84 protein-coding genes (1 of these 84 cut by a window edge) are annotated in these 112,278 nt (G+C 43.4%); 24 read left to right on the forward strand and 60 right to left on the reverse strand.

Annotated features, from left to right (window positions below; translation table 11 throughout):
• The 5 genes from ABIC84_RS14360 to ABIC84_RS14380 all read right to left on the reverse strand — a co-directional run.
• Positions 1 to 8, reverse strand: the 5' end (the start) of a protein-coding gene (locus ABIC84_RS14360) for an aryl-sulfate sulfotransferase (protein ID WP_429263964.1). It extends 1,393 nt beyond the left edge of the window; 8 of the gene's 1,401 nt are visible here — the first part of the coding sequence; its start codon is at positions 6 to 8; the stop codon falls past the left edge of the window.
• Positions 9 to 95: 87 nt separating this feature from the next.
• Complete coding sequence (locus ABIC84_RS14365; RefSeq protein ID WP_429263965.1) at positions 96 to 1,616, reverse strand: RagB/SusD family nutrient uptake outer membrane protein; 1,521 nt, start codon at positions 1,614 to 1,616, stop codon at positions 96 to 98.
• 41 nt (positions 1,617 to 1,657) lie between these two features.
• Positions 1,658 to 4,723: a SusC/RagA family TonB-linked outer membrane protein gene (locus ABIC84_RS14370; RefSeq protein ID WP_429263966.1), complete on the reverse strand. Its 3,066-nt coding sequence runs from the start codon at positions 4,721 to 4,723 to the stop codon at positions 1,658 to 1,660.
• A 595-nt stretch (positions 4,724 to 5,318) separates the two neighbouring features.
• Positions 5,319 to 6,668, reverse strand: a complete 1,350-nt coding sequence (locus ABIC84_RS14375; protein ID WP_426589061.1) for a Gfo/Idh/MocA family protein — start codon at positions 6,666 to 6,668, stop codon at positions 5,319 to 5,321.
• 24 nt (positions 6,669 to 6,692) lie between these two features.
• The gene (locus ABIC84_RS14380) at positions 6,693 to 8,003 is read right to left on the reverse strand and encodes a DUF3472 domain-containing protein (protein ID WP_429263967.1); all 1,311 of its coding nucleotides are present in this window, start codon (positions 8,001 to 8,003) and stop codon (positions 6,693 to 6,695) included.
• Positions 8,004 to 8,437: 434 nt separating this feature from the next.
• Between ABIC84_RS14380 and ABIC84_RS14385 the strand changes: the two genes are divergently transcribed.
• From ABIC84_RS14385 to topB, 3 genes are all read left to right on the forward strand, one after another.
• On the forward strand, positions 8,438 to 9,463 hold the full coding sequence (locus tag ABIC84_RS14385) for a LacI family DNA-binding transcriptional regulator (protein ID WP_429263968.1): 1,026 nt from the start codon (positions 8,438 to 8,440) through the stop codon (positions 9,461 to 9,463).
• Positions 9,464 to 9,544: 81 nt separating this feature from the next.
• Positions 9,545 to 10,630 (forward strand): phosphotransferase enzyme family protein, encoded by a 1,086-nt coding sequence (locus ABIC84_RS14390; protein ID WP_429263969.1) that lies wholly within the window; start codon positions 9,545 to 9,547, stop codon positions 10,628 to 10,630.
• A gap of 127 nt (positions 10,631 to 10,757) precedes the next feature.
• Entirely contained in the window at positions 10,758 to 12,617 is a 1,860-nt protein-coding gene (topB, locus tag ABIC84_RS14395) for a DNA topoisomerase III (protein ID WP_429263970.1), read from the forward strand.
• On the opposite strand, the gene ABIC84_RS14400 is transcribed toward topB, so the two are convergent.
• Positions 12,614 to 12,760, reverse strand: a complete 147-nt coding sequence (locus tag ABIC84_RS14400) for a hypothetical protein (RefSeq protein ID WP_429263971.1) — start codon at positions 12,758 to 12,760, stop codon at positions 12,614 to 12,616. The genes topB and ABIC84_RS14400 overlap by 4 nt on opposite strands.
• Positions 12,761 to 12,766: 6 nt before the next feature.
• On the opposite strand from ABIC84_RS14400, the gene ABIC84_RS14405 reads away from it, so the two are divergent.
• On the forward strand, positions 12,767 to 13,378 hold the full coding sequence (locus ABIC84_RS14405) for a hypothetical protein (RefSeq protein WP_429263972.1): 612 nt from the start codon (positions 12,767 to 12,769) through the stop codon (positions 13,376 to 13,378).
• 66 nt (positions 13,379 to 13,444) lie between these two features.
• On the opposite strand, the gene xth is transcribed toward ABIC84_RS14405, so the two are convergent.
• The 3 genes from xth to ABIC84_RS14420 all read right to left on the reverse strand — a co-directional run bounded on the left by xth (position 13,445) and on the right by ABIC84_RS14420 (position 15,586).
• Positions 13,445 to 14,224 (reverse strand): exodeoxyribonuclease III, encoded by a 780-nt coding sequence (xth, locus tag ABIC84_RS14410; RefSeq protein WP_429263973.1) that lies wholly within the window; start codon positions 14,222 to 14,224, stop codon positions 13,445 to 13,447.
• 111 nt (positions 14,225 to 14,335) lie between these two features.
• Positions 14,336 to 14,527, reverse strand: a complete 192-nt coding sequence (locus ABIC84_RS14415) for a hypothetical protein (RefSeq protein ID WP_139159915.1) — start codon at positions 14,525 to 14,527, stop codon at positions 14,336 to 14,338.
• 42 nt (positions 14,528 to 14,569) lie between these two features.
• Positions 14,570 to 15,586, reverse strand: coding sequence for a hypothetical protein (locus tag ABIC84_RS14420; protein ID WP_429263974.1), 1,017 nt, complete (start codon positions 15,584 to 15,586; stop codon positions 14,570 to 14,572).
• Positions 15,587 to 15,769: 183 nt separating this feature from the next.
• Between ABIC84_RS14420 and ABIC84_RS14425 the strand changes: the two genes are divergently transcribed.
• The 7 genes from ABIC84_RS14425 (at position 15,770) to ABIC84_RS14455 (ending at position 24,531) form a co-directional block, all read left to right on the forward strand.
• Positions 15,770 to 16,618 carry an ATP-binding cassette domain-containing protein gene (locus ABIC84_RS14425; RefSeq protein ID WP_429263975.1) on the forward strand — a complete coding sequence of 283 codons (849 nt, stop codon included), beginning with the start codon at positions 15,770 to 15,772 and terminating at the stop codon, positions 16,616 to 16,618.
• Positions 16,611 to 17,381 (forward strand): hypothetical protein, encoded by a 771-nt coding sequence (locus ABIC84_RS14430; RefSeq protein WP_429263976.1) that lies wholly within the window; start codon positions 16,611 to 16,613, stop codon positions 17,379 to 17,381. The genes ABIC84_RS14425 and ABIC84_RS14430 overlap by 8 nt, the downstream gene beginning before the upstream one ends.
• Positions 17,382 to 17,393: 12 nt before the next feature.
• Entirely contained in the window at positions 17,394 to 17,801 is a 408-nt protein-coding gene (locus ABIC84_RS14435; protein ID WP_090524712.1) for a GntR family transcriptional regulator, read from the forward strand.
• Positions 17,785 to 18,522: a hypothetical protein gene (locus ABIC84_RS14440; RefSeq protein WP_429263977.1), complete on the forward strand. Its 738-nt coding sequence runs from the start codon at positions 17,785 to 17,787 to the stop codon at positions 18,520 to 18,522. The genes ABIC84_RS14435 and ABIC84_RS14440 overlap by 17 nt, the downstream gene beginning before the upstream one ends.
• 17 nt (positions 18,523 to 18,539) lie before the next feature.
• Positions 18,540 to 19,427 carry an ABC transporter ATP-binding protein gene (locus ABIC84_RS14445; protein WP_429263978.1) on the forward strand — a complete coding sequence of 296 codons (888 nt, stop codon included), beginning with the start codon at positions 18,540 to 18,542 and terminating at the stop codon, positions 19,425 to 19,427.
• A gap of 22 nt (positions 19,428 to 19,449) precedes the next feature.
• Complete coding sequence (locus ABIC84_RS14450) at positions 19,450 to 23,088, forward strand: hypothetical protein (protein ID WP_429263979.1); 3,639 nt, start codon at positions 19,450 to 19,452, stop codon at positions 23,086 to 23,088.
• A 408-nt stretch (positions 23,089 to 23,496) separates the two neighbouring features.
• Entirely contained in the window at positions 23,497 to 24,531 is a 1,035-nt protein-coding gene (locus ABIC84_RS14455) for a LacI family DNA-binding transcriptional regulator (protein ID WP_429263980.1), read from the forward strand.
• A gap of 177 nt (positions 24,532 to 24,708) precedes the next feature.
• On the opposite strand, the gene ABIC84_RS14460 is transcribed toward ABIC84_RS14455, so the two are convergent.
• Positions 24,709 to 25,473: a DeoR/GlpR family DNA-binding transcription regulator gene (locus tag ABIC84_RS14460; protein WP_429263981.1), complete on the reverse strand. Its 765-nt coding sequence runs from the start codon at positions 25,471 to 25,473 to the stop codon at positions 24,709 to 24,711.
• A gap of 152 nt (positions 25,474 to 25,625) precedes the next feature.
• Here ABIC84_RS14460 and ABIC84_RS14465 point away from each other — a divergent pair, with 152 nt between their 5' ends.
• Genes ABIC84_RS14465 through ABIC84_RS14475 form a run of 3 tightly spaced genes read left to right on the forward strand, consistent with a single transcriptional unit; the run spans position 25,626 to position 29,534 of the window.
• Positions 25,626 to 27,206 carry a glycerol-3-phosphate dehydrogenase/oxidase gene (locus ABIC84_RS14465; protein WP_429263982.1) on the forward strand — a complete coding sequence of 527 codons (1,581 nt, stop codon included), beginning with the start codon at positions 25,626 to 25,628 and terminating at the stop codon, positions 27,204 to 27,206.
• A 57-nt stretch (positions 27,207 to 27,263) separates the two neighbouring features.
• Positions 27,264 to 28,778 (forward strand): glycerol kinase GlpK, encoded by a 1,515-nt coding sequence (gene glpK, locus ABIC84_RS14470; protein WP_429263983.1) that lies wholly within the window; start codon positions 27,264 to 27,266, stop codon positions 28,776 to 28,778.
• Positions 28,779 to 28,802: 24 nt separating this feature from the next.
• Positions 28,803 to 29,534 carry an MIP/aquaporin family protein gene (locus tag ABIC84_RS14475; RefSeq protein ID WP_091168235.1) on the forward strand — a complete coding sequence of 244 codons (732 nt, stop codon included), beginning with the start codon at positions 28,803 to 28,805 and terminating at the stop codon, positions 29,532 to 29,534.
• A gap of 92 nt (positions 29,535 to 29,626) precedes the next feature.
• Here ABIC84_RS14475 and ABIC84_RS14480 read toward each other — a convergent pair whose 3' ends face one another.
• The 5 genes from ABIC84_RS14480 to ABIC84_RS14500 form a co-directional block, all read right to left on the reverse strand.
• Positions 29,627 to 31,462 (reverse strand): alkaline phosphatase, encoded by a 1,836-nt coding sequence (locus ABIC84_RS14480; RefSeq protein WP_429263984.1) that lies wholly within the window; start codon positions 31,460 to 31,462, stop codon positions 29,627 to 29,629.
• 58 nt (positions 31,463 to 31,520) lie between these two features.
• Positions 31,521 to 33,035: a RagB/SusD family nutrient uptake outer membrane protein gene (locus ABIC84_RS14485; RefSeq protein ID WP_429263985.1), complete on the reverse strand. Its 1,515-nt coding sequence runs from the start codon at positions 33,033 to 33,035 to the stop codon at positions 31,521 to 31,523.
• A 33-nt stretch (positions 33,036 to 33,068) separates the two neighbouring features.
• Positions 33,069 to 36,422 carry a SusC/RagA family TonB-linked outer membrane protein gene (locus ABIC84_RS14490; RefSeq protein ID WP_429263986.1) on the reverse strand — a complete coding sequence of 1,118 codons (3,354 nt, stop codon included), beginning with the start codon at positions 36,420 to 36,422 and terminating at the stop codon, positions 33,069 to 33,071.
• Between the two features lie 111 nt (positions 36,423 to 36,533).
• On the reverse strand, positions 36,534 to 37,472 hold the full coding sequence (locus ABIC84_RS14495; protein WP_429263987.1) for a FecR family protein: 939 nt from the start codon (positions 37,470 to 37,472) through the stop codon (positions 36,534 to 36,536).
• 48 nt (positions 37,473 to 37,520) lie between these two features.
• Positions 37,521 to 38,129, reverse strand: coding sequence for an RNA polymerase sigma factor (locus tag ABIC84_RS14500; RefSeq protein WP_429263988.1), 609 nt, complete (start codon positions 38,127 to 38,129; stop codon positions 37,521 to 37,523).
• A gap of 184 nt (positions 38,130 to 38,313) precedes the next feature.
• Here ABIC84_RS14500 and ABIC84_RS14505 point away from each other — a divergent pair, with 184 nt between their 5' ends.
• Together ABIC84_RS14505 and ABIC84_RS14510 are read left to right on the forward strand one after the other, a co-directional pair.
• The gene (locus ABIC84_RS14505; RefSeq protein ID WP_429263989.1) at positions 38,314 to 38,967 is read left to right on the forward strand and encodes a FadR/GntR family transcriptional regulator; all 654 of its coding nucleotides are present in this window, start codon (positions 38,314 to 38,316) and stop codon (positions 38,965 to 38,967) included.
• 56 nt (positions 38,968 to 39,023) lie between these two features.
• The gene (locus ABIC84_RS14510; RefSeq protein ID WP_429263990.1) at positions 39,024 to 40,256 is read left to right on the forward strand and encodes an MFS transporter; all 1,233 of its coding nucleotides are present in this window, start codon (positions 39,024 to 39,026) and stop codon (positions 40,254 to 40,256) included.
• Between the two features lie 126 nt (positions 40,257 to 40,382).
• On the opposite strand, the gene ABIC84_RS14515 is transcribed toward ABIC84_RS14510, so the two are convergent.
• The 7 genes from ABIC84_RS14515 to ABIC84_RS14545 form a co-directional block, all read right to left on the reverse strand.
• On the reverse strand, positions 40,383 to 41,153 hold the full coding sequence (locus ABIC84_RS14515; protein ID WP_426589106.1) for a 3-keto-disaccharide hydrolase: 771 nt from the start codon (positions 41,151 to 41,153) through the stop codon (positions 40,383 to 40,385).
• A gap of 129 nt (positions 41,154 to 41,282) precedes the next feature.
• Positions 41,283 to 43,247, reverse strand: a complete 1,965-nt coding sequence (locus ABIC84_RS14520; protein WP_426589108.1) for a hypothetical protein — start codon at positions 43,245 to 43,247, stop codon at positions 41,283 to 41,285.
• Between the two features lie 12 nt (positions 43,248 to 43,259).
• Positions 43,260 to 45,095: a family 16 glycoside hydrolase gene (locus ABIC84_RS14525; RefSeq protein ID WP_429263991.1), complete on the reverse strand. Its 1,836-nt coding sequence runs from the start codon at positions 45,093 to 45,095 to the stop codon at positions 43,260 to 43,262.
• Between the two features lie 141 nt (positions 45,096 to 45,236).
• Positions 45,237 to 48,806, reverse strand: a complete 3,570-nt coding sequence (locus ABIC84_RS14530; protein WP_429263992.1) for a VCBS repeat-containing protein — start codon at positions 48,804 to 48,806, stop codon at positions 45,237 to 45,239.
• A 97-nt stretch (positions 48,807 to 48,903) separates the two neighbouring features.
• Positions 48,904 to 50,643 (reverse strand): RagB/SusD family nutrient uptake outer membrane protein, encoded by a 1,740-nt coding sequence (locus tag ABIC84_RS14535; protein ID WP_188831640.1) that lies wholly within the window; start codon positions 50,641 to 50,643, stop codon positions 48,904 to 48,906.
• A gap of 26 nt (positions 50,644 to 50,669) precedes the next feature.
• Complete coding sequence (locus ABIC84_RS14540) at positions 50,670 to 53,870, reverse strand: SusC/RagA family TonB-linked outer membrane protein (protein WP_188831639.1); 3,201 nt, start codon at positions 53,868 to 53,870, stop codon at positions 50,670 to 50,672.
• A 438-nt stretch (positions 53,871 to 54,308) separates the two neighbouring features.
• A complete protein-coding gene (locus tag ABIC84_RS14545; RefSeq protein ID WP_429263993.1) occupies positions 54,309 to 55,595 on the reverse strand; it encodes an esterase-like activity of phytase family protein in 1,287 nt (428 codons plus the stop codon).
• 207 nt (positions 55,596 to 55,802) lie between these two features.
• On the opposite strand from ABIC84_RS14545, the gene ABIC84_RS14550 reads away from it, so the two are divergent.
• Both ABIC84_RS14550 and ABIC84_RS14555 read left to right on the forward strand, forming a co-directional pair.
• A complete protein-coding gene (locus tag ABIC84_RS14550) occupies positions 55,803 to 57,365 on the forward strand; it encodes a M20/M25/M40 family metallo-hydrolase (protein WP_429263994.1) in 1,563 nt (520 codons plus the stop codon).
• 7 nt (positions 57,366 to 57,372) lie between these two features.
• The gene (locus ABIC84_RS14555) at positions 57,373 to 58,470 is read left to right on the forward strand and encodes an alginate lyase family protein (protein WP_429263995.1); all 1,098 of its coding nucleotides are present in this window, start codon (positions 57,373 to 57,375) and stop codon (positions 58,468 to 58,470) included.
• Between the two features lie 46 nt (positions 58,471 to 58,516).
• Here ABIC84_RS14555 and ABIC84_RS14560 read toward each other — a convergent pair whose 3' ends face one another.
• The 3 genes from ABIC84_RS14560 to msrA all read right to left on the reverse strand — a co-directional run bounded on the left by ABIC84_RS14560 (position 58,517) and on the right by msrA (position 60,924).
• Positions 58,517 to 59,548 carry a class I fructose-bisphosphate aldolase gene (locus tag ABIC84_RS14560; protein WP_429263996.1) on the reverse strand — a complete coding sequence of 344 codons (1,032 nt, stop codon included), beginning with the start codon at positions 59,546 to 59,548 and terminating at the stop codon, positions 58,517 to 58,519.
• Positions 59,549 to 59,797: 249 nt separating this feature from the next.
• Positions 59,798 to 60,316: a peptide-methionine (R)-S-oxide reductase MsrB gene (gene msrB / locus ABIC84_RS14565; protein WP_426589126.1), complete on the reverse strand. Its 519-nt coding sequence runs from the start codon at positions 60,314 to 60,316 to the stop codon at positions 59,798 to 59,800.
• Complete coding sequence (msrA, locus tag ABIC84_RS14570; protein ID WP_429263997.1) at positions 60,316 to 60,924, reverse strand: peptide-methionine (S)-S-oxide reductase MsrA; 609 nt, start codon at positions 60,922 to 60,924, stop codon at positions 60,316 to 60,318. The genes msrB and msrA overlap by 1 nt, the downstream gene beginning before the upstream one ends.
• 153 nt (positions 60,925 to 61,077) lie before the next feature.
• On the opposite strand from msrA, the gene ABIC84_RS14575 reads away from it, so the two are divergent.
• From ABIC84_RS14575 to ABIC84_RS14590, 4 genes are all read left to right on the forward strand, one after another.
• Positions 61,078 to 61,632, forward strand: coding sequence for a DUF1543 domain-containing protein (locus tag ABIC84_RS14575; RefSeq protein WP_429263998.1), 555 nt, complete (start codon positions 61,078 to 61,080; stop codon positions 61,630 to 61,632).
• Between the two features lie 12 nt (positions 61,633 to 61,644).
• Positions 61,645 to 62,514 (forward strand): AraC family transcriptional regulator, encoded by an 870-nt coding sequence (locus ABIC84_RS14580; RefSeq protein ID WP_429263999.1) that lies wholly within the window; start codon positions 61,645 to 61,647, stop codon positions 62,512 to 62,514.
• 70 nt (positions 62,515 to 62,584) lie between these two features.
• On the forward strand, positions 62,585 to 63,235 hold the full coding sequence (locus ABIC84_RS14585) for an HD domain-containing protein (RefSeq protein WP_426589135.1): 651 nt from the start codon (positions 62,585 to 62,587) through the stop codon (positions 63,233 to 63,235).
• 70 nt (positions 63,236 to 63,305) lie between these two features.
• On the forward strand, positions 63,306 to 63,812 hold the full coding sequence (locus tag ABIC84_RS14590) for a hypothetical protein (protein WP_426589137.1): 507 nt from the start codon (positions 63,306 to 63,308) through the stop codon (positions 63,810 to 63,812).
• A gap of 56 nt (positions 63,813 to 63,868) precedes the next feature.
• Here ABIC84_RS14590 and ligD read toward each other — a convergent pair whose 3' ends face one another.
• The 4 genes from ligD to ABIC84_RS14610 form a co-directional block, all read right to left on the reverse strand.
• Positions 63,869 to 66,595: a DNA ligase D gene (ligD, locus tag ABIC84_RS14595; protein ID WP_426589139.1), complete on the reverse strand. Its 2,727-nt coding sequence runs from the start codon at positions 66,593 to 66,595 to the stop codon at positions 63,869 to 63,871.
• 7 nt (positions 66,596 to 66,602) lie between these two features.
• Positions 66,603 to 66,779 (reverse strand): DUF3606 domain-containing protein, encoded by a 177-nt coding sequence (locus ABIC84_RS14600; protein ID WP_175489907.1) that lies wholly within the window; start codon positions 66,777 to 66,779, stop codon positions 66,603 to 66,605.
• A 496-nt stretch (positions 66,780 to 67,275) separates the two neighbouring features.
• Entirely contained in the window at positions 67,276 to 68,571 is a 1,296-nt protein-coding gene (locus tag ABIC84_RS14605) for a sugar MFS transporter (protein WP_429264000.1), read from the reverse strand.
• 31 nt (positions 68,572 to 68,602) lie between these two features.
• Complete coding sequence (locus tag ABIC84_RS14610; RefSeq protein WP_429264001.1) at positions 68,603 to 69,247, reverse strand: carbohydrate-binding family 9-like protein; 645 nt, start codon at positions 69,245 to 69,247, stop codon at positions 68,603 to 68,605.
• A 252-nt stretch (positions 69,248 to 69,499) separates the two neighbouring features.
• Here ABIC84_RS14610 and ABIC84_RS14615 point away from each other — a divergent pair, with 252 nt between their 5' ends.
• Positions 69,500 to 70,843: an FAD-binding protein gene (locus ABIC84_RS14615; RefSeq protein WP_429264002.1), complete on the forward strand. Its 1,344-nt coding sequence runs from the start codon at positions 69,500 to 69,502 to the stop codon at positions 70,841 to 70,843.
• A gap of 88 nt (positions 70,844 to 70,931) precedes the next feature.
• Here the strand turns inward: ABIC84_RS14615 and ABIC84_RS14620 are convergent, their stop codons facing one another.
• From ABIC84_RS14620 to ABIC84_RS14640, 5 genes are all read right to left on the reverse strand, one after another.
• Complete coding sequence (locus ABIC84_RS14620; RefSeq protein ID WP_429264003.1) at positions 70,932 to 71,342, reverse strand: RNA recognition motif domain-containing protein; 411 nt, start codon at positions 71,340 to 71,342, stop codon at positions 70,932 to 70,934.
• A gap of 513 nt (positions 71,343 to 71,855) precedes the next feature.
• Positions 71,856 to 72,680 carry a DUF4097 family beta strand repeat-containing protein gene (locus ABIC84_RS14625; protein ID WP_426589151.1) on the reverse strand — a complete coding sequence of 275 codons (825 nt, stop codon included), beginning with the start codon at positions 72,678 to 72,680 and terminating at the stop codon, positions 71,856 to 71,858.
• 10 nt (positions 72,681 to 72,690) lie between these two features.
• On the reverse strand, positions 72,691 to 73,554 hold the full coding sequence (locus ABIC84_RS14630; protein WP_429264004.1) for a hypothetical protein: 864 nt from the start codon (positions 73,552 to 73,554) through the stop codon (positions 72,691 to 72,693).
• Positions 73,555 to 73,567: 13 nt separating this feature from the next.
• Positions 73,568 to 74,383, reverse strand: coding sequence for a zf-HC2 domain-containing protein (locus ABIC84_RS14635; protein ID WP_429264005.1), 816 nt, complete (start codon positions 74,381 to 74,383; stop codon positions 73,568 to 73,570).
• A gap of 12 nt (positions 74,384 to 74,395) precedes the next feature.
• Positions 74,396 to 74,944, reverse strand: coding sequence for a sigma-70 family RNA polymerase sigma factor (locus ABIC84_RS14640; RefSeq protein WP_199719685.1), 549 nt, complete (start codon positions 74,942 to 74,944; stop codon positions 74,396 to 74,398).
• 181 nt (positions 74,945 to 75,125) lie between these two features.
• Between ABIC84_RS14640 and ABIC84_RS14645 the strand changes: the two genes are divergently transcribed.
• On the forward strand, positions 75,126 to 75,488 hold the full coding sequence (locus ABIC84_RS14645; protein WP_429264006.1) for a SnoaL-like domain-containing protein: 363 nt from the start codon (positions 75,126 to 75,128) through the stop codon (positions 75,486 to 75,488).
• 83 nt (positions 75,489 to 75,571) lie between these two features.
• Here ABIC84_RS14645 and uxuA read toward each other — a convergent pair whose 3' ends face one another.
• The 26 genes from uxuA to ABIC84_RS14775 form a co-directional block, all read right to left on the reverse strand.
• On the reverse strand, positions 75,572 to 76,765 hold the full coding sequence (uxuA, locus tag ABIC84_RS14650) for a mannonate dehydratase (protein WP_429264007.1): 1,194 nt from the start codon (positions 76,763 to 76,765) through the stop codon (positions 75,572 to 75,574).
• Between the two features lie 779 nt (positions 76,766 to 77,544).
• Positions 77,545 to 79,215 (reverse strand): hypothetical protein, encoded by a 1,671-nt coding sequence (locus ABIC84_RS14655; protein WP_429264008.1) that lies wholly within the window; start codon positions 79,213 to 79,215, stop codon positions 77,545 to 77,547.
• 384 nt (positions 79,216 to 79,599) lie between these two features.
• Positions 79,600 to 80,898: a sensor histidine kinase gene (locus ABIC84_RS14660; protein ID WP_429264009.1), complete on the reverse strand. Its 1,299-nt coding sequence runs from the start codon at positions 80,896 to 80,898 to the stop codon at positions 79,600 to 79,602.
• Positions 80,882 to 82,255: a sigma-54-dependent transcriptional regulator gene (locus tag ABIC84_RS14665; RefSeq protein ID WP_429264010.1), complete on the reverse strand. Its 1,374-nt coding sequence runs from the start codon at positions 82,253 to 82,255 to the stop codon at positions 80,882 to 80,884. The genes ABIC84_RS14660 and ABIC84_RS14665 overlap by 17 nt, the downstream gene beginning before the upstream one ends.
• Positions 82,256 to 82,276: 21 nt before the next feature.
• Positions 82,277 to 83,467, reverse strand: coding sequence for an ABC transporter permease (locus ABIC84_RS14670; protein ID WP_429264011.1), 1,191 nt, complete (start codon positions 83,465 to 83,467; stop codon positions 82,277 to 82,279).
• A 31-nt stretch (positions 83,468 to 83,498) separates the two neighbouring features.
• On the reverse strand, positions 83,499 to 84,734 hold the full coding sequence (locus ABIC84_RS14675) for an ABC transporter permease (RefSeq protein ID WP_429264012.1): 1,236 nt from the start codon (positions 84,732 to 84,734) through the stop codon (positions 83,499 to 83,501).
• A 25-nt stretch (positions 84,735 to 84,759) separates the two neighbouring features.
• A complete protein-coding gene (locus ABIC84_RS14680) occupies positions 84,760 to 85,425 on the reverse strand; it encodes an ABC transporter ATP-binding protein (RefSeq protein ID WP_429264013.1) in 666 nt (221 codons plus the stop codon).
• 87 nt (positions 85,426 to 85,512) lie between these two features.
• Positions 85,513 to 86,970 (reverse strand): TolC family protein, encoded by a 1,458-nt coding sequence (locus tag ABIC84_RS14685; RefSeq protein WP_426589170.1) that lies wholly within the window; start codon positions 86,968 to 86,970, stop codon positions 85,513 to 85,515.
• Positions 86,971 to 87,302: 332 nt separating this feature from the next.
• Entirely contained in the window at positions 87,303 to 88,547 is a 1,245-nt protein-coding gene (locus ABIC84_RS14690; protein ID WP_429264014.1) for an efflux RND transporter periplasmic adaptor subunit, read from the reverse strand.
• A 452-nt stretch (positions 88,548 to 88,999) separates the two neighbouring features.
• Positions 89,000 to 89,782, reverse strand: coding sequence for an NIPSNAP family protein (locus tag ABIC84_RS14695; protein WP_426589174.1), 783 nt, complete (start codon positions 89,780 to 89,782; stop codon positions 89,000 to 89,002).
• Between the two features lie 32 nt (positions 89,783 to 89,814).
• Positions 89,815 to 94,005, reverse strand: a complete 4,191-nt coding sequence (locus tag ABIC84_RS14700) for a two-component regulator propeller domain-containing protein (RefSeq protein ID WP_429264015.1) — start codon at positions 94,003 to 94,005, stop codon at positions 89,815 to 89,817.
• 317 nt (positions 94,006 to 94,322) lie between these two features.
• On the reverse strand, positions 94,323 to 95,093 hold the full coding sequence (locus tag ABIC84_RS14705) for a 3-keto-disaccharide hydrolase (protein WP_090524609.1): 771 nt from the start codon (positions 95,091 to 95,093) through the stop codon (positions 94,323 to 94,325).
• An 18-nt stretch (positions 95,094 to 95,111) separates the two neighbouring features.
• Positions 95,112 to 95,987 (reverse strand): sugar phosphate isomerase/epimerase family protein, encoded by an 876-nt coding sequence (locus ABIC84_RS14710; RefSeq protein ID WP_090524607.1) that lies wholly within the window; start codon positions 95,985 to 95,987, stop codon positions 95,112 to 95,114.
• Positions 95,988 to 96,037: 50 nt separating this feature from the next.
• Positions 96,038 to 96,931 carry a hydroxypyruvate isomerase family protein gene (locus tag ABIC84_RS14715; protein ID WP_354481910.1) on the reverse strand — a complete coding sequence of 298 codons (894 nt, stop codon included), beginning with the start codon at positions 96,929 to 96,931 and terminating at the stop codon, positions 96,038 to 96,040.
• A 2-nt stretch (positions 96,932 to 96,933) separates the two neighbouring features.
• Positions 96,934 to 98,184: a nucleoside permease gene (locus ABIC84_RS14720; protein WP_429264016.1), complete on the reverse strand. Its 1,251-nt coding sequence runs from the start codon at positions 98,182 to 98,184 to the stop codon at positions 96,934 to 96,936.
• A gap of 34 nt (positions 98,185 to 98,218) precedes the next feature.
• Positions 98,219 to 98,662: a c-type cytochrome gene (locus tag ABIC84_RS14725; protein ID WP_090524602.1), complete on the reverse strand. Its 444-nt coding sequence runs from the start codon at positions 98,660 to 98,662 to the stop codon at positions 98,219 to 98,221.
• A 142-nt stretch (positions 98,663 to 98,804) separates the two neighbouring features.
• Positions 98,805 to 100,112, reverse strand: a complete 1,308-nt coding sequence (locus tag ABIC84_RS14730; RefSeq protein ID WP_090524599.1) for an MFS transporter — start codon at positions 100,110 to 100,112, stop codon at positions 98,805 to 98,807.
• A gap of 438 nt (positions 100,113 to 100,550) precedes the next feature.
• Positions 100,551 to 101,603: a sugar phosphate isomerase/epimerase family protein gene (locus tag ABIC84_RS14735; RefSeq protein ID WP_429264017.1), complete on the reverse strand. Its 1,053-nt coding sequence runs from the start codon at positions 101,601 to 101,603 to the stop codon at positions 100,551 to 100,553.
• A 24-nt stretch (positions 101,604 to 101,627) separates the two neighbouring features.
• Complete coding sequence (locus tag ABIC84_RS14740; protein WP_254780046.1) at positions 101,628 to 102,779, reverse strand: Gfo/Idh/MocA family protein; 1,152 nt, start codon at positions 102,777 to 102,779, stop codon at positions 101,628 to 101,630.
• A gap of 150 nt (positions 102,780 to 102,929) precedes the next feature.
• Entirely contained in the window at positions 102,930 to 103,496 is a 567-nt protein-coding gene (locus ABIC84_RS14745) for a gluconate 2-dehydrogenase subunit 3 family protein (RefSeq protein ID WP_429264018.1), read from the reverse strand.
• Between the two features lie 118 nt (positions 103,497 to 103,614).
• Positions 103,615 to 105,042: a Gfo/Idh/MocA family protein gene (locus tag ABIC84_RS14750; protein ID WP_188831618.1), complete on the reverse strand. Its 1,428-nt coding sequence runs from the start codon at positions 105,040 to 105,042 to the stop codon at positions 103,615 to 103,617.
• 36 nt (positions 105,043 to 105,078) lie between these two features.
• The gene (locus ABIC84_RS14755) at positions 105,079 to 106,758 is read right to left on the reverse strand and encodes a GMC family oxidoreductase (protein WP_354481899.1); all 1,680 of its coding nucleotides are present in this window, start codon (positions 106,756 to 106,758) and stop codon (positions 105,079 to 105,081) included.
• Positions 106,759 to 107,028: 270 nt separating this feature from the next.
• Entirely contained in the window at positions 107,029 to 108,744 is a 1,716-nt protein-coding gene (locus ABIC84_RS14760; RefSeq protein ID WP_426589184.1) for a GMC oxidoreductase, read from the reverse strand.
• Positions 108,745 to 108,747: 3 nt separating this feature from the next.
• Positions 108,748 to 109,359: a gluconate 2-dehydrogenase subunit 3 family protein gene (locus ABIC84_RS14765; RefSeq protein ID WP_429264019.1), complete on the reverse strand. Its 612-nt coding sequence runs from the start codon at positions 109,357 to 109,359 to the stop codon at positions 108,748 to 108,750.
• A 180-nt stretch (positions 109,360 to 109,539) separates the two neighbouring features.
• Positions 109,540 to 110,454, reverse strand: coding sequence for a TIM barrel protein (locus ABIC84_RS14770; RefSeq protein ID WP_090526169.1), 915 nt, complete (start codon positions 110,452 to 110,454; stop codon positions 109,540 to 109,542).
• Positions 110,455 to 110,470: 16 nt separating this feature from the next.
• Positions 110,471 to 112,000 carry a TolB family protein gene (locus ABIC84_RS14775; RefSeq protein WP_429264020.1) on the reverse strand — a complete coding sequence of 510 codons (1,530 nt, stop codon included), beginning with the start codon at positions 111,998 to 112,000 and terminating at the stop codon, positions 110,471 to 110,473.
• Between the last annotated feature and the right edge of the window lie 278 nt (positions 112,001 to 112,278).

Below are 112,278 nucleotides of genomic sequence, written 5' to 3' on the forward strand. Positions count from 1 at the left end.
TCTTTCATCACTAATTTTGTAATACCGGTTAAACAGTAAAGAATATACACCCCATTGAAGGCTGTATACTCTTTACTAATATTTGAATTTTATGCTTATTGCTGCCTGCCCGCATTATTCAGCTTGGGGTTGATGTTAACCTGGTTAAGCGGATATGGGAAATACTCGTCGCGCGGCAACTGTACGGTATTGGTTTGGCCAACACGTTTCAGATAGGCGTTCACGATCACATCATATTTGCCAAAGCGTTTCAGGTCGGCCCTTCTTTTGCCTTCATAATATAGCTCCCAGCCGCGTTCCTGTAACAATGCATCGCGGAAAGTTGCCTGCGTCAAATTAGCCTGCACCAATAATTTGGCATGTGAGCGGCCTTTAACCTGGTTTACTAATGAAACAGCCTCTGCGGTTGGACCATTCAATTCGTTTAAAGCTTCGGCGCGACTTAATAACACATCTGCATAGCGTAAAACATCCACACTATGGCCATCATAGTAAGTGTTGGCCCCATTTGGATCGGCATACTTCATGGTTGCAACATCCGGCATATACAATACTCCATCCGGAGCGGTAGCGCCCTGCGAAGGGGCTTGTTTGTGGGTTAAGCCGTCGACGCCCTGGTATTGGGTGAAGAACATTTTTTTACGGTCATCCTCATCGCCATAGCTGTTGTAAAAATCCCAGGTTACAGCGTAGTACTGCCACCTGTCGGTTAACACCGGATGGCTTAGCGGACCGAAGTGGTTCAATAACTCTGTTCCGTTAACGTTAGCATCGCTTAATACCGAGAAGATATTTTCAGAACACCAGGTGTTTGATTCTTTAAATAAACCTTCGTAGGTTGGATATAACTGGTAGATACCCAGATCCATCACCTGCTTGGTTAAATCAGCGGCTTTTTGCCATTGATGCTCACGCAGATAGATCCTGGCCAGCAGGAACATCGCAGCACCTTTGGTGGCGCGACCAACATCATTAGTTGTGTAGATATCACTTTTGGTATAATCTTTAGGCAATACATTGATCGCATTTTGCAGATCGCTGATCATTAACGCGTCCACCTCCGCAACCGGGCTCGGCGCGGTTTGAGCTTTGTAATCGGGATTGGCTACATCCTTTTCCGTATTCAGGATCACCGGGCCCCAGGCATCTGTAAGATCGGAGTAAGCTATAGCACGTAAGAATTTCATCTCAGCCAAAAACTGATTTTTCTGAGCATCTGTGATACTTTTCATCGCGGCTATATTGTAAATAGCATTGTTTGCATTGGCAACAAGCTTATAGATCTGCCTGTAATCCTCGGCTATCAAACCGTTAGCTGAGTTCCATTGCACCAGTGACAACTGTCCCGGGTCGCCGGCGTAGCTACAGTGGCCTACATCGGTAGTTAAGTCGGTAAGGGCAAAGTGCCTCACTGTCCAATAATCGAAGTTATCGCCAACTGCCGGGCCTTTCAAGCGGGCATAGACTGAGTTAACCGCTGCAATGGCGTCAGACTTGGTTAAAAATGCGTTTTGGCTTGTTAAGCTGCTGTATATTTTAGGCTCGAGGTTGGTTTTGTTACACGAAAACTGTGTAACTACCGCGGCTGCTAAGAGTAGAATATTATATTTTTTCATTTTGACTAAAATTTTGTTGATCCCCTAAATGGATAATTTCATTAATGGATAGATGCCTTAATACCGAATGTTATCGTTCTGAATGCCGGGAACGAGTTAAAGTCTAAACCGCCGCCAGTAGCGCCAGAGTGCACGTTAACTTCCGGGTCTGTACCTTTATAGCCGGTAATTGTCCATAGGTTTTGAGCTTCGGCATAAACCCTTATCCCCTGCAAAATTTTCATGTGCTGAAACAACGATGACGGGAAATTGTAAGCCAGTGTAAGTGATTTTAAACGCACATAAGAAGCATTTTCAACAAAGCGCGAGTTTACGTAGCTACCATAAGTGCTCAGGTAATAACCTTCGCGGGGGATAGATGTATTTTCATTTTTACCTGCAACAAACCTGTTCAATCCGGTTACACCTGTAGTTGATTCGAGTACCATAGCATTCATGTTGTACAGGTAATAGTCAAACGCTCCCTGGAAAAATATTCCCAGATCAATGCCTTTGTAATGAAAATCGTTGCCAAAACCGGCCATATAATGTGGGTTGGAATTGCCCAGGTAAGTGCGGTCGTCCGGGGTAATTTTACCGTCGCCGTTCACATCTTTGTATTTAGGATCACCTGCTTTTGAATTTGGCTGCGGGGCGTATGTTTCGCCGGTTTTCACTACGCCCTCGTAAACGTAGCCATACAGTTCACCTAACTCAATGCCTGGTACAACCCTTGTAAATTCCTGGCCCGAAACGGTACCACTTGGGTTAGCAGTATTAGTGCTGATCACGGTTACCCCAGGACCTAAATCCAACGCTTTTTGCTTGTTATAAGCGAACGTTACGGTGCTATTCCATGATAGATCTTTACCCTGTAAATTGTTGGTATTTACCGAAAGCTCAATACCCCGGTTTTGGATGGAGCCACCATTTATCCATTGATTGCTGAAGCCCCATTGCTGGCCGATAGGAATCTGGATGAGCAAGTCAGTTGTTTTTTTGCTGTAGTAGTCGATACTTGCATTGATACGGCCATTGGCAAAACCCATATCCAAACCAATATCAAGCTGCCTTGTACTTTCCCACTTCAGGTTGGGATTGGCCAGTGTTTTAGGCTCGATACCGGTTTGCAAATTGCCGGTTTCATTTAGCACAACACCATAAGGGCTAAAAGTTGAAAGATACAGGCTTGCGGGGATACGGTCATTACCTGTAACACCGTAACTAACACGAGCTTTTAAATTAGAGAACGTATTCAGGTCCTTTATAAAATCGTCATCGGTAAGCTTATACGCTATTGCTCCTGCGGGGAAAAAGCCTGAACGTTTGTTTGAACCGAAGTTTGACGAACGGTCGTCACGATAAGAAAAGGATGCTAATAATTTATCTTTATAAGCGTAATTAAATCTTGTAAAATATGATGTCAACATGGCTTCTGCCTTGCTGCTTCCATAACCATTAACCAATGATCCGGCACTTAGGTTATAATATAAAAACGCATCTGTAGAAAAACCTTTAGCACCCGCGCTCAATCCTTCCGTGACATCCTTTTGATTCGACGTACCTAATAAAACAGTAAAGTCATGATCTTTAGCTATGTTAAATTTATAGGTAAAGTAATTTTCAACTATCCACCTGAAAGCTGATGAGGTTTGCTCGCTGGCAACACCACCCTGCTTAGCGCCGGCGATTGTTGTAGTTGGCAAATATTGCCCGGCTGTAGTTTGGGTATATTCGGTACCGGCAGTAAGATGATAAGTTAGGCCATTGATTATTTTGTAATCCAAACCAATGTTGGCATTTACTAATTTATTGCCGCTATTATTTGTGGGCTCTAATAAGCCCGACAACGCATTGGTTTTTGTACCCTGGGTAACGTAATAATTATAAGTACCATCGGCATTATATGGTTTTACGTTTGGTGGTGCAGTCAATAAACTAAATAATGGCGCGGTTATATCGCCGGAGTATGACTGCAGTGTTGAGCTTGAACTGGCCCCGTAAAAATTAGCGCTGATCTTCAGGTTTTCATTCATGGTTTTCTCAGCACCTATCCTTGCAGTATATCTTTCATAACCCGTATGTTGTAATACACCCACCTGTTTGATGTGGTTACCGGCAACATAGATCTTTGAATTCTGATCGCCTGAGCTTAAACTGATGCTTTGATTTTGAACTGTTGCGTTGCGGGTTGCAAGCTTTAACCAGTTGGTATTAGCCACCTGGAAGCTTGAAGGATATGGTTGTGGCTTTCCGTCTTCAAGAGCCGTTGCATTTTGGATATCGGTATACTGCTGCCCGGTTAACAGGTCCGGCTGATACCTTAGATATTGTGTACCGCCTGATATATCGGCATCCAAAGAAACTTTGCCATTCTTACCTTTTTTTGTGGTGATCAACACAACGCCGTTACCGCCTCTCGCACCATAAATAGCTGTTGCCGAAGCGTCCTTAAGCACCTGGATATCCTCCACGTCATTAGGGTTAACCTGGTTACCATTATCGCTGATGAAGCCATCAACAACATATAATGGAGAAGTTGAGGTATTAATAGAGTTACCACCCCTCACGGTGATATTGATTCCGGAGCCCGGCGCAAAACTGGCCTGTTGTACCTGCACGCCTGCTGCTTTACCCTGAATGGCCTGTCCAATGTTGGTGGTTGTACCACCAAGCGTCAGGTTATCACTCTTGATTGAGCTGATTGAACCGGTCAGGTCACCTTTTTTAACAGTACCGTAACCTACAACAACTACTTCATTCAGTTTATTCAGGTCTTCCTGCAAAGTGATGGTGATATCAGTTGAGCCACCCACAGATACTTCCTGCGGTTTATACCCTACGTAAGAAACAACCAATATTGTAGAGTTACCCTTTAATGTAATTTTGAACTTACCGGCAACATCGGTTGTAGTGGTATTTTTGACACCTTTTTGGGTAACGGTAGCACCAATTACAGGACCGTCTTTATCTTTTACGCTACCATTAATGGTTGTTTGCGCATTGGCAAGTACTGGCAATAATAGTAGCAGGCAACAGCACATCAACTTAAAAAGGCCGTTGATCTGCCTCCTCAAATAAATGTGTTTGCTGAAGCCCTTGTCGGGGAGTGAGTAAATTTTAATCATACGTTGGTGGTGTTAGTATTAATTAATTGTTAGTTTTTTGTTGTGATTTAGCCTTGTTTTTGAATATTGGAAATTAGAGATACAGGGTTTCGAAAACAAAAAATCGCCCCTCCAAACACAGCGCAAACGTTTGCTTTGGGTGAAAACAGGCTTACGCAAACGTTTGATTCAAAGTATTTTGCAGTGATAAAGCTTGATTCCTGAAAGCTTTTGTGGCATTAAGCGGGTTGCAAACCGGATGATTTAAACGTTAATTTTATGGATTCTGCGTATTTGGAGGATTAAGCTTGAAGAATTTGATTATGAGTTGGTTGGACTAACATTTACAAAATTAATCCACTGCAATATCGGCCACCACTCGGCTGTTGCTCATAGCCGTTGGCTTAGGCCGGCAAGGGGGTTAACAGGGTTAACATACATTCAAATATTTACATATAAACTCCTTATAATCAATTAAATAAAAAAACACGAGTTACACTAAAAAGCTATCGCTGTGCCGGAGCCAAGGGCAGCTATGATCGTTTTAAAAAAGTAAAGCCCGGCTTTTGGCCGGGCTTTACACAAAACATGCAAAAAATATAAACGATAATTATAATTAAAAGCCGCTGTCATCAAGCGCGAAGGTATTTTTGCGCTCCTTCCATTTGCCGCGGGTAAAATCAGGAAACGCTATGCTGGCATTACCTTCTTTTAATGATTTTGTTGATAACGGCGTAATCACACTCATGGTAACAGAATCATAAACATCAATAGGTGTCTGGCGTTTTTGCTTTACTGATTCAACAAAGGCGTTAAACACAAACCAGTCCATACCGCCGTGACCTGCACCTTCGGCAAACTTTTCGTATTTTTTCCAAAGCGGGTGGTCATATTTATCAAACCATTCTTTTGCCGGGTCCCATGAATCATCTTCTTTTGATTTATGGTCGATATAAACACTTTTGTTTACATCCATCCACAAACCTTTAGTACCCTGTACGCGGAAACCTAACGAATATGGGCGGGGAAGGTGCGTATCATGGCTTAGCATCACTGTTTCGCCATTGGCACAGTTGATCATAGTGGTAGTAACGTCGCCGTTCTTGTAATGGATCTTAGCGTTCGGGTGACCGGGCGATAATTCTTCTACGTATGCTGCCAAACCCTTTGCTTTGGTGCTAAATGATACCAGGTTCGTAAAACGGTTGCCAGCATTGATGTTGGCATAATGCATACACGGACCGGCACCGTGGGTTGGGTAAATATCGCCATCCACATCGATATTGAACTGCGTGCGCCATTGGGCTTCGCTCAGGGCTTTAGGGCCAAACTCAACACCACCGCCATAATATTGCTTACCATTATTGAATAATACTCCTCTTAAATTATGCTGATATCCGCCTTCCAAATGAATGATTTCACCAAACAGGTCCTGGCGTACCATGTTCAAGGCTGCCATCACGTCACGACGATAACAAACGTTTTCAAGCGTCATGTATGGGATGCCTGTTTTTTCTGAAGTGTTAACGATATCCCAGTGGTCTTCAACCGTAAGACCGGCAATTACCTCACAGCCTACATACTTTCCGGCTTTCATAGCGTCAATAGCCTGTGGGTGATGAAACTGCCATGGTGTGGCAATAATTACCGCATCGATATCTTTATGGTCGAGCAGTTTTTTGTAGGCATCCAGTCCGCCGGTGTATTCCTTTACGGGTGCATGGCCTTTTTTGGCGATGTATTCGCGGCAAATCTTCAGTGAGCTTTCCTGTGTATCACAAATGGCAACGATCTCCACATCATCGCGAAGCAAACCTTCGGCAATATGGCTCATGCCGCGGGCACCTACGCCTATGTAACCTAAACGGACTTTCGCAGGTGCCGATGCAAACAGCCTTCCTGACGGTAAAATGCTAAAACCGGCTGCCGCAATCGCGCTGGTTTTCAAAAATTGTCTTCTTTCCATATATAATATTGAGGTTTTTGGGGCTTATTTATTAGGGAGTTTTTCAAAATCAATTACAGGCTTTTGCTTTGTTGCGTTGCGATCGTACGGAGTTTTAAGCGGTACGTAATTGTTAAAGAAACCTCCGTTTTGAAGGAAGAACTTATCACCTTCTTTTCCTCCTCCATAATCCTTACGATAGTTGGCATTAGCTGTAGCATCGCCGGTATAAATAGCATGAGTAAGCTCTTGCCAGTTGTTTTCGCTGTCACCTATCCACTGGTTAGTAAAATAAGCCTTGCGGATCTTATCACCATTTTCGGGTTCAAAGTTCTCGACAAACGAATACAAATGCGTTAAGTAAGTAGCTTTTTGCGGGCGCGTGAAACTGGCTATTAAAAACCATTTATCAGCAGTAACATCTTTAAAGTATGCAGTATACGTAGTTGTATGTTTTGTATTATCAGGCTCGGCGCTAAGCAAAAAGGCGTAAGCTTGCCCGGCTTTCCAGGGGAAGCGCATATAGCTTTGTCCACCCGATCCCTCGTTACCAAATTCGCCGATATGTACATTACTGCCGCTTTTTACCAGTTTAATACGCATACTATCGGGGATATTTTTAGGGTCTTCGGTATTAAAAGGGCTCCATACAGAAAATAGTACGCGGCGTTCGGTTGCTGAATTTACCTGCATACCAAAATATCCTTCACCAAAACCATCGGCCATAAAGTATGAACCTATCACATCCTGCCCTTTGGGTACGATGATCTCGTTATAAAACCATTTTACCTTATTTTCTTTATCTGCCGCAACAGGATAACGCAAATGCACAGAAGGCCCCCTCCTGCCAAAATGGAATGAACTGCCTTTCGTAACATAAGCAATATCGTTATCCGGCTTTTGCAGGGTAACTACAAGGTCAGATACATCCGCATAAACAGCCCCGATTTTACTGATGCCTTTTAAACTTACTTTGAGATAGCCCGGGCCGGTAACATGCACCTTTCCAACACTTATGGTATCAAACGTGGTGTTGCTTAGTTTTTTAACGAACGTGTTTTTCCCTGTTGATAATTGTAATGTACTATTGCCTTGCGGAGCACGCGCTACCAGCGCAAGTTGAATATCCTGCGGAATGCTAAGTCTGAAATAAACATCAGCAGTTGATTTCGGGCTTTTCAAACCGATTAAACCTTCATCAGTAATAGTATCAGGCGCGCTTACCCAGGCATTGCCGCCAAGTGGGATAGTGTGACGCAATTTTGAAGTGTCAATATGTGCATTCTGTGCAATAGCAAACTTGCTGCTTACTACAATAAACAATAGCGAAAGGCAAATTATAATGGTTTTCTTCATTTTTGGATGATAACACGAGTATCGGTTCATAAATGTACTTGCATTAGTGCCTTTAATAAAGAAATAAATGTTTCTATTTCAACGCAAACGTTTGAAAAATGGCCACAATTATCCCATAACTGGCATTATTTGAAAAATCAGCATTTATCAAAAGTCTCGGTCATATTACTCCGGTTTTAAAAAGTACAGATAAATGTACTTGCTAACAGACTGTTTCAGTTAAAATATTTATCGCAGATAAGCACAACCAACTTTATATAAATAATAAAACCAATAATTAACTATGCAGCGCTGCAAACATTAAAATCACCGTTAAACTAAACTGGCTAACACCACAAAACCCAACGCAAACGTTTGCAATCAGGCACAAAACAGCTGTAATTTGATAATAATCGCTTAACTTTAACTATAAGAATAACGTTAGCCCACCATTAATGCAAACAAAGCCAACTACTATAAAAGAGATAGCGCAAATATTAGGTATCTCGGTGTCCACAGTTTCAAGGGCCTTGCATGACCACCCAAGCATAGGATTAACTACAAGGGCAAAAGTTAAAAAGCTGGCCGACGAGTTAAATTACGAGCCTAATCAAACAGCTATCTTTTTACAAAAGGGTAAAACGCATACGATAGGGGTAATTTTACCTGAACTTTCCGAAGCTTTTTTCTCTGCCGCCATCAGTGCTATTGAAGATACGGCTTATAAAAAGAATTACACGGTATTGTTAGCGCAATCACACGATGATGAGCAAAAAGAAAAGCAACTGGTTGAAAAAATGAAAAACCACCGGGTTGACGGACTGCTCGTATCTGTAGGAAAAAATACTTCCTCCTATCAGCATTTCGAAAACTTAAAGAAATACAATATCCCCGTGGTTTATTTCGACAGGATCCCGGCAATCCCTAATATCCATTATGTAGCCTGTAATATGGAAATAGGCACTATTGAAGCAGTAAGCTATCTGCTAAAAAAAGGTCACCGTGCAATAGGTATGATCAACGGGCCCCAAACCATGGTGGCTACCGGCGAACGCAAAGAAGGCTATATTAAAGCCATGACTAAAAACAGGCTTAAGTACGACCCTTCGCTTATCGTTTCGTGCGACTTGACTGAAGAGGGCACCAGAAAAGCATTGGATGAATTATTGGCCAGCAAACGCAAACCAACCGCGATAGTAACTTTTAACGATTATGTAGCGCTTTTTGCCATTAAATATGCCAGCAAATTAAACATCAGGATCAATAAAGATCTTGAGTTTGTAAGCTATGCCAATTTACCGCTCATCAATTATATGGAGAATATTCCGGCTGCTTCGGTTGAACAATTCCCTTATTTGCAAGGACAAAAAGCAACCGATATACTGATGGACCTGCTGCATCATCAGGACACCGAAAGCAACGAGCCAAGCGCCTTTTACAAGGTTATCATTGAATCGCAACTGGTTGAAAACAAAAAATAAATCCGAACAAAAAACACTCAAACGTTTGCGCATGGCTATCACTTTTCAATTAGCTATGTTTGATGAGTTAATACCCATAATATGTTTAATGATATCCTTATAAATTTTGGATTAAACGTTTCTAAATATGATATCCGGCCGTTTGGCTCGGGTTTGATAAACCATACGTATAAAATAAGTGGTGTTAACCAAGCATATATCCTTCAACAAATCAACAATTCGGTTTTTAAACATCCCGAGTATATCGACAACAACCTGGCGCTGATCAAACAATACCTCGATGAAACCAATCCCGGTTATCTTTTTGTAGCACCGTTAAAAAGCCAAACAGGAAAATCGATCATTCAAGCTGCCGACGGTAAATTTTACCGGCTGTTTCCCTTTATCGAAGGGTCGCATACGGTAAACTTTTTGCAGGATACCAAAGAAGCTTATAGTGCCGCGGTACAATTTGGCCGCTTTACCCGGCTGTTAGATCATTTTGATACCGGCAAACTTAAATATACGCTTACCGATTTCCATAACCTAAAATTACGATCGGAGCAATTTGAGCAGGCCCTGCAAACAGCGACCGAAGAAAAACTAAAACAGGCAGCCTGGGAAATAGAGCAAGCCCGCGGCTATATCGAAATTCTGCGCACCTACAACCAGTTTACCGCGAATAAGGAGATTAAGCTGCGTGTGATTCATCACGATACCAAAATAAACAATGTATTGTTTGATAAGGAGCAAAACGCGCTTTGTCTTGTTGACTTGGATACGGTGATGCCCGGCTATTACTTAAGTGATGTTGGCGATATGATGCGCACTTATCTTTCACCTGCTAATGAGGAGGAGAAAGATTTGGATAAGATCATCATCCGAACAGACTTTTTCAAGGCTATATATAAAGGATACATGAGCGAAATGGGAAGTATCCTTACCGAAGCCGAAAAGCAATATTTCATTTTTTCGGGTAAGCTGATGATCTACATGCAGGCTCTCCGTTTCTTAACCGACTTTTTAAATAATGACGTTTACTATGGTGCGCAATACGAAGGGCACAATTTGATCCGGGCAAAAAACCAGTTTAAATTACTTGAAGGCTACACCAACACAGAGCCGTTATTTAAGGAGATCATTGCAGGGGTTGATAAAGAATTGATGGCAACTACCAATGGTAGTTAACCTGTAGCTGGATATACCGTGGGTACAATGTTACCAACAAACCTTGCACAGCCCTTGCTAAATTCATACTTTCGAAGCCCATATTAGTAAGTACCGGTAAAAACCGGTGCAAGAGAGAGCAGGATTTATGAAAGTAATTATAGCCGAAAAACCATCTGTAGCCAGGGAAATTGCCAAAGTATTTGGGGCGACGACCAAAAAGGATGGCTATATAGAAGGCAAAGGTTTCACCTTTACCTGGGCTTTCGGTCACCTGCTGCAGCTTGCCGCCCCGCAGGAGTATGGTTATTACGGCTGGAGCGTTCAGCACCTGCCGATGCTGCCTCAAAAGTTTAAGCTCTCTATTCGTAAAGTAAAAACCAAGGATGGTTTGGTGGATGATCCATCAGTAAAAAAACAACTGGATACCATTCAAAAGCTATTTGATGAATCCACTGAGATCATTGTAGCAACGGATGCCGGGCGCGAAGGGGAACTCATCTTTCGCTATATTTACTATTACTTAAAATGCAAAAAGCCTTTTAAAAGGCTCTGGATCTCATCGCAAACTGATGAGGCTATCAAAGAGGGCTTCCGTAACCTGAAGCCCGGCAGCGATTATGATACACTGTTTAATTCGGCCCATTGCCGTTCCCAGTCGGACTGGCTGGTAGGTATGAACGCCACGCAGGCACTTAGTCTTTCATCGGGGATCCGTGGCGCGGTACTTTCCTTAGGCCGGGTGCAAACCCCCACCCTTGCCATGATCTGTTCTCGGTACCTGGAAAACAAAAACTTCGTACCCGAAACATTTTACCAGGTAAGCATTCACCCCGATAAAGACGGGCAGGTATTTAAAGCGATATCTGCCGAAAATTATAAAACAAAAGATGAAGCACAGGCCGTGCTTGACAAGGTACAGGATATTGAAGGCGGCTTTCCGCAGGGCGGTCATATTTTACAGGTAGAAGCAAAACCACGTAAAGAACCACCTCCTTTGCTGCACGACCTGAGCAGTCTGCAGCAGGAAGCCAACAAACGCAAAGGTTTCACCGCCGATCAAACCCTTACGATCCTCCAAAACCTGTACGAAAATAAACTGGTTACCTATCCCCGTACAGGTAGCCGCTACATAGGCGATGATGTTTTTGCAGGTGTACCTGCACTGATTGCAAAACTGGAGCAACACCCCCTTTTCGGCAAACAAGCCATTGCATTGGGCAGCGCTACGTTGAATAAGCGAAGTGTAAACGCTAAAAAAGTAACGGATCACCATGCCGTGCTTACCACCGGCGAAAACCCGCACCAGCTTTCGGCCGATCAGCAGGCTGTTTACGACATGGTGGCCGGCCGTATGCTGGAAGCATTTCACCAGGATTGCATTAAGGAGGTAACCAAAATTGTTGTACAATCGGGCGCTAAATTTAACGCCAGCGGAACGGTGATCCATACTGCCGGCTGGCGTTCCGTATTCAATGATAAGGAAGACGATAAAAAAGACGAAGAGAACGCAACGCTGCCTAAAGTGGTCCAGGGCGAAAATCTGCCAATTACAGCCAAAGTCCTGCTCGAAAAGCAAACCAAGCCCCGGCCGCTTTACAACGAAGCAACCCTGCTTAAAGCATTGGAGACTGCAGGCAAAGAGATTGACGACGAAGAGCTGCGTTATGCCATGAAAGACAGCGGTCTCGGTACCCCGGCAACAAGGGCAGCCATCATCGAAACCCTGCTTAAGCGTAATTACATTATCAGGGAAAAGAAAAACCTGGTACCCACAACTACCGGCATTGCCGTTTATGAAGTAGTAAAAAATCAGCAGATAGCCCAGGCCGAACTTACCGGAACATGGGAAAAACGTTTGGAAGAGATCCGCTCAGGAGCTTCGGTTACCGAATTCCAGAACGAGATCAAAACCTATACACGAGCTATCACTTCCGAATTACTGGCGCAGGGAAAATCATTAAAAATCCCGGCTATGGAAGCGGCCGGCAGCAAAGTTACAGCCTAAAGGATGGCGACATCAATAGCGCTATATAAGGATGACAGGGCCTTAACTGCAACTACTCCGGCGCCGGTTAAAACGTTAAGTGCCGATTTTACTTTGGTAACACGATAAATTTGATATTCGTCCGTATAAAAGCTTACATTCATTGCATTATGGATCTAACCACGCTTATTGTCATTACCATTATAGTTTTTATTATAGCATTTGCGGCTTTCAGGTTATTTGATGTTAAGAAGAAAAAGAAGAAACTTGAATTGGAGCGATCAGCAAGGATTTTACCACTTTATAAAAAGGCGGAAGCGTCTGCAGGTTTAACCGCCGAAGATGTTTTGCCCTTTGCCCAAAATCTGCTTACCCGCTACGACACCTTTTTGTATTTAAAAGAACTTGAGGAATTACACTTGTTCCCGGAGGCATACCTTACGCTTATTAAAGGAGCGGAAAGCTCACTGGCCCAATGGCTGGAGTTCCCTACCGAATTGGATGCCTGCCCCGACGAAATTGAACATATTAAACGGGTTACCATTGATTTTGACCGCAGAAAAAATTTCATCCATTACGAGGTGTTTAAATACCGTGTAAACCCACCCCACTGGGCTGCTAAAAACGGGTGGATGCTTGGCGTTGTCGGTCCGTTTTTTGACGATAGCAAACCTTATGATTTCCCGGGTGCTACTTTTAGCAGGATAAACAGTACTATTGATAAAGTAACTCCCGAAGAAGAGGCCAAATGGGTGCATGAAAACATTGGCATGCGGCGGTAGGCATAACAAGTTTTTGAACCCAGATTTACGAAGTTTTATAAACTTCGTAAATCTTCAATATCTAAATTAATCAACATCTTTCAATTCAATCCAAACAGGTGCATGATCACTTGTTTTTTCCCAACCCCGTACATCCCGGTTTACACCCGCAGCTACGAGTCGTTTTTCCAGGTGGGGACTCAGTAAAAAATGATCTATGCGTAAACCGGCGTTACGTCCATAGGCGTCGCGGAAATAGTCGAAAAAGGTATAAATCACTTCGGTAGGATAAATTTTGCGGATAGCATCCGTCCAGCCCTGTTCTACCAGTGTTTTAAAGGCTGCGCGTGTTTCAGGGCGAAAGAGCGCGTCATTTACCCAGCGCTCGGGTTTATAAACATCGAGCTCGGTAGGCATAACGTTATAATCGCCGGTTAATATAATCGGTTTATCAGCAGCAAGTAAACCGGCTGCGTGAATTTTAAGGCGTTCAAACCAACCCAATTTATAATCGAACTTGGGTCCGGGTGCAGGATTGCCGTTAGGCAGGTACAGGCAGCCAATGGTAATACCATCAACAAGTGCTTCAATATAACGGCTATGCTCATCTTCCGGATCGCCGGGAAGTGCGCGGCATACCTCTGTAATTTCCCTGTCTTTTGCCAGTATTGCAACGCCGTTCCAGCTTTTTTGGCCATGCCAGATGGCTTTATAACCTGCATCAAGTATGGCCTGCTCCGGAAAGTTTTCCTGTGGAGCTTTAAGTTCCTGCAAGCAGGCAACGTCAGGGGATGTTTCCTTTAACCAGCGGAGTAAAACAGGCAGGCGCCCATTTACACCATTTACGTTATACGTAGCTATTTTCATGATGCAATTTAAATAGTTTAGGTTATATCATGCATGTTCCAAAATATTAAAAGCACGGCCACCCATCGCAAGCAATTAGTTGCAATGATTCATGAGCGGTAAATTATTCCCTTACTTTTCAAACTCATCCGGGTCCACTTCAGGCTGGCTTGGCTCAGTATCGGGGATTTCATTCGGGATATTTTCCGGCGCTTCTTCGGGCATTTCCGGCTCTCCGGGGTCCGTAGGCTGCCTGATCTCCGGCCGCTCCGGGTTTACCGGCATTTCATCTGGCTCGTTTGGCATGGTTCTCTTCTTTGACATATCTTAATAACCACCAAGCCCGGGATAGGTTTTCCTAAATGACTATTTAAGGGCCATAATGTGCCTTGTTTCCTGCAAAAACTGGTCTATCTTTTTCGTGCTGGAAAAGCTTTTAATAACTAATGCTTTTTGCTTGTTAGATCCCGGTACCTGGAAATACATGTTAATATCGGTACCCGAGTAAACGAAATTATAGGTACGCCTGGTGATTTGAAAATTAATAAAATCGGCAAAGGCAAAAGTCTGATTACCGACACCAAGCGGATTGATCCTGCTTACAGTCTTGTTCGCCGTATCGAAAACTATTTTAGTAAAGTCGGAAAACACAAACGCTGCTCCCCCCAGCAAAAATCCCCCAATAACTAAAACCTTATGAAAAAGGTCCGAATCATGAGTCATAGATTGATTGATGAATTCATTTAAAGCAAGGGCTATCAAACATAAACCAATCAATAGCCCGCCAATCCACTTACGCTTAATTGCATAATAAGGCGGGTGGGTGTCATAAAATTTATAATCGGTAATAGCTGTATCGGCATAAGTGGGCTCAATGTAACCCGTCGAAAGGAATTGCATAATTACCGGGAACGCTTCCTGGGTTAAGGCAATTGCGTTCGCATCATCATTCTTTGTATAATTTGCCGATACTACAACCCCTTTTCCATATTTGTTTCTTTTTGGAAAAGCGCGATAATTATAGCCCCCCATGGTATTACGCACAACGCCTATGTTATCCAAATCGTCAAATTTTTCAGAACGAATATTAAGCCAACCAAAAAGTTTTTTACGCATTACCCGTGCACTGCTATCAAAAACCACTGATGTACGGCCAACTCCCCACAATATGCCAACAATAATCGTCAGCCCCAGGAACATGGTTATCATAAGCGATACGGATTGCGAGGGGTCGGGATAAAGTGTTTTACAAAAGAAAATGATAAATGCCGTAAATATTACCGCGAAACCAATGCTAAGTACATTATAAATACGATAAGGATACAATGTCACCCGCTCGCTTTCAATATTCCAGCGGGTTTGTGCAATTTTTTTTAGTGCCATAAAGGTTTAAATTTAGTATCCATTAAACAAGCCTTTCTTAGCAAGGTTTTAACTATGAGGTAATATTTCCAACCTGACTAAACCTTATTGCAATACGCTGTCATGATCCCATTAGAAAACCTCTTGCATTTTAAGAATGTTTAATTACATTTGCAGTGTACTACCACACTAATACACTAAACCATGATTCAAATACATAATTTGAATTTCAGTTACAACAGCAAAAAGCCGTTGTTTAAAAATCTAAACCTTTCATTAAAGGCTGGTCATATCTACGGCTTGCTGGGGAAAAACGGAGCAGGGAAATCAACCCTGCTGAAAAATATCGCCGGCCTCGCTTTTCCGCAATCGGGCCATTGCCTTATTAAGGGAACAAAAAGCTCAAAGCGCTTGGTATCCACCCTGCAAGACCTTTACTTTATTGCCGAAGAAGTTTACGTACCGGCATTAACTCCCGGCCAGTTTTTAGCCCGGACAGCTGGCTTTTACCCTGCCTTCAGCATTACCGACTTTTACAGTTATCTGAAAATATTGGATATTGACCCGGATCTGTTAATGACCAGAATGTCATACGGGCAGCAAAAAAAGATGATCATCGCTTTCGGGCTGGCTACCAATACCAGTGTACTGATACTTGATGAGCCCACCAACGGGCTTGATATCCCTTCAAAGGTCCAGTTCAGAAAATTGATCGCATCGGTTTTAAATGAAGAGCGCTGCATCATTATTTCAACCCACCAGGTAAGGGATTTGGACAGCCTCATTGATACCGTGTTGATTTTGGATGACCACCGCATCGTGATTGAGAATACGGTAGACGAGCTTACCGAAAAACTGTTTTTCAGCGTGTTTAAAGATCTTACCGGGATGAATGTATTGTATGAAGAAGATACCCTTATGGGTAAGTATGCCATTGTACAAAACACGGCAGGTAAATACGGTAAAATGGACCTTGAATTATTATTTAATGCCGCAACAACCAACAGCAGCAAATTATTAAACGTACTAAAACCAACTGCAACTCATGAATAACTACTTCATTTTTAAACGCTTTGGCCTGTTATTTATGAAACACACTGTAGAGCATTACCGCACTTATCTAATGTCGGCAGCGGTTTTGGCAGGGGTGTTTTTGCTTGGCGGTTCGTTTATATTTTATATGATCCCCGGGCCGGTAGACGCCGGTTTTCAAATGGCCATATTTGGAGTGCTGATTTTGATAGCAGGGCCATTATTTACAAGCACCATCTTTACCGACCTTGGCGATAAACGCAGGGCAATTCCGGTACTAACCTTACCTGCTTCACAATTTGAAAAGTTTATGGTTGGCTGGGTTTATTCATATATAATATTTATGCTGGTTTATACCGGGATCTTTTACCTGGTGTTATCCATACTGCTTAACCTGAAGCATTGGCCGGGGCATCATCCCGAAATGCTTTCCCTTTTGCAGGATAAATCGTTATTAGTAATAATTATTTTTTCACTGCTGCATGCCATTACCTTGTATGGCGCCATCAGTTTTGAGAAACTGCATTTTATTAAAATAGGGTTTAGCTTTTTTATTTTTTATGCATTACTGATCCTGGCTGATACATTATTTCTAAGACTGATTATTGGCAGGAAAATTTACCCGGCCACGCCTTTTGCATTCCTCAATTTTCCGGAGGGTACAAACTTTTATTCTATCGGTTTAAATGAGCAGCAATCGGCCTGGGTTTTTATTGTAATGCCTGTTGTAGTGATCCTATTTTGGATTGCGGCATACTTTAAACTAAAGGAGAAACAGGCTTAATAAAAGACGATAATGGAATTTAAAGATAACGAAGCGATATACCTCCAGATAGCGGCTTTTGTAAGCGACCAGATCCTGATGGGTAAATGGCCCGCCGGGCAAAAGATACCGTCGGTACGTGATATGGCCGTTGAGCTTGAGGTAAACCCGAATACGGTCATGCGATCATACGAGTTTTTACAGGGACTTGAAATTATTTATAACAAACGGGGCCTCGGCTTATTTGTGGCCGAAGACGGTTTTGATAAAGTAAAAGCTTATCGTAAAGAAAACTTTGTGCGCCAAAACCTGCCCGAACTTTTTAAAAACATGTACCTGTTAGGTATTTCGATAGATGAGATCAGTCTTCAATACCAAAACTTCCAGGCACAGCAAAAAGAAGAACTAAACCAGGCAAACAACGATGAAAACAAGCAATAAATTTTTACTTACGGCAATATTACTACTGGTAATTTCGGTAGGAATCTACGATTTTCAGCTGAAAGCCGAATACCTGAAAGGTGATTATAAAAACCCCTACAAGGGTTTTGTGACCTTAAATTTCAGGGATTTTAAAGTCATTGAGCTTGGCTCGTCAACAGCTATTAATATCATGCTGGTAAAAGGTCCCTTCAAAGTACTTGCCGACCCAGACGCTATGGAGTTTATGAAAACTGAACAACGCCACGACTCCCTTTTTATCCGCGCTGCGTTTAAGGATAATTTTCATAATGTGCACTCACAAAACGTTCTGTACATATCTCTACCGCGATTGGAGGGCTTTTATGCCGATGCAAAGTATAAAGCCGGCGAAGGTCAAATTACGGATACGACAGCCGCAGAAGACTTTAAATGGCGTCCAACTACTATCAGTGGTTTCAGCGGGAATAAACTCAATGTTACCCTGGACCATGCATCTACCATATTATTAAAAAACAACAAGTTCAATATTTTAAACGCCACTACCGGAATTAGTAATGGCAGTGCTTCAAATTTATCTATTGAAACAGGCAACCAATTCGGTAAAACCAATCTCGATATCCGGAACAAAAGCCGCTTATGGATCAAGGATGATAGCCTCAGCAACATAACTTATAAACTTGCCGACAGCGCTAAACTAATCCTGAACGGAAATACAAGGATGATCCGCAACAATAAATGACCAAAACTTAGCAAATCATGAAATTAGTAATCAACTCACTATCTAAAACCTATGCCAACGGCGTACATGCTTTAAAAGATGTTTCGCTGACCCTAAATAATGGCATGTTTGGCCTGCTTGGCCCAAACGGCGCCGGTAAATCATCACTGATGCGTACCATAGCCACCCTACAGGAGACCGATAAAGGCAGCATTTTTTTAGATGAACTGGATGTATTGAAAAACAAAACCGCGGTACGCCAGCTGCTTGGTTACCTGCCGCAGGAGTTTGGGGTTTACCCAAAAATATCGGCCGAACGAATGCTTGACCATATTGCCCAGCTAAAAGGTGTTGGCAACAACGCCGAACGCAAAGACCTTGTACTTCAATTACTGGAAAACGTAAACCTTTATAAAGACCGGAAAAAGCACCTTGGCACCTACTCCGGCGGTATGAAACAGCGTTTTGGAATAGCACAAGCATTAATCGGTAACCCTAAACTTATCATTGTTGACGAACCCACAGCAGGTCTTGACCCGGCTGAGCGAAACCGTTTTTACAACCTGCTGAGTCGCCTGGGTGAAAATACCATCGTGATCTTGTCGACCCATATTGTTGAGGATGTAAGCACGCTTTGCGCTAATTTCGCTATTATTTGCCAGGGCGAGGTTTTATATGCAGGCGATCCGGAAAGTGCGGTAAATGAGTTGAACGGAAAAATTTACAGCAAAGTGATCACCCAATCCGAGTTGGGCTTTTATAAAGATGACTACCAGGTAATATCAACGCAACTTAAAACCGGAAAGCTCCACATCCGCATTATCAGCGAAGCCGAACCCGGCAATGGTTTTATGAGCAGCACGCCAAACCTGGAAGATGTGTACTTCAGCAACATCGCTACACGAATAGATGTAGACACCATTTAAAACCACTATAAACCAATAGTTTATGTTTCTTAAAATATTTCTGTTCGAGATCCAGAATAGGGTCCGCAGGCCAGCCGTTTACCTATATTTTTTGGCAGCACTTGTATTTACGGTGTTCACTTTTTCAACAGGCTCATTGCCTTTAGGCGAAAAAGAGCACATCAACGCGCCTTACGTACTTGCCTTGTGGTGTTCAGGCATCACCATGATGATAACACTTGTAAGTTCATCAATTATGGGCACTGCTTTGTACCGCGATATTGAGTACAACACAAAAGATTATTACTTAACCTACCCTATCACAAAAGCAGGTTATTTCTGGGGCCGTTACCTGGGTTCGTTCGTTTTCATGATCTTTATAGCATCAGCCATTATTATTGGTGCATTTATAGGTACTAAGCTTGGCCCTGCCATGGGATGGACGGATGCGAAACAATACGGCCCTAATAACCTCATTTACTATCTGCACCCGTTTTTTACTATCGGTCTGCCAAACGTGTTGTTCACCTCTTCATTGTTTTTTGGACTGGTAGCCATTACCCGCAATGTGAAAGTTATCTACTTTGGGGGGATTCTGTTATTCCTGTTTTACTTTATCGCATTATTTTTCCTTAACCATGTTAACAATCCAACGGTAATAAACCTCAGCGATCCATTTGGCCTTAACGGCATCAGGATGCAAACCAATTCTTCAAGCACTATTGAACAGAACACTACGCTGTTCCCTGTAACAGGTACGTTTATGCTCAACCGTATAGTATGGGGAGGTATCGGGATAGTTGTTGTAATTTTCACTTATATCAGGTTTAGCTTTGAGCGCTTCTTTAGCGGCAGGCGTGATAAGGCAGCTATTGACGAAGTCGGGGTTAAAACCCAAAATGCCATATCCATTAAACCGGAAGTTAGCTTTACCGGCAAATACAACAGGAATACGCTGCGCAACCTGGTAAAGGTCGAATTGCTAAACATCATTCGCGATAATTATTTCTGGATCATATTAATAAGCGGCAGCTTATTCCTTGGTTTTGTATTCTGGCTTGGCGAAAGCCGCAATGGGGTACCTGATTTTCCGCGTACTGTTGTGTTACTGGGTATTTTTAATGAAGCCTTTCCCTTCTTTATTTTCTTCATCCTGATGTTTTATACCGGTGAAACCCTGCACCGTGACAGAACTACCCGTTATGCCTTTATCAATGATTCACTCCCACCGCCAAACTGGATCCTAAATGATTCAAAACTTATTAGCTTATTGCTTATCGGTACGGGCCTATCTGTTATTCCTATCATAACCGGTGTTATTGTTCAATTATTAAAAGGATATCATGCGCTGAACCTATCGGCGTACTTTACTTATATAGGCTATATACTGCTGCCTTCCTTATTAGAGATGGTTGTATTTTGCTATACGGTACACGTTATTATCAATAACAAATTTGCAGCCCATGGCATAGGGGTGTTTTTATGGGTCATCTTTTTCTTTTTGCGTAAAACGGGCATTTTTGATTATAACCTGCTGCTGTATTCGTATACGCCATCGTCAGGGATCTCTGACATGACAGGCATGGGCCACATGGCAACGCCTGTCAATTGGTTTAATTTGTACTGGCTGCTGTTTGCAGGCTTGCTCATCATTGTTTCGGCATTGTTTTATTACCGGGGAGTAACATCCTCTTTTAAAGAACGGTTACGTTTGTTGCCCCAGCGCTTTAACAGCAGCACAGTCCTGATCACTACCATAGTAGCTATAGCGTTTTTAGCTGTTGGCGGGTGGAATTATTATAACGTAAGTTTTTTAAATAGCTACCTTATCAAAAGTGAAAACACGGCAAGGGCGGTGATGTATGAAAAAGCGCTGAAAAAGTATGAGCATCTTCCGCTGCCTAAAGTGACCGGGATAAAAATGCAGGCAGATCTTTACCCGGATAAACAACAGGTAGCCACACACGCATGGATAACCATTACCAATAAAAATAAAGTTGCCATATCACAAATGCTGCTCGACGGTGATGAGCTCACCAATTATTCGCTTAAAACCAATGGCGTATTAGTTCCGTTTACTGCCCCGTTGCTTTATCCCCGTGGATTTTTTAACTGGTTCAGGCCGAAGGCTGACACCGCCGACTTTCGTTTATACAGGTTCATAAAACCTTTAATGCCTGGCGACTCCATAACACTTGAGATCAATTCAGAAATAGTTCATAAAGGGTTTATCAATGGGATGTATGCTGCAGCTCTCATTAACAACGGTACGTTTTTTAACGGAGGGTTACCGGGCTTAGGTTATGATGAAGATGATGAACTAAGCAGCCCTTATGAACGCAAAAAAGCGGGATTACCCGAAAAGAAGGAAGAAGAAATAAAGCAAGATGATCCCGAGGGTATAAGCACCTTAAAGGCAGGAAGGGCAGCTGACCTTTTGAAATTAGATGTAACCGTTGGCACCCTGGCGGGTCAAACCGCCATCGCTCCCGGCCGGCTTGTAAAACAATGGCAGCAAAATGGCCGCAACTATTTTCACTATGTGCAGGATAAACCGGGCATGTACATGCCAATGGGCATTATATCCGAAAAACTGGCGGTAAAAAAAGCAACTGTTCAATTGGATCATCAGGTAAATATTGAGGTTTATTACCACCCGGAGCATAACATTAATATCGACAGGTATATTGCCGCCTACAAAGATGGCTTGACTTATTACAGCAAGATTTATGGCAATTATCCATTTAATGATATCCGGCTGGTGGAAACTTCTGTTTACGGCCCTCAGGATGCCTCCATGACAACGCTGGATACTTATGCGGAATATTTTGGGTGGAACGCCGATTTCAGGGATCCCAACAGCTTTGATTATTGCTATGCCAATACCACCAGGCTACTGTCACAACAATGGTGGCGGTTCCAGACAGCGCCAAACAGCACTGTTGGAAGTTTAGTGATCCCTGAAGGCCTTTCAAACTATGATCAACTGGTAATGTCTGAACACAAATACGGCAAGGATAACATGCGTTATATCGTTTTAGACCAGTTATGGTATTACCTGTTCATCAGGCGGCATCTTAACGAAAACGAGCATCCTTTGATCAAAGCCGATCAATGGTTTTTATGGGGAGGCAAAGCAAGCGTAGCTTTATATGGCCTGCGTGATATGATTGGCGAAGACAGTATAAACGTAGCCCTGCGCGAATTTAAAAAGGCTTACACTTTTAAAACAGACGGCCCTTTTGCCGGCGCCAACAATCTTTACCAATGCCTTCAAAAGCACGTTCCGGATTCGCTGCAGTATTACCTTACCGATACCTGGCAAAAGATCACACTGTATGATAACCGGGTGGTTGAAGCAGGCAGCAAACCCACAGGCAATAAAAATGAATACAAGGTTACTTTTAAGCTTGACGTTAGCAAAGTCTGGAAGGATGCTAAAAACAACGATATCCCGGCCGTAAACATGAACGACTATATTGATATCGGAATTTTCGGTAAGCAGGTTCAAGGTGCCGGTAACCGGATGGTAAGTAACACATTGTACCTCAAAAAGTATAAGCTGAAACGCGGGCAGCAGCAATTCAGCATTATTGTTAAAGGCCAGCCCGCCTCTGTAGGGATTGATCCATTCAGTAAATTGATTGACAGAAATCCTAACGATAATATCAAGGATCTTTAAGGCAAACAAAGCTGTATCATAAATCGTGATACAGCTTTTTTGACTTATTCGGATACTCAAGCTATATATAGTCTTTGGTTGCCCTTGCTGACAAAGGGGGTTAACAGGGTTAACACAATTCAGGGTTAACATTTATATATATAATTCACAATCAGCCGATTGAGTGTTTTCCATGCAAGAAATGTGTTACCCCCCCTTTTGTATAAATATTTATCGGCTAAATTTTAACTCGTAGGTAACACAACACCAGGGGTGGTTAAGTTGATTTATGATACAGCCTCGTTTTTTATAAATCTTTAATGTTACATTATTCTAAACTCGAAAAACACGGGATATTTCATTTTTTAAAAATAACTTAGCCCGTATCAAATATTTCCTGATATTAAAAACCTGCTGCCTCATTAAATTATGTTTGAATCAGTTACCATTAAGGATATTGCCAAGGCTTTAGGTGTGTCAACATCAACGGTATCGAGAGCGCTTAACGGAAGCTACGAAATAGGTACCGAAACCAAAAAGCTTGTCCTTGAGTATGCCGAAAAGATCAACTACAGGCCCAACCCTATTGCTTTAAGCCTTAAAGAGCAAAAAAGCCACTCCATAGGCGTGGTGGTTTGCGAGGTGGCTAATGATTATTTTTCGCAGGCTATTAACGGCATCGAATCCATAGCTTATAACCGGGGGTACCACGTTATCATCACCCAAACGCACGAATCATTTGACAGGGAAAGCGCCAATGTAAAACACTTATTATCCCGGCATGTGGATGGCTTGCTGGTATCATTATCAGCCCAGACAACCGATACATCGCAATATAAATACCTGCTGGATAAAGGTTTTCCTATCGTATTTTTTGACAGGGCAGCCCCTGATCTGAATACCCACAAAGTGATAGCCAATAACTTCCAGGGCTCATTTAATGGCACAGAAGCTTTGATCAATTCGGGTTTTACCAAAATAGCCCATCTCACTAATTCAAATAACCTGCTTATAAGCCATGAACGCTTTGAAGGCTATAAGGCTGCACTCGATAAACACGGTATTGAGTTCAGGCCGGAATATCTTAAACATTGCAACCATGGCGGCATGATCCATGATGAGGTGGAGATTGTGCTGAAAGAATTGCTGGCATTAGATGATAAACCGGAGGCTATTTTTAGCGGCAGCGACAGGCTTACCATCAGCAGTATGTCGATATTAAAAAAATGGGGCTTAAAAGTTCCGGGAGATCTTGCGATAGCCGGCTTCACCAATTCGGATGTGGTTGATCTGTTTGACCCGCCTTTAACTGTTGTGCGCCAGCCTGCCTTCCAGATAGGGCAAACGGCAACAGAAATGCTTATTAAAACCATAGAAAGCAAATGGCCCGTTGAAGAGTTTACCACCGAGAAAGTAGATACGCAGTTGATTGTGCGGTCATCATCAGTGAAAGGATCTATGTAAAACGGGCTGTCAGTCTGAGAAGGGGTTTATTTAGTTACAAATGGTCGCATTGCAGATGACATTTTTTTTCGCCTGATAATCAACACATTGCATACTTGTCAATGGCAGCCTGTCGAAGACTCGCGCGCAGAAGCCCTCTTCGCCTGCTTCAATAAGCTACTCACGGAATCCAATCTCCTAAACAACCGTCACCTTGACACCTTTTTCTTCCAGCATATTGATCATTGCCGGGCTAATACCGCTATCGGTAATAATTTCGTTGATTTGATCAAGCGCGCAAATTTTTGCCAGGCCCCGCTTACCAAATTTGGTACTATCGGCCAATACAATGGTAGTTTGGGCCGCATTGATCATTTTCTGGTTAAGCCGGGCTTCGGATAAATTAGTAGTGGTCAGCCCTATTTCCGGGTCGATACCATCTACTCCTAAAAACAATACACCGCACAGCATATCGTCGAGCATCAGTTCGGCATAATTACCTGTCACCGAAGAGGATGTATTTCGCATTTGCCCGCCCAATTGAACAATATCAACCTGCGGATGCTGTAGAAGCTCGAGCGCTACCGGCAAAGCCGCGGTAACTACTGTAAGATGCCTGTTTGGCTGCATAGCACGGGCAAGGGCAAGCATCGTGGTTCCCGAAGCTATAATCACTGAGTCATTCGCTTCTATCCTTACCGCGGCTTCTGCGGCAATTTTTCTCTTTTCGGGACCATTCAGCTTCTCCTTTTCGGCTACCGGCCTGTCGTTGGCATAAGGGTTTGTTTTGCTTGCACCGCCATGCGTTCTGAAAAGCAGGTTTTTATCCTCCAAAAGTTTCAGGTCCTTTCGGATGGTAACTTCCGAAACACTTAACTCGTTGCTCAGGTCCTGTACATTCACAAAGCCGTCGGTATCAACTTTTTGCAGGATAAACTTATGCCGGTCGGTGTTCTTGCTCATAATCGCTAAATTAAACAGAAAACTTGATTGTAATGTTTGATAAAGTCTGCCATGCTTCTTATAAGTCAAATGTAAGCAAACAAAATTATTTTTAATTTCATTTAGTTTTATTTTATTTCGATTTTATATATTTGAATAAATATCGAAATAAAATGAACTCATTTACAAGAGAAGCGAACCTTAGCCACCTCAACGATACCGAAAAGGTTTGGGACCTAATCATTATAGGAGGTGGAGCTACCGGACTTGGCGCTGCAGTTGATGCAGCCTCGCGTGGTTTCTCTGTATTATTACTGGAACAGGCCGATTTTGCAAAAGGAACATCAAGTCGTGCCACCAAGCTGGTACACGGCGGAGTGCGATACCTGGCACAGGGCGACATAGGCCTGGTGCGTGAAGCCTTACGCGAACGGGGATTACTATTGAAAAACGCGCCTCATCTTGTAAAAAACGAAAGTTTCATTATCCCCAATTACTCCTGGTGGGACGGTGTTTTTTATATTATCGGCCTCAGCCTTTATGATTTGCTCGCCGGTAAACTAAGCTTTGGCCGTGCAAAACATATTTCAAAAAAAGACACCATTAAACGACTGCCCGGCATCCAGGAAAAAGGGCTTCACGGCGGTGTTGTTTATCATGACGGGCAGTTCGACGATTCGCGGCTGGCAATTAACCTGGCACAAACCGCCGTTGAGCAAGGTGCAACTTTATTGAATTACTTTAAAGTAACCGGATTAATCAAAACCACGAATGATAAAATTACAGGCGTTAGATCTACCGACATTGAAACCGGCACCAGTTATCAGTTAAAAGCCAAAACGGTGATCAATGCAACGGGGGTATTTGTTGACGATGTGCTAAAAATGGATACCCCCGAAAAGAAGCCCATGGTTAGGCCAAGCCAGGGCGTACACCTTGTGCTCGACCGTTCCTTTTTACCTGCTGATGATGCCCTGATGATCCCTAAAACGGAAGACGGGCGCGTACTTTTCGCAGTTCCGTGGCATGAGAAATTATTGATAGGCACTACAGATACCCCAATCAACTCGCACAGCCTTGAGCCGGTGGCACTGGATGAAGAAGTGGAATTTATATTGCGAACCGCGGGCAAATACCTCACCAAAGCCCCTACCCGTGCCGATGTATTAAGTGTATTTGCGGGTTTACGACCGCTTGCCGCCCCACAGGATGGATCATCAAAAACAAAGGAAATTTCCCGAAGCCATAAATTAATCGTTTCCGCGTCCGGCTTAATTACCATAACCGGCGGCAAGTGGACTACCTACCGCAAAATGGCTGAGGACATTATTGATAAAGCTATTGAGATTGGCGGGCTTAAGAACGAGCCTTGCAAAACTGCTTCATTAGCTATCCACGGCAGCCGCCCCAACCCCGATCGTACCAACCCCATGTTTGTTTATGGCGTCGATATTGAAAAGATCTTAGCGCTGCAAAATGAAAACCCTGATTGGAGAAACCCTGTTCATCCAAAAAGCAGGTATACCAAAGCTGAGGTGATCTGGTCGGTAAGGAATGAAATGGCGCGCACGGTTGAAGATATACTGGCCCGCCGCACCCGTGTATTATTTTTAGATGCCCGTTTAGCTACTGAAATGGCTCCCGAAGTAGCCCGCCTTATGGCCGGTGAGCTGGGAAAAGATACGGCATGGGAAGCAGCACAGATTAAAGCATTTAACGAAACAGCAAAAAATTATATACTAACACCACATTAAAATAAACAAATTTAATGTGATATTCAATTAATAAACCAAGGTAAACCAAACCAAATTATGCAGGAATACATTTTAGCGCTCGATCAGGGTACTACCAGCTCACGGGCCATAATTTTTGATCATGCAGGCAAAATTATTGCTTCGGCACAAAAAGAATTTAAGCAGTATTTCCCTAAACCCGGCTGGGTTGAGCACAACCCAAATGAAATTTGGGCAGGCCAGATTGGGGTAGCCGCAGAAGCCATTGCAAAAGCAGGCCTGGGGGGCGGCAATATTAAAGCCATTGGCATAACCAATCAACGCGAAACTACTATAGTTTGGAACCGCAAAACCGGCGAACCCATCCATAATGCCATTGTTTGGCAGGACAGACGCACCGCTGCCTTTTGCGACGAGCTAAAACAAAATGGTCATAGCGATATGATCCGCGATAAAACAGGGTTAGTAATAGATGCCTACTTTTCCGGCTCAAAAATTAAATGGATCCTGGATAACGTTGAAGGCGCCAGGGCACAAGCCGAAGCCGGCGAACTGGCCTTTGGCACGGTTGACAGCTGGCTGATTTGGCAGCTAACCCGCAGCGAGGTACACGCAACCGACGTAACCAACGCTGCCCGCACCATGTTGTTTAACATCCGCACCCAGCAATGGGACGAGGAACTGTTACAGCTATTCAATATCCCCAGAAGCATACTGCCCGAAGTAAAACAATCGAGCGAATTATATGGCCATACCGCCAATAACATATTTGCACAAAGGATCCCGATTGCAGGTATAGCCGGCGATCAGCATGCAGCTTTATTCGGACAGATGTGTATTGACAAGGCTATGGTTAAAAACACTTATGGCACCGGCTGTTTTATGCTGATGAATATCGGGCACGAGTTTATCAAATCAAAAAACAACCTGCTTACCACCATTGCCTGGAAAATAAACGGCGAGATCACCTACGCCTTTGAGGGCAGCATTTTTATAGGAGGCGCAGTTGTTCAGTGGCTGCGCGATGGGCTGGGTATTATCAAAACGTCGGCAGATGTTGAAAAGCTGGCTACATCAGTAAAAGATACCGCGGGCGTTTACTTTGTACCCGCATTTGCAGGTTTGGGCGCTCCCTACTGGGACCCGGAAGTCCGGGGGGCTATAGTTGGTTTAACCAGGGGTGCTACAGCAGCCCACATTTCAAGGGCCGCATTATCATCAATAGCCTACCAAACCATGGATGTGCTTAAAGCGATGGAAGCTGATGCAGGCATGGAGATAAAAGAACTGCGTGTGGATGGTGGGGCAACTGCCAATAACCTGCTGATGCAGTTTCAGTCAGACGTATTAAACTGCAAAGTGATCCGGCCCGAAGTTACCGAAACTACAGCACTTGGTGTAGCCTATATGGCCGGGCTGGCCGTAGGCTATTGGAAAGACATAGCCGAAATCCAACAGTTATGGGCAGCTGAAGCAGAGTTTACACCAGGTGATGATCTTGACGAAGTCAAATCGGGCATTGCGGGTTGGAAACGTGCGGTAAGCACGGCTCAATGCTGGTCAAATTCCGGGCATCCTGTAACAGTTATTTAATATCCATCTTTTAAATATTTTAACATGTCTCCATTTGTAGCCGAGCTGATAGGCACCATGCTCCTGATATTGTTGGGTGATGGTGTAGTGGCCAACGTAGTTTTAAAAGATACCAAGGGAAATAACAGCGGATGGATAGTAATTACCACTGCCTGGGGATTAGCCGTTTTTGTAGGGGTAGTTGTTGCCGGTCCGTATAGCGGCGCGCACCTTAACCCTGCTGTAACCATAGCCCTCGCCATTGCGGGTAAGTTTGCCTGGGCAAACGTTGTGCCCTACATTATCGCACAGTTTGCGGGCGCTTGTATCGGTGCATTTTTAGTTTGGATCATGTATTACGATCATTTTAAACGCACAAATGATCCGGCTTCTATTTTGGCCGTATTTTGCACCGGGCCAGCCGTACGTAATTACATATCAAACATTGCCAGCGAAATAATTGGTGCTTTTGTATTGCTCTTCACCATTTTCTACATAGCCGGTGCCGAAATCACGCCCGCTAAAACCCCTATTGGCCTGGGCTCAGTAGGCGCTATCCCGGTAGCATTACTGGTTTGGGTAATCGGTTTGTCATTAGGAGGCACTACCGGCTATGCTATCAACCCGGCCCGTGATCTTGGGCCGCGCTTTATGCATATGCTATTACCGATAAAAGGCAAAGGAACGAGCGATTGGGCTTATGCATGGATCCCGATTATCGGCCCATTGGTTGGGGCTTCCATTGCTGCTGTATTGTATCTTTCAATTAAGCTATAAATATCATCAAAACAGCATTAGCCTAACGAAGTTTTAAAGGCTTCGTTAGGCTTTAAAAGCTCTGTTAAGCTACGGCAGCTATCAATGTGCTACTACTGCAACAACGACTTAATCTTGTTAAAGATCTCGGTATTACTATAAACCCCTCTGAAATCCAGGGAATGCGGGCCGTAGCTAAATACCGGAACAGGGGTACCGGTATGATCGTTGGTGCTAAAATCGCCCCATACATAACCGTTGTTGATACTGCCATCAAGCAGGGTTAAGCCGCCTGTTTCATGATCGGCGGCTACAATTACCAGGGTTTCGCCATCTTCATCAGCAAACTTCAGGGCGTCGCCAACTACACGATCGAAGTCGCTATTTTCGGTTATTACTTGTTTCAGGTTATTTGCATGGCCGCCATGGTCTATCTGCGAACCCTCGATCATCATAAAAAAACCTTTTGGAGCGTTCTTAAATGTTTGAGTCACTTTATTGAATGCTAACGGCAGGTAATTGCCCCTCCCCTCCATTTTTGGGCGGGTTACGCTATCATCCATTAACGCCAGGATTTTTGGGGCCGAACTATTCAAAAACTCATCAAAGTTGCGAATAACGGTATATCCCCTCTTCTTCATCTTATCTATAGGGCTTTCGCCATTAACCGGCCAGATAAAATCTTTATATGATGAGCCTAAGAAAATATCAATTGGAGATGAAGTAATTTGACTGGCGATTGCTGTAGAATGGCTCCGCTCCGAATCATGCGCATAAAAAGCCGCGGGGGTAGCGTCTGTCATTTCACAGGCCACAATATCGGCAGTCTTTTTGCCTGCTTCGGCGCTGTAATCAGCCAATGATTTCAATGGTTTGCCTGACGGATCAACACCTACTGCCCTGTCGTTAGTTTTTTGGCCCGATGCAAAAGCAGTTGCCCCGGCGGCCGAATCGGTGATATAGGCATCGGCAGAGTTGGTTACCGAAAAACCGATATTCAGCATCTGGAAAATATTCAATTGGCCGCGGTTGGCGGTATAGGTCGAATAGATCTGCGATAAACCCATACCATCGCCGATACACAAAATGATGTTTTTAACTTTCTTAACCGCGCCGTCCGATTTATAAGTTGGCTTATAAATGCCATACGCTTGTGGCGCTGCGTATTCGCTTGCTGGCTTCTTGTTCAGGAAATCGCCAAGCTCTTCTATTTTATCGGTACCAATTACATCAACACCTAAACGGATCAGCGCCAGCCAGCTGCTTTTAGTATCGGGCGTTTCCCAAAAACGGACCTTTTTACCGGAGTTATGTACGCTATCGATTCCCGCTTTTATCCTTGCAATCTCTTCCTTATTCAATACACCTTTACCGTTCCAGTGCATGTATTTGCCAAACGGAAAACTTACCATGCCAATCTTTTTCCATTGCGCTGGTGTAAAACCGCTCATATGGTCTACATCAAAAGAAATCCAGGCGGGGTAATTAGTCATTTCTGCCGGCGGTGGTACAGCACCCGTCATGACTATCGATAACCTACCCGGATGGCCTTCATAATCAAAATATTGTTCCAGCGGCTTTAGTTCTTTAATCACCAACGGCAATACGGCTTTATGATCTTCCTTAATTTCGACAAGCAGTCTTAAATGACGCTGCTGATCGTGTTTAAACTTTTCAATCAGCGGGTCGATGTACAGGATCTTTAACGACCGTTTGGCGTCGATCTCCTTTTTGTCGTGCGCCACCATCAGGTGTCCGTTAACAGCATAACAGTCGGCCTCGATAGAACCGAAACCTTTTTCATAGGCCCGGTAAAAAGGGATGTTGTTTTTGTAATCGTTATGGGAATGCGCGTCGGCTACGGTATAGTTTTTAACCTGTGCGTTGGCCGTTAAACCAACGTTTGCCAGCAACGCTGCCAGCGTAATTAGGGTAGTACTTTTTTTCATTTTGTATAGATATAGCAAAACCGGGCTGAGCCCGGTTTTGTAAGTTTCAATGTGTCAATTACCAGCCGGCATTCTGTTTCAGCTGGCCCTGGCTTATCTGGATATCTTTTGGTGGAATTGGCCAAACGTTATCCCTCGCCGGGTCAAAGTTACGAGCTTTCCATACAATTGAGCCATCCGAACCGTGTAACGGTTTTGCGTAAATTGCCTGTGCATCGCCCCAGCGTACCAGGTCAAAGTTACGATCACTCCACTCACCTGCCAACTCAACACGACGTTCGTGTTTGAGGTTTGCCATTGTGGCATTAGTAATCGGGGGCAATCCTGCACGTACACGCACCTGGTTAAGCGCGGCATCACCGTTTTTGCCCTGCATGATCTGCGCTTCGGCTTTGATCAGCAAGATCTCGGCATAACGCAATAATGGCACGTTTAAATCTGTAGATGGCTCATCGCCGTTAGGGCTTACGTGGATGCCACCTGCATAACTAAAAGGCTCCATATATTTATTAAACTGGTATCCGGTTAAGCTGTTGCTTTTACCACCAATTGGGTAAGTATAAGTTTGACCGAAATACTGGAAGCTATCGCCTTTTTGCAGGATCGTAGCTGGCAGCCTTTTGTCGCCTGCTTCAAATTCATCAACCAATTCTTTGGTTGGCTGATAGTAACCAAAGCCGTTGTATAAGCCCCAGCCTTTATTCTCCAGCATTGCACCCGGCAAAATGCTTTGACCATTCAGGCTGCTTGCCACCGACCAGATATATTCTGAGCTATAGTTATTGGCGATCTTAAACACATCAACATAATTACTTAACAAAGCGTGCTTACCACTCAGGATAACCGAATCAGCATATTTTTCGGCATTAGCGTAGTCCTTAGCATGCAGGTAAGTTTTGGCGAGATATGCCAAAGCAGCAGTTTTATGCGCGCGGCCTTTATCTGCAGCAGCAAGCTTATCAAAATAAGGTAATAAAGAAGATGCCTTTTTCAAATCAGCCTCAATATAAGCGTAGTTATCTTTAACTGAGGGCAATTGCACCGGGAATGCTAATGGATTAGCGCGATTTTGCAAAGGAGCACCTTGTTTGTCTGATCCGTATAAATCGGCAATTTCCAGGTGCATTACAGCATGAATAAAGTAAGCCTGGCCCAAAATAAAGTTTTTGGTAGCTGCGTCCATGTTGATGTTCGGCACGTTGTTGATGACGTCATTAGCACGTTTCATCACTACAAAATGCAGTTGCCATGGAGCGTAAATACTGCTTTCGTTGCCGGTACAGATAAAGTTTTTGATATTTTCCCTATCGGCAGATGTACGGCCAACAACCATGTCATCGCTGGCATTAATGAACCAAAAGAAACCGCGACCATAAAGGTCTTCGCTGTTACTTTGTTTTTCATACAAACCATTGGCCGCTGCCTGGGCATCGGCAGCAGTTTTCCAGAAGTTTGTACTGGTTGGCGTACCGGTTGGTTTAATATTATCTAAAGTGCCTTTTTTACAGCTTTGGGCCAGTGCAATAACCATTGCACCCATTAAGCCTTTGCTAATTATATTTTTGAATTTCATTTCTATATCTTCTTAATTGTGGTTCCTGATTAATTATAAGCCTACGTTAACACCTATTAAAATAATCCTTGCCTGTGGGTACAAGCCTAAATCAACGCCGTTTTGGTTGATACCAACTTCGGGGTCAAGACCTCTGTATTTGGTAAATGTGGCCAGGTTTTGCGCGTTGGCAAAAATGCGGGCGCTGCGTACACCAATTTTAGTCATCAGCGCTTTTGGCAGTGTGTAACCAAGCGTTACGTTTTTGATACGCATGTATGAACCGTTCTCAACATAAAAGTCAGATACGTTACCAAAGTTGCCGTTTGCATCACTTGCAGATAAGCGCGGGATATTGGTGTTTGTATGGGTTGGTGTCCAGGCATTTTTAGCGTCGGCCAGCAGGTTATAGTTTTGGATAGATGCATTTAAACCTGTGTATTTAACAGCATTGAAAAGTTTATTACCTGCTACACCTTGCAAAAATACGCTCATATCAAACGGGCCATAGTTAAAGTTTGCCGTAAAACCATAGCTAATTTTAGGGAAAGGCGTACCCAGGTAAGTTTTGTCGGCCTCGGTTATTTTACCGTCATTATTAAGGTCCTGGAATTTGATATCGCCTGGTTTTGCATTTGGTTGAATAAGCGTACCCGAAGATCCTTTATAATTATTTACCTCATCCTGCGATTGGAATAAGCCCGCGGTTTTGTATCCAAAGAACGAATACAAAGAATACCCCTGTTGTAACCACACAGGCACCAGGTTATCCCTTACTGTTGGACCAGAAAGGATGGTTTGCTGACCTGGAAGTATGTTATCAATTTTATTTTTGATGTATGATCCGTTAGCTGCTAAATTATAATGGAATTCACCAACGCTCCCCTGGTATTTAACTGCTAACTCAATACCTTTATTGGTGATCTGACCACCGTTAACAAACGGGGGGTTTGACACGCCATAAACAGCTGCAACCGGTGGCTGGAACAGGAAACGGCTATTTCTTTTCTGAAACACATCAGCAGTAACATTGATCTTACCGTTCATCAGGCCTAAATCAACACCAATATCTGTTTGTGTAGCTTTTTCCCATTTAAGATTAAGGTTAGCCAAGCCATCAACAGCCGAACCTGTAATAGCTGTAGCCGGGCTACCTAAATAACCGGCAGTTTTGGTTAACGAAACTGAAGTTGGGAAGCTTGGTAAACCTGCAAGGTTACCCGACTGACCGTAACTCGCCCTTAACTTAGCAAATGACACCAATGCATCGGTAGGAAAAAATGATTCCTTGCTAATTAACCAACCAGCCGATACGCCAGGATAAACTTCAGCACGGTTGCTGCTTGATAATAATGAGGTAGCATCACGACGGATGATACCGTTGACAAAGTATTTACCGGCATAATCATAACCGATCCTGCCCAGGTATGAGATCAAAGCAGATTCGTTCTTGTTGCCTTGTAGCGGTACGCCTGTTGGGTTAAGACTACCGTTGATGATATAACGATAAGCAGGATCTTCGCTCAGGTAGTTATCTGTGTTAACGCTAAAAAACTCCTGGGTATCATTCTGATAAGTATAACCTGCCAAAGCACTTACGTGATGATTACCAAAAGTCCTGTCGAAGTTTAAAGTTTGCTCGGCCAGGATAGTGCGTGTATTGTTTTGCTCCTGGAAAAGGAAGTTATCAAAAAACTTTTTACCGGGCTCCAGCACTCGTGTGCTGAAGTTTTTGATAGTTTCTGAGTTTTTGGTAATACCTAAATTTGAGCGGAATTTTAAGCCTTTGATCAGGTTTATTTCTACATAGGGGTTCACGTTAAAGCTGTTTACAGCATCACTGTTATCCAGGCGCTTTAAGTAAGCAACCGGGTTGATAACGTCGCCATATGAACCTGCGTATTGGGCGGGTACGCCACCAAAGCTGCCATCGGCATTGTAAATAGAAGCGTTTGGCGGATAAAATATAGCCGATAAGATAGCACCAGTGTAAGCGCTTGTAGTATTAGCACCCTGACCGTTGTTATATGAATAAGAGAAACTTTCGCCAATCTTTAACCAGTTATTGATCTGATGATCGGAGTTTACCCGAAAGTTATAGCGGATAGCATTGGTATTTAACAGAATCGCATCATTTTTACGATACCCTCCCGAAATATAAAAAGTAGATTTTTCGCTACCGCCGCTGATATTCAGATTATAATCTTGTATGTAGCCTGTTCTGAACAAGGCATCTGTCCAGTTGGTACGGGTTACGCGCGAATCAGGGTTTATAGTACCATCAAATGCAGGTAAGCGGGTTTTGCCTGCGTTATCATAAGCAGTATTTATAGCATCTGCATAATCGGCAGCGTTTAAGGCCTGTAATATTTTCAAGGCGTTTTGTACGCCGCCTTTTGCGGTAATGTCAAGATTGGTTTTACCTTGTTTACCGCGTTTGGTAGTGATCAAAATTACACCACCAGCAGCCTTGGCACCATAGATGGCAGCATATGAATCTTTCAATACGTCGATAGATTCGATGTCCGAAGGATCGATGGGGCCGCCGTTATAAATGGTACCGTCAACAACCATCAGCGGACCTTCATTATTGAAAGAGCTTTGACCGCGTAACCTGATGCTTGGGCCCGAAGTTGGGTCACCACCTTCGTTCAAAACTGTAACACCGGCAATTTGTCCCTGCAGCATTTCAGTCACCGAACCTACCGAACGATCTTTAACATTACTAACTTTTAATGAACCTACCGAACCGGTTACGTCGGTATTTTTTTGTGTGCCATAACCTACCACTACTACGGCGTTCAAACCGGTAACGTCAGCTTCTAAAGTAATGCTAAGCGGAAATTGACCGGCGGCAACTTCGCGGCTCTTGTAGCCGATAAAACTGAATACCAGCACCTCACCCTTTTCAACAGTAATTTTAAAATTACCATTAACGTCGGTTGAAGTGGCGGCAGTTGAAGTTTTGCTGCGTACAGCCACGCCGGCCAGCGGACCGTCTTTATCGTTCACTGTTCCGGTCACCGTAATTTTTTCGGGTGCACGTACCACCTTTTTGTGCGAGATAATAATAGTGCCGTATTTTTCGCGGTACTCCAATTGTGTATTGGCAGTTAAAGCGTTAAGCACATCTTTTAATGGTTTGTTAACAAATGAATTTGCCTTTACTTTTACCGCGGCCACATCATCCATCTTGTAGTTAAATGCAACGGTATTTACCGCTTTTTTGAGTTTCTCGAGCGAGGCGTCCATGGTTTCATCGGCAAACTTTACGGTTACCGGCTGATCCATCAGCGACACACTACGCTCGGCGAAGGCGCGTGAGGGCAATACTGCCGTCAGGGTTGTTACCAGCAATAAAATTGCTGAGATTAATCTTCTTGAAATCCGGGTTAAAGATTTTTCCATACATTTGTTTTTAAAGTGATTAGTAACTGCCTGTTGGCTTTTAGTTTTGGCAGCTACACTTAATTGAGCCAGTGCCTGTTGGAGCAGGCATTGGTTTTCCTTTTTATATTGTTATCTAATATTTACCGTATCTCCGTTTAACTTATACTTTCGGCCGTCAATAAACTGGAGTATATCCAGCACCTGTCTGATATTCAACTTATTTGAAAACCTAACCGAGTAATGCTGCTGCGCTAATCGTTTTTCATTGTATTTAAAATTCACGTTATAGCGGTTTTGCAGATAAACGGTAATTTCCTTAAATGACGCATTATCCAGTATCAACTCCTCATGCATCCAGCTCAGCGAATGATCAGCCGTTAGTTCCTGGCGCGTAAAGCTTTCATGTTGTTTGTTATAGGTTACCTGCTGCCTGGGTGTGTAAAAACCCAATGTATGGCGCTGATCATGCACCTCTACCTTCCCGCTATTCACATAAACCTGTATGTCGGGCAGCTCCTTATAAAATTTGATATTGAACGATGTACCAAGTACTTGAGTAATAACTTTTGCGGCATGCACCATAAATGGCCGCTTCACATCATGTTTCACGTCAAAAAACGCCTCGCCATTTATCAGCGTTACTTCTCTTTTCGTATCGCCAAAACTAACCGGGAACTTTAACGATGTGCCTGCATTTAACTGAACGGTTGAGCTATCTGGCAGCATTACCTGTTTCATGCTGCCCTTAGGGGCAGTGATTACCTGGTAAGCAATTTGTTCATTTTTATGGGTAGCTAATTTTGAATAGAACAGTCCGGCACATACAGCTACCAAAACAGCCGCAGCTACTTTTAACCAGGTGGTATTTAGCCTGCGGACTTTACCTCTTTCTATGGTTTGTTTTTCTATACGTTCCCAAAGCGGCTGCTTAAGGGCTTTAACATTGTCGCCGGTTTTGGCGTCCATGTCAAGGTTATGCATCAGTTGTTGTAAAAGCTGCAATTCCTCGTCGGTACATTTGCCGGCGTTAAACTTATTGAGTAGTTTTTTTATTTCTCTTTGATTCACCTAACAGGGGCTTTATACCTGATAAGTGACCCGAGACAGAGGAGTGTACTATAACTTTTTGAAAAAAATAATCAGCAACAAAAATCTGCTGTAATTATCAAAGGGGATGACATCATAATACTTCTGAACAGATTTCTTCAACCTGCTTAAGGCGTTGCTGATCTGGTTGCGTACCGTTTGGTGCGATAAGCCTAAAAACTCGGCAATTTGCGGGCCGGTCATATCCTGCTCACGGCTGCACAGATACACCTGGCGCATCTTTTCGGGCATATCCGCAATTTCCTGGTTTATCAGTAGGTGCAATTCGGCAAGGGAAAGTTTTTGGTCGGTGCTGTGTTCATAAGTTTCCTGTAATTCGGAAACATCATCTAAAGGTCGCGGCTTTGTGCTTTGCTTTTTGTACCACTTATAGCTCATGTAATTAACAGAAACCATGAGGTAAGCTTCAAGCGCACCATTTACCTGGATGGTATTACGATTTTTCCATATGGATAGAAACAGTTCCTGCACCATATCCATCGCTTCATCCTCGTTTTGCGTTTTCTTTAACGCGAAGGCAATTAACCTATCGGCGTAGCGCTCATAAATTTCCCTGAATGCCCCGTCGTTACCGCTCTGCAGTTCAAGTAAAAGTTGTGCATCCGAATAGTGTTTCACAAGGGGTATTTTTATGGCATCAAAGTAACGGCACGAATGTTAAGCTAAATTTAAATATATATTAATGCTTTAGAAAACACAGGCTAATAATTGGTATTATTTTTTAAAAATAGATTTTGACCCCAAAATAACTTTTATTTTCCAAACAAACCCATACCTTTACAATTCATCTGATGATTTACAAATGAGTAAGATTGTTAAAAGATCCCTGGCCGAGGAGATTGCAGAGAAACTGAAGGGGCAGATAGCCGATGGCAGATATCAAATAAATGATAAACTGCCAACCGAACCGGAGCTTATGGCCGAGTTTGGTGTTGGCCGGTCAAGCATTCGCGAGGCAACCAAAAGCCTGGTACAATCGGGCCTGCTCAGGATCCAGCAGGGTGCGGGGACTTTTGTGGAACGCACTGCCAGTAATCCCGAGCCTATGGAGGCCCGTTTAAAACGCGCCCGCTCTCAGGACCTTGATGAGGTAAGACAGCTTTTAGAGATGAAAATAGCCGAAAAAGCTGCTATAAACCGCTCACAGAAGGATATTTTTAACATGAAAAGCCATTTAGAAACCCGGAACAGAACTGCCGAAGCCGGGCTATTGGAAGAGTGTATTGACGCTGATGTTAAATTTCACATCGCTATTGCCGAAGCATCCAAAAACGAGATCCTGAGCGATCTATATAAAACGGCAGCCGTACATTTAAAAAAATGGTTCACTGAAATCCACCCTGATACGCGCATTTTTATCGAAACCCAGCACCTTCACGAAAAGCTCCTGAAAAACATTCTCGATTGCGATTCGAAACAGGCCTGGAATACAGCCATGGAAATTCATCAATATTAAAAAATTTCACCAAATTCATCTGATGATATAATGTTTTATAATTTAATCTGTCACTAATGGAATCTACATCGCCAACAACTATCATCCCCGAACCTAAAAAATTGGTTCAGCAAACTGTGTATTCAATTTTGTTTACGATAAGCCTTGCTCACTTTATCAATGATATGCTCCAGTCGGTTATACCGTCTATCTATCCGCTTATCAAGCAACGGTTTAGTCTTAACTTTACCCAAATAGGGCTTATTACCTTCACCTATCAAATTACTGCTTCTATTTTGCAGCCATTTGTAGGTCTTTATACCGATAAAAAACCCAAACCATATTCATTGGCAATTGGCATGGGTTTCACTCTATCCGGACTGATGCTTGCCTCTTTTGCAGGCAACTTTTATATTATGCTGATGGCCGTAAGTCTTATTGGTATTGGCTCATCCATATTTCACCCGGAGTCATCGCGGGTAGCACATTTAGCATCGGGAGGTAAAAAAGGACTGGCCCAATCTATTTTTCAGCTGGGTGGTAATGCCGGCAGCGCTATTGGCCCGCTGCTTGCAGCTCTTATCGTGATCCCTTACGGACAATCAAACGTGATCTGGTTTTGCCTTATCGCCTTCGCCGGGATTTTGGTACTGCTGCGGATAGCCAAATGGTATGCCGAACGTCTGAGCATAAACGCAAAAAACAAAAATGCCAAAGAATCCACCCTTCTGAACATTTCCAAAAGACGGGTAATATTCTCCCTGGGTATTTTGCTTGTGCTTATATTCTCCAAATATTTTTACCTGGCCAGCATCACCAGCTATTATACTTTCTTCCTGATCAATAAGTTCCACTTAAGCATTCAGCAATCACAAATTTATTTGTTTATGTTTTTAGGATCCGTAGCAGCCGGAACTCTTTTTGGCGGACCATTGGGTGATCGCTTTGGCCGTAAATACATCATCTGGATTTCGATATTGGGTGTAGCGCCCTTTACCATGCTCCTACCCTACGTGTCATTGTTTTGGACCGGTGTTTTATCTGTGTTTATAGGCCTGATCCTTTCATCAGCCTTTTCGGCTATTTTAGTTTATGCTACAGAACTGGTTCCGGGAAAGGTAGGTTTAATAGCGGGCTTATTCTTCGGCCTGGCTTTTGGCATGGGCGGTTTAGGATCGGCTATATTGGGTAAAGTTGCTGATATGACCAGTATCAACTATGTGTTCAAGATTTGTGCTTATTTGCCGCTGATAGGTATTTTCACTGGTTTGCTACCTAATATTGAAGGGAAGAGGGCGGTGAAGGGTTAAACAAAACAACATAGGCTAATTCAATGCGTCATTGCGAGGAACGAAGCAATCCCCTATTAGCAGAGCAGCTATACAGATGTCTCTGTACAGTTTGGGATTGCTTCGTACCGCGCAATAAACTTCCTCTTATAATTCCCTTACCCAAATATTACGATAGCTGATCGGCTCACTTTTATCGCCATGAGCTTGCAGCTTAATTGGTGAAGCGCCATGTTTACGATATTCGGGTTTGCCAATATATGGGGTATCACCTATTAATGAAGTATTGTTTTGAACCAGCACACCATTATGAATTGCGGTAGCGCGAGCCGCTGATTTCAGTGAACCATCCTCATTAAAACGGGGTGCTGTCCAGATTACGTCGTAGGTTTGCCACTCGCCGGGTTTGCGACAAGCGTTTGCCAGGGGGATGGCTTGTTTGTATAAACTGCCCACCTGCCCATTCACATAGGTTTTATTATTATAGTTATCAAGCACCTGCAACTCATAACCACCGGCTCCCCATGGCAGAGCTGCCAGGAAAATGCCGCTGTTACCGCGTGCTTGTCCGCTGCCGGTTATGTTTGATGGGATGCGATATTCGATATGCAACTGAAAATCCATGAATTTACGTTTGGTTTGGATATCGCCTGCGGTTTTATCTACCGTAATAATTTTATTATCAACTTTCCATTTATGGTTTGACGTACTATCGTTGGTGGCAACCCATTCGTCTAGGTTTTTGCCATCAAACAAAATGATCGCATCAGAAGGGGCATCTCCCAAAGTTTTACCAGGGGTAATTACAGCCGGCACCGGCGACCAGATCTCGGTATCCTCCGGCTTGGCATTTTGCTGCGCGAATATTGTTAAAGAACAACCTGCTAATAAAGCAGTGAAAATAAGTTTGCGTTTCATTTTAAAACAATTGATCAGGGTTAAATAATCAGATAACTATTCATGTTTAGCTGAAAGCCTAAAGCTAAAGGCTGAAAACTTTTAATACTGGGTCTTTAGCTTTTTGCTTTAAGCATTCGGCTTTCAGCTTTATTTAGCCAGCGATTTGATCCATAAAGCTATCTTACGAGCCTCTTCCTTAGGAACCTGCGGCATAGGTGGCATAGGCGTTGAATAATCTGGCCAGTGCTCGGGCTTCGGGCTCCGGATCAGCTGGATCAATTCGGCCACACTATATTTGCGTTTAGCTACATCCACGTAAGCCGGGCCAACCTGTCTTTTTGTAGCGTTATGGCACGAAAGACAGGTATTTTTCAGCAGGATCGGCTGCACCTCGGCATAAGTAGGAACCGCGTTTAACCCAGCTGCAGATTTTACTGCCGCAGCTTTTTTACCGGCAACGCCTTTTTTCAGATCGGCCGCGGCTGCAGCTTTGGCAGAGTTTACTGTACTTACCTCCGTCATGGAAAGTTTTTGCCCTTCGGGGATATTATTCAACGTATAATAAGCCGTTGGGTGAACTAAATTGAAATAGTTTTCCTTATCACGAATACCTGCAAGCGTGATGGTGTGGATATAATATTTACGCAGGTTATTCACAATCAATCGCGCTTTTAAACCATCTGCAGATACCTTCACACCTGCTATCGGGCATTTTTCGGTATTTACCGGCGGGCTGCCGTACACACCATGGTATTTATAGATATAGCTTTCAACAGAGTATGAAGCAATGTCTTCAGCTACTTTCTTATCAACCGGCTTGGTAAACTCTATCTCAAAACCATCAGGCATTGCACGGATAGCACGCATCTCAAACGGAACTTTATTGTTCCATACCAATCGCTGCAATCCCATAGTGGCCTCCCCTGCAGATCCCCAGCCACGATTAGTTTCGCCTGTAGCCAATGAACCATCAGGTAACCAGGCCAGCCTTACTATGCCCGATTGGAAACCACTTCTGAAAGCCCAGGCCGCGCCCTGGTATTCGCCATTAACCTTCTCTAAAAACACCCTGTCGACCATACTTTGGCCCTGGTCGCAGATCAGTAATTGCCCGGCAAAAGGGCCGAATGCGCCTTCCGGGATTTTAACAATTTCGGAGTTGGAGATCCCTAAGATACCATGCGGTAACCAAACAGCAGGCAGCTGTAATTCAGGGATTTCTTTTTTAGCCTCAAACTCCGTTTTAAATTTTTCATTAACAATATCTTGTGGCTTTACAGGTTGACCGTTTTTATCAAATTCTATCCTCGGGTTGTTTTTGGCAAAGAATTGCTCGGATGTGAGTTTTAGCGGCGAGTTAGGTAAACCCGTCCAAACCAGGCTTGAAGGATGCCCCATAAAAGCCCCTTTTTTGATCGGCATGATACTACCTGAACCAACCCAGTCGCCCTGGTTATCTGAATACCAAAGTTCGCCATCAATCATACTAATACCGCAAGGCGAACGCAAGCCCGCTGCCCATGGCGTAACAGTGCCATCTTCCTTAATATTTAAAGCCCAGCCCCGGTAAGGCACAAAGCTTTTCGGGTGCCACCAATCGGGCGGGAAGCCGAGGTTCAAAGTCACAAAGAATGAGCCATCGGGCGCTATTTTAGGCCCGAAACTATACTCATGATAGTTACCAGATAATGGCCATGCATAAATGGTTTCAAAAACATCGGCCTTACCATCCATATTGGTATCAACCAGCTTGGTCAATTCGCCGCGCTGAACAACGTACAACGCCCCATCTTTCCAGGCAGCTCCCAGCACCTCATGCAAGCCAGAAGCAAATTTACGGAAGAAAGGGTGCTGGCCTGTAGGGTTTTCAACCATAAAAATATCTCCGCGACGGGTGGTTACTGCCAGGGTGCCATTAGGCAGCGTACACAAACCGCCAACTTCAAGGATAGTACCCTCAGGCGCGGGCACTTTCATGATCTTAAAAAAGTCATCTTCTTTAGGCGATTCGGCCTGGGCAAAGGTATTTTTGATATCGCTTAACAGCGCGATAATTACAAGCGTAAATAAAAACGTGCCTTTGTTTATCATTTGTTTTAAAGTATTGTTCATGATCAAGGCAGCTTAAAAAATGATAGAATAGGTTAATTTCTTTTGAATAGGAATGATAAGCTCCTGCTTCCCTCCCGCATCCCGAACGACAGGTTTGGCGCCTGCCGCATCATCAATACGGATATAATAGGATTTATCATCAATGACATATAATCCATTGCCCAGCGTTTCGATATTGCCGGATGCCAGATGATAAAACAGGCCGTCAACTGCATTGGCAAGTGTTACTTCCCGGTGAATGCCTTGCCCTTTATCCATCACACTGCTGGCATCATTTACCGAAGTGCCATAAATATTGTACTTAAATGCAGGAACATCGTCGGCATTCAAAACATAGCCTTTTGGCCTGTACCCTGTACCGGCAGTATCCAAAGCCCAGGCGGCATTTGCATCGCTCAGCTTTTCGATAGCAGGGACAGGTTTGCCAAGATATTGTACAGACCCAGCCGGGCGCGATGAGCCATCGCCCCTGTCATGCCACATGGGTGTGGCATCTAAAAAACCACCACGCCAGATCTCAACAATCATTCCTTTATCCAGATCATAAGTGTAGTGTAACAGTTCGGGGCTGCCTACATTTACACCATGGGTAACCCTGATACCTCCGGGCAAATCAGAAAAGCTCCGTAATATAGTATTTGAAGTTGCATTAATCAAAATAGGATCAACAGGATCATTGTTACTTACATTGGCATCGCTCAATAAATATTCACGGATGCCAGGGCCTGATACCGTAAGCCCTAAAGCCGGTCTGGCCCAGTCGACAGTTTTTGAGTAGAATAATTCAAACGGATGATCACCGGGTTGTAACTGAGTCTTGCCCTCACCCTTGTTTTCGGTTAACGTAACCGCGTCGGCGCCGTCAATACGCAACTTGCCTTTACCACCCGGTACATTTAGTTTAAAAACGTATTCGCCGGCTTCTTTAATTTGAATACTGCCCGTATAACGGATTAGGAAATCATTGGTAAGCTTACCCTGGTTTGATGATAATACAGGCGAAGTTCCTTCTGATTCGGGTTTTAGTTTCTTATAACTATCTCCCTCAATAATCCCATCTTTATAAACCCCGTATTTCAGGTTTGAAAGTGCAGGGTGAGGCTTGTCAAAACTGGTTATCCTGATATTCCTGAAAGCTACCGGACCATGATCACCCTGTAAACGCAGCGGACCGGTGGCGGCCTCCTTAGTATCAAAAGCTCCGCGGGTTGGTCCGGCAAGCTCCACATTATCCTGGATCAAAACACCATTGAGCCAGATGTAAAGAACCTTGGCGTTACTAATCTTTTGGCCGTTGCCATCAAAGCGCGGCGCCTGGAACGAAATTTTCATGTGCTGCCACAAACCCGGCGCACGGCTGGCATTTTGCCTCGGCGCATGGCCATCATAACCTTGCTGACCTTCGGGCTTGCTATCGTCCCAGCGCTCATAAATACCGCCATTATCGCCCGATTTTGGGTTTACCGTTCCCCAGCTATCCAACAACTGGATCTCGTAACGGCCCTGCAAATAAATACCCGAATTGGAACCCCTGGCCATCATATAATCAAGCTCAAGATCGGCATCTCCATAAGTGGTTTTGGTAAACAGGTCTTTCGCGTCCTTTTTGCCGGGCAGATTTACCAAAATCCCGTTACCGTCTTTAAGGGTTAAAACTTCATTCTGCGCAATATCAGCCTGTACGTCGGCCGCTACTTTCCAGTTAGGTGATGGATTATCAAAAAAAGAAAGATCATTAAGTGATACCGTGTTTTGCGCCCTGAGTTGCTGGCAACCCAACAGGCAAACACATGCTACCCAAAACTTTTTTCTGCCGAAGAGTTTAGGAGATTGATTAAAGCAATGCATTGATTTTTAATTATAATATGGTTTATTGGCTAAGGCGCATAGTCGACCTTACATTAGCACCGCAAGATAATTAATTTACGCAATCGATTACGAAAATATTTCAATCATTTTCGGGTGTAATTTCACCCGGAGGCAAAACACCTAATTTACAAGCCTTTGGTTACCCTTGTTATCAAAAACGGTAACGCTTAATATTTTGTCATTAAGCTGTATAAACCTTGCTGATTGCGACAAAAAAGATGAGCCAAAATAAAATTCCTGCCTTGAGGTATTGCCGTTCTTATATTTAATCAGTGCATAAACATCATTGGCCTTAACCGGGATAGTTTTTGTTTTATTTTTTGATCTGAAAACTTTTAAAACATCTTTGTGCTGACTGGCGGCCAATATTACCTGCCCATTTTTATCGCGGAACTTAACCAGGGCCTTACCATCTCCCGGAATATAAATACCGCTTTGCACAATGCTTAATGGCTTAAAGTTGCCTTTGCCGTCACCTTTCAGCATTAAACCGTTAAGAGCGTCATAACGCCCTATAGTAGCATCACTGCCATAATCGTTGCCATTGATAACAACATCGAGGTTTCCATCCCCGTCAAAATCTCCGGTTTCCATACCGTTTAATACCGATACCTGGGCTTCAACCGGCAGCGGGATAGCTGTAAATTTACCATTGCCATCATTCCTTAAAAAACATGATTGTAAGGTATTAGCTTTCAGCTTCAACGCCCCGCTCCTCTGTTCGGATGAAAGCACCTCATCCATAGTTGCCAAAGCGTACGAGCGATAATTGGTAAACTTTTTTCTCATGCTGATCATTTGCTTCAGCATATCATCGCGACCGTACATTGGGTACTCTTTTTTGTCCCCGTTTTGATCGGGTAGGAAAATAGACGGAATCGCGCTGTAGATGCCGCTCTTATCAAATTCTTTAGCTGTAATGTAAACAGGATATTGGTCACTGGCTTTGATCAGGCTATTCTCGCCCAAATTCCCGACAATATAATCCGTACGGCCGGTATGCCTGAAATCTCCGGCTACCAATGAGTTCCACCAACCCAGCTTATTGCCCAGGCCGGATTGAACTGTGGTATTAACAAACTTACCATGTTCATTTTTAAGGAATGTTACCGGCATCCACTCGCCGGCCATGACCAGGTCGGGCCAGCCGTCGTTATCATAATCGGTAAACAGGGCATCACAAATCATGCCTATGTTTTTCAAAGCCGGGGCTACCTGTGCTGTAACATCCGTAAATTTTGCGTGCCCATTTTCACTATCGTTCCGCAAAATAAAACTCGAAACCGGGTTGGGGTATTTCCATGGCTCAACTCTTCCTGATACAAACAGGTCGGGCTTACCATCTTTATTATAATCACAAGCCCGTACGCAAAGTTTGCTGGTGAGGTTTGAAGGCAAAGCATCAGCGGTAAGCGTAAAATTGCCTTTGCCGTCATTGATATAAAGCCTGTCCTGGTATTCAGGGCCATTTGCTGCAAATTCGTAACCTCCACTGGCTGCATATAAATCGAGCTTGCCATCACCATTGGCATCAAAAAGCAACAAACCCTCATCTTGAAAGTTATGAACAGGATTAATATTGCCTGTTAACAGGTTACGGCGGTTAAATTTGCCGTCGGGCATCTGGAAAAAAACCTGCGCCTGATCGTAAGCGGTGCCGCCAATGATCAAATCATCAAAACCATTGCCGTCGATATCGCCCACGGCTAAAGCCGGATTATACTCAGAAAGTTTATGCGGCAGTAGTTTCTGGATATTAAAATCAAGAAAACCGCTTCCCTTGTTGGTATAATGGATCCCTATGGAATCTGTTATTTCTTTAAATAAAGCGTTCGCGGCTATTTGCGGCTGAACAAAGGAATAAGGGTCTTGAGCATTTTTTATATCAACCTTTATTAACTGATCTGCTTTTAGCTTTGTCAGCTTTTCTCTTTTGCCATTGGGCCATTTGATCAAAACCGAATCTATTGCAGTAACTTTACCCAAACCGAAATGCGCTATACTTTGTACCGATGAAATATATCCCCGGTAGGGATCATTTTCATATACCTGTGTCTTATCCTTATCGTAAAATATCTCGGCCGTAGCACCTAAGCCGTTAATATTTTGCCTATCACCTTTAAAGCTGATTTGCAGGTAGTGCGTTTTATCGAGGTTATTTTTATCATGGCGAGATGTGTTGCGATAAACTAAAGCTTCATCGTTGATATTGTTAACCACCATATCCATAGCCCCGTCATTATCCATATCCACGTACACTGCACCGTTTGAAAAAGTAGGCAGGCTTAAGCCCCAATCCTTACTCACATCGGTAAAGGTAAGGTTGCCGTTATTCGCAAAAGCATAGTTATGCAGCTTAATTTCGGGGATTTGATCCAAAACTTTTTGTTTGGAAGTAACGGCATAGGCCTGCTCACGGTAAGTCATAAAATCATGGTCAGACACATCCTTAGGGAAGCCGTTGGTTATGATCATGTCCCGATAGCCGTCATTATTAAAATCGGTGATCAGCGGTGTCCAGCTCCAGTCGGTTTGAGCAATGCCACTTAAAAAGCCTATTTCGCTAAAAGCAGGGGCGCCAATAGCACCATTCTGTCCTAAACGCGGCCCCTGGTTTAATTGCAGCGTATTGCGTACATATTGATATTGTGTACCATAAATATCAAAGTTTTGATAAGTTTGGTAACTATTAGGACCGAGGATCATCTTTTTGCGATAGTTGTCCTCCGGATTCATGTCCAGTTCAACAACATCGGGCAAGCCATCGTTATTGATATCGATAACATCCTGCCCCATAGCGTTGTAGGATGTGTGTTTAAAATATTCTTTAGTGCGATTGGTAAAGGTACCATCATGGTTGTTGATGTAAAGGATATTGTTTGATATAAAATCATCCGATACGTAAATGTCTTTCCACCCGTCGTTGTTAAAATCGACCGTTGTGGCTGCATGGCCGTAACCATCCAGGTTAATACCTGCCTGTGCGGATACATCATGAAATACGCCATGATGTAATTTTTCATCCCAATCGTTACGGTACAACCTGCCCCGGCTATGATTTGCCGTATAATTTGAATTACCGAATAAATTAGGATTGTAACTTGCTGTGGCGCTGTTTACTGTAAGGTACATATCCAGGTCACCATCGTTGTCATAGTCAAAAAAGCTTGCCATGGTTGATTGTGCGCCTGCTTCCAGACCATATTCTGAAGCCTCATCTTTAAAATGAGGAATACCATCGTTGCCTTTTCCCTGGTTAACGTATAGTATATTCCGCCTTTTCAGCGAGTCTTTGGTAATGGTGTTGCAAATGTAAAGGTCCGGTAAACCATCATTGTTGATATCAACTACCGCAACACCTCTTCCCCATCGGCCCGCGCCATTTACACCCGCGGCATCGGTAATATCATCAAACTTAAAATCACCTTTATTAAGATATAGCTTGCTTGCCACCATATTACCCGTAAAGTATAAATCGGGCAGGCCATCGCCATTAAAATCGCCAACCCCTACGCCCCCTCCATTGTAAATATTAACCAGGTCTAACGGGTTGATCGAATCGTTTTCGATGATCTCATTTTTAAAATGAATACCCGAATGGGATGATGAAACCTGCTGAAAAAGTGAAGTTTTTTTACAGGAGAATAAGGCAGATGAACATAGTATAACGATGGATAAAATTTTCTTCATCAATTAGGGGATTGGTTTATTCTTTAAAGATAACAATTAACACAAAAAGGCTTTCTCCCTGCGGGAGAAGCCTTTTCTGTTAAATGATAACAATATACTAATTACCGTATGCCGGATTTTGAGTTAAATTAGGGTTTAGCCCACGCTCAAGCTGCGGAATAGGATAAAGATCACGACCTACCGGAAGTGATGTATTATACAAGCCATGAAGCTTTAAACCGTTATCTGCATCAAGCTTTGCATCTGCAGTGTTAGGGTTAGGGATCATGTTGGTATTGTTGTCGACTGTACCGTAAGCTTTTTTAATGAATTCGGCAGCTACACCAGCCCTGCGCAGGTTATAAAACACAGAATATTCACCCGAAAGTTCATGCCTGTACTCGCTATAAACCATTTGCAGTGGGTCTGTGATTGGACTTGAAGCCGAACCGTCATAATTTGCACCATCCTGCATTACAGCCGGCGCAGTGCCGCCCCACGCACGGTCTCTTACCTTTTTAATCGTGGCCAGGCCACCTGCCGCGTCACCTGTACGGATCTGGCACTCGGCTTTATCAAGCAATACTTCGGCATAACGTAACAGTATTTGATTTTGAGCGCCAAAAATTGTTGAATTACCGGAGTTAGCATCAAGGTTGGGGTCGCGCCACATTTTAGCACAGTAGAAACCGGTACGTAAGCCATCACCGTCAGAACCATACCATGGATTGGCATGGGTACCACAGGTATTGATGATTTTACCGTCATCCCCGGTGTATTTAGCTTTTACCTTAGGATCGGAGCTCGCAAAACCTGCTACTACTAAAGGATAAACTTTAATGCCACCCCGACCTATAATTCCCGGACTAATGTTCTCATCGCCGGGGCCAATCACTGTTGCCAGTTTACGTTTGTCACCAGCCTGATATGAATAATATAATCCCGGATTGGCATAATCATAACCGAAGTTTGAGACCTCCTCCGGCCAGCTAAAATCCGAAATCCAGGCTACTTCATTACCTGCACCCCAACTTTGGGTGCCTGCTACTGTAAACTGCACCTCAAATATCGACTCAGCATTATTTTGATGGTTGTATTCATTTACATCTATAAAATTAGGCATCAGTGAAAAATGCCCATCCAACTGGTTAAAGTTTGCCAATGCACCGGCGTAATCTTTATTCCACATTTGCGCGGCACCTTCATAAGCTAAAGCAGCACCTTTTGTTGCCCTTCCAAGTTCGGAAGCCGGCAAATCTTCCCTCCATGGTAATAAAGTTGCCGCTTGCTTGGTATCGGCAATTACCTGTGCAAATACTTGCTCTTGTGTACTTCTTGCGGTTAAACCATCAGTTACTGATTTAAGCTCCAGTGGCACACCGCCAAAACTACCCGCCAGGTAGTAATAGGTCATTCCGCGTAAAAAGTAGGCTTCACCAAGCAATCGGTTAGCTAAACTTTCGTCAAGAATTCCTTTGGCTTTCATTTCGGGAATGATTTCAATTGCAGAGTTAGCCCGAGATATACCCACATAAGCACGTTGCCAAAAAGTCCTGATCGGGCCAAAATCTGTAGTTATTGCGTAGTAATTATAAAAGCGGTCATTTCCCCAGTTAAAAAAATCATGGGTTTGAAAGTTAGCATAATACCAGATCGACTTTTTTAGCAAGTCGGCATTTTGATAGGTATCATAAATTGAGTTTACAAGCGCTATACCGTCAGATGCTTTATTAAAATAAGCATCTTTAGTGAGCTGTGTATAGCTTGTTTGGTCAAGAAAATTCTTTTTACAGCTCAATGGAACCATAAGTGTGGCACCGAGAGCAATTAGTGTGATATATTTTTTATTGATTTTCATTTCTTTACTGTTTTATCGCTGCCCAATTAGAAAGTTACATTTAAACCAAGTGTATAAAACTTAGATGAAGGGTAATTACCCGCATCAATACCAGATGCTGTTGCACTTCCATTAGCTGTGCCAATTTCAGGATCCAGACCTTTATACCCGGTTATAGTAAACAAATTCTGGGTAGAAAAGTAAATTCTCACTTTTGATAGGGTTAACCTTTTGGTGACGTCAGACGGCAATGTATAACCCAGGGTAAGGTTCCTTAAACGGAGATAGCTACCATCTTCAACATACACACTTGATGGTACATTATTTGCGCTGGTATCATCATTATATGTAAGCCTTGCGTAACGATTTGATGGATTACTTGGAGTCCAGTGATTAACATAATAATCGTAACCTACGTTTTCAACACCAACAAAACCCGGGGCCTGAAAGCTTTCAAGCGTCCTTTGCTGATAATTCAGGATCTTATTTCCGTAAGAGCCGTAGAAGTATGCGTTAAGATCAAATGCCTTATAGGCAAAATCGAGGTTTAAACCGCCATAAAATTTAGGGATCGGACTACCGAGGCTTGTCCTGTCTGAAGGGGTAACCTGTCCGTCGCCATTAGTGTCCGCATAGTAACGGTCTCCGGGTTGGGTAACGCTTTTCCAGTAATATGGGTTACTTGGGAATTTAGCTGCAGCCGCGGCGTTTAAAGCATTAATTTGCGCCTGCGACTGAAAAATCCCCAGCGATTTATAACCAAAAAATTCACCTACAGCCTGCCCGATATTGGTTTCGCTGAATTGGCCCCAGCCATTACCGTTAAGACCGGTAACCGTGGTAAGGTTATCAATAAAGGTTAAGCTTTTGTTAATGCTAACTAATTTATTCTTAACTGTGGTAAAGGTTAAACCCAAACCATACCTGAAATCATTTACAGTATGGTTATAGTTTACGGCAAATTCAAAACCTTTGTTATTGATTTCACCAACATTTTGGGCCAGGTTTTGGCTAAAGCCAGTTTGTGACGATACAGGAAGGTTTAACAAAAAGTCTTTCGATCTCCTGTTATAATAATCAACTGTAAAGGTAAGCGCGCCATTCAGGAAGGCAGCATCCATACCAATGTCAGTTTGGTAATCAGTTTCCCATCGCAGGTCTGGGTTGGCAGGTTGTGTTGGTGCCAAACCGGGTTGATAAACCTCTCCTGACGAACCATTTTTACCAAATGGATAGCCCACGTTTGTGCCGGTAGTAGCTGCACCACCTGATGAATATAAGGCATTATATTGAAATAATGGAATAGAGCCCTGATTACCAACTTCGCCATACCCTCCTCTGAACTTCAGATCAGACAGCCATGCAACGTTTTTCAGGAATGATTCTTCTTTAGCTTTCCAGGCTACGGAACCCGAAGGGAATACACCATATTGATGCCCGTTAGCAAATTTCGACGAACCATCGCGCCTAACGGTACCTGTTACAATATATTTGTCATTGTATTTATAGATTAACCGTCCAAATTGTGAAGCAAAAGTTGTTGTATACTGGCTGCCTGTAACAACAAGATCGTTAACCTGCGCCAGATCCCGAAGGGCATTATTGATCAATTTATCTCCGGTACCTGTCATATACCGGTAGGTATTTGATTGTGCTGAAACACCACCAACAAAGTTAATAGCATGCTTTCCGAAGGTTTTATCATACGATATGGTATTTTCCCATAACCACTCAAAAGTGTTATTAGCGCTTTGCGAATAAACAGAATTTTGATTAGCACCGCTTAAACCATATTGCTCCTGCCAGCGAAGGTCTTCCGGTTGAAAGAAGTACCCTGAATAGTCGCTTACGTTTAGGCCCGCATTGGTTTTGATTTTAAGCCCGTCTATAATAGTAGCCTCTAATGAACTACTTGCCAAAAGGTAATTATTTAGGTTTTTATAATCGTTTTTTTCAATAGTATATAATGGATTGTTCCAGCTTTTTGTATAAATATTGATCGGGTTATAAAAACCATAGTTCCCATTTTTGTCTTTTATCTGGTTGGTTAACTTATTACCACCATCAAGCGTGGGGATAAGCTCGGTTAATTGCTGCAATGATCCTGAACCAAATGGATTATTTTGATCCTGCCTTGAATACTTAGCACTGGTAGATGATTTAAGCCATTTACTTACGGTATAATCAATATTCATACCCAGGTTTAACCGCTTAAAATATGAACCTAAAACAATCCCCTTTTGGTCATAATAACCAGCTGAAAAGGCAGATTGAATTTTTTCGTTGCCTCCGCGTATACCAAGGTTGTAGCTCTGTTTTGCCCCCTGGCGATAAATTGCATCCTGCCAGTCAACACTGGTTAATGCCGAAGGATTTGCCCATTCAGGCAATTCTGTAAAATTACCTTCAGATGCGTGATCTTCATTGGCCAGGGTTGCCCATTGCTGAGCGTTAAGAACTTTATACTTTTTTGGTTTTGATTGCAATGAACCATAGGCATCTAACGACACCTGCACCCCACCATCCTTCCGACCTTTTTTTGTAGTAATGATGACAACGCCGTTTGCTGCCCTAACACCATAAATAGCTGTTGCCGAAGCATCTTTCAACACATCAATATTAGCTATATCATTAGGATTAACGTTATTTAAGCCTCCGCTGATCGGGTAACCATCAACCACATATAGAGGCTCATTACCATTTGTAGCCAAACTACCTACCCCCCTGATCAATACACTCACGCTGCTACCGGGTGCGCCATCATTATTAGTAACCTGTACACCCGCTGCCCGGCCTTGCAAAGCCTGATCAACGCTGGTCACAGGTACTTTACCTACCTGATCGGCGTTGATTGAACTAATAGCCCCGGTTAAATCTTTACGCTTAGTAGTACCATAACCCACAACAACTACCTCGGTTAGTGTTTTATTATCAGGCACTAACGATACGTTAATAACCGATCTGCCGTTTATGGCAACTTCCTGGTTTAAGAAGCCAACAAAGCTAAAAACAAGTGTTTCATTGTTACCGGCGGTTATTGAGTAGGTACCATCGGCCTTTGAGCCCGCAGCCTGCGTGCTCCCTTTTATCTTAACGGTAACACCCGGCAAAGGTAGTCCGTTGTCCGAACCGGTGATCTTACCGGTAATCAATTTACTTTGGGCTTGCCCCGACAGGCTTATCAACACAAATGATAAACTTGTACAGAATAAGGCCACAACTTTTTTGATACGTAGTTTTCCTCTCATACGTTTTACTTTAATTTGTTAAAATTGGTTTAACGCATATAATCACTTTTTAACAATTATTGCCAGGAGAGATTATATGCTAAGTAAATGTAGTTAGACATAACAATCGATTGTAATACGATATGAGTAGTTTTTTGTATTATTTTAACACAAGCAAAAAACGCTTAATTTTAAATTAAAAAACTATAAATCAACATCTTAAAAAACAATAAAGACAAAAACATGCAATAAACCAGCAAAATCTTGTTAAAATAGTATCCGTTAACGTTAAATATTGCTCAGTTTATAAATGTTATTTTAACAACAATTTCCATTGAAATTGAAAATAATTCTCCGGGGAAAATAGCTTTCGATAAGGCGTATTGGCTATATTATTTACCGTAAATAAAAAAGCATCCCGGTTAATACCGGAATGCCTCCTAAATTTAAAGCTGCTGTTTATTTTAGCTTCACAAAATAAATCCTGTTCCTGTCAACCGAATTGGTTGCAGGTAGGATTTTAGCTGCAAAACCATTTTTACCGTTATCAACAACACCAAAATCGTCATCATTTGATATAGCAAGGATATTACCGGGTAATAAAGCCAAACCTTCGGCTTTATCATGGGGGTATACCTTTGGCAAATCTTTAAGTAAATCGAGCACCAGTGTTTTGGTAACCGGGGTAATACCGGCTGCCTGCAAACCGGCTAAATCATTAAGTTCTTCAACAGTTTTTGTGTTATATAATTTGCCGTTGGCACCGTTTGCAGGATCGGAGATATCGGTAGCATTGCTGATATCTATTTTAAATACTTTTTTGAACGTAGCGGGATCGGTAGGTGCACCTCCGAACTTACCGTCGCGCTCAATGGTTAAAAATGTGGTGCCATTAACAGCTGTTATATCGCTAACGCCTGTTAATGAAGTATTATCCATAAGGTAAGCATACTGTTTTGTATTGCCCGTTGCAATATCAAAGGTAAGGATGCGCAATACAGTTGAATTAGCAACCTTTGCTTTAGATGGATTATACATTGGCGATTGCATCATGCCCACCAGTGTTTTGCCATCGGGTGTTATGGCTAACCCTTCCATACCGCGGTTAGCTTTGCGGGTGGCAAATACCGCGGGAATTTTACGGCCGCCAGTTCCGGTGCCGAAAGGATTAATGCGTTCGATGGTTTTGCCGCCGGCATCAAAATGTACTATATGCGGACCGTATTCATCACTTACCCAAAAAGTACCGTCGGCCGCTAAAACCAAACCTTCCGAATCAATACCATCAGCACTTGGAGATAACTGATTTCCGCTCAGATCAAATGGAATTTCGCCCGAAGCTCCCATTCCGGCGGGGTTTGGTAAACCATTTAATTTTCCTCCGTTAGCGTTTTTTAACTCTATGGTTTGTTCCAGTATCAGTTTATCATCCTTTAACCTGAATTTACCTATCTGCGGATCAAAATCCGGTTTACCGATGATGATGGAATTGGCTGTCTGCCCGGCAACGTTTGAACCACGGTCGGTAAGCATGTAAAATACATCTTTCTGGTTTGGATCTGCTGCCACTGCCGATCCAAAGCCGCCGTTATAGACCTTTACACCATCAGCAGTGGTGAAAAGGATAGCCGGGTTTTGCGCCTCGGCCACATCAGGATAGCCGAAAGGATTTATCTTATTATCATCATGGCAGGAAGAAAGGATCGCCGCGGATACCGCGATGACGCTAAGGAATTGTTTTTTCATTTAATAAGTGATCGATTAGTCTTACAAAGGAATCGGCCACATGTAAACCTACTGTTAATTCTATAACAATAATTTAACCTCCAGGAACAAATTCTATTGAATTTTAACATATCAACAACTCAACATTTTGCAATAATTATGTTACTTACCAATAATCATTTAAGATAAAACGTATTACCTCGCCTGCTTTTTTATATTTTTAACCTTATGAAACATATTTACCATTATACCTGCAACAACCTTTGGAACAAGGCAAAGCCCCTTGTACTTGGCATGCTGCTTTGCAGCAGCATCGCTCGGGCACAATCAACTAATCCGGTTATAAACAGCATCATGACCGAGGAAACCAGCAATTCACAATTGGAAAAACTGGCACATGAACTATTTGACGGTATTGGCCCCCGTTTGGTTGGTACTCCCCAAATGAAACAGGCTAACGATTGGGCCGTTGCCAAATACAAAAGCTGGGATATCCAGGCTAAAAATGAAAAATGGGGCGAATGGCGCGGATGGGAACGCGGGATCTCGCATATTGACATGGTATCGCCGAGGGTAAAATCTTTAGAAGGCATGCAACTGGCATGGAGCCCGGGCATGGGTAAAAAAACCACTACTGCTGAGGTGATTATTCTACCGGATGTGGCTGACTCGGTTGCTTTTCAGCAATGGCTGCCTAATGTTAAAGGTAAATTTGTGATGATCTCCATGCTTCAACCAACCGGCAGGCCCGATTATAACTGGCAAGAGTTTGCGTTGAAAGAATCATTTGATAAAATGAAAGCCGAACGCACCGCCCAAACCGATGCATGGAAAAAACGCATTAGCAAAACCGGGTTTACCAATAAAACTTTGCCCATAGCATTAGAAAATGCCGGCGCGGCAGGTATCCTGACCAATAACTGGTCGGCAGGTTTTGGGGTTGATAAGATCTTTGCTGCCTATACCAAAATTGTCCCTACGGTTGATATTGCATTAGAAGATTATGGTATGCTTTACCGCTTGAGCGAATCGGGCAACAAGCCGGTGATCAGCATCCATTGTGAATCAAAAGAATTAGGCGTAGTGCCAACCTTTAATACCATTGCCGAGATAAAAGGCACCGAAAAACCAAATGAATATGTAATGTTGAGCGCACACTTTGATTCTTGGGATGGCGGCACAGGTGCTACCGATAACGGTACAGGTACCCTAACCATGATGGAAGCGATGCGCCTGCTTAAAAAATTCTATCCGCATCCAAAACGTACCATACTGGTAGGCCATTGGGGCAGCGAAGAGGAAGGCCTGAACGGCTCACGTGCCTTTGTTGAAGACCATCCAGAAATTGTTAGCAATCTGCAAGCCCTGTTTAACCAGGATAACGGCACCGGCCGCGTGGTAAACCTTACCGGCCAGGGCTTTGTGGAAGCTAAGGATTATTTAAGCAGATGGCTTGCCGCTGTACCGGATACGATCAAAAACCGGATCAAAACTGTATTTCCTGGTCAGCCCGGCGGTGGCGGGTCTGATTTTGCATCGTTTGTAGCTGTTGGTGCGCCTGGCTTTTCTTTGGGTTCACTTAACTGGTCGTACGGGTCATATACCTGGCATACTAACCGCGACACCTATGACAAAGTTGTTTTTGACGATCTGAAAAACAACGCCATTTTAGCCGCCATCATGGCTTACATGGCAAGTGAAGATCCACAAAAAACCGTTAATACTAAAACCGAAGGCATTAAATGGCCGGCACAGGTTAAGGCAACGCGCCGGGGCGGATTGGATAAGTAGACTGAGGATGAGATATAATAAAACGGCCTTATTTACATTCCTGTTGCTGCTCTTTAGCTTTAGTTTGCAGGCACAGGAAAACAATAAAACCAGATTTGTGCACCCTGGTATTTTAAATACCAGGGCCAGTTTGGACCTCATCAGCGCACAACTGAAAGCAGGTGACACCATGCGCACCGCAGCCTATCAAAAAGTGCTGGATTTTATTAAAGATCATGAAAACCCCACTTCGTTCCCGTCAACCATTATAGTTGGTTCAAATGGGGCTACTTCACCTTCAAAAACCCAGATCAGGAAGGATTGTGAACTGGTTTACGCCTTCGCACTGGCCTGGGCCGCCACTGGTAACTCCGATTATGCAAAAAAGGCAATCGGTTTACTGAACGGTTGGGCTTATGCCTTTAAGGATTATGGCTTGCTTGAAGGAAAAACCAATCCCAACCAGCCCGATCTGGAAGCATCATGGACAACACCAAGCTTTGTTGCTGCTGCCGAGATCATCAGATATTATAAGATAAAGGGTAAATCTGCCGGATGGGCTGCTGCTGATATTCAACAATTCAGTAAATATCTTATCAACGTAAAAGATGATTACATCAACAAGATCCCCGATTATAAAAACAACTGGGATGCCTCTGCAGGATATGCAAAGATGGCTATCGGTGTGTTTTTAGATCAGGATTCGGTTTATCGGACTGGGTACGATTTGCTGGTAAAAGAATTGCCAAACATCATTCAACCGGATGGAACTTTGCCCGAGCTTTGCGTACGTAAAGACTGCGTACATTACCAATATTCGTTAACAGCTTACGCATATGCTGCTGCTATTGCCCAAATACAGGGAGATAATAGTTTATGGAAACTCGGCGATAAAAACATCAGCCTTGGCTACGATTTTATGCGGAAAGCTTACGAACAAAAAACGGGCTGCGACTATTGTAACTTAAACAGCAGGATTTTCCCGGGCGTTGAAGTTGCCTATGGTTACTACGATACCGGTAACTTAAAATATCTGAGGAGTTTGCAAGCACCGCTTGGCGTCCCTATAGACAATACCTTTTTAGGTTTTACCACCTATACCCATTGTAAAGTTAAGGGGCTATAAAAACAACCCAACAAAAACGCCGTCCGAAAAAGGCGGCGTTTTTGTTTTATGCTACCGGATGCTTCTCCAACTCCGGCGTATATTTGCCATCCCGGGCAATGGTGTTGATATGCGCGCGTTCATATAATAATCTTTGGGCCTCTTCAATATTTTCGTCCTTACCACCCCATTTTTCAAGGGCCGGTTGTTGTACAGCGCGGGAGTATGAAAATGTTAAAGCCCATGGCATTTTGCCTTTAAAGCGCACATGCATAGCATTTAACCGTTCGGAAGCCAACTCGGGAGATTGCCCGCCAGAAAGAAAAGCGATACCGGGGACAGCCGCAGGCACACAGCGTAAAAAACAATTGATTGTAGCGTCGGCCACCACATCAGCGCTATCCTGCTGCGCAGCCTTAATTCCGGGAACTATCATATTAGGTTTTAATATCATACCTTCAAAATTTACCCTTTGCTGATACAGTTGGTTAAACACAGCGTGTAAAACCTCATTGGTTACATCGGCACAGGTTTGAAGTGAGTGATCGCCATCCATTAAAACTTCGGGTTCCACAATGGGCACAATGCCTGCCTCCTGGCAAATAATCGCATAGCGGGCCAACAGAAAAGCGTTGGCTTTGATGCTTCCACTTGTTGGAGTATTTTCACCTATGGTTATAACAGCACGCCATTTGGCAAAACGAGCGCCCATTTTATAATATTCGGCCAGGCGCTCCGGTAAACCATCCAAGCCCTCGGTTATTTTTTCGCCGGGAAAACCGTCCATGTCCCTTGCGCTTTCATCTACCTTAATACCCGGGATAATTCCTTTCTCCTTCAGGATCTCGACAAACAGTTTACCGTCCGGAGTGCTTTGCCTTATGGTTTCATCAAACAAAATAGCTCCGCTAATGGCTTCTTCCAGCCTCGGCGTGTTCACGATCAGGTCGCGGTACTTACGGCGGTATTCTTCCGTTTGAGGGATATTGAGCGCTTTAAAACGTTTGTTACAGGTTGCGGTACTTTCGTCCATTGCTAAAAGGCCTTTATTACCGGCCATCAGCTGTTTTGCGATATCTTTCAGGCTTTGCAGTTCCATAAGTAATTTGCTTGGTTGTTGGTGGATAACACAAGTTAATTCATACTTGTTTTGAGCGGCGCATGGAATATTGCAGCTTTACTTGTGGATGACTTTAGATGATAAATTGATGTGCGAAAAGCCGCGAATTCAAAGCGCAATGATTTTTTATATCGATCATTAAAAAAATTCATTGCCGTTGACTAAAGTGACTGTTGCACAACATTAAAGTCCACGGCAATGAAACAGAAAATTAACGTTTCAAACGATCTACAACCCAAACCCTTCAGGCACAAAATCAAGCGACACAGAATTCATGCAAAACCGTTTATGCGTTGGCGGCGGACCGTCATCAAATATATGCCCCAAATGCGAATCGCAGCGGGCACAGATCACCTCGGTGCGCTGCATACCATACGAGTTATCTTCCTTATAGATTACACTGTTTTTGCGTACAGGCTCATAAAAACTTGGCCAGCCACAATCGCTGGCAAACTTAGCATCCGAACGGAAAAGCTTGTTCCCACATACCGCGCAATAGTAAGTGCCTTTGGTATCCTTGTTCCAATATTTACCGGTAAATGCACGCTCTGTTTCCTGCTCCCTTGCTGTAGCATACAAAGCCGGTGGCAGGATCTTTTTCCACTCGGCATTTGATACATTTAAATGCTTGGTATCGGTATTGGAATAATAAGGATTGTTTTCGTGCCCCTTTATTGTTTTTGCCTGCTGCGCAAACACGCCTGTTGTTAAAAACAATAGTGCCGCTATCATATATGCCACTTTCATTATTGCTTCAGTTTATCTTTAAACACTTTTTTAAACTTTTCCAGTTCGGGCTGGATCACATATTTACAGTAAGGCTGACTGCCGTTCTGGTTAAAATAGTTTTGATGATAATCTTCGGCCTTGTAAAAAGCTTTGTATGGAACTATCTGCGTTACTATCGGATCTTTATAAGCTTTTTCGGCATTCAGTTTACTGATATAATATTGAGCTTTTTGCTTTTGCTGAGCATTGTGATAAAATATGGCCGAGCGATATTGCGTACCTACATCATTACCCTGCCTGTTTAATTGTGTCGGATCGTGCGCTACAAAAAAAGCGGCCAGCAATTCATCATAAGTGATCTTAGCCGGGTCATAGATAATATTACAGGCTTCGGCATGGCCGGTTGTGCCGGTGCAAACCAGTTCATAAGATGGATTAGCCACATGCCCACCAGAAAAACCTGAGATCACTTTTTCAACACCATTCAGCTGCTGAAACTTAGCCTCGGTACACCAGAAGCAACCGGTAGCGAAGGTGGCTGTATCCAAACGTTTTTTAGGGGTTGATGCAAAAACAGAGAAACAAGCCGTTAACAGCACGGCTATTGAACAAATTATTTTTTTCATGTATATCAAAATAGCTTTAATACGATGCGTATTTATAGCAACTAACGTAAAAAACATAGTTAGCGTTGAACAAAGTTACCACTTTAATGCTTTGTGATAGTTGTTTGACAAAACGGCTTAATTTCGTTTTATAGCTTATACTAACTTTAACCCATGGAAACCCTTAAACTGTTTATGCTTATGCTGGGATGCAAACCACCCGGCAGACACATTGAACAACATGATATATTCTTTGGGATAGCTTCATCTCTCCGTGACCTTGTACCAGAGATCCGCGCGTTTTGGCCCGGGGCTGAAAAGATCCATATTGATGCATGGCGTGAGGTAAATACAGTTGATGGTTATGCTGTCAGGATTGCTCCACGGAGCGATAATAATTCTCAAAGCAGTAAATTATTCTTCATCAACCTTGGAGGCTATCAGCCCGATAAATTTGAAGAGCAGCATTACGTAGTGCTCACAGTTCAAAATGATTTTGCAGCAGCATCAAAAAATGCCAAAGAAACATTTTTCTTTAAGCAGAACCATTTTAAAGGTGCCAACTCACACATTGACGACAAATATGGCGTTGATGTTGATGATATTTATAATGTAGAAGACATCCTTAGTCCTGCTCAAAAAGGGCAATACCAGATCGAACTTGTTCCGGGAGCCGATATTCCTGAAGATAAGACCATGCTTGGTTATTTTAAATTAAGCAATTTGTAAAAGCAGCTACCCATGAAAAAATCAGCAAACGCACTACTGAATATCATTGCCGATAGGGATATCAAAGAATCTTTCTCTGTAGAAAACTGGGACGAACAGCATTTCGATGATCAAAGGGTGCACAGGGCTACTTATAACCGGATATTTTTAATTACTTCAGGTTCGGGCCAGGTTGTTATTGATGATTCCTCCTACCCTGTTACCGGTAATCAATTATTGTTGATAGCAAAAGGCCAGCTGTTTACCTTTTCTGCCGATGCTGTATTAACCGGATATGCCATTTGTTTTGGCGATTGCTTTTGGGAAAAAACACCGGAAAGCGCCAGCAATTGTAAAGCTGTATTATTCAACAATGCATCAGATAACCAGCAAATCCCATTAACAGCCAATGATATACAGGAAATTGATCCACTTTTTAAAACGTTGCATATAGAGTTTCTTAAGCCTGGCTACATCAATAAGCCGGATGCTATGGCGGCATACCTAAAGATCATCATGATCAAAACGGCCAATATAAATGCCTCACTTAGCAAAGGCTTTGATAGTCATGATAACCAGCTTTACCGCCAATTCCTGGAGTTGGTTAGTCGCCAGTATCAAAACACGCATGAGGTTGCTGAATTTGCCAGGCAAATGGGAATTTCAACACGAAAACTTACCGAGCTATGCAACCGTTGTGCCGGCAAGGGCGCAAAAGACATCATTAACGGACAGCTAATTTCAGAAGCGAAGCGCTCCCTGCAGTTTTCGGCAAAGCCCGTAAAGGAGATCGCCTATTACCTTAACTTTTCAACACCCGAGCAATTCAGCCATTTCTTTAAAAAAAATACGCTGGTATCACCCTATCAGTACCGCTCACACTTTGTACATATTGGCATGTGATTAACCGGTTTTAACATTTTTAGCGTGCGGAACCGGCATAATTTTGAGGGGTATTAATTCCATTAAAATCATGTCAATAAACAAAGTAAAAACCATAGCCGGAATCGCCATTCCCGACAGCGCTATCGCTAATCACGCCACCGAACTTTTATTAGAGCACGGCACCGAATTTATTTATAACCATTCACTCAGGGTATTTATCTTTTCGTCTCTCAACGGCGAACGCAAACAATTAAAATATGACCCTGAATTGCTGTTTGTAAGCTCCATTTTTCATGATCTGGGCTTAACACCTCATTACAGCAGCCCCGATAAACGTTTTGAGGTAGATGGAGCCAATGCCGCCCGCGATTTTTTAACAAGCTATGGTTTGCCTAAAGATCAGCTTCAACTGGTGTGGGATACCATTGCCTTACATACCACCATTGGCGTAGCCGAGTATAAAGAGCCTGAAGTTGCCCTGATGTATTCGGGCGTTGGGCTTGACGTTATGGGCGAGGGTTATGAAAATTTAAGCGATGCCAACAGGGAGGAGATCATTACCGCATTTCCGCGCAATGATTTTAAAAAGAAGATCATCCCAACGTTTTTCGGAGGGTTTGAGCATAAAACCGAGACCACTTTTGGCAATATTAAGGCCGATGTTTGTGCTTATATGATCCCTAATTTTCACCGAAAAAACTTTTGCGATTGTATCCTGCATTCGCCCTGGAAAGAATAACGGAATTTTAAAACATTTTGCGTTTTTGGTAATTGTATCATTATCAATTAACCAATTAAAAATTTCCGTTATGAAACATGCATTCATTTTTGGGACTACCATTTTTTTAAGCGAACGAAACACGCTCACTTATAGTGATGGGCTTAGTAATATTGAGTTTTTGAGGATCCTGTCATTTTATGACAACCAAAAAGGCAAGGTACTTACCATTGATGCCAATATTAACGCGCCGAACGGCGAAGTCATCAGGATAAGCGCCAATAACAATGAAAACAATGCTAATGTGCAGCTTGATATAACCGGCGGCCGTATTAAAGTATTTCAACCCGGCCATGCCGAGCCGGTGCTGGATGTTTATGAGCTTGATCCTCATGAATTTCACGGTCTTTCAAGTCACGTACTTAATGAAATTCACGCGCAGCACCCCGATTATGTGGTAACCATTAAAGGAAATTTCTTTGTAGGTGGGGCACACTTCCTGATAGAAAATGAAAAGATGTTCATCGATAATAATGGCTATGCCAACGGTGTAGAGAATGCGCATAATGGCGTGATCCTTTCGGCGGCGGTAGCTTAGTGTAGTTTACTACAAACACGTCATTGCTTCATACCTCGCAATGACGTGTTTTTTTCCTATTCAAACACACTCTTCGCCTTTTTTATCGTTTTCTCAAGATCGATCCCTTTAGTCAGCACTCCTTTAAAAAGATCGCCGGTTTCCTTTAGGCGATCGATAGAATTAAAAATGGTAAAATCTTTCATGGTGAGCCCTGGTTTAACCTCATCCCAATGCAGGGGCATGGAAACCGTAGCACCTGGTTTTGGCCTTAATGAATAAGGGCCGGCAATGGTAGCTCCCGGACGGTTCTGCAAAAAGTCAAGGTACATTTTACCATTTCGTTTGGCAACCATGCGCTCCAGACTTGTATAATCGGGAATTTGCTTGTGAACGATGCCCACCACGAGCCTCGCAAACATCTGCGATTGATCATAATCATACTTAGCACCCAGAGGGATATAAATATGCATGCCTGTTGAGCCCGATGTTTTGCAATATGACGGTACATCCACGGCATCCAGTACCTTTTTCACCTCCAAAGCAGCCTCGATAACCTGATCGAACGTGTTTTTATCGGGATCGAGGTCGATCACGCAATAATCAGGGTTATCCGGCGATTTTACGCGACTAAACCAGGGGTTCATTTCAATGCAGCCCAATGAAGCCATCCACAATAAATAAGATTCATCAGAGCCTACCAGGTACTCTTTGTGTTCGCCCTCGCTTGTAGTGTAAGGAAATGTTTTGGTGATCCAATCGGGAGCTTTCCCTTTTACATCTTTTTGATAAAAGCTTGGCCCATGTATACCATTGGGGAACCTGTTGAGTGACATTGGCCTATCCTTTAAATAAGGCAAAATATAATCGGCAACCTGGTAGTAGTAATTGAACATATCCCGCTTGGTAACACCATCTTCGGGCCAGTAAACTTTGCTCAGATGGGTAAATTTAAGATCGTGCCCGCAAATTTTACGCACCTGCGTTTCGTCTTTAGGGTTAAGCAGGGTTTTACGATCGGTATTTTTCACAGGCTTAATGGCTTTAGCATGTTTATCATTATCAACACTTTCGGCTTCTTCCACCGTTTCGGTGGTGTCTTTTGGGGTTTCAAGCACTACATCCTTTGCTTTTTTATCAGTACGCATCCCTTTAAAAGAGGCTTGTCTGAACACCCCGTCTCCGGTTACTTCGGCAAAGGCGACTTCGCAAACCAATTCGGGCTTAAGCCAGGTAGGTTTTGCACCCAAGCGCTGCGGCCTGAACCGCGATGGCTTATCTACATCCGGCTCTACCTCAAACGGGCTTTTATCAGTAATAAGGGGCTTAAATTGCTGCATCATTTCTTTTTGCAGTTTATCAGAAAAGCCCGTGCCTACTTTGCCGGCATACTGTAGATTACCCTTATTATCATATAAAGCAAGTACCAATGCGCTAAACGACTTGGAAGTCCCGGCGTTTTTGGTAAACCCGGCTATGATCACCTCCTGCCTGCGGTGCACTTTTATTTTGAGCCACTCCTTTGAGCGGAGATCAGAAGTATAAACACTGCTTGCTTTCTTAGCGATAATACCCTCGAGGCCGATCCTTTCAGCGGCATTAAAAAATTCAATGCCACCCGTATCAAAAACTTTGCTTTGACGGATGCGCTCATCATTGGTGGGAAGAACCGCACTTAAAATAGCCTGGCGTTGTTTAAGGGGTAATCCCATCAGGTTTTTGTCCTCGTACCAAAGGATATCGAAAACGTAATAAACCAAATTGCCATCGGCCTCGCTCCGCCAGTTCTGCAGCGCTCCAAAATCGGAGATGCCTTTGTCATTCAATACCAGGATCTCGCCGTCAATTACAGCGTTGATCTGCCACTCCTTTAGTAATTTATTGATGGGATAGTATTTATCGAAAGGTAGATTATTACGTGAGATGAGCTCAGCTCCTTTTTTGTCTATTATTGCGATAGCCCTGTACCCGTCCCACTTAACCTCATATAGCCAATCGGAATCATCAAAAGGCTCATCAACAAGGGTAGCCTTCATGGGTTTGATGTTAGCGGGAGCTTTTGATTTTGGTGCTTTTTTCAGCAGGGTTTCAACATCAAAATCCTCAGTAGCCTTGGTATCAACTTTATCTTCCAGTTGCTCAACCGGTTCGTTCAGGACTTTTTTTTTACCTGCTTTTTCAGGCTTTTCTACATTCTCTTCATGGCCGTGCTGCCAAACCTTTTCGCTGGTTTTTTCCATACTTTCAATGGTTTTGCCAGAAAGAATAGATTTATCTTTTTTGGTAATATCTTTAACCGAGGCAAATTGATCATTGTGCTTAATGAGCAGCCAGCCGTTTTCGCCCATACCATGGGTTTTAACAAGGGCGTATTCACCCTCCAGCTTTTCGCCATGGAGCTTGATCTTTACCGAGCCCGCTTCGAGTTGTTTAAGCAGGTGTTTTTCCTGCGCTTTTTTGCCTTTGATCTCTTCAATGGGTTCATAAGTACCCTCGTCCCAAACTATAACGGTACCACCGCCATATTCACCTTTGGGGATGAGGCCTTCAAAATTCCGGTAGTCAAATGGATGATCCTCAACCATCATAGCAAGGCGCTTGACTTTAGGATCGGTTGAGGGGCCTTTGGGTATAGCCCAGCTTTTAAGCACGCCATCCATTTCAAGCCTGAAATCATAGTGTAAACGCGAAGCATCATGCTTTTGGATCACAAACATCAGGTGGTCTTTGTCTTTGCTCCTCCCCGCTTTAGGTTCACGGGTTTTGCTAAAATCGCGTTTTTCCGCATATTTTTCCAGGCTCATAGTGATACTATTTGTTATTCAAAAATTTGGCTACCGCGGCGGCTGAATTTCCAACGGCACGTACCGCTGTTTTTAACCTTTCCGGGCGAACACCAAATTTGTTCGCCCAGTACTCAACCTCATAATTTTCGCTGGTATTGATGAGGCTGTTGTCATGCAATCCCGCTTTGTTCCTGTTGTTCATGATTAGTTTTATGATTGATATATTAACAGATCGGCCAATTAAAGGTTTGATTATTAATTAATAAATTATTGTAATAAAATTTATTAATCAGCATCTGCTTACTCCCACTCATCACTTTGTTCAGCGTAGTTTGGCATCATCATATAAACCAGTATGGCAAGGCAGGCAAGCAATACCAAGCGGGTTACCCAGAATATAAATGTTTCCATAGTTATTTTTTTAGATGTTTTAATTTGGTTTGCTGTAAAAACTTATGCATACCGCGTGCCGTTTATCAACTATTTAAATACCAACAAGTTACACCAATACCACTAATTAAAATTGACCATATTTCGAGTATCGACGATTATATAACGATTATTAGTGACAAGCAACCAACCCTTATATTGGTGCTATAAACAGTTTTTAAATCGCATTCAGGACAGTTTCAAACAACAAAGCCTGAGAAGTTTCGCTTCTCAGGCTTTTAGATAAAACGCTTAAAAGAATGTTACGATCAGGCTTTTATGTTTTGCCTGCCTGCCTTATGCCCTATTGTGGAATAATAAAGGATAAACAGGTAAATAGGAATAAGTAAAATATAGGCAGACTGCGCCGAAAATTTTTCAGAAAAATAACCGTAGAGCGGGGGTAAAACAGCGCCGCCTGCAATACCCATAACCAATAATGAAGACGCTATTTTAGTAAAGCGGCCTAAACCGGCCAATGCCAGCGGCCATATAGCAGGCCACATTAACGAATTGGCCAAACCAAGCAATGCAATACAAAATACCGATGCGTAGCCGTGGGTTAACAATGTTGCAATGGTTAAAATGATACCCAAAATTGCCGAAGCTACCAACGCTTTTTGTTGTGTGATCAGTTTCGGGATACAGAAAACACCAACCAGGTAACCAACGATCATGGAGATCAAAGTACATGATGTAAAAAATTTAGCTGTTGATAATGGGATATGCTGAGAAGTACCGTAAAGTGAAATTGAATCGCCGGCAATAACTTCGGCACCTACATAAACAAAAAGGGCTGCTACGCCAAGCATCAAATGCGGAAACTGTACAATACTTGTTTTATTGGTATTTGCGGCAGCTACGGTTTCGTCTTCATGCTCGGTGTTGATCTCGGGTAATGATGAAAAATAAATAAGAATGGCCAGCAAAATCAAAACTACAACCATGATACTGTAGGGCATAATTACCCTTGATGCCAGCTCATTTAACTCCAGTGCTTTTTCTGTTGCACTTAAAGTTTTAAGCTTTTCTGTTATCGAATCAATATTGGCGAGTACTACCGTACCCAAAATAACGGGTGCTAAGGCGCCGGCAATTTTATTGCAGATCCCCATGATACTAATTCGCCGGGCAGCAGTTTCGGCAGGCCCCAAAATAGTGATATAGGGGTTTGAAGCGGTTTGCAGCACGGTTAGCCCAGTGCCCTGAACAAACAAGCCAATTAAAAATATCCCGTAAGTACGGGTCATTGCAGCGGGGATAAATATCAATGCACCTATGGCCATTACAAACAAGCCTATGGCCATCCCGTTTTTAAATCCAAACTTTTTGATGGTTTTTCCGGCGGGAATACCCATAACAACGTAAGCAATATAAAAAGCTGTAGTTACAAAATACGCTTCCTTGGTAGTCAGCTCGCACGCTATTTTTAAGTAGGGAATGAGTGTTCCGTTCATCCAGGTTACAAAACCAAAAATGAAAAATAAAGCGCCGATAATTACAATTGGATTTATCGCTGATCTTTTTACCGGCGATTCGATTACTGAACTTGTTGCCTGGGCCATAGTATGTTATTTTATTTAGAGGTATTTTATTTTAAATGAACTTTATTGTACCAAAAAACTGCGGCAAATGAAAATCAGGCACGGAGCTATCTATGTTGCTCCAGCTTATAAAATGCGGTTCGGGCAGGTCATCGCCGCATTTAAAAAAGTTTGCCCGGCTGGTTATGCCATTCAATGTTTGAATATCATGATAAATAAAAACATCAAAAGGAACCAGCAACGTTAGCTCCCATTTATTAAAACTGGCTAAATCTTCAGCCCAATTTATCTTACTTAATACTTTTATGCCACTCAACGTATCATCAGGTACAGCCAGCCTTCCATTGCGGTCTTTGCCAAAACCAACCAATGCAGTCCCGAGGGCATTAAATTCCAGGTTGTAATAATTTTGGTCGTCAGCAAAACTTATAAAAAGTTCTACGCAGCTATCTTTATAAACCGGATCATTTACTGTTTTATAAGTTGCCTGTGTATACTGCTCTTCTACAAAATATTTTAGGGCGACACCGTTTTCGACATGAGCTATTGAAAAATTAACTGATGGGAAATATCCGGTATCGCTCCATAAAAGATTATCGATAGCGTACTTTTTTCCTTTTTCGAGCAAAACCGATAGCTCATCAAGGTTATTTTCATTGTAAGTACCCGGAATAAAGGGGGCGTAAACTTCCTTCACTGTTATTTTATAAAATGTTTAGTTTCAATTTACCAAAAGCGCATCCCAAATCAATGATTCATGCAGAATTAATGCGCTAATGTTAATTTTTCTACCAAAATAAACAAAAAGTTTATAAATTATTTAATAATCTCTATTTACTTATTAAAAAAATATAAAAACTTTTTAATCCTTGTACTTACCGGAGAACCACCTGCAATTTCTCTTTCAGTTCTACTTTATAATTAGCTACCTTGTACTAACCAATTTGTTATGAAAAGAAAAACTTTCATTCAATTAAGTACTACCTTGATGGCGTCTCCCTTATTATCATCATTCGAATCATTCGCGCAACAACCCCGCCTGCAAAACTGGTCGGGTAATTTAACTTACAGCACAGGCAATGTATTTTACCCAAAATCGATTGAAGAGGTACAGCAGCTCATTAATAAACATGATAAAATAAAAGCATTGGGCACCAGGCATTGCTTTAATAATATCGCAGACAGTAAAGATAACCTGCTCTCCACGCGCGACCTGAACAAAGTGGTATCCATCGACAAGCAAAATCATACAGTTACGGTTGAAGGAGGTATAAAATACGGCGAGCTTGCCCCGCATCTCGATAAAGAGGGCTTTGCGCTGCATAACCTCGCCTCGTTGCCCCATATATCAGTAGCAGGCTCAATTACAACGGCAACACATGGCTCGGGCGTAAAAAACGGTAACCTATCAAGCGCAGTAGTGGGGCTGGAAATTGTTAAAGCCGATGGCAGTATCGTTCATCTTTCAAAAGCAAAAGATGCGATAAAGCTAAATGCGGCCGTGGTTGGGCTTGGAGCATTGGGTGTAATCACCAAAGTTACCCTGCAAATACAACCAACTTACATGATGAAACAGCATGTATTTACAGGCTTGCCTATGAGCGAGCTAAAGCAGCATTTTGAAAAAATTGTTTCGGCCGGGTATAGTGTTAGCCTGTTTACCGACTGGCAAAGTGACCATATTAACGAAGTTTGGATAAAAAGCCGGATGGGTACCGATAAAGACGAAAACCTGAAGGAATTTTACGGAGCAAAAGCAGCTACAAAAAACCTGCACCCAATTATAGGGCTCTCTGCCGAAAACTGCACCGATCAAATGGGCGTTCCGGGACCATGGTATGAGCGGCTGCCGCATTTTAAAATGGGCTTTACCCCAAGCAGCGGAAAAGAGCTCCAATCGGAGTTTTTTGTTCCGTTTAACCACGCTGTTGAAGCAATTGAGGCAGTGGCAAAATTGGGCAAACAAATTGGCCCTCATCTCTTCATCACCGAAATCCGCACCATTGCTGCTGACGATCTGTGGATGAGCCCTGCCCATAATCAAAAATCGGTGGCTATCCATTTTACCTGGAAACAGGAAACAGAAGCTGTATTGAAATTGCTCCCACAAATTGAACGGGAACTTTCGCCATTTAAAGCAAGGCCACACTGGGGTAAAATCTTTACCATCCCTGCTAAAACATTAGCAGCACGTTACGAAAAGATGGATGCTTTTAAAGCTCTGGTAGCCGAATACGATCCGCATGGAAAATTCAGAAACCAATTTTTAGCAAACGAGCTTTATACTTCCTGAAATCAATGGGCTAAGGCTGCAGCTAATTAAAAAATCAATTTATTAGCTTTTAGCCTTATGCTTTTTGCTTTAAGCTTTTCGAAAAAACTTATGGCTGCTGCCTGCGCGGGCGTTTTGCTCTTACCGGGGCCGCAGCCTCCTGCTGTTCATAGCGGTTATTTTCGCGCGGAAAGCGGGGCTTATTGTAACCTTGTGGTTTTACCTTGTTAAAACCGGGCTTAGGTTTTGAAAATTGCTGCTTTTGTTGCGGCTGGTGCTTTTGTTCTGCTATCCTCACGCTTATTTCACGCTCATCGATAGTAGCACCATTCATAGCGTCAATTGCCCGCTGGGCTCCTGCCTCGTCGGTCATTTCTAAAAAACCATAACCTTTACTAATGCCACTGTCTTTATCGGTGATTATCCGCACGGTGCTTACCGTGCCATAAGCACTAAACAGTTCAACAAGTTCAATTTCTTCCATGTCTCGCGGAAAACCCACGATAAAAAGTTTAACCATACTATACTTTGTAATTGCAACAGGTAACCAGTGAGCAAATATAGTGCACAAAAATGGTTTAGCCTATTGTTCAACGGTCAGTTGGGTGCTTATTTGAAAAAAAGCGTTCCGTTTTTTGTAACGGAACGCCAGGTTTACACAAATTTGTATAAATAAACTGTATTGAGTTAAGTCCTATTCTGACCTAATTTCTTCAATTTATTATTTCACCTCATATTCAAGTACTTACTTTTAAGTGATCGGGCTACAATTTAAATATAAACAGGTATCAATACCTTTCGGCATTGTATGCAACAGATGGATATGATCAGCCTGCCAGTCATTGTATTGTATGCCGAATGTCATTTACAAACTTGATCGTTCTATTTTATTTTGAATGTACCCTTAAAACTTTGAATGATCAGGTATCTACCCAAATTCGCCGACAAAATTCCCCACAGGTTCCCCAAATCCTTCTTTTATCATTTTTTCCTTTCGGGGCCTTGGATTTAAATCATCTGCAACACCGCCCCATTATTTTGCCTTACGGATATAGATACTGCCGAAAGTAGTTTTCATCAACAATTCGGGACCGCCGCCGGCTATTTTTCCATAAACCCAATCTTCCATCTTCAAACTATACATTCCTTTTTCACCGGTATTTTTGGTAACAACCGGTTTACGTTGCTCGGTAACCACATCAAAGTCAGTAAATATTTCACCCTGGTCTGATTTTAACTTTACGTTAGCTTTAAGACTTGCCGGGAACGTAACATCAACCTTACCGTTAAGCGTTGAAAATGCCATGGCCGCTTTTGCATCAATACTTTTAAAGCTCACCTCAACATTGCCGTTAACCGTATTGGCTACAACAGATCCTGATATATTATTTAGTTTGATATAGCCGTTAACATTCCTTATTTCCAGGTCGCCGCCAATGTTGCTTGCATTGATATTCCCATTATTTACGGTCGATAGCTTGACGCTGCTGCTATTCATGGGTACTTTAATAGTTAGATTGGTGGTTTTATTAGGACTGCCATGAACGTTTACCTGATTGTTATTTTCCTGGGCTTGCACATCAAGATTGCCCCCGGTTGGTAAACGCCTCATCCCGCCCGGCGCCGCTTCCTTTTCACGGTGCTTTCTTTCTTCACCCTGGGCATCAATAATGATATCTTTTCCCTCGTAACCTGTAATCGTGATTGAACCATTGATCAGTCCCACTTCCAGTTTATACGGTTTCCCGGGATCACTTAATGGTACAACTAACTGTCCCTTTTCTCCGTCCTGCGCCCAAAGCCTCGCGCTTAGGAGCATAGTTAATATTAATGTTCCTGTAAATTTTATCGTTTTCATATTGTTCTTTTTATTGTTGTTTTTTTATATAAATATTGCCGTTAAGGGTTTCAAACTTAAATAGCTTTCCTCCTGCCCCTATCCGTACACTGTTATTTTTACTTAGCTTGTAGGTGGTACCGCTGCCGCTTTTAGATTCAGTTTTACTAACCTTTGTCGGTAGTACTTCGGCATTCGGAAAATCGGTATAAAACTGTCCGTTCATACTTTTAAATTCAAGATCAGCTGCCAGGTTAGCCGGGTAAGTTACTTCAAGCTTACCATTAAGTGTATAATAGCTTGAAGCATCGGGTGGCACCGACAGGTAAGTTACATTAAGCGGCCCGTTAATAGTATGTGCACTGGTTGTACCTTTGGCATTGGCAATGGTTATGCCGCCGTTTACATTGTTTACTTTTAATGCCCCATATACATCTTTAACTTCAACATTACCATCGTTTACGGTTGATACGCACAGGTTCATACCATAGGGCACTTTAACAGTATACTCTAATTTTACCGTATAGTCTATATGATGACGATCCTCCCGGTTCCAATTGCGGCGCGGGCGGGTATCGTAGGGTTCGGCTGTGTAAGCGATTATGCTATCAGCTTTTTGATCGAATCCCAGTTTAACTTCTTTTTTCCCTTGTTCTACATCGGATGACTCTTTACCCCTGATGGTTTCATCTACCTCAATAGATACCTGGTTGCCCGAATATCCCTGAACAGCTATAGAGCCCCAGATATTGTAAATGGCCAGTGTAGTGCCCGAAGCCGCTCCCTGCAGGGTAAATTGCTTGCTAACATGTTCCTTAAAATCCTGAGCATGGACCGAAATTTGAACAAGGCAAAGCCCCAGACCTGTTAAAACAGGTAATAGTGATCTTTTCATGATTTGGTTTATTTTAAATAAGTTGTGTTATGGTTTGTTTGATTTTATCGCGAACGCCATGATCAAGGTCTTTTTGTTTCAGCAATTCTTTAAATGATTTTACTGATCGTTTTTCCTGCAGTTTCAGCATCACATCGGCAATGGCCAGTTGCATCAGCGGCGAATCCTGCTCAACTATTGATTTGATGAGGCCTTCCCGTACTTCCGGATGACCGGCAAGCTGAGTAAGCGCGTCAAGCGTGCTGAGGCGCACATTTACATTTGGATCGTTGTTCAGCGTAGCCAGTAGGGCGTCTATTACCTGCTTATCTGCATGTTTAATCTCGCTGGTATAGCTTACCCCCCTTATGCGCTCAGATGCTGAAGGATTTTCAAGCAGGGCCAGCATCATGGTTTGTTTAAGCTCATGCACCTGTGAACTTAGGGCTTTCAGTTGCTTATCCTGATCATCGCTTTTATATTTTCCGAAAAACAGGTAACCAGCTCCTACTAAAAGCACCACCATGGCCAGGTTATAAGCCATTGGCCAGCGGGGCTGCCACTCCCAGATCCAGCTTACCTGGTATTTAATATCAGCCCATAAACTCCTTTGCTCTTTCACCGATTCCTTGTAAGTATTCAGCATGGCATAAAACTTCACTCCCATATTGGCCGATGGTTCGGGCGTTTCGATTTGACCCATTGTATCCCACATTTGCTGAAGTCCCTGCAGCTCTTCGCGACAATTGGCGCAGCCTGCAATATGGCGCTCTAAAGCCCCACTTTCTTCAGGACTTAATTCTTTGTTTATCCAACCGGTAAACAGCTCCTCATATAACTCACATTTCATCTTATTACTGTTTTATCGTTCCATTTTTACATAAATACTTTTAAGCTCCTGCATAGCGCGATGGATGCGCACTTTTACCGTACCTTCGGTCATGCCCAGTATTTCGGCTATCTCCTGGCATTTCAGTTCCTGGAAACGGCTCAGGGCCAAAATTTCCCGCTGGCTTTCACTTAGTTTTTCCATGGCCCGGTGCAGTTCGGCTTTGGCTTGCTTTTTTTCAAATTGCTCATCGGGCACAAGGCCTCCGGCTATGGTTTCGGCTGCTTCCACGCCCTCATGCTGTACCTGCTGTTTGTTTTTTCGCCAGTGATCTTTTAACACATTGCGGGCGATAGAGTACATCCAGTGGATATATTCGCCGGTGCCGGTAAACGTGTGCCGGTATTTGAGCATTTTGTAAAAAACCTGCTGTACCATGTCTTCGCTCAGCTCGCGCTGGTAGGTCATGTGGAACAGAAAACCATACAACTGCCGATTGTAGCGTTCAAAGAGCATACCCATCCTGTCAAGGTCGCCGGCTTTCACCTTTAGCATAATGGCATTGTCTGTAAGCGTGTTCAATCAGTTTGTAATTATGTATATACCTTAAGTACTTCGGCGGCGTAAAATGGTTACAGAAAATTTTAGTTTTTTTTCGGAAGATGCAATTGTAGATCAAACTTAACAGAAATTTAAACCAAACAGGCAATTGGTTTGAAGTGTTATTAACTAACTTTATAACAACAATTAAAACCATAAGATCATGACCACCACCGAAGTAGCAGAAAAATTAGTACAGTATTGCCGCGAAGGCAAACACACCCAGGCTATTGATGAGCTTTATGCAGATAATATTGTGAGCCGAGAGCCAAAAGGTTCGCCGATGGAGCTTACTGAAGGTAAAGAAGCCGTTAAAGGCAAAACAGAATATTGGTATGCCTCGGTACAGGAGATTCATAGCGGCGAGGTATCTGACGCGATAGTTACCGGTAATTTTTTCGCGGTAACCATGGATATGGATGTTACCTATAAAGAAGGCGGCCGTATGCCAATGAATGAAATTGCGGTTTATGAAGTGAAAGACGGAAAAATTATAGCCGAGCAGTTTTTTTATAATATGGGCTAAGCGCACCTAACCAATAATAAATGACAAAGGCCTTCGCTCTCCGCAAAGGCCTTTTGTTTTTATCTTCGGAGCAATAAAGATCACTATTCCATTGAGCGGATAATACCCAGCTCAAGCCCTCTTAATTCGGCAAGACCGCGAAGCCTGCCAATGGCCGAATAACCGGGATTAGTTTTCTTTTTAAGGTCATCAAGCATCTGGTGACCATGATCGGGGCGCATAGGGATACTTAATTTACGCTGTTTCATAACCTGTACCAGCTCTTTTACCACGGCGTACATATCCACATCACCCTCCAGGTGGTTATCCTCATAAAAATCGCCAAACTCATTGCGGCGGGTGCTGCGCAGGTGAATGAAATTGATCCTGTCGCCAAATTGTTTTACCATGGCAGGCAGGTCATTATCCGGTCTTACGCCGTAGGAGCCTGTGCAAAAGCATAAACCATTGTTTAATGATGGTACAACCTCAATAAGCGCGTTGATATGTTCGGCGGTGCTTACTACCCTTGGCAGACCCAAAATGGCGTACGGCGGATCGTCCGGGTGGATAACCATTTTTATATTATTGGCATCGGCAACCGGGATAACCTGCTGCAGGAAAAAGATCAGGTTTTGCCTCAGCCTTTCCGCATCAATGCCGTCATAGGCAGCAAGGGCTTCCCTGAATTTATCCAGCGTAAAGCTTTCTTCGCTACCGGGCAGGCCGGCTATTATATTACGCTGAAGAAGTTGCTTGTCATCGTCGCTCATGGCATCAAAACGGGTTTTGGCGCGGGCAAGTTCATCGGCGGTATACTCATTTTCGGCACCTGCTCTTTTGAGCATAAATACGTCGAATGCAATAAAGGCGGCATTTTCAAAACGGAGGGCTTTTGAGCCGTCTTCAACTGTAAAAGCGAGATCGGTGCGTGTCCAATCAAGCACGGGCATAAAGTTATAGGTAACGATATGGATCCCACAAGCGGCCAGGTTTTGCAGGCTTTGCTTATAGTTTTCAATATATTGCAGGTAGTCGCCGGTTTGGGTTTTGATGGCTTCATGCACGGGTACGCTTTCAACTACGTCCCAGGTAAGCCCGGCAGCTTCGATGATGGCCTTGCGCTCGTTAATGGCCTCAATTGTCCATACCTGGCCGTTGGGTACCTGATGCAGAGCACTTACTACGCCTGTACATCCCGCCTGCCTGATATCGACCAAACTTACAGGGTCATTAGGGCCATACCAGCGCATGGTATTGATCATGCTGAAGGTATTGCTTGTATTGGTATCACTCATTTTATATAGTAGTAGATTTAATATTCAAAAACAGGGTGTTCAATTTTAGAAAGGTTGAACACTTCAAAAAAAACCAATATTGATAATCAAGCACTTAAGTGTTCAAAGCATCACGGCAAAATAACTAAAACACTAATAATCAATAAAATAACATTTAACAACTTATTTTATTGAACACCTGATTTTTAAAAATTGAACACTGACACAGCCATGTCAGTAAACACATATCAAGCTGCAATTATCACGCGTCAATAATCGTTATATTTTTTTAATCGATTAACAGTTAATTGCAAATTATTTTGAGTTACGAATACATAATGGGGATTTCTTCACGCATTCCCGGACAGGTTAAGAAATGATCGCCACGGGTTTGGGAATTCGGCAGGTTGAAAAGTGAATAAGTGAAACGGGGAAAGACTTACGAAGTTTTGAAAACTTCGTAAGTCTGGGTTCTATAGCTTATTATGGGTAATAACGAAACATACTCTTGCCCTGTATAGCAGTTCTGCATATTGAAGAAGATCCTTCGCTACTCAGAAAAAATGGATGTCATGGATAGCCAGTCGAAGCATGGTGGGCAAGGCCTCTGCACACGACCCTTCGACTGGCTACCCATGACAACTTAAAAAATGGGTGTCATACTGAGCCCGTCGAAGTATGGCGGGCAGGCCTCTGCGCGCGAGTCTTCGACAGGCTCAGACTGACAGGCCCTCTTTTGTCATTTCACCTTCAAAGGCCCCCGGATTTAAACACTCAGGGTGACAAGCCCCCCTCTTGGTTTACGCCCAATCAAAATCAACCACCCTGCCGTTTAGTTTCCATTTGGTTGGCAACATGGTTTCTATCCAATCTAATGGCTGGCCAAGTGGCTGTATTTTAGCGGCCTGTGCAAATGCTATTTTTACGGCTTTCTTTTGCTCTTCGCCCATAGCCTCGGGTTGCCCGGAGATGAACAGCGGCGCGCCACTTTCGGCTAATAATTGCAGCCATTGTTTGTTCCTTTTCCATTCAATATCTTTAGTAAGACCCACGCAATCGCCATCTACCGCATAAAAGGCATTGTGCTGCGGCAGGCGGAAAGCGAGCGTGTTAACGCCCATTTTACGGGTACGCGCCCATTCATGACCACTGGTATCATCGCCGATACGGCAAAGTTCAAATACCCCGGCCGACAGGTGGCTCATCGTATTACAGCCAATCACATAAATGCCATCACCCGCGGCTTCACGGATGGAGCGGTACAGGTGCAGGATGATCTCGGCATTGGTCTTGTTCCTATCGTTAAAATGCCAGCCCGGCGAAGTAAAGCTATCCTTCATATCAAAACCCCAGCGACCGGAGATATCATAAGTTGAAAAATCGTGCTTCACCATTTCGTAGCCCCATTGCTTGTATACATCGAAGTTATGTTGGATGCGTGCTATATTTTCGGGGATAGTTGGGTCGAGTGTCGGGTTTTTAGGATCATCACGGCCGGGAATCTTTGGCGAAAGCAAGCTGGCTTTTTCATCGTGCCTTGCGCAAAGCGGGCGCATCCATAAGCCTGGGCGCATACCTAATTTTTTGATCTCATCGCCCAGCGCATGCATATCCTTAAACTTATCATTGGGCTTTGAAAAATCATCATTCCAGCCACCATCACCGGGCAATAATGGCGAATAAGTGGCCCAACCGGCATCAATTACCGAAAATGGTTTGTTGCTATGATCGGTAACCAGTTCGGCCATCATCGCAGTGGTTTTTTTGATAAGTTCGGCCGAGTTGTTGCCATAGGCAAAATACCAGTCGTTAATACCATATACCGGTTGTTTGGGGATCCGCGGCTTTTCGCACATTAGTTTACAAAAGCGATGGGTCGCGGCAAAAGTATTCTCTCCTGTTTTAGCATTGGTAGTTATGATATCGGCAGCATGCAATTGCCTGTCGCCCAGCAACACACCTACCCCACCCGAAGTTGTATCCAGGGTAAGTTCAATGCTGTCATTATTTACGCCCCACCAGCAAATACTATTAGCACCGGTTTTTACCCCGAAGCATGCCGTTTGTTTATCGTCGTGTATAATTACATACCATGGATTTTTGATGCCGGCAGCTATGGTTTTCCATTGCAGGTCCCCGTAAGATCGCTCCCAATGATCGCCCAGGAATTTAGCAGAAGCAGCGGTGTTGTGTTTCCATTTTAAGCGTACAGCATTTAATTCCTGCTTTGGTGATGAAACATATACGCCAAGTGCATTGCCGTTTGTTTTTAAACTTACGCTGATTTCTTTATGGCTGTAGTGAGACCCGTTTGAGGCAGTGAGTTTAACCCAGTCGGCACCTGATTGTGCCCAAACTTCATCGGGACCGCTCATGATTGCAGCTCCGTTAGAGGCCGAATAAGTAAGTTTACTGAAAAGCATGGCAGCCGATGTAGCTGCAGAAAGTTTTATAAAATGCCGTCTTTGCATAGTAAATGTGGTTGCAGTGATTATCTGTTAAGGTAACATTTAAATTGGTTTACAACATTACTAAAAGGATTAAGCAAAAACTAATACAATGTTGAATTTTTATTGAAGTTACCCGCCACGTTCTTAGCCTGCTTTTGCCACGGCGGCCGGAGGCCGCTTTATAGTTGCCACTCGGCTGGGGCCGAGCGGCGGCGGAGATATTGATTTTTTATGTCATTGCGAGCGCAGCGCGGCAATCTCGTAGCCAATGCTTGTCCGATGTGCATAGCTACGAGATTGCCACGTCGCCCCAAATGCTTTTGCCTGTGCCGCTCCTCGCATTGACATAACTTTTATTAGAATACAACCATCACATCAATATTTATAGCCCCGTCGCCTATGTTATCAAAAATAAACCACAAACTCAGTTTGCCTTTCTGCAACAGTTTTTAATGAAAACTCAAAGCCGTGGTTCAGCATGATCTCGCGTACCAGGGTTAAGCCTATGCCCTGCCCGTCTTTTTTGGTGCTGAAGAAGGGGGTAAACAGGTTGGCATTTTGTTCGGCTGTAATACCTTTACCTGTATCGGTGATAATGAGGTTTTTTTCTTTGGGATTGATGGTAAAGGTTACTGATCCCTGGTCATCAATAGCCTCAATGGCGTTTTTTACAATGTTGATGAATGCCTGCTCCAGTTGTTGTTCATCAGCCATGATATTAACCGGTTCTTCGGGTAAATGAAGGACTAACGCCACATTTTTTTCTTCAGCACGGATATTCATCAGCTTTACTACCGAAGCTAAGAGCTTTTGCAATACAACCGGTTGTTTGTTGGCCGGCGGCAGCTTCACCAAATCGGCAAAATTGCGCATGAACAGGTTGAGGTTTTGGTTCCTGTCCATTGCAACCTGCAGGGCGTCTTTTATCGGGTCGAAATAATGACCAGCCCAAAGCTTGTCGGTTTTCATGGCCGATTGCATGATGGAATTAACCGGGCCGATGGTATTGTTCACCTCATGCGCCATCATCCTGATCACTTTACCATAAACCTTTTTTTCGGCTGCCAGGATCTCAGCGGTCAAATCCTCCAGCATAATAAAATGGCGCGAAAATCCCCGGTCGATAAAGTGCGATTTCTGCAGTTTGAATGAGTTGATCCCATCCAGCTTAACCACCATAGTTTCGCCCGATTTAAGGGCTTTGATCTGTGCGAAGAGCGGGTGTTTCAATTCTCCGATCAGTTCACCTATCAGGTCTTTTTCGCTCATGTTCAGCGCCTGCAGCGCTTTAGGGTTTACCTGTTGTACACGGTCATCAAAATCAAGGATGATGATCCCCGTTGGCGAAGTATGGATCAGCTTTTCTAAAAAGAAATGCTGCTGCTCCTGTCGTGTCCGTTCGGTTCTTAGCTCGTCCATCATTTGGTTATAAACATCAATCAGCGCGTCAACCTCGTGCTTACCTGTTGAAAGGAATTTCACATTAAAATCTTTGTCTTTAATAGCCTCAACGCCCTGCATCAGCATTTTTAGTGGCTGAATGAGCTGCCGGTAAAGCTGCAAGGCGATTACCGAAGAGATGATCACAACCACCTCCGATATGATAAAATAGATCTTGTTATCTTTGAAAATAAAATAAGTAAGCACCAGGGTTAGCAGGTGCAGGATCACTACGAATAAAATGTATTTAGTCCTCAGCTTCATCGTACGGGATCTGGTATTTCTCGAGCCGCCGGTACAGGGCGCTGCGCGTAAGCCCCAAAGCAGCGGCCGCCTTGCTTATCTTGTTTTTATGATGATCTAAAGCCCGTTTTATCATCTCTACCTCAACCTCTTCTAAAGTTAATGTGCCCACGCCCGGCAACTGGATACTCCCCTTTTTTATGGGCGACATTTCCAGCTGCGACCGGAAGTCATCAATGCCCAGTTCATCCCTGCGGCTCACCAAAATGGAGCGCTCCACCAGATTTTTCAACTGCCGTATATTGCCCGGTAAAGGCAACTGCTGTAACCACTTCATAGCCGATGGTGCTACCGACAAATTGGGCCGGTTATAGATCTGCTTTAAGTTATTAATAAAAAAGCTAACCAGCAATGGGATATCCTTTGGCCGCTCGCGCAGGGCGGGCAGGTAAACAGTGATCAGGTTGATTCGGTACAGCAAATCCTCGCGAAAAGTACCCCGGGCCACCATCTCGTTAAGGTTTTTATTTGTGGCGCAAACAACACGGGTATCAACGGTTTTGGTGCGACTGCTGCCCAATACTTCATAGGTGCGGTCCTGCAATACGCGGAGCAGCTTTACCTGGCTGCCGGCATCCAGGTCGCCTATTTCATCTAAAAAAATGGTGCCTTTGTTGGCCATTTCAAAGCGGCCTACCCTGTCAAACCGGGCATCGGTAAAAGCACCTCGGATATGACCGAACATTTCGCTTTCAAACAACGATGTTGAGATGCCACCAAGGTTTACTTTAATAAACGGCTTATTACGGCGCAGGCTATTTTGGTGAATGGCCTCGGCTATCAGCTCTTTACCTGTGCCGCTTTCGCCCATGATCAGCACCGATGCATCGGTTGGGGCTACCCGGCCAATGGTTTCCAGGATATCGAGCATCCGGGGATCTTCGCCTACAATATTTTCAAAATTGTAGGTTTTATCCAGCTGCTTACGGGTATGGTGTTCGGTCTTTTTATCCTGCAGATCGAGCAGGGTTTTAACCGATTGAATAAGGTACTCGTTATTCCACGGCTTATTGATGAAATCATTGGCGCCCAGTTTCATACCTTTAACTGCCAATTCAATGCTCCCCCAGCCGGTGATAAGAATCACGGGGATAGCGCTGTTAAAAGCTTTGATCTTTGCAAGCAGTTCTATACCCTCCTGTCCTGATGTATCTATCGAAAAATTAAGATCTAAAATGACCAACTCAGGAGCCTTTTTCTTAATGATCTTCAAGGCTTCGGCAGGCTCATCGGTACCTGCAGCATCATACCCCTCGCTTTTTAGCAGTAGGATCAGCGAGGTGCGTACGGCAATATCATCATCAATAACCAATATCATAACAGGCGGTTAATATCGTAATTATTCTTCGTGTAAAGCAACAGCCGGGTAAATAGCCGCGGCCTGTTTGCCGGGGTACAGCGAACAAATGAGCACCAGTAGGTAAATAAAAACAACCGACAACAAAATAGCCATAATGTAAACGGTGGCCGGCATATCAAAAACATTCATCAGCGGGAACTGCACCGCAAAAAACGAACCCACAACTAATGATATTGTAGCTAATATCAATGATTCGCTCACCAGTTGCCATGATACCGATTTACCAGTTGCGCCAATTGCCCGCCTTAGCCCGATCTCCGAGCGGCGCTTGTTAATATTATACCATAACACACCAAACAAACCCAAAGCTACATTGATAATCAAAAAAGTAGCCACTACAAGCAAAATGATGGCCGGTACAATGGATACCTGATTTATCTTTTTAAGTTTATTATCTAAATGCTCTATTTCTACATTTGACTCTTTCATGGCGTTCGATACGGTTTTGTACAAACGGCTTTCAAAAGCAGCGTCGGCAGTAGGGCGCACCTTTACCAGCATAGTACCTATCCACTTGAATGAGCCGGTATCTAGTCTATTATAAAGGCCAAGGCCGGCAGGTTTATAATCACCTCTTATTTTCATATCGGCCACTACGCCAATAATGCGCATTTTATCGGCTTCTTTATCTTTTTCATTACCTAAAATCTTACCTATAGCGCTTTCTTTTCCAAATACCTCTTCCTTAAGCGATTGATTAATAACCACGGGCTTATTTTTGTATACTATATCCTGTTTGCCAAACCAACGCCCTTCAAGTACTTTAACTTTCACAACATTTGGATAATCATTATCCGCTGTAAAAAAATCAACGCTATTAAGATGTCTCTTTTTATATTCAACTCCGCCATTGCTTTGGTTAAACGAAAAGGGCGAGTTACTGCTTACAAAGCTCGCATCCTCAATTTGAGGCATTGATTTTATAGTTTGCTTTAAAGTTTCATAAAACAAGCTCAATGAATCGGCACGGGTTGATTTGACAGAATTACTATAATTAATTACCCAAACCTTGTCATAGTCAAAGCCCATAGCGTTTTTGTAGTTACTGTAGTAATACACAACCAGTGTGAATACTGCGAAAATCACCATAAAGGAGATCAGCATCTCGGAAATAAGTAGAAAGTTTTGTTTCTTTTTATTCCAGATTAGTTTAAATAAATGCTTAAACATAATACTTTGATTAAAATGTCAATTGATTTTATTACGCCTTTAAAGCCGTTACCACGTTGAGCCGCGACATGCGCCAGGCCGGATATACGCCCGATAGTAGTCCGAAGAAAATACAGGTGAGCAGGCTGTAAAACAACACGGTAAAGTTTAAAGTAAGTTCAAGATGGGCTATAAGATTGGCCCCGTTAATTATTTTTATAACAATAACAGATAATACCACCCCGATAAGCCCACCTAAAAATGTAAGAATAATATTTTCGATAATAAACTGGTAAACCAGTGTTTTTGACGAAGCACCAAATGCCTTACGAACACCAATCTCCGACGAACGCTCCATAATGCGGGTGATGTTGATATTCACCAGGTTTAAGGTTGGCAGCAGTAAAAACAGGAAAACGAATATAGATATGATGACAACGAACGTGGCCATCCCGGAATTCTCCTTTCTACCGGCCATAGTACGCACGAGCGTGTTAAAATAACTATCGGCATAACAATACAGGTGGTTAAACTGCTTGTCTTTCATCGAAATGCGAGAGATAACATTTGCGAACTCGTTTTTCATTTTGGGAAGATTGTCTTTTGAATTTCCCATTAAAATAGCCGAATAGTTGCCGCCGAAATCTTTATTCCTGTAATCATTTTTAGATACGGTATACGGCAGGTAGATATCTGCATAAAGGGTAAACAAAGTTGCAGGAACATCTTTAACCACGCCTAAAACCCGGTATTTAACATTATCTGCCTCGATGTATTTACCAACTACTGATGGTATATCGCCAAAGTAATCCCTCCGTGTATCTTCAGATATAACTGCTACCTTTTCGGCATTATCAATTTGCTGTTTTGTAAAGGGCCGTCCTTCTAAAAATTGGTAATCAAGCACATCCCAATAATCGGCGTTGGCAAATTTCAGGCTGATACTGATCTTTTTATTATTCACATACGTATTGGTAAAAGTGAACATTGATGAAATGGCGACCTTTGCCGGTGTTTTCATACTGGCCGCATAGTGATTGAGGAAGTAAAACGACATGGGCCCTTTATTCATCCCCTGCGTTTTATCATCAAACTCCTCATGTTCAATCACATATAACGACCTATCGCGCTTGTTATCCGGGTAATTAGGACCAAACATCTTATCGGCAAAAGAGGTAACTACCATTAATATGGTAAGTGTAAAGCTGATGCCAAACAAGCTGATAAATGTAAAAAACTTGCGGCGCTTAAGTACCGCTATGGCTATTTTAAAATAATTTTTAAGCATAACTTCTAATGTTAAAACCGGTTAATTACTGAACCTGGGCGCCATCAAACAGGCGTACCAAACGGTGGGTTTTATGGGCCATATTTTCATCGTGGGTTACCATTACTATCGTAGTGCCGTCATTGCGATTAAGGTTCAAGAGGATCTCCATAATTTCGTTGCCCATGGCGCTATCCAGGTTGCCGGTAGGCTCGTCGGCCAAAATAATTTCGGGCTTGCCTACAATGGCCCTGGCTATGGCCACACGCTGCCGCTGACCACCAGACAGTTGTGTAGGAAAATGTTTCAAACGGTTAGCAAGCCCTACCTTTTCCAGTGCTTCGGCAGCCAGCTCACGGCGCTGTTTGGCGGTGGTATCGCGGTAAAGCAACGGCAGCTCTACATTGTCAAGCACCTGCAGGTCGTTAATAAGATGATAGCTTTGAAAAATGAAACCTAGCTTTTTATTCCGGAAAGCTGCCAGTTGCTTATCATTCATACCTTCTGTTTTTTGATCGTCAATCCTGATCTGTCCTTTTGAGGGCGCGTCGAGCAGGCCCATGATGTTAAGCAGGGTGCTTTTGCCACAGCCCGAGGGGCCCATGATGGATAAAAATTCGCCTTTGGCAATGTCAAGGCTTACGCTGTTCAGGGCCAGGGTTTCTATGGTATCAGTACGATATACCTTTTCAATGTTTTGTAAACGTATCATGAGTGATTAATTATTGATTTAATGAATTAGTGATTTAGTGATTTTTATCGTTTATGTGTTTAGGTTTCTGTTAAATAAATTATTGATTTAGTTATAGGTGATTTTTTTATTTGTTTCAAAATCATAGAGCGAAAGGTAGCGCAACTGGTAGTAAGCTCCCCAAAAATCACGGAGGGCGGCTACATAATCGCGCTGGGCCTGGTCGTTTTCGCGGAAGGCTATGCCAAGGTCGGTAATGCTCAGGTCGCCTAAAACATAGCGTTCACGTGCTATCTGGTATTTTTCGGCGGCTATGCTATCGGCCTGCGCGGTATAAACCAGTTGTTCTTTCATTACATTAAAAAGCGATACCTGGGTTACTATCTGCTGTTTAAAAGTTTGTTTATCCTGCTCAACAGCATACTCGGTAAACTGCTGGTTGGCCAAAGCCGTTTTGGCTCGGGATTTGGACCTGCCCCAATCCAGTATCGGTATAGAAAGCTGTACCTGCAGCAATTGCTGGTTTTGAGGGTTCTTGTATACATCAGGAATATTGGTAGCTGTATTTGAAAAGCCCAGGCTGGCGGTAAGCGTGGCGGTTAAACCATTTTGCCCTTTGGCTTTAGCCACATCGCGTTTTGCTTCTGCAATACGGCGTGAAAAAGCGATTGCATCCGAGCGGTTGGCGTAAGCTTCGGCCAGCACCTTATCTGATGAAACGGTCATCTGGCTAATATTTTTCGGTACTACCAGCACTATCCGCTCACTCCCCTCCTGCCCCGTAAAACTGCGCAGGTTCAGTGTAGCAATCTCCATATCGCGCCTCGCTGTACCAACGGCTTTCTGCGCGTTGATCTTTTCCAGCTGCAATTGCAGGATTTCGTTTTTAGATACCTTTCCTAACTCGTACTTGAGATTGGCTACCTTTAATATCCCCTGGGTATTAGTTAAGTTGGTTTCGGCGATTTTGAGGTTTACCTGGGCCAGCAGCAGGTCGAAAAAGTACCCTTCCACGTCAACAGCAATCTTTTCCTGGGCTTCAATGTAAACCTGTTTGCTTTCATTAAACTTTAAAGGCTCAATTTTTTTATCCCATTTAAGGCTGTTGAACTGAAACAGCGGCTGTGAATAATTTATACCGTAAGGGATACCGTTATACAATACATTATGCCTGTCAAAATCATCAAACCGCTGTAATTGTGTAGTACCATAAATAGTACCGCCGGTAGCAGTAATACTTTGGCTAAAGTTAAGCTGTAATGATGAGTTATCGTTATGAATAGGCTGGAAAAGTATAGTACCGTCAGGCTGCTGCACCTGTGAAAATGTTTTGGTATAGCCCGGTAAAGTACCGCTTAACGCCAGCTGCGGCTGGTAGTTTGATTTGTAGGTGCGGTATTCCCAGTACTTGGTTTCGCGTACGGTAGCAGCCTGCTTGGCGGCTATTGAATTGGCTTTGGCCATGTCAACCACCTGCTGCAGCGTTAGCCGCAGGGTGTCGGCGCCACTGTGAGCCAGCGCTCCTGTGGTTATGGTTAATAATAATATGGTGTATAGAAATTTCATGATGCCTGATTCTATTTTCAATCGTCATTGTGAGGAACGAAGCAATCCCCGATTAGCAAATCCGCACTGTATTGTTCGCGATTGCTTCGTTCCTCGCAATGACGGGTTCGTTTTTAATTTGTTATGGTTATCCTCGCCGTTGTTGGTGTTGTCACCAACAACTTTTTACCCCAATAATTTTGTAATCACGGAAAACCGTATTCAAAAGCCTGGCGTAGAGCTGTTGGTGACAACACCAACAGCGGCGGGAGGAACGAAGCAATCCCAAACTGTGCAAATCCGCTCTGTAAGTCGGGGATTGCTTCGTTCCTCGCAATGACGTGGTTGTTTTATTATTTCACTGTCACTTCCATCGAGTTTTTATATTCGCTCATATCGGATGTGATCACCACATCACCGGGTTTTAAGCCGTCCCGGATCTCCACATAGTCAAAATTGGTGAGACCGATATGTACCGTGCGGCGTTCGGCTTTACCATTGTTTAGTACAAAAATGTCCTGAACAGAAGGGCCTTTAAATGCCGGGCCATTAGCCACGCGCATAATTTTATTATGTGTAGCCGTCACCAAAAAAACGTCGACTTTCATATTGGGCCGGAGCAATTTGCTGGCCCGGTCATCCAGCTGCACATCAAACGAAATGATGCTGTTTTGTACCGATGGGGATATATTGCTTACATGCCCCCTTAGCTGGGCATCATTGATCCGCACTATAACCGGCAAGCCGCTATGCAGCTGATCTGCAGAGTTATCAGAAATACTGCCCTGGATCCTGAAACTGCCCAGGTCGGCGATACGGGCCAGGGTTTCACCTTCGTGGATATTGGCGCCAATATTTTTGTTTACATAAGTGATCACCCCTGCCCGTGTTGCCACCACATTGGCCAGGTCAAGTTTGCGTTGTAATTCTTTAAGATCATTCTGCTGGATATCTGCAGCTATTTCGGCTTCTTTAATCTCCAGCTGCATGGTTTGCTGCTTGCTTTTGATCTCGTTTTCCAGTTGCTTTTTTTCAAGCTGTGCAACTTTGAGGTTAAGCTCAGCTTGTTCAATATTTTCGCGGGTACCGCCACCTGCTTTATACAGGCGTTTAGCATTTTCAACGGCATCGGCAAGGTTGCTGATGTGGAGTTGCTTAATATCGTTGTTTGATTGGATGTCGTAGAAGCTTTTGTTCAGATCAAGCTTGAGTTTGCTGATCTCGGTGCGTTTGGTTTCGAGCTGGAACTTCTGTTTTTCAAAATCGGTTTGGGTAGCCGATTTATCCAGCGTTAATATCGATTGGCCGGCTTTAACCTTATTACCGGCATCCATCAGCGCACTTTTGATGGATGCATTTATCGGGCTGGTGATGATCTCTTCAAATTCCGGCAAAACTTCGCCGGTGGCATTGATGGTATTTTCGATATTGCCGATTTCAACTTTGGCGGTTGTAATTTCGGCCCTGGTAATGGTTGATTTAATATATCCCCGCAAAAGCATTACGGCAAGCACCAAAACAGTTATGCTGACAATGATGACTACCGCGCTTTTTTTGCGTTTGGCAGCTGTAACTTCAAGTGTAATTTCCTTATCCATTGTGATAAATTTGGATAAGGTTTTGCAAGAGCTATACCAATGTTAAAACATTAATCACCAATAAGTTACATGTTTTTAATTTTGAAAAAGTGATCGATATCGGACAAAATATTCAATACCGACCGTTGATTGATTTTTGATTGCGTTGATGGCGCTGATTTATTTTTATACCGTTGAGTTGTTCCAGACGGAGATGTTGTGTAACCCTGGCACACTAAAAATGCAATTCATTTAGATGCTGTTTAAAAATGAGAGGAATCTCTTTTGTAGAGACGCATAATTGCGTCTCCCACATGCAATTTAAGATACTGCATTTGATCTGACCTGATTTGCAACCAGGAGACGCAATTATGCGTCTCTACATTCAAAACAGTCATTTTTAAATAGACTCTTAGATACTACAAACCTTTTGCACCTCTGGTGCAAGTCCATACGTTGAACCTGCCGGCAACCTAAAAATCAGAGTAATCTGCCGGACGGAGAAAGATAATATCAGCATGGGAAACGTTATGCTGGTACTCGGCTTTAGCCGAAAGCGTTTTCCAGTAAGTATCTTTACCAAAAGTGTCCCAATGTTTGTCCCGGTCTTCTTTACTGTTAAAAGTGGTCATGTACATTAAATTAGGCATATGACTGCCCGCAATAACCTCCGAATAAAAAACGGCATTAAAACCAAGCCGTTTAAACAGGCCTATTTCATCGCCTACATTAAACATGGTTACCTTATTGACATTATATTTTTCGGTAGGACTTTCGTAGCTGCGCAATTCATAAACCCTATCGGCTTTGTTAGCGGTCAAATTAGGCACCGCTGTTGAAGGCATGCCCGGAAAAGCCTGCAGTATAATTGTTTCCAAACGGGTATAAGGCTGCTCATTATAAGCGGCGTCAATGTAATCCTTTCCATCGGCAAGATACGCCGCATCGGCCTGTAACTTTTGATCGATACCCATTAACTTATCCCATGATTGAAAGGGTGTAAATACATATAACAGCTTCGCGGTATCTACCTGGCTTATGGGTTTAAATACGCCTACATTTTTAATACCGGCCCGGTGCAGCGCAGGTATATAAGCTTGTTGTAAATATTTTTCAATGGTACTTTCCTGTGCCTGGGTTTTGTAGTGATATATTTTAAGCTGATAATAGTTGCGCGCGGGCGCATTTGCCAATGCCACTGCAGCGATAAATAAACAGGAAAAAAAAGCGATAGATGATTTAACAAAAAGGTTCATAATGGCCGGGTATTTTCGGAGTAAATATAATGTCAATTCATTAAACTTGTATTATGTCCGTTTATATATTTACCCCATCTTTCAAGCATCTCCATTAAGTCGGAAAGTTTCATGGGCTTGCTCAGGTAATCATTCATGCCGGCGTCAATACAAGCCTGCTTATCTTCGGGCATGGCGTTAGCGGTCATGGCAATAATTACCGGCTGGTCCTGCATGTTACTACGGATAAAGCGCGTTGCTTCCAAACCATCCATATCGGGCATTTGTACATCCATCAAAACGAGGCTGTAATGTTTTGTTACCATAGCATTTAACGCAGCATGGCCATTTTCGGCAATATCGGCGCTATAGCCCATTTTACTTAACATATGCATAGCAAGTTTCTGGTTTATTAGGTTATCCTCGGCTATCAGGATGCTCATGGGGTAATTTTTAGCAAAATCTTTGGAAAACGCTGTTTGCACCTGGTGGTACTCAGTTTTAATACTGCTGCCAGCTTTTAACTGCTCAACTATATGCTTATGTAACAGGTTATGCTTTGTTGGCTTAGTTAATACCGCATTAAATACATTGTCTTCCCGCTTACTTTGTTCGCTGCCTATCGAGCTTAATAACACAATAGGCATTTCAGGAAATTTCCGTTTTACTTCTTTAGCCAGCTGCAGGCCATCCATTTCGGGCATGCTCATATCTGTTATCAGCAGATCAACATGCTCATCCTGATCGTTAAGCACTTTCAACGCCTCAGTTGCCGATGCCACAACTACAGGCTCATATTTCCACTGCCTCAGCTGCGTGTCAATAATATCGCGGTTGGTAGCATTGTCATCAACAAATAAAATACGCTTGTTTTCAAGCTCGGTAAGGTTAAGGTAAACGTAATTTCGTTTTACCTTTTGTCCCACTTTTGATTTTATGGTGAACGAGAAAGTAGTCCCCCTGCCTATTTCGCTTTTTACGCTGATTTCGCCGCCCATTAGCTTCACCAGTTTTTCGCTTATAGCCAAACCCAAACCGGTGCCCCCATACTTACGTGTGGTACTTGAATCAACCTGCGAAAACGGCTTAAACAAACGCTCCAGTTTATCCTCGGCAATGCCGATGCCTGTATCCCTTATTTTAAAGATCAATTCAAGGTCGTCATCTTTTTGCTCTTTTACCCCTACCAGTATAAAAACTTCACCCTGGGTTGTAAATTTCACGGCATTACCTACCAGGTTAATCAGGATCTGACGAAGACGTATCGAATCGGAAATAATTTGTACCGGCACATTATGCTCAACCTGGTAAACCAGGTCAAGATTTAACCGCGAAGCCTTTTCGGCAAAAACATCCAAAACGCCTTCTATACAATCGCGCAGGTCAAAATCCTCTTCGTCAAGCTCCATATTGCCCGATTCAATTTTAGAGAAATCAAGAATGTCATTGATAACCGTTAATAGGGCATCGCCGCAATTTTTTATGGTTTCTGTATACTCCTCCTGCTCACTGGTAAGCCGGGTACTGGCCAGCAATGTTGCCATACCGATAACCCCGTTCATAGGTGTCCGGATTTCGTGGCTCATGGTAGCCAGGAAAATACTCTTGGCCTTATTGGCGCTTTCGGCTTCTTCACGGGCTTTTTCTGATGCCTCGCGGGCCAGGCGTTCATTCGCTGTCATTTTTACCAGGCTTTCGGTACGTTCCTTTACCTGGCGCTCCAGTACGGTTTTCTGTGCTTTCAGAAATTTAATCCGGTATTTAAAAATAAAGTATACCAAACCAATTATGGTTACTACGGCAATTAATTTAAACCACCAGGTTAACCAAAACGGCGGCACAATGGTAATTTTTAATCCCGCCGAAGGCGGCGACCATAACCCTGACGTATTCTGATACTTTAACTTAAAAGTATACTCGCCCGGTGGCAAATTGGTGTATGAAGCAGTATTCCGGCTTCCCACATTGTTCCAGTCTGCGTCGAAATTTTCGAGTATGTAACTGTACTTCTTTTTATCAGATGAAGAGTAATCAAGCGCCGCGTACTGTAATGTAATTACGGATTGAGTATAGGATAATTTGATTGATTTGGTATCACTTATATCTTGTTTTAAGGGAGATGGGTCATCCTTGCCGCCGGCAATTTTAACTGTTTTATTGAACAATTGAAAATTGGTGATAACCAGGGGCATAAAGGCCGATGGTTTTAAGATCTGCCCGGGTGTAAAGGAATTGAAACCGTTAATCCCCCCAAAAAAGATCCTGCCGTCCTTAGTTTGCAGGGCCGAATGTGATTTAAACTCTTCATCCTGTAAACCATCTTCAATAGTATAGTTTTTAAAGGTGTTCTTAACCGGATCATAGTTGGATAAACCATTATTGGTACTAACCCATATGGTGCCCAGCTTATCTTCGCGCACAGCATAAATGACATCGCTTGGTAAGCCATTTTTGGTTGTAAACGCCGTAAAATGTTTGGTAACAGGGTTAAATAGATTAAGCCCCGAAAGTGTACTGATCCAGATGCGGCCCTTACTATCCTCAAACAAATCGGGGACGCTGTTATTGCTGATGCTGTTACGCTTCTCATCGTGCTGAAACCGGGTAAAGGTACCTGTTTTCCTATCCATCAAATTGAGGCCGGCATCAAAAGTGCCGACCCAAAAATTGCCGTTATGATCCTCAAGCAGGGAATAGATCCTATCGCTGCTGATACTTTTAGGATCATTAGGATCATAATTAAAAGCCGAAAATGTACTTGACTTTTCGTCATACAGGTCGAGGCCGCCGTTATAGGTGCCTACCCAAATGCGGTTATCGCGGGTTTGGGTAAGGGCATAAACATTATTATTACTTAAGCTGCCGGGTTTTGCCAGGTCATGTTTAAAGCCGGTAAATTTGCCCGTGGTGGGATTAAACCGGCACAAGCCATCAGCCCAGGTACCTATCCAAAAGTCACCCTTAAAATCCTGGATGATGTTCAATACATAATTTCCTGTCAGGCTATTGGCATTAGCCGGATCATTCATATAGTGTTTAACGGTACCATCCTTGTTAAACACATTAACGCCGCCCCCGTCGGTACCTACCCAAATATTACTATCCTGATCTTCATGCAGACAAAGTACAAAATTATTGGCCAGGCTGTTTGGCGATGAGCTATGCCTGAAATGCGAAAAGCTTTCGGTACTGCGCTTATACAGGTTAATGCCGCCACTAAATGCCCCCAGCCACATATTACCCATCCTGTCCCGGCAAATACTGTAAATGGAATTACCATTCATACTGCCCCTGTCAATATCATCATGCTTATAGCCTGTTATTTTTCCGGTAACCGGGTTCAGGATATTAACGCCATTATTTTCGGTACCTACCCACAAATTACCGTTCAGGTCCATGCTTAATGCCAAAACAGTATAGCCCGAGATGGTGCCCGAATCTTTTTTATTCTGGAGGTAATGTTTAAATGTGCCTTTTCCCGGGTCAAATAAATTAAGCCCGCCATCTTCGGTTCCTACCCATAACCTGCCCGCAATATCTTCATAAATAGTACTTACATACCCTCCTGAAATGCTGGCATTTACTCCCGGCTGGCTTTGATATCGTGTAAAAGTTTCCTTCTTTCTTTCAAACAGGTTAAGGCCGTGGCCCAGGGTACCAACCCATAAACGGTGTTTGGAGTCTTCCTTTAACGCGGTAACATCATCGTCACTTAATGACGACAGGTCGGCCTCGTTGTGTTTGTAATGGGTAAATTTATTTTGGTAGATATCAAACCTGTCGAGCCCGCCTTTTTGGCTGCCTATCCATAAAATACCATCATGATCAAATATCAGCCTGTTTACAAAATTACTTGAGATGCTGTTTGAATTGGCGCTGTCATGAAAGTAATGTATAAACTTACCTGTTTTACGGTCGAGTTTATTTAGGCCAAAAAGTGTAGCGAGCCATATGTTGCCCTCTTTATCTTCGGCAATATCTGATATCAGGTTACTGCTTAATGAATTATCATCCTGGATACTGTGTTTATATATCACAAAGCTGTACCCGTCATACCGGTTAAGGCCGTCGCGGGTACCTATCCACATAAAACCCCGGCTATCCTGAATTATGGTACTTACATTAATTTGTGATAAGCCCTCCCGGGTACCGATATGTTCAAACTTAAGGTTCCTATCCTGCGAAAACCCGTTTCGGGCACTCAGCAAGGCAACCACAACAAACAAATATTTATAGATATTCAAAATAACAGGCTGTGTTGAGTTTTAATGTTCCTGAAAATCCGCTCCTTAAAAAGAGAAACAGAAATGGTTTATAGTTAGCTTATACGGCTATAATATTTATAAGTTTAATGTAGACAAAAAAAACCAATCATATAAAACTGAAAGCGGAATGCACCAAACTAAAGCTAACAAACGGATTAGCAGATAGCGATATATAAACGAATACAGCGTTAAGCATCCGTAGAGTCTGCCTTTAGAATATTAAATACGGTACCACAAAAAAAGCCTCCCGGCATTACCGGGAGGCTTATCATATGTTCAAAAATTAGTAGCGTTGCTTACAGCTCTCTTACCCAAATATTGCGGAAGCTAAGCGGCTCGCTCTTATCGCCATGGGCCTGTAACTTAATTGGCGACGGGCCATGTTTTTTACCTTCATAAGATGGTTTGCCGATGTATTGAGTAGGACCAAGGAGCTCAAAGTTGTTTTCAACCAACACGCCATTGAAAAATACGGTAGCCCTTGCTGCCGATTTCAATGAACCGTCTTCGTTAAATACAGGAGCGGTCCAAATTACATCATAAACATTCCACTCGCCGGGTTTGCGACCAGGGTTTGCCAGTGGGATCACTTGCTTATACAAGCTGCCTGCCATGCCGTTAACATAAGTTTTGTTTTCGTACGAATCTAAAACCTGTAGCTCATAACCTGCATCACCTTTACCTATCGAAGCTAAGAACACGCCGCTGTTGCCGCGGGCCTGCCCGCTGCCTGTAATGTTAGCAGGCACTTTCCACTCAATATGCAATTGGTAATTGCTGAAAGTTCTTTTGGTTTCAATATTACCGGTAGCTTTATTTACGGTAAGTACATCACCTTTAACCAGCCATTTAGCCGGGGTTTTATCTTCAACAGAAACCCACTCGTCAAGGCCTTTACCGTTAAACAAAATAATTGCGTCTGAAGGGGCATCGCCTAAATTTTTGCCCGGCGTAACTACTTTAGGTACCGGTTCCCAAATCTCGGTGTCTTCAGGTTTGGCATTTTGCGCGTTTGCCATGAAGCAGCTTCCTGCTAAAAGGGCGGTTAGTATTAATGGATATTTCATCTCTCTAAAATAATTGGTTTAAACGTGAAGCGTATTTTTCAGATATGAAGCGCTTTTTGCAATGCTCACATACGGATCAATATTGGTATAGTTTTCCTGCTCAACAATAAAGTGCTTAATGCCCGCAAGTTTAGCTTTACCCAATATGGTTTTGAAGTCGATATCACCGTTACCTATTTCTGTATTTAGTTCGGCATTGGTTTTATCCCTGTCTTTAACATGCACAAAAGCGAAACGGCCGGGGTGTTTTTCAAAAATCTCAACCGGGTTTTTACCGGCGCGTACTACCCAGTAAAGATCCATTTCCATGGCCACCAGTTTAGGGTCGGTGTTGTTAAGTACTACATCGTAAAAAGTAGTATCACCGACAGGCGCCCACTCAAAGTTGTGGTTATGGTAACCTAATTTTAAGCCCGATGCTTTCAGTATCTCGGCAATCTTATTCATTTTCTCGGCAACGCCTTTGCAGTCGTCAACCGTTTTAATAAAGTTGTGGTTTAAAGAAGGGATAATAATGTGCGACTGGCCAATGGTATTGGCAACCTCAATGTATGCGTTCAGGTCGTCAGTTTTACCAGAGCCAAAGTATTCGTCCAGTCCGTAATGACCGCTTGGAGTTGTTAAGCCATTATCTTTTAATAGCTGACTAAATTCTTTACCTTTTAATCCCCAATATCCTGTTTCTTTGTTAAAGCCAAAGGTTTCAACCTCATTATAACCGGCTTTTGCCACTTGTGCAATAACACCTTTTACATCTTTGGGTAATTGATCGCGCAGGCTATACAATTGCAGGCCCACTTTATTTGAAGCTTTCGCCGATACCAATTTCGGTGCAAGCATTGCGCCTGCTGCCATTAATCCGGCTTGTGCTAAAAATGTTCTTCTGGTTGTCATGTATTTGTTTTATTAGTTTAGCTTTTTAGAGTGATAAGGTGATGTAAGGTTTAAACATCACAAATATGCACCGCCTTTTTAAGCGAAGCTATTTTATCTTTCTGTTTCGGGATGAACTCCTGCGCTACAAAACCCTTATGCCCTACCTCAACAATGGCACGCATAATGGCCGGATAGTAAAGTTCCTGTGTTTCATCAATTTCGTTACGGCCGGGAACACCGCCGGTATGGTAATGAGCGATATACTGATGATTAGCGCGGATATTGCGGATCACATCGCCTTCATCAATTTGCATGTGATAAATATCATACAGCAATTTAAAGTTTTCCGAACCGAGCCTGCGGCAAAGTTCCGCGCCCCACTCTACCCTGTCGCACTGGTAATCTTTATGGTCAATTTTGCTGTTCAGCAGTTCCATTACCAATATTACGTTGTGTTTTTCGGCAAGGGCTACCATAGGTTTAAGGCCTTCAACGCAGTTATTCCAGCCCTCCTCGTCGGTTTTACCGCGACGGCTGCCGCTAAAGCAGATCAGGTTTTTATAACCGGCTTCTGCCACCAGCGGGATCATTTTGGTATAGTTTTCATGCAGCTTGGCATGAAACTGTTTATCGCCAAAACCATCGGTAAGGTTGATCTCGGCACCGTTGCACATAGATGAGAACAGGCCGTATTTTTTGAGGGTAGGCCAGTCTGAAGGGCCAACCAGGTCGATCCCTTTTATGCCGATATCCTTAGCGGCGGCACAAAGCTGATCTACCGTAAAATCGCCGTAACACCAGCGGCATACAGCATGGTTAATATTGCCTTTGAGCTTATCATCAGCCTGCATATGTTTTTCAGTTTCGGTGGTAAATGAAGATAATACGCCCGACGCGCCAATTGCGGCCGTGCCCGCGATCATGCTTTTAATAGCCGACCGCCTGTTTTGATTAGATCCCATAATTATATTTCGGTTTGTGCTGATGGTTCCTGAATATCCAAACCTGGTTTTGTGGCCATGCTTGTTTTATCTTTAAATAAAGCGAGGAATAATATCAATACCACAGCAGCAATACCCGCAGGTATAAGCCAAATGGTTTGCCAGTTATGTGAGGTATCTGATACTTTCCAATGATCAACAATAGGGCCTGAAATGTACGAGCCTATAAGCATACCTACGCCATAAGTAGCTAAAGTAATAAAGCCCTGGGCCGCGCTTTTAAAACGCTCGCCCGCTAAATTATCCGTATAGATCTGCCCGGTTACAAAGAAGAAATCGTAACAGATACCGTGCATTACTATACCCGCAATCAGCATCCAGTAACCCGAACCTGCGTTGCCGTAGGCAAAGAATATATACCGCAGTACCCAGGCCAGCATACCAATAGCCAGCATTTTTTTTACACCGAACCGCACAAAAAACAAAGGCATCGCCGCCATGAACGCCAGCTCGGATACCTGCCCCATTGCCTGTACACCGGCAGCGGCTTTAACGCCCACTTCATTTAAAAAAGGGTTGGTAAAGTTGTAGTAAAACGCCAAGGGCACACATATAGCTACCGACGCCAAAAAGAAAATTAAATACGACCTGTTTTTTAACAAGCCGATTGAATCTAAGCCAATGATATCGCCAAATGTGGTCTTCTGCCCTCTTTTTACAGGAGGGGTATCGGGCAATGTAAAGCTCAATAAACCCAATATCAGGGATGCTATTGATGCCATTTTAAAGGTAAGCACAAGCGATCCGCTTTTTTCCCATCCTAATAAGCCGATTACTACCCCCGCAATGATCCACCCGGCTGTGCCGAACACCCTAATCAAAGGAAACTCTTTACTTGGGTTTTGCATCTGCTTAAATGAAACCGAATTTACCAGTGCCAGTGTTGGCATGTAAATGATCATGTAAAACAGGATATTAGGGTAAAACTTATCAAAATCGGCTATGGTAGTTGCATAATAAAGTGAAGCCGCGCCCAATAGATGCAGTACACCCAGGATCCTTTGTGCCGAAAAATATTTATCAGCAATAAGTCCGATCACAAAAGGAGCTATAATGGCACCTAATGATTGCGTTGCGTAAGCACCGGCATTTTGCGTTCCGGTAGCTTTTAACGTAACCGTTAAATAAGTACCCATTGTTACAAACCATGCGCCCCAGATAAAGAACTCCAGGAACATCATTGTTGAAAGTTTCACCCTAATTCCGATAGTCATAATTATACTTTAAGGCCGGATTTAATTACCCTTATTATTTTTTTAATGATAAAATGTACTGTACAATTTCTTTGGCATCACTTTCAGGTAATGAAGGGTGCGGGGTCATGGCTATGTTGCCCCAGTTACCGCTGCCGCCGCTGATGATTTTTTTAGCAAGCATATCGATATTAGCCTGTGAAGCATCATATTTTTTAGCGATATCCTGGAATGCAGGGCCGATAACTTTGGTATCAACTTTATGGCAGGTACTGCAATCTAACGTTGCTATTAATTTTTCGCCGGTTGCTGAACCCGCAGAACCGCCTGTTGATTCGGTGCCGGTTTTAGCTACAACTGTATCTGCATCAGAATTTGCCGCTTTAGCAGATTGATTTGCACCCTGGGTACTGTCGCTGCCACCGGTGTTTTTTGATGAATTTCCGCCACAGGCAGCAAAAGCCGCGCTGATACAAAGAATAACGAATACTTTTTTCATAAGAGTTTAATTGTTGTTTTCGATGATAACCTAACAGAAAATCTGTTCCTTAACAAAGCTCCTGCTATTTTTCATCATGTATTTTTAATTGGGTTGGTTAATGAGGCGAAAATTACAATTTTTTATCATAATTAAAACCCTATTAAACCGATATAGCGCCTAATGAAGCAGTTTTTTTACGTGAGCGCATGTAAATTACCAATCCTATAAATGCCACGATTAATACAACCGGTATAATCAGGGTTGTGTTTAACACTTCCGGACCGGCCGCCGACCGTGCAGCATCGAACGCCTTCGCCATTTCAGAGCCAGCCGGCGCCGAACGGTAAGCATCCAGACTGGCACCTGCCGGTAATTTCGAAGCCATTATTTTATCGTAAAAACCGCCCATAAATATCATATAAATAGACACTCCGAACATGCCCGCGCCGCCCATCAGGTTTAGGCCTACAGCACCGGTACGCGGCAGGTTTTCGGCCACAAAGCCTATCATGCAAGGCCAAAAGAACGCTACCCCTAAACCAAAAACTACTGCTGCGAAGTAAATAGCATCACCATGCAGGTGTACCATCAGATAAATGCCCAATGCCGATAATATGGCCGAGATTAGCAGCACTCCCTGAGGTGCCAAACGATGAACTATCGGGCTTGCAAACGCGCGGCCCAATACCTGTACCGAGGCAACAAAAGTTAAAATAAGGATGGCGTTGTCCGTAACTGTTTTGAATAAAACGTCAGTCCACTGGTTGGTGAATAATTCGGTAATAGCTGTTCCGAACATACAAATGATCATGAACAGGAACAAGGGGTTGATCAATGCCTTATACATATCCTCGGTACTTACACCGGCAGATACACGCTCGGTAACCGGGAAATCCAATTTCGAGAACAGGTACCCATAAGCAATGGTAGGAATCAGCATCAAAGCAATTTCAACCTGCGAGATCCAGTATGGTTTGGGCGATACGCCATGGGCCAAAGTGGTATCCAGTCCGAACACGATGAGCGTACCGATCACGATGCCCGCCGGGAACCAGAGGTGAAAGTGATTAAGCTTTGTAGTTTTATTATCTGTATATAGCGAAGCTACAAGCGGGTTACATGAAGCCTCAACCGTACCATTAGCAATACCAATCATTAAGGTAGAAAGAAACAGCGTCCAGTAGCCATTGGCAAAAATGGTAAGCAGGATCCCCACCAGGTGAAATACGAAGGCTGACACCAGCAGCTTTTTCATACCAATGATATCGACAATAAAGCCGCCTACAATGATAGCCAGCGGAAAGCCCCAGAAAGCGGTTGCTGCAATGGTACCCAGTTGCGAAGCGTTCAAATGAAATCTTACGCCCTGGTCATTCAAAATCCCGGCACGGATACCGAATGATAATGAGGTTACCAGCAACGACAGGCAGCTTGCCCTGAATAGCTGTGTACGGTTAATAGTTTGCATTTTAAATTATTTAAGGTTATTTGATAATTGGTTAATTGGCTGTATCAAAATGCTTTTTTGCCGAATTGCATCAGCTTTGTATTTACCAGCTTTGCAAAGCTCATCTTTAAAGTGGCAATTTCAAATTACGTCATTGCGAGGAACGAAGCAATCGCGAACTATACTGAGCGCTTTGCATTGCTGCTCTGCTAATCGGGGATTGCTTCGTACCTCGCAATGACGGAAAAACAATTTTAGAATCCAGACTTACGAAGTTTTAAAAATTCGTAAGTCTGAAATAATATCGTCATGCTGAACTTGCTTCAGCATCCCACTTGCCAGGCAGCCATGCTAAGCACTCGCATACCTATCTTATGGGGTGCCGAAACAAGTTCGGCATGACGCGTTTTTTAAATTCAATAAATCCGAAATCGAAAATCCGAATTCCGAAATCGAAAATTAGATCCCTAACGTTTTCCTGTTGAAAGCATCATCAGAACCTGATGCTGCGAAATCATCAAAAGCACGTTCAGTTACACGGATAATATGATCTTTGATGAACGGAGCACCTTCTCTTGCACCATCTTCCGGATGTTTAAGCGCGCATTCCCATTCAAGCACCGCCCATCCCTTATAATCATATTGTGTTAATTTACTAAATATCGATTTAAAATCAACCTGCCCATCACCTAATGAGCGGAAACGACCGGCGCGGTTAACCCAGCTTTGGTAGCCGCCATAAACACCCTGGCGCCCGGTTGGGTTAAACTCAGCATCTTTAACGTGGAACATTTTTATGCGCTCATGGTACAGATCGATATATTCCAGGTAATCCAGACATTGCAATACAAGGTGCGACGGATCATACAGCAAGTTAGCACGCTTGTGGCCTTTTACATGATCAAGGAACATCTCGTAAGTGATACCGTCATGCAGGTCTTCGCCCGGGTGAATTTCATAGCAAAGGTCGATGCCGTTTTCTTCGTACACATCCAGTATCGGTGTCCAGCGTTTAGCAAGTTCACCAAAGGCGGTTTCAACAATCCCGGCAGGGCGTTGCGGCCATGGGTATACCATAGGCCAAAGCAGGGCACCGCTAAAGGTAACAGAAGCATTTAAACCTAAATTTTTTGAAGCCTGCGCAGCATATTTCAATTGCTGTACAGCCCATTTTTGCCTTTCGGCCGGGTTACCGCGTACATGCTCAGGTGCGAAACCGTCGAACAGATCGTTATAAACCGGGTTTACCGCTACCAGCTGGCCTTGAAGGTGGGTTGATAGCTCAGTTATTTCTAACCCCGCAGCATTTACAATGCCTTTGATCTCATCGGCATAAGTTTTGCTTTCGGCGGCTTTTTGCAGATCGATAAAACGGGGATCGTTTGTTGGCAGTTGCACACCTTTGTAGCCTAAACCCGCTGCCCACTGGCAAATTGATTCAAGGCTGTTAAATGGTGCCGCATCGCCTATAAACTGTGCTATAAATATGCCAGGTCCTTTTATAGTAGTCATGTTTTTATTTTAAATAGATGTGGATTAAATAGTGAAATCAGTCCATTTAACGTCCGATTTACCTGATGCTATCACATTTTCGATAAAGGCCATTCCACGAACGCCTTCTTCGATACCCGGAAAATCAAGTTCTTCGGGAGTGGCCTGCTTACCTTCTAAACCGGCTTTAACTGTCAAAGCAAAATTACGGTACAGGTTGGCGAATGCCTCCAGATAACCTTCGGGGTGACCGGCAGGCGTACGTGAGTTATGCTGCGCGAATGAGCTGGTATAACCACCACCAGTGCGCCAGGTTTCGGCAGGTTTATCAGTATACATTACTGTAAGCGAGTTAGCATCGCTCTGGTGCCATTCCAAACCGCCTTTTTCACCATAAACCCTTATCTTCACATTATTTTCTTCGCCGGCTGCTATTTGAGTTGCAGTGAGCACACCACTTGCACCGTTGTTAAATTTCAACAGGGCAGCGCCGTCATCATCAAGTTTACGGCCTTCAACCACGATGTTGATATCGGCACAAATTTTAGTAACCTGTAAGCCGGTGACATACTCGGCCAGGTTAAAGGCGTGTGTACCGATATCGCCCATGGCACCTGCAATCCCGCTTTTACCCGGATCGGTACGCCATGAGGCTTGCTTGTTATCTTCTCCTTCTAAAAAGCTGCTCAACCATCCCTGCGGATATTCAACATAAACTTTTCTAACGGTTCCTATCTTACCTGCTTTGATCAGTTGCTTGGCTTCTTTAACCATTGGATAGCCGGTGTAAGTATGCGTAAGGCAAAAAAGTTTACCCGATGCACTTACTACTTTCTCCAGTTCCTTAGCTTCTTCAAGTGAAAAGGTCATCGGTTTATCAAGCACCACATGAAAACCATTTTCGAGTGCCATTTTGGTTGGGGCAAAATGCACATGATTGGGCGTTACAATGCTGATCACCTGCACACGTTCATCCTCGGGCAGTTGCTTTTCTTTTTCAATAAGTTCCTGGTATGAGCTATATGAGCGGCTTGCCGGTAAACCAAGCAAAAGACCGCTGGCCTGCGATTTTTCGGCATTACTGCTAAAAGCACCGCAAACCAGTTCATATTCGCCATCAATACGGGCAGCTATGCGGTGTACGGCACCAATAAAGGCACCTTGTCCGCCGCCTATCATTCCTAATCTTAATTTCATTTGTTTTTGTTGGGGTTGATGTTTTTTGATGATTAAACGCTTCTCAATCGATTGTATACATCAAAAACAGCATTATTACATAATGCTGTTTTTGATAGCAATTCAAATTTTATAAAAATCAAAGGTATAATCAATTGATATTGCAATTTTTTAGGTTGCCCAGGCTTTATCACCTTTTTTGTATGGCAGGTTACCGTCATATTTACCAGGAACGGCTATATAACGTAAGGCCTGTGTGGCACCCGGTTTTGAAGTGAAGAAACCCAGCAGGGTTAATTCCTTCAGCATCCTGAAGTAATGGTTAGGATCTTCCGGTTTTTTTGTTTTGGTATAGGCTTTTTGCTCTTTGTCAAGCTCGGTTAACAGTTCTGTACGTTGCTCAGGTTTAGCCTCTAAAAACTTTTTGCCAAATTTTTTGTCGCTCGCATCATTCAGGTCTTTAAGGCCTTTAGTGAAAATTTTCTGATCATCGGCAGTATAGCAATCCTGTACCATTACGGTCATAAATTTGCCAATTTCGGCAGCTTTAGCACCCGGGGTTGAAGTTGCAGGTAAAATGGTTTCACCGATTTCATCCATCAGGGCCACATCATCCTGTGTAAAAAGGTCGTTTACTTTCGGCGAAGATGATTTACATCCGGAGATGAAGAACTCGGCGCCGATGATGGTACCGCCAAGGATCAAACCTACCCTGCCTATCGCTTCTCTTCTATTCATGTTTAATTATTGATTTAATGAATTAGTGAATTAGTTGGGTTAGTGAATTAGTGTTTACCGGAGTTACGAAGTTTTAAAGCTTCGTAACTCTTTTCCCAGCTAATCACGTATTCCTAAATTACGCTTTTAACACGAAACCTTCGCGGTAATCGCGTTTAATATATTGATTAACAGCATCAAAGTTGGTAACTTTCATAGCCTGGTTATCCCAAACTAATTTTACCCTGCCGCCATTTAGCTCATGACCGCGAACCGCAAGGTTAGCCATCAATAAAGCCTCAGTAAGCGGACCAGCCTTATCAAACGATGAGCTTAGCTCTGTTTTACCGTAACCGGCAATACAGCCTTCAACCCACTGTGCATAGTGGCCGTTAGCGCCGCCCGGTACACGTGCCCATTTCTGCGGAGCTTTAGCGCTTTTGGTAAGCGATTTCGGCAATAATGTCGCTGCATCAGAATAGGTGCTTGCATACATTTTACCTTTTGTACCGATAAACAATGTACCGTTACCTTCTTCACCGCCAAAATCTTCGCTCGCTAATAATTCAGCAGGCCTTTCAGGTTGGATACCACCGTCCATCCAGTGCAGGGTAACATCGCCTTTAGTTTTTTCAGTTTTAGGGAATGTTAAGGTAATGTGGCTTGATGGAGGACAGCTTTCAGGGAAGTGGCCTTCTTTAAACTCATCTACATAAACACTGCCAACACTGGCCTGTACATCCTTGGCATATTGGATACCCAACACGCGGAAAGGTGCTTCAACCAGGTGACAGCCCATATCGCCAAGGGCGCCGGTACCGTAATCCCACCAGCCGCGCCAGTTAAATGGTACCAGTTTATCAACGTAATCTTTTTTAGGTGCCGTACCTAACCACAGGTCCCAATCCAACTCTTTAGGAATGTTTGGCTGTGGTGGCGGCCATGCAATACCTTGCGGCCAAACAGGGCGGTTTGTCCAGCAGTAAACAGTGTGCACATCGCCAATCAGGTCGGCATCATACCATTCCGACATTAAGCGTGTACCGTCATTTGATGAACCCTGGTTACCCATTTGTGTAACCACTTTATATTTTTTGGCAGCCTCTGTTAATAAACGGGCTTCCCAGATATCATGTGTCAGCGGTTTCTGAACATACACGTGTTTGTTCAGTTGCATAGCATTATAGGTAATAATGGCATGGTTATGATCGGGTGTTGAAACCGATACCGCGTCAAAATGCTTGTGTTCTTTGTCAAACATTTCGCGCCAGTCTTTATAATACTTTGCCTTAGGAAAATCGCTGCGTGACCTTGCCGCTCTGCGGTCGTCAACATCGCACAGGAAGGCGATCTCGGCCTTGCCGCTTTTGTAAAAATTAGCAATATCGCTTTGCCCTTTACCACCGGCACCTACGCCGGCAATCAATAACTTGTCGCTTGGAGCTATAAAACCTTTACCGCCCAAAACATGGCGCGGAACTATCATAAAACCAGCGGCCGCTATGGCGCTGCTTTTAATAAATTGCCGTCTTGACGGGTTTGGGGTTTTGTCCTTTTCTTCAGTCATAGGTGTTTTTATTAGGTTGTTTTTATGTGATGCTGATTAAATTTCTCCCTTTTTAAGTGCGTCAACGGCATAGTTAGCGGCACGTGCAGTCAACGCCATGTAAGTAAGCGATGGGTTTTGGCATGCTGCCGATGTCATACAAGAGCCATCGGTAACAAATACGTTTTTAGCATCCCAAACCTGGTTCCACTGGTTCAATACTGAAGTTTTTGGATCACGGCCCATACGTGCGGTACCCATTTCGTGAATACCACGGCCAAGGAACGGGTTAGTACTTGAAGTTTGTACATCTTTAGCGCCAATGGCTTCCAGCATTTCTTTGCCGTCTTTTTCCATATCGATACGCATTTTCAGCTCATTTGCTTTTAATTCGGCGTCAATGGCAACAACAGGCAAGCCCCATTTATCTTTTTTGGTTTTGTCGATGGTAACCTTGTTTTCATGGTAAGGTAATGTTTCGCCAAAAGCGCCCATACCTATATGCCATGAACCTGGCTCGGTCAATGCATCCTTAAACGCACCGCCTATGTTCAGTTCGGCAATGTCACGGCTCCAACCTTCGCGGCTTGCCGAGCCCTGGTAACCGAAACCACGGATGTAATCACGTTTTTCGCCGTTAAGGTTACGGTAACGAGGGATATAGAAACCATTTGCACGGCGACCGAAATAATATTTATCCTCATAACCTTCGATCCTGCCATAAGCGCTAACATTAAGGTGGTGGTCCATCAGATTATGGCCAAGCTCACCGCTGCTGCTGCCTAAGCCACCTTCCCAAACGTCCGTAGCCGAATTCATCAGGATCCAGGCCGAGTTAATGGTTGATGCGTTTACGAAAACGATCTTTGCGAAGTACTCATAAGTTTTATTGGTTTCAGCATCCAATACCTCAACGCCTTTGGCTTTTTTGGTATCCTTATCGTACAATATCTTGGTAACTATAGACCAAGGGCGAACGGTTAAATTACCGGTAGCCATAGCCGCAGGCAATGTAGCCGATTGTGTGCTGAAATAAGCACCGAACGGACAGCCCAACCAGCATTTGTTACGGTACTGGCAGTTGGTACGGTTGTTATGCGGTACAGTGATATTAGCCGTACGACCGATGATCATGTGACGTGCCTCTTTATAAAATTCTTTCAAACGTTTTGAAACGTCTTTTTCAACCACGTTCATTTCCATAGGCGGCATAAAATCACCATCAGGAAGGATAGGTAAACCATCTTTATTACCAGAGATCCCGGCAAACTGCTCGGCGTAGCTATACCACGGAGCGATGTCCTTGTAACGGATAGGCCAGTCGACAGCGATGCCATCTTTTAAGTTGGCTTCAAAATCAACATCAGCCCAGCGGTACGATTGGCGTCCCCACATCAGTGAGCGGCCGCCCACGTGGTAACCACGGAACCAGTCGAAACGTTTAATTTCTGTATAAGGACTATCTTTATCACTTGCCCAATAGTCAAGGTTGGTTTCATTTAAAGGATAGTCGCGTTTAAGAACCGGGTAATCATCAATCATTTTCTGGGTACGGCCGCCTCTGTGCGGAAATTCCCATGGATCTTTGGTTGCGTTTACGTAATCTTTAATGTGCTCAATATTACGGCCACGCTCAAGCATGATGGTTTTCAAACCCTTTTGTGTTAGTTCCTTGGCAGCCCACCCGCCTGAAATTCCTGAGCCAATGACTATTGCGTCATAAGTGTTTGCAGACATACGAATAATATGATTAGTTTAATTTGTTTACTACTTGGTTATCTCGTTAAATGTATGAATAAAATTCATTTTCCAAATATTACATTGTGTTTTTTTTACACGAAGCCTTTAGTTGTAGTAGCACTGGTAGTAAGTTTTAGTAGCAGTAGCACTGGCAGTTGCAGTTAATTTCCCCTACATATTTGCTGTTTTCTACAACTTTTACTTTTAAATAGCTGCTACTTTTAACTGCAACTGCTACTATTTAAATAACCGCCACTCAAAACTACACTATATATTCCCCTTTTTCATCTCGCTCATGGCATAATCGGCGGCCCTTGCGGTAAAGGCCATATAAGTTAGTGACGGATTTTGGCACGAGGTTGACGTCATGCTGGCGCCGTCGGTAACAAATACGTTTTTAACGCTGTGTACCTGGTTCCATTTGTTTAATATCGATGTTTTAGGATCATTACCCATACGTGCGCCACCCATTTCGTGGATGTCCAAACCTGGTGCCCTTCTATCCGTACTGGCTTTGATGTTGGTAAAGCCCGCGCTGGTGAACATCTCGGTTAACTGCTCCACATAATCCTTCTTCATCTTCTCATCGTTATCGTCGTAATCAATGTTCATCTTTAATAATGGTACGCCCCAGGCATCTTTTTGCTTGTCATCAAGACTTACAAAATTGCTTTCCTTCGGGATGGTTTCGCCCATCATGTGCGACCCTACACGCCACGGGCCAAGCTCTTTGTTAGCCAGGTTATCTTTCAGACTGCTACCTACGCCGTCCCAACTACGCTGCGGGGATCTGTAAGCGCCAAAGCCTGAAGCATAACCGCGTAAAAAGTCGGTTTCTTGTTTGTACACATTCCTGAACCTTGGGATATACCCCCCACCGGCAGGGTTACGGCCATCTGTTGTCCATTCTTTAGCGCCATCATACTCGGCTCCAATATGGGCCGAATAATTATGGAAAGCTACATATTTACCCAGCACACCGCTATCATTGCCCAAACCATTAGGGAAACGGTGCGACTTGGAATTAAGCAATATCAGGTTGGTATTTAACGCCGCGGCATTGACAAATATTACTTTGGCGTAATAGTCGATAGCTTCTTTAGTATTGGTGTCAATAACCCGCACACCGGTAGCTTTGCCCAGCTTATCATCATAAATAATAGATTCCACTACCGAAAACGGCCTTAATGTGGCGTGGCCGGATTTTAAAGCCCAGGGGATAGTGGTAGCGTTAGCGCTGAAATAGCCACCAAAGGGGCAGCCACGCTCACAGATCGTTCTCCTTTGGCATTGTACCCTGCCCTGATCAAGGTGGATTTGATTAGGGGTTGACAGGTGGGCGCAACGAGCGCTGATCACATGTCGGTTTTTATACTTACTTTTTACGTGATCTCTGAAATATTCTTCAACAGTATTTAATGGGAATGCGGGTAGGAACTCACCATCCGGCAATTCGGCAATGCCATCACGGTTACCCGAAATGCCGGCGAATTTCTCTACATAACTATACCATGGTGCAATATCTTTGTAACGGATAGGCCAGTCTACCGCGAAACCATCGCGGGCGGGGCCTTCAAAATCAAAATCGCTCCAACGCTGGGTTTGACGTGCCCAAAGCAGGGATTTGCCGCCAACCTGGTATCCGCGGATCCAGTCGAAGGGTTTATCCTGAATATATGGGTGCTCTGCATCTTTAACAAAAAAATGCGCGGCGCTTTCTCCAAAAGCATAACAGCGGTTTACAATAGGATTGGCTTCCTGTACCGCCATCGGCAATTCGCCCCGGTGTTCAAACTCCCAGGGGTACATATTGGTAGTCGGGTAATCCTTAATGTGCTTCACATCGCGGCCACGCTCCAGTATCAATGTTTTTAACCCTTTATCTGCAAACTCTTTAGCAGCCCATCCCCCGCTCATGCCCGAACCAATTACTATCGCGTCGAAAGTGCGTTCTTTAACGCTGTCGATATTTAAATTAGCCATTACTTATACTGCTTGCTTTTGTTTGTAAGGGAAATGCGCATTGTACCTGCCCGGCACAAGCTCATATTCCACCTCTTTAGTCATAAAATATTTTGAATTGGTATAACCGTTTATGGTTTGTCTTTTTACTATGCTGTAAAACTTCTTAAGCTCGGGCGAATATTTGCCGGCAGGAGGCGTGGCAGGTGCGGCATCTTTTTTATCACTGTTTTTCCTGGCCGTCTCTTCTTCCGCTTTACCTTCTTTTTCTATATCCAGCAAAAACGCTTCACGGGTTTTAACATCGAGCTGATTAAACGTTTTACTATATAATTTCTGAGACTGGCTTGCAAAATTGCCCATGCCAGTTACAAACACCTGCTGATCTTCTTTTTTATAGCAGTCATCCACCATTTTCAATACAAATAAATGGAGCAACAGGTCTTTCGCACCCGGCGTTGTTGTTTTAGGTATAATAGTTTCTGCTACATTGCCTATCAACTGTTCCTGATCGGCAGTGATATCGATATTTTTGAGTGCAACCTTCGACTTTGCTTTATCCTGCGAACAGGCCGGGAGCAATGCAGCCCCTCCTATTATTAAAGCCAGGTTTTTAATGACGGTACGCCGGTCCATTGTTTAAACTAAATTGTTTTAGCTAAGCCCATTTATCTGCCACAAAACTTTCAACTTACTGAACAGGTAACGAGAAAGGCTTAATATGATTTATAATGTGTTCCCAAACTTAATAATTACAATTCAAAATAAAAGGCTGTAAAAATTAAATCTTCACGGGTGTAAGTTAGTCTTATACTATTAATAGCCCCATTTTTTCATGATTTGTAAATCAATTTTTACACAATCGATTGGGTCTTTGCCCTGGTATGCTTCCTGCTCAATAATGAACAACGAGGTGCCGCCTTTTTTTGCCCCAGCCTTTACAATATCCCTAACAGGCAGGATCCCCGCGCCTAAAATAGTACTCTCAGTATCATCGCCACCATGAGGCGGTACTTTAATTTCGTCCTTTACGTGCATGGACTGGAAACGGCCGGGATATTTATTGATAAACTCCAACGCCCTGCCACCAGTAGTGTACATGTTGCCGATATCTATTTGCTGGGCCACCAAAGCCGGATCGGTATTTTGGATGATATAATCATAAAGGGTAATATCCCCTACTTTGGTACTGATCTCAAAGTTGTGGTTATGGTAGCCAAACATCATGGATGATTGCTTGCAAAGCTCACCGCATTTGTTAAACTGCTCCATAGTGCGTTTCAGGGCATCGGTATCTGTACGTACCTTTTCATCAAGCCAGGGGCTTATCACAAACTTTTGCCCCATAGTGGCCGCGTCTTCAACAGTATACTTCCAGGCATCGGTAAAATCATTTTTGGCTGCATCCCAGTGCTGAGGTGTCATTACGGTATGGCCGCTTGGCATTTTAAGGTCAAGATCGGCCAGGATCTTTTTAAATTCTTTGGCGGTATAGCCGTAAAATTTTCTGTCGATGTAATTTGCATGCTCCACATGTGCATAACCTGCATCAGCTATCTTTTTAAGCGTTCCCTGCGGATCGGCCTTCATGGCATCGCGTACACTATAAAGCTGCACCCCTACCCGTTTAAGTTTATTATCCGTAGCGGCAAATAAACTATCAGGAAGTAGCGCCGCCCCGGCTACTGCCATTGCGCCGGTTTTTAAAAATGATCTGCGTGATGTATACATGGTTATATGTTTAAGGTTATTTTGCAATAGGAAATACAGGGAACAATAAATCAGAGTTACTTACAAATGCCAGGTGCTTGCTATCCGGCGCCCATGACGGGGTGTTGATAGTACCCTGGCCACCGTACAGATAGGCTACTACTTTTGACGGACCGCCATTAACCGGCATTACCCGTAAGTATACGTGTTTATAAAAGGGGTGATCGCCGGGAGATACTTCGTTTTTCAGGAAGGTGATATAAACTATCCATTTACCATCCGGCGAAATATGCGGGAACCAGTTGTTATAGTCATCGTTGGTTAATTGCGTTTGTTCACTGCCGTCGGCTTTCATGCGCCAAACCTGCATCAGGCCGCTGCGTACAGAATTAAAGTAGATGTATTTTCCATCGGGCGAATATTCGGGGCCATCATCCAAACCGGGCGTGTTGGTAAGGCGCTCTTCGGGACCACCAGCGGCGGGGATGCGGTAAACGTCAAATTCCTTATTGCGCTCACCACAAAAAACGATGTACTTTTTATCAGGCGACCAGCCATGCATATAACTTGCGCCGTGCCCGGTTTGGGTTACCCGTGTAGCCTCGCCACCGGCCGAAGAAACTGTGTATCCTATTGATGGGCCACCATCGCCGCTGCTGATAGCCAGCATTTTGCCATCGAAGGAAAGCACATGGTCGTTATTATTATTTTTAGCGATGCCGGTATTGAGTACCGTTGGCATATGCGATTCAAGATCGAATTTATACAATGAGCCTTCGCTGTTATAAATGAGTGACTTGCCATCAAGCGTCCAGTTTGGTGCCTGAAGTGATTTTGGTGATTGATAAACCACCATGGCATTCTGACTTTCGAGATCAAGCAACTCAATGGCGCTGCCTAAATATTGTTTGTAAGGTATCAATGTGGCCGGTGCGGGTGTGACGATACGTGTATTGTTGAATACCGCTTTCTCCGTAACATCCGCATTGTGCGAGCAGATGAAAATGCCTACATAAACGTCGTCGCCCAGGTCAAGACCGCTTACTTCCTCGCTCACAAAGAGATCGCCTTTTCGTGCTACCGACATAGTATAGGTATTACCTTTGCGTTCCAGCTGGATCACATCGGCCGCAGTGATGGATGCCTTCTTTTCTTCGGTAATGCCGCTTACCGTTTTACGGTATTGCAACGAGGTTAAGCCATCGCCATGCACAACGGCATTGATATGTTTTGAATTTGAATCAAGCGTGGTGCGAACCATTAGTCCAACCTTGCGATGCGCTTCAACACCTTTGCCTATAAATGCAGCGTTGGTGCGAAGAATGAAATCCCCTTTCATTTTCTTCCACACAAAGTGAAAATCATCATGCGTAGCCCAGATATTCTGGCCCGAACCAATAAGCGTATATTGCTGTAATTTAGTATCATATGCCCCACTACCCTGATGCTTGACCGTACCAACATCGGTTTGGCCTTCAAATATTCCTACGTCCTGAGCACTAACCCGGGCAGAAAACAAGGCAATGCAAGCCATGCATAACACAACATTTAATATTTTACAGCGCATTGGTTTGGTGTTTAGTGTACACTATAATCGGTTCACTAAGGTATATAATCAATTCGCTATTAAGATAGTACTATTTTAACAATTCTCCACATTTTTGATATATAGCCAGATTTTTACAAAGTGTAATTTTAACACGGAGTGGAGGTTAAAGCAGGACGCTGTTGTTATTGGTATTGTCACATTGCCGTTGTTGGTGTTGTCACCATAGCCGTTAACCTAAGGATTTTAAAAAAGTTTTTTTGAGGAGTTATAAATGACGGGGCTTCGCCATTGGGCAA

The sequence above is a fragment of the Mucilaginibacter sp. 3215 genome, assembly GCF_050433785.1.
Taxonomy (GTDB): Bacteria; Bacteroidota; Bacteroidia; order Sphingobacteriales; family Sphingobacteriaceae; genus Mucilaginibacter.

What these genes read in the sequence shown, in the direction of transcription:
- ABIC84_RS14365 (WP_429263965.1), bottom strand. Translation starts at nt 1,616, where the DNA reads ATGAAAAAATATAATATTCTACTCTTAGCAGCCGCGGTAGTTACACAG.
- ABIC84_RS14370 (WP_429263966.1), bottom strand. Translation starts at nt 4,723, where the DNA reads ATGATTAAAATTTACTCACTCCCCGACAAGGGCTTCAGCAAACACATT.
- ABIC84_RS14375 (WP_426589061.1), bottom strand. Translation starts at nt 6,668, where the DNA reads ATGGAAAGAAGACAATTTTTGAAAACCAGCGCGATTGCGGCAGCCGGT.
- ABIC84_RS14380 (WP_429263967.1), bottom strand. Translation starts at nt 8,003, where the DNA reads ATGAAGAAAACCATTATAATTTGCCTTTCGCTATTGTTTATTGTAGTA.
- ABIC84_RS14385 (WP_429263968.1), top strand. Translation starts at nt 8,438, where the DNA reads ATGCAAACAAAGCCAACTACTATAAAAGAGATAGCGCAAATATTAGGT.
- ABIC84_RS14390 (WP_429263969.1), top strand. Translation starts at nt 9,545, where the DNA reads ATGTTTAATGATATCCTTATAAATTTTGGATTAAACGTTTCTAAATAT.
- topB (WP_429263970.1), top strand. Translation starts at nt 10,758, where the DNA reads ATGAAAGTAATTATAGCCGAAAAACCATCTGTAGCCAGGGAAATTGCC.
- ABIC84_RS14400 (WP_429263971.1), bottom strand. Translation starts at nt 12,760, where the DNA reads ATGAATGTAAGCTTTTATACGGACGAATATCAAATTTATCGTGTTACC.
- ABIC84_RS14405 (WP_429263972.1), top strand. Translation starts at nt 12,767, where the DNA reads ATGGATCTAACCACGCTTATTGTCATTACCATTATAGTTTTTATTATA.
- xth (WP_429263973.1), bottom strand. Translation starts at nt 14,224, where the DNA reads ATGAAAATAGCTACGTATAACGTAAATGGTGTAAATGGGCGCCTGCCT.
- ABIC84_RS14415 (WP_139159915.1), bottom strand. Translation starts at nt 14,527, where the DNA reads ATGTCAAAGAAGAGAACCATGCCAAACGAGCCAGATGAAATGCCGGTA.
- ABIC84_RS14420 (WP_429263974.1), bottom strand. Translation starts at nt 15,586, where the DNA reads ATGGCACTAAAAAAAATTGCACAAACCCGCTGGAATATTGAAAGCGAG.
- ABIC84_RS14425 (WP_429263975.1), top strand. Translation starts at nt 15,770, where the DNA reads ATGATTCAAATACATAATTTGAATTTCAGTTACAACAGCAAAAAGCCG.
- ABIC84_RS14430 (WP_429263976.1), top strand. Translation starts at nt 16,611, where the DNA reads ATGAATAACTACTTCATTTTTAAACGCTTTGGCCTGTTATTTATGAAA.
- ABIC84_RS14435 (WP_090524712.1), top strand. Translation starts at nt 17,394, where the DNA reads ATGGAATTTAAAGATAACGAAGCGATATACCTCCAGATAGCGGCTTTT.
- ABIC84_RS14440 (WP_429263977.1), top strand. Translation starts at nt 17,785, where the DNA reads ATGAAAACAAGCAATAAATTTTTACTTACGGCAATATTACTACTGGTA.
- ABIC84_RS14445 (WP_429263978.1), top strand. Translation starts at nt 18,540, where the DNA reads ATGAAATTAGTAATCAACTCACTATCTAAAACCTATGCCAACGGCGTA.
- ABIC84_RS14450 (WP_429263979.1), top strand. Translation starts at nt 19,450, where the DNA reads ATGTTTCTTAAAATATTTCTGTTCGAGATCCAGAATAGGGTCCGCAGG.
- ABIC84_RS14455 (WP_429263980.1), top strand. Translation starts at nt 23,497, where the DNA reads ATGTTTGAATCAGTTACCATTAAGGATATTGCCAAGGCTTTAGGTGTG.
- ABIC84_RS14460 (WP_429263981.1), bottom strand. Translation starts at nt 25,473, where the DNA reads ATGAGCAAGAACACCGACCGGCATAAGTTTATCCTGCAAAAAGTTGAT.
- ABIC84_RS14465 (WP_429263982.1), top strand. Translation starts at nt 25,626, where the DNA reads ATGAACTCATTTACAAGAGAAGCGAACCTTAGCCACCTCAACGATACC.
- glpK (WP_429263983.1), top strand. Translation starts at nt 27,264, where the DNA reads ATGCAGGAATACATTTTAGCGCTCGATCAGGGTACTACCAGCTCACGG.
- ABIC84_RS14475 (WP_091168235.1), top strand. Translation starts at nt 28,803, where the DNA reads ATGTCTCCATTTGTAGCCGAGCTGATAGGCACCATGCTCCTGATATTG.
- ABIC84_RS14480 (WP_429263984.1), bottom strand. Translation starts at nt 31,462, where the DNA reads ATGAAAAAAAGTACTACCCTAATTACGCTGGCAGCGTTGCTGGCAAAC.
- ABIC84_RS14485 (WP_429263985.1), bottom strand. Translation starts at nt 33,035, where the DNA reads ATGAAATTCAAAAATATAATTAGCAAAGGCTTAATGGGTGCAATGGTT.
- ABIC84_RS14490 (WP_429263986.1), bottom strand. Translation starts at nt 36,422, where the DNA reads ATGGAAAAATCTTTAACCCGGATTTCAAGAAGATTAATCTCAGCAATT.
- ABIC84_RS14505 (WP_429263989.1), top strand. Translation starts at nt 38,314, where the DNA reads ATGAGTAAGATTGTTAAAAGATCCCTGGCCGAGGAGATTGCAGAGAAA.
- ABIC84_RS14510 (WP_429263990.1), top strand. Translation starts at nt 39,024, where the DNA reads ATGGAATCTACATCGCCAACAACTATCATCCCCGAACCTAAAAAATTG.
- ABIC84_RS14515 (WP_426589106.1), bottom strand. Translation starts at nt 41,153, where the DNA reads ATGAAACGCAAACTTATTTTCACTGCTTTATTAGCAGGTTGTTCTTTA.
- ABIC84_RS14520 (WP_426589108.1), bottom strand. Translation starts at nt 43,247, where the DNA reads ATGAACAATACTTTAAAACAAATGATAAACAAAGGCACGTTTTTATTT.
- ABIC84_RS14525 (WP_429263991.1), bottom strand. Translation starts at nt 45,095, where the DNA reads ATGCATTGCTTTAATCAATCTCCTAAACTCTTCGGCAGAAAAAAGTTT.
- ABIC84_RS14530 (WP_429263992.1), bottom strand. Translation starts at nt 48,806, where the DNA reads ATGAAGAAAATTTTATCCATCGTTATACTATGTTCATCTGCCTTATTC.
- ABIC84_RS14535 (WP_188831640.1), bottom strand. Translation starts at nt 50,643, where the DNA reads ATGAAAATCAATAAAAAATATATCACACTAATTGCTCTCGGTGCCACA.
- ABIC84_RS14540 (WP_188831639.1), bottom strand. Translation starts at nt 53,870, where the DNA reads ATGAGAGGAAAACTACGTATCAAAAAAGTTGTGGCCTTATTCTGTACA.
- ABIC84_RS14545 (WP_429263993.1), bottom strand. Translation starts at nt 55,595, where the DNA reads ATGAAAAAACAATTCCTTAGCGTCATCGCGGTATCCGCGGCGATCCTT.
- ABIC84_RS14550 (WP_429263994.1), top strand. Translation starts at nt 55,803, where the DNA reads ATGAAACATATTTACCATTATACCTGCAACAACCTTTGGAACAAGGCA.
- ABIC84_RS14555 (WP_429263995.1), top strand. Translation starts at nt 57,373, where the DNA reads ATGAGATATAATAAAACGGCCTTATTTACATTCCTGTTGCTGCTCTTT.
- ABIC84_RS14560 (WP_429263996.1), bottom strand. Translation starts at nt 59,548, where the DNA reads ATGGAACTGCAAAGCCTGAAAGATATCGCAAAACAGCTGATGGCCGGT.
- msrB (WP_426589126.1), bottom strand. Translation starts at nt 60,316, where the DNA reads ATGAAAGTGGCATATATGATAGCGGCACTATTGTTTTTAACAACAGGC.
- msrA (WP_429263997.1), bottom strand. Translation starts at nt 60,924, where the DNA reads ATGAAAAAAATAATTTGTTCAATAGCCGTGCTGTTAACGGCTTGTTTC.
- ABIC84_RS14575 (WP_429263998.1), top strand. Translation starts at nt 61,078, where the DNA reads ATGGAAACCCTTAAACTGTTTATGCTTATGCTGGGATGCAAACCACCC.
- ABIC84_RS14580 (WP_429263999.1), top strand. Translation starts at nt 61,645, where the DNA reads ATGAAAAAATCAGCAAACGCACTACTGAATATCATTGCCGATAGGGAT.
- ABIC84_RS14585 (WP_426589135.1), top strand. Translation starts at nt 62,585, where the DNA reads ATGTCAATAAACAAAGTAAAAACCATAGCCGGAATCGCCATTCCCGAC.
- ABIC84_RS14590 (WP_426589137.1), top strand. Translation starts at nt 63,306, where the DNA reads ATGAAACATGCATTCATTTTTGGGACTACCATTTTTTTAAGCGAACGA.
- ligD (WP_426589139.1), bottom strand. Translation starts at nt 66,595, where the DNA reads ATGAGCCTGGAAAAATATGCGGAAAAACGCGATTTTAGCAAAACCCGT.
- ABIC84_RS14600 (WP_175489907.1), bottom strand. Translation starts at nt 66,779, where the DNA reads ATGAACAACAGGAACAAAGCGGGATTGCATGACAACAGCCTCATCAAT.
- ABIC84_RS14605 (WP_429264000.1), bottom strand. Translation starts at nt 68,571, where the DNA reads ATGGCCCAGGCAACAAGTTCAGTAATCGAATCGCCGGTAAAAAGATCA.
- ABIC84_RS14615 (WP_429264002.1), top strand. Translation starts at nt 69,500, where the DNA reads ATGAAAAGAAAAACTTTCATTCAATTAAGTACTACCTTGATGGCGTCT.
- ABIC84_RS14620 (WP_429264003.1), bottom strand. Translation starts at nt 71,342, where the DNA reads ATGGTTAAACTTTTTATCGTGGGTTTTCCGCGAGACATGGAAGAAATT.
- ABIC84_RS14625 (WP_426589151.1), bottom strand. Translation starts at nt 72,680, where the DNA reads ATGAAAACGATAAAATTTACAGGAACATTAATATTAACTATGCTCCTA.
- ABIC84_RS14630 (WP_429264004.1), bottom strand. Translation starts at nt 73,554, where the DNA reads ATGAAAAGATCACTATTACCTGTTTTAACAGGTCTGGGGCTTTGCCTT.
- ABIC84_RS14635 (WP_429264005.1), bottom strand. Translation starts at nt 74,383, where the DNA reads ATGAAATGTGAGTTATATGAGGAGCTGTTTACCGGTTGGATAAACAAA.
- ABIC84_RS14645 (WP_429264006.1), top strand. Translation starts at nt 75,126, where the DNA reads ATGACCACCACCGAAGTAGCAGAAAAATTAGTACAGTATTGCCGCGAA.
- uxuA (WP_429264007.1), bottom strand. Translation starts at nt 76,765, where the DNA reads ATGAGTGATACCAATACAAGCAATACCTTCAGCATGATCAATACCATG.
- ABIC84_RS14655 (WP_429264008.1), bottom strand. Translation starts at nt 79,215, where the DNA reads ATGCAAAGACGGCATTTTATAAAACTTTCTGCAGCTACATCGGCTGCC.
- ABIC84_RS14660 (WP_429264009.1), bottom strand. Translation starts at nt 80,898, where the DNA reads ATGAAGCTGAGGACTAAATACATTTTATTCGTAGTGATCCTGCACCTG.
- ABIC84_RS14665 (WP_429264010.1), bottom strand. Translation starts at nt 82,255, where the DNA reads ATGATATTGGTTATTGATGATGATATTGCCGTACGCACCTCGCTGATC.
- ABIC84_RS14670 (WP_429264011.1), bottom strand. Translation starts at nt 83,467, where the DNA reads ATGTTTAAGCATTTATTTAAACTAATCTGGAATAAAAAGAAACAAAAC.
- ABIC84_RS14675 (WP_429264012.1), bottom strand. Translation starts at nt 84,734, where the DNA reads ATGCTTAAAAATTATTTTAAAATAGCCATAGCGGTACTTAAGCGCCGC.
- ABIC84_RS14680 (WP_429264013.1), bottom strand. Translation starts at nt 85,425, where the DNA reads ATGATACGTTTACAAAACATTGAAAAGGTATATCGTACTGATACCATA.
- ABIC84_RS14685 (WP_426589170.1), bottom strand. Translation starts at nt 86,970, where the DNA reads ATGAAATTTCTATACACCATATTATTATTAACCATAACCACAGGAGCG.
- ABIC84_RS14690 (WP_429264014.1), bottom strand. Translation starts at nt 88,547, where the DNA reads ATGGATAAGGAAATTACACTTGAAGTTACAGCTGCCAAACGCAAAAAA.
- ABIC84_RS14695 (WP_426589174.1), bottom strand. Translation starts at nt 89,782, where the DNA reads ATGAACCTTTTTGTTAAATCATCTATCGCTTTTTTTTCCTGTTTATTT.
- ABIC84_RS14705 (WP_090524609.1), bottom strand. Translation starts at nt 95,093, where the DNA reads ATGAAATATCCATTAATACTAACCGCCCTTTTAGCAGGAAGCTGCTTC.
- ABIC84_RS14710 (WP_090524607.1), bottom strand. Translation starts at nt 95,987, where the DNA reads ATGACAACCAGAAGAACATTTTTAGCACAAGCCGGATTAATGGCAGCA.
- ABIC84_RS14715 (WP_354481910.1), bottom strand. Translation starts at nt 96,931, where the DNA reads ATGGGATCTAATCAAAACAGGCGGTCGGCTATTAAAAGCATGATCGCG.
- ABIC84_RS14720 (WP_429264016.1), bottom strand. Translation starts at nt 98,184, where the DNA reads ATGACTATCGGAATTAGGGTGAAACTTTCAACAATGATGTTCCTGGAG.
- ABIC84_RS14725 (WP_090524602.1), bottom strand. Translation starts at nt 98,662, where the DNA reads ATGAAAAAAGTATTCGTTATTCTTTGTATCAGCGCGGCTTTTGCTGCC.
- ABIC84_RS14730 (WP_090524599.1), bottom strand. Translation starts at nt 100,112, where the DNA reads ATGCAAACTATTAACCGTACACAGCTATTCAGGGCAAGCTGCCTGTCG.
- ABIC84_RS14735 (WP_429264017.1), bottom strand. Translation starts at nt 101,603, where the DNA reads ATGACTACTATAAAAGGACCTGGCATATTTATAGCACAGTTTATAGGC.
- ABIC84_RS14740 (WP_254780046.1), bottom strand. Translation starts at nt 102,779, where the DNA reads ATGAAATTAAGATTAGGAATGATAGGCGGCGGACAAGGTGCCTTTATT.
- ABIC84_RS14745 (WP_429264018.1), bottom strand. Translation starts at nt 103,496, where the DNA reads ATGAATAGAAGAGAAGCGATAGGCAGGGTAGGTTTGATCCTTGGCGGT.
- ABIC84_RS14750 (WP_188831618.1), bottom strand. Translation starts at nt 105,042, where the DNA reads ATGACTGAAGAAAAGGACAAAACCCCAAACCCGTCAAGACGGCAATTT.
- ABIC84_RS14755 (WP_354481899.1), bottom strand. Translation starts at nt 106,758, where the DNA reads ATGTCTGCAAACACTTATGACGCAATAGTCATTGGCTCAGGAATTTCA.
- ABIC84_RS14760 (WP_426589184.1), bottom strand. Translation starts at nt 108,744, where the DNA reads ATGGCTAATTTAAATATCGACAGCGTTAAAGAACGCACTTTCGACGCG.
- ABIC84_RS14765 (WP_429264019.1), bottom strand. Translation starts at nt 109,359, where the DNA reads ATGGACCGGCGTACCGTCATTAAAAACCTGGCTTTAATAATAGGAGGG.
- ABIC84_RS14770 (WP_090526169.1), bottom strand. Translation starts at nt 110,454, where the DNA reads ATGTATACATCACGCAGATCATTTTTAAAAACCGGCGCAATGGCAGTA.
- ABIC84_RS14775 (WP_429264020.1), bottom strand. Translation starts at nt 112,000, where the DNA reads ATGCGCTGTAAAATATTAAATGTTGTGTTATGCATGGCTTGCATTGCC.